The following is a 107,037-nucleotide window of genomic DNA, read 5'->3' as shown; positions in this document are numbered from 1 at the left end:
AGGCGAGTTCCGCACAAGAGAGCGGCCGTAGGCCCGTAGGAGCGCACACCCGTGCGCGAATGGAAAACACGGCGGCGCAGCCGCAACCTTGGACGCGAGGGTGGGCGCCAAGGGCTCTTCGCCTCGACACACCAAGGCCCAGGCGGCGAACGCCGCTGAAGACATGCATTCGCGACTGCGAATGAACCGATAAAAAAACCCGGCACGCACCGGGTTTTTCAAGAGCATCGCGCACAAGTGCGCTCCTACATGAAGCGGGAGCGGGTCAGGCGGCGGCTTCGGCTTCCGTTTCGACCGCGCGTACGCGCACCTTCGGCGGGCGGCTGGGGAGCGCGTGGCGAAGGATACGCCACACCACCTGGCCGAACTGGCGGGGCAGGGAGCCGGTGTTGTAATGCTGGCCATAACGGTCGCACACCTGCCTCACCTCGACCGCCATCTCGGCATAACGGTTCGCCGGGATATCCGGATAGAAATGGTGTTCGATCTGGTGGCTCAGGTTGCCCGACATCAGGTTGATGAACGCGCCGCCCGTGAGGTTCGACGAGCCGCGCAGCTGGCGCAGGTACCAGTGGCCGCGCGTTTCATTGCGCAGCACTTCCTTCGGGAACACCTCGGCATCGGCGGTGAAATGACCGCAGAAGATGATCACGTAGGTCCACACGTTGCGCAGGCCATTGGCCACCAGGTTGCCCAGCAGCACGGGCAGGAAGAACGGGCCCGCCAGCAGCGGGAACACCACGTAATCCTTCAGCAGCTGCTTGCCCATCTTGCGGCCCACCGGGCGGAACGCGCGGCGCAGTTCGCCGGGCTTCATCTTGCCGGCGAACCAGCGGCCGATGCGCAGGTCCTGGATGGCCACGCCCCACTGGAACAGCAGCGCGAACACGACGGCGATGGCCGGCTGCATGAGGTAGAACGGGCGCCAGCGCTGCTCGGGGAAGATGCGCAGCAGGCCGTAGCCGATGTCATCGTCCATGCCGCGCACGTTGGTGTAGGTGTGGTGCTGGAAGTTGTGCGTCTTGCGCCAGGCTTCGCTGGTGGCGACGATGTCCCACTCGTAGGTCTTGCCGTTGAGCTTGGGGTCGTTCATCCAGTCGTACTGGCCGTGGATGACGTTGTGGCCGAGCTCCATGTTCTCGAGGATCTTGGACGCGCCCAGCAGCAGCGTGCCGAGGATCCACGCGGGCACCAGCACGCTGTGCACGAACGCGCCGAGGAACAGCAGCGCGCGGCCTGCCACGCCGGTCCAGCGCACGCCCGCCACCACGCGGCGGATGTAGCGCGCATCGCGCGGGCCGATGGTGGCCTGGGTGCGGGCGCGGATGGCGTCGAGCTCTTCACCGAAAGCCTGCAGGTCGGCGGCGGAGAGGGTGCGGTTGCGCGGTCGGGTCATCATGGCCTCAAAGATCCAGGATCAGGTCGGTGGCAGGCGCGCTGACGCACAGGCGTACCTGGGCGGTCGGTTCGCTGGCGCGGTCACCGGTAAGAAGGTGGCGGGTGGTGCCCGACTGGCGCCCGCAGGCGCAGGTGTTGCACAGGCCCATGCGGCAGCCGTGCTTCGGGCGGATGCCCTGGGCCTCGAGGCCCTCCAGCAGCGACTGGCCACGCGACAGCATCAGCGTGCGGCCACTGCGGGCGAGATGGACTTCGACCTCGCCGGTCTCCGCGTCGGCATCGGCCAACTGCGGCAGGCTGAAGGCTTCCGCCTGGAAGCTGGCCGTCGTGCCGTCGAAGCGAGCGCGGGCTGCTTCGACGAAGCCGCCGGGGCCGCAGGCCAGCACGCGGCGCCGGCCGAGCGAGGCCACGTCGTCGAACGCGGCGGCGTCGATGCGCGGCGCCGGGGCAGCGGCGTCACGGGTCACGAAAAAGTGCACGCGCAGGCGCGGATGCGCCGCGGCCAGGGCTTCCAGTTCGTCGACGAAGCAGAGCTCGTCGCGCTGGCGGGCCCAGTAGAAAAGGTCGACCGCGTTGGGCATGCCGCGCGCCGCGAGGTCGCGGACGAGGGCGCGCATCGGCGTGATGCCGCTGCCGGCCGCCAGGAGCAGCAGCGGCTCGTCGGCCGTGGAGACCGTCATGTCCCCAAACGCGGCATCCAGCGTCACGACCTCACCGACCCGTGCCTCGGTGGCCAGGTACTGGCTGACGAGGCCGCCGGCCACGGCCTTCACGGTCACGGCGAGGCTGCCGTCCTCAAGCACGGTGGGGCTGTAGCTGCGGACGAGGCGGCGCCCTTCGATAGTGACACCCAGGCTCACATGCTGGCCGGCCTGCATGCCCGCCCAGTGCCCGTTGGGCCGGAACACGAGGGTCACGGCGTCGCGGCTGGCGGCCGTGCGCGACACCAGCCGGGCCAGGGGCTGCTCAAGGGTCCACAGGGGGTTTACCCGGGTGGCCCAGAAGTCGAACAGGGCCGGGGAGACCGTGCGGCGGGCCAGGCGCAGGGGCCAGCGGGGCTTCGGGGTGGCGAGGGCGGGGTTCATGGGGCCTACTATACGCAAGCATATACGTCCGTGTATACACATGTATATTCGGATCCGGCGTATGATCCGCCCTCAACCAGCGGGCCCCTCCATGACCTCCACGCTCCGTATCACCACCATCGACGCGCCGCCGGCCCGCAAGGCCGCCATCTCGCGCGACGACCTGCTGGCCGCGACCCTGAAGATCATCGGGCCGAACCGCAGCCTGTCGACGGTGAGCCTGCGCGAGGTGGCCCGCGAGGCCGGCATCGCGCCCAACAGCTTCTACCGGCAGTTCCGCGACATGGGCGAGCTGTCCATCGCCCTGATCGACCTGGCCGGCAGCTCGTTGCGCACCATCATCGGCCAGGCGCGCGAGCGGGCCACGCGCACCGACCGTAGCGTCATCAGGGTATCGGTCGAAACCTTCATGGAGCAGCTGCGCGCCGACGACAAGCTGCTGCATGTGCTGTTGCGCGAGGGCGCGGTGGGCTCCGATGCGTTCAAGCACGCCGTGGAGCGCGAGCTCACCTATTTCGAGGACGAGCTGCGCGTCGACCTTATCCGCCTGGCCGCCGCCGACGGGGCCACGCTGCATGAGCCGGCCCTGGTGGCGAAGGCCATCACGCGCCTGGTGTTCGCCATGGGCGCCATCGCCATCGACCAGCCGCCCGAGCGCGACGCCGAGCTGATCGAACAGATCTCGAAGATGCTGCGGATGATCATCACGGGCTCGCACGCCCTCAACAAGCTGCCGGCCTAGGCCAGCGTCGACAGCTCGATCGGCACCACGGTCTCGCCGCTGATGACCTGCGCGTGGCCGTCCTGCACCATGAATTGCAACTGCATCGTGCGCTCGGTGAGCGCCGCGAGGGCATCGACCGTGGCCGGCGCCACGTCGATGACCGTGACGTTCTTCGTGCGTGCCACGGCCGCGGCGGCCTTCTTCCACCACACCTCGGCGGCACGGCCGCTGTAGGTGTAGATGATGACGCGCCGGGCGCGGCCCGCCGCGCGGCGGATGCGCTGTTCATCGGGCTGGCCCAGTTCGATCCACAGGTCGACCTCGCCCGTGAGCTCCTTGCGCCACAGGTCGGGTTCGTCTTCTGAGCTGAGGCCCTTGCCGAAGACGAGGGCCTCGTCGGCGTTCAGGGCGAACGCGAGGACGCGCACCATCATGCGCTCGTCGGTTTCGGACGGGTGCTGGGCGATGGTGAGGGCGTGGCCCTGGTAGTAGTGGCGGTCCATGTCGCTGACCTGGAGGTCAGCTTTGAACACCGTGGATTTGAGAGCCATGCAGGGCGGCCGGGTGGTTATGCGGCCGCCAAGGGTACACGCTTCGGTCCGTCCGCTGGCGCGAATGAAACGGTGGAAAAGCATCGCCAGCAAGCTGGCTCCTACAGGTTCACCGGCGTTCGGGCAAAAAAAGGCGCCACCACGCCGCGCGCCGTTCGGGGAGATGCAACGGCGGCGTGGGGCGCAAACGTCACTCAGGGAACTTTTGCGTCGGAGAACCTTAGAAGTCGTACGTGACGGCCACGCGCGCGTAACGCGGGTCGGTGGTGTACAGCGGGATCCGGTACTGCGGGTTCGGGGTGTTCGGCGCGTCGCCTTCCTTGTTCGGGTTGCGGAACGTGGCGCGCTGCTGGTTGAGCACGTTGAACACGTTGGCCGAGAACGCGAGCTTGTCGGCCGCGAAGGCCGGGCGCCACGTCACGCCCAGGTCCAGCGTGAACGTCCACGGCAGGCGGCCATGGCTGCCCGGCGGCGACGGTTCGCCATCGCACCAGTGGTAGGCGTTGCCGTAGCCGGTGGGGTTGGTGTGGTCGGGGCCGAAGTAACCCAGGCACAGTTCCGGGCCGCCCGAGGTCACGTTGACGTTGCTCGAGATCTGCCACTCCGGCGCGACCTGCCAGTAGCCGTACGCCTTGAACACATGGGTGTGGTCGTTGTTCTGCACGCCGTTGGTGTTCACCATGATGGCGGCGTTATCCCAGTCTTCGCTGGCCGAGGCACCGCCCTGGCGAAGGTCGGAGCGCACCTGGCCTTCCGTGTTGCCGTACGAGCGCGAGAACACGTAATCGAACTTGGCGTACCACACGCCATCGAACGAGTGCTCCATGAACAGCTCGAGGCCGTAGTACTTGCGCTTCAGCGCCTGGAAGCCCATTTCCTCGCGGCTGAGCGGCACCAGCAGCTGGTTGCCCTGGGCATCGAGCAGGGTGAAGGTGTTCGAGGCGCCCGCGTTGATCAGGTAGCAGCTGTTGGTCTTGCTCGGGTCGGGGGTATAGCCGAGCGCGGCGGCCTTGTCGGTCACCCGGTCGATCTCGCAGTAATCGTCGATCGCCGTGCGCAGCAGGCGGCGCGTGGCCTTGGCGCCGTAGACCCAGTTCTCGCCCAGGGTCTTGTCGAAGCCGAGGATGAACTCGTCCTGGTGCTCGGGCTTGAGGTTGCGCGCCGTGACGGTGCGCGGGTCGGGCGGCACGCCGTACGAGTTGTTGGCCGAGACCGGGCCGCTGATCTGGGTCAGGCCGGTGGGCACGCCGTTGGCGTCGATGCCGCCATAGGTGAAGTAGGTCTGCGTCGAGACATAGCCCGAGGCGGCACCCGTGGCGGGGTTCAGCGGCAGGCCGAGGTAGTAACGGCCGGCGTTGCCGAACACCTTGAAGCTGCCATCGCCCAGCACATCCCACGATGCGCCGATGCGCGGGGCCCACTGCGGCTTGGTCTGGGTGATGAACTCTTCGCCGAACGGGTTGTAGTCGGTGAACTGGTCGTTGCGCAGGCCCAGCGACAGCAGCCAGCGGTCGGTCACCTGCCACTTGTCCTCGATGTACTGCGCGCGCTGGTCGGAGCGCACGGTGACGAGGTTGTTGCTGACGTTGCGGCTGACGTAATAGCCCGTGGCGCCGTTCGGGTACAGCGCCGGCGCCGGCACGAACTGGTCGCCCGCGGCCGTGGAAATGGGCGCGTTGGGGTTATTGGTGTGGCCGTAGTTCCAGACATAGCCCGGGCCCGGGTCGCGGGTGCCGTTGTCGATGGCCTGCGACTTCATGTTGTCGATACCAGCCAGGATCGTGTGGTCGCCGAGCTGGTAGCTGATGTCGAGGCGGAAGTTGCGCTGCTTGTTGCCGCGGTCGGGGTCGGCCAGGCTGCCGATCTGCGTGTTGCCGATCGGGGTGCCGCCGTTGAGCGCGGGGTTCTGGCTGGTGACGTTGGCGACGCGCGTGAGGTTCGGGTCGTAGGCGCCCGGCGAGTCGTAGTCCGAGGTCTTCATCTCGCCGTACAGGGCCGAGATGGTGAGCGCATCGGTGATGTAGCCGGTGTACTTGAAGACGTGCAGGTCGCCGCCGGTCTTGGTGTTATCCACCGGGCCGATGGTGCCCAGGCGCTTGCGGTCGTTGAAGTCGTAGTAGTAGCGCGTGCCGGTGCCTTCGCGCTTGTCGGAGGCACCGGTGACTTCGATGATGTGGTTATCGGTGATGTTCCAGTCCAGCTTGCCGTACCAGCGCGGCGAGTTGAAGCGGTTGGTCGAGGCCGGCGTGCCCGTGTTGTCCACGGTGTTGACGTTGTGCTGTTCGTTGCGCTCGTACTCGCCGGCCACGAACAGGAACAACTTGTCCTTGATCAGGGGGCCGCCCGCGTAGGCGCTGACCGTGGTGGTGCTGCGCGTGTTCTCGCTCTTGGGCCAGTAGAGGTTGCCCGCCACCTGGGTGGCCGGCGTGCTGGTGTAGTGCAGGTCGGGGTACTTGGCGCGGGCGAACGACGGCTCCCACAGGATCTGCGCGCCGAAGTGCCATTCATTGGTACCGCGCTTGCCCACCTGGCTGATCACGCCGCCGTCGGAGCGGCCGTACTGGGCGCTGTAGCCGCCGGTGTACACCTCCTGCTGGTCGATCGCGCCGTAGGGCAGCTGCAGGCCGCCCATGCCGTTCAGCGGGTCGGTGGTGTTGAAACCGTTGATGTAATACGCGTTCTCGGTCACCGACGAGCCGCCGAAGCTCACCGTCGGCTTGGCCGTGGCGCTGGTGAAGCCGCCGCTGTTGGCCACTACGCCGGGTGCCAGCTTGGCGATGGCCTCGGCGTTACGGCCCAGGGGCAGCTTGGCCAGCTGCTCGGAGGTGATGACGGTGCGCGAGTCGACCGTGGTGACGTCGATATTGGGCAGCGTGTTGCTGGTGACGGTGACGCCAGACAGCGACGTGGCATCCCCGGCATTGGCCGTGGCCGCGTCGAAGCTCACGTCGGTGCTCTGGCCCACGCGCAGGCCCACGTTCTTGCGGGTATCGACGGCCGTGCCGTCACGCAGCAGGGTGACCGTGTAGCTGCCGAGCGGCAGGTTGGAGGCGGAATACTTACCACGCGGATCGGGCTGCACTTCACGGCGGACGCCGGTGGAGCCTTCGACCACGATGGTCTGGTTGGCACCGGCCGGCACGGTACCGCTGATGTTGCCGGTGGTGGACTGTGCGAAGGCGGCCGGTGCGGTCGCGAGGCCGGCCAGGACGGCGGCGGCCAGGGTGGTCCTGCGACAGAGCGTGCTATAGCCAACGTGCTTCTTCATGCGTTCCCCGAATGCAAAACCCCTGGAAAATGGCAGCACGGGGCCGTATCGCCACGCCCCTCGCATGGCAATGCGTTATGTAAGAGCTTTCAGGCTCCCGTCCCCCGGCTCCATCATGGAAACGCCTATTTATCACGATCCAAATAGACGTCATTGAGATTTACCGTAGGCCAGTTCGTATGTCTATACGAATTTGTAATACGAATTTTTCGGAGGTATAGACGGCCAAAGGTGTGACGGGGTTGGCGGTTTCCCCGGCCTGGCGCTTCCCGCCGCCCATACAGAGCCTGCACATGGCGGGCGTTACACCAACCCGATGGCGCCGCCGCCGGCGGCCCGCACGGAGAGGTCGCCCCATGAACGTTCCTGTCGCGCCCGGCCGCTCGGCCGTGGCCAACGCTGTGTACAGCGTGCTCAACCCCATACCCTTCGGCTTCTTCGTGGCCGGCCTGGTCTTCGACATCATCTACGCCAGGTCGGGCACCATCCTGTGGGCCAAGGGGGCGGCGTGGCTCGTGGCCATGGGCCTGGTTTTCGCCATCATCCCGCGGCTCGTCAACCTCACCCAGGTGTGGATTACCTCCCGGCGCACCAGCACCCACGCCGACCACGTCGACTTCTGGCTGAACTTCGTCGCCATCGTGGCCGCCATCCTCAATGCTTTCGTGCACAGCCGGGACGCCTACGCCATCATCCCGGGCGGTGTGTGGCTCTCGGCCCTCACCGTGCTGCTGATCGCCATTGGCCAGGTCATCATCGCCGTGCGCTTCCCGGCCCGCCGGGAGTACCGCCATGTCTAAGCGCCTCGCCTGTTACGCCATCGCCATGGCCTGTGCCGCCCTGTTGGGCGCCTGCGACGAGAAGGCCTCACAGACCGCCGCCCAGCAATCCGGTGGCGACCCCTCGTTGCCCAAGGCCCAGCGCTTCCTGGTACCGCCGATGCAGGTGCCGAAGTACGTGGGGTGGAAGCAGGGCGCCATGCCCACCGTGGCGCCGGGCCTGAAGATCGAGAAGATCGCCGGCGACCTCAAGCACCCCCGCCAGTTGCTGACCCTGCCCAATGGCGACGTGCTCGTGGTGGAATCGAACGGGCCCGGGGAAGAGGCCGTGACCACGCCGAAGCAGCTCATCGCCGGCATGGTGAAGAACGAATCGGGCAAGGGCGCCAAGGGTGGCAACCAGGTCACGCTGCTGCGCAAGGGCGGGGCGGGCGAGTGGGAGAAGCACACCTTCATCCAGGGCCTGCACTCGCCGTTCGGCATCCAGCTGATCGGCAACACGCTCTACGTCGCCAACACCGATGCCATCGTGACCTTCCCCTACCAGGAGGGCGAGACGGAAATCAAAGCGCCGGGCACGTTCTTCACCGACCTGCCATCGACCGTCAACCACCACTGGACCAAGGCGCTGCAGGCCAATGCCGATGGCACCAAGCTCTACGTGGGCGTGGGCTCGAACAGCAACATCACCGAGAACGGCATGGAGATCGAGTACCGCCGCGCGAACGTGCTGGAGGTGGACGTGGCCTCGCGGGGCAGCCGCATCTTCGCTTCGGGCATCCGCAACCCCACGGGCCTGGCGTGGGACGCGACGACGAACACGCTGTGGGCCATCGCCAACGAGCGCGACGAGATCGGCGCCGACCTGGTGCCCGATTACCTCACCTCGGTGAAGGAGGGCGCGTTCTACGGCTGGCCCTACAGCTACTACGGCCAGAACGTCGATACCCGCGTCATGCCGCAGGATCCCGCCAAGGTGGCATCCGCCATCCGGCCGGATTACGCCCTCGGGTCGCACGTCGCGGCGCTTGGCGTGCTGCTGTCGCAGAAGAACGCGTTGCCGGCGAAGTACCAGCAGGGCGCTTTCATCGGCGAGCACGGCAGCTGGGACCGGTCACCGCTTAGCGGCTACGAAGTGGTGTTCGTCGCGTTCCAGGGCGGCAAGCCCGTCGGCAAGCCGGAAACCCTGGTCAGCGGCTTCCATTCGAAGGACGAGAAGGAACTGTATGGCGCGCCCGTGGGCGTGGTGTTCGACAAGGACGGCGCGCTGCTGATCGCCGACGACGTGGGCAACACGGTGTGGCGGGTGAGCTCGGCCACGCCGTGATCGAGCTCACGCGCGCCGCTTCACTACCACGCCGCTGACCGCGACGAGGCCCGCCACGATGAAGCCCATGCCCAGCCACTCGCTGGGCGTGGGCTTCTCGTCGAGAACCACCCATGCCATCAGCACGCTCAGCACCGGCACGGCCAGCGACGATACCGAGGCCACGGCAGTAGGCAACTTGCGGACGACGAGCAGCCACAACGTCCAGGCCACGCTGGTTGCGAGGATCACGGAATAGGCCAGGCCGGCGATGAACGCGGGCGTCCAGGCGATCGTCCGCTGCGGCACGAGGAACGCGACGATGGCAAGCGCCAGGGCGCCGAACGCCATCTGCCATGCCGTGAAGGTGAGCGGATCAGGCTGGTGGCGCTGGAACATGCGCTTGCTGGTGACGGTGCCGAGTGCCCAGCAGACGCCGCCGAGCAGGGCATAGGCCGTGCTTGCCGGGTTGCCGAGGCCGGCCCACGGGGCGATGACACACGTCAGCCCCACCGCGGCAAGCGCCAGCCCGAGCCAGTGCCGACGGAGTGGCCGTTCGCCGAGCAACAGCCAGGCGAGCAGCACCGCCCAGAACGGCATGGCATACGCGAGCAACACCACGTGGCCCGTACCGCCGGCGGTCAGTGCGAACTGACCGAGGCCCTGGAACGCCGCGGTCTGCGCCACGCCGGTGACGACGGTGCCGGCCAGCGGCGGCGGCGCGAGCGGTCGGCGCGTCACCACGAGCACGACGAACAACACCGCGGCGCCCAGCGTGTAGCGCAGCGCGGAAAAGTCGAAGGGGCCCGCGTACTGAAGCACGAGCTTCATCACGATCCAGCTGAAGGCCCAGATCACGACGGTGGCGCCCAGCGCCGCGAGGGCGCCGGTTGGGGCTTTGGCGTCATTCATGCCGCGCATGGTGACGCATTTCGGGCGCGATCCCTAGAAGTGCAGGCCGGGCGGCTCGTTGCAGCCGTACTTTTCCACCATGGTTTTCAGTTCGGTCGGCGTGACATGCCGTGCGACCAGCTCATCGATGGTCAACGTGCCGAGACGGTCGACATCCACGCAGGCTTTCTCCTTCACGCCAAAGAGGCGCTGCAACGTCCGCACCGCGCCAGCCACGCCCTGCGTGCGTGGGTCGACGAGGGCAAGGCCAGGTGCGCGCTGGCGGCCGGAGCCGGGTACGCCGCGCACGTCGCCCGCGTGTTGCGCCGCCTGCAGGCGCTGCTGGAAGCCGCCGTCGCCCAGGGGTGGCGCGGTCTCCGTTCGCATGGGCATGAGCATGGGCATGGGCACGGGCGCCGATGGCGATGCGGGCGCCAGCGAACTCACCGTGGGGGGTGCAGCGCTGGTGGCCGCGGGCTGCCGCGTGCGTAGCGACCTGGCTATCGTGGTCGTCGCGTGCGGTGCCTTGGCTGGCAGGTATGGGTGCACGGTGATTGGCCGGGCCCTGGCGACGAACCGCAACGCGAGTGTCGAGGACGATTCGCGTGCCAGGCGGACGATGTCGATCCGGTAAGGGGCCGGCCGGAGCAGGGCGATCAGGAGGGCGGCGTGGATGGCGGTGGCGGTGGCGATGGCCGCCGTGCGGCGGATCGAGAAACGACGTTCCCGTTGCGTCATAACCCCTTCCCTGGCCGAAGCATTCCGTGGCGATGGAGCTGAGAACGCGTGGCGTGGTCGTTGGTTCCCGAGTTTCCTATACCCATGGGTGTACCAATTCGGCGCGGCGCTGATTACACTTGTGTGTCATTGCGTCGTCCGCTTTATCCACGGAACCCTGGCCTTGAACACACCCGCCCCATTGCGTATCACCCCGGTCACGAAGAAGTCGGGCCTGGGGCCGTTCCTGAAAGTCCCCGGCGCCATCCTCGGTTCCGACCCGGCATGGGTCTCGCCGCTGCTGCTCGAGCGCCGGCTGCACCTCGGCGCCAAGACGAACCCCTGGTTCCAGCACGCGCGGTGGATGGGCTGGGTGGCCTACCGCGGCGACACGCCGGTGGGGCGCATCAGCGCGCAGATCGATTACCTCCACCTCGAGCGCTACGAGGACGCCACCGGTTTCTTCGGCATGCTCGATGCCGAAGACAACGCCGAGACCTTCGGTGCCCTGTTCGAAGCGGCCGAGGGCTGGCTGCGCCAGGAAGGCATCAAGCGCGTGCGCGGCCCGCTTAGCCTTTCCATCAACGATGAGGTAGGCCTGCTGGTCGATGGCTTCGACACGCCGCCGGTGTTCATGATGGGCCACGCCAAGCCGTACTACGGCAAGCACATCGAGCGCCACGGCTTCACCAAGGCCAAGGACATGCTGGCCTACATGATCGCGCCGGATTTCCCGGCGCCGAAGGTCATGGACCGCCTGCTGCGCAGCTCGAAGCAGCCGGTGCGCGTGCGCCCGCTGGATGCCTCGCGCTACGACGAGGAGCTGGCCACGCTGCGCGAGATCTTCAACGATGCGTGGGCCGATAACTGGGGCTTCGTGCCGTTCACCGAGGCCGAGTTCAAGGACCTCGGGCACAGCCTGAAGCTGCTCATCGCGCCGGAACTCATCCAGATCGCCGAGGTGGATGGCAAGCCGGCCGCGTTCATCGCCGCGCTGCCCAACGTCAACGAGGTGATCCGGGATTTCGACGGCAAGCTGCTGCCCTTCAACTGGGTGAAGCTGCTGTGGGGCCTGAAGAAGCGTTTCCCCAAGAGCTCGCGCGTGCCGCTCATGGGCGTCCGCCGCGCCTTCCACAACACGCCGCTCGGCCCGGGCCTGGCCTTCCTCGTCATCGACGCCGTGCGCCACCACCTTGTCGCGCGCGGCGTGGAACAGGTGGAGCTGTCGTGGATCCTCGAGGATAACGAAGGCATGCGGAACATCGTCGAGACCATCGGCGGCCGTGACTACAAGCGCTACCGCGTCTACGAGAAGACCCTGCCATGAGCAAAGCATCCCCGCGCGCCGGCGTCATCGTCATCATCGTCGTCATCGTGGCGGCGCTGGCGTGGTGGCTCACGCACCGCTCGGCGTCCAGCGGCGCGGCCGATGCCCAGGCCGTGCCCGTCACCACCGCCGCCGCCCGCGAGGGCCGGTTCGACGTGACGCGCTCGCAGCCGGGCACCGTCGTGCCGTCGAACAGCGTGGTGGTGCGCAGCCGCGTGGATGGCGAGCTCACCCGCGTGGCGTTCACGGGTGGCCAGCAGGTGAAGAAGGGCGACGTGCTGGCCGAACTCGACCCGCGCTCGTCGCAGGCGCAGCTGGAACTGGCCAACGGCGACCTGGCCCGCAGCCAGGCCCAGCTGGCCAATGCGCAGGAGACCTTGAAGCATTACCAGGCGCTGCTCACGCAGGATTCCATCTCGCGCCAGCGCGTCGCCGACCAGCAGGCATTGGTGCGGCAGTACGCCGGCGAGGTGAAATCCGCGCAGGGCCGCATCGGCACGGCCAACCTGCAGGTGTCGGGCGCGCGCATCACCGCGCCCATCAGCGGCACGGTGGGCCTGCGCCGCGTCGACCCGGGCAACCTCGTGGGCCCGGGTGATGCACAGGGCATCGCCACCATCACGCAGTCGCAGCCCAGCAAGGTCACCTTCGCCGTATCGGTCCAGGACGCCCCGCACGTACTGGCCCGCCTGCGCGAGGGCGCCTGCATCCCGGTGGCCGCGTACGGCGACGACACCACGCGCCCGTTGGCCACCGGCCGGCTGCTCGCCGCCAATAACCAGGTCGACCCCGCCACGGGCACGGTGCGCCTCGAAGCCGGTTTCGCAAACACCGATAACACGTTGCTGGCAAACCAGTTCGTCACCGCGAAGCTGGTGGTGGAGGCCGTGCCATCGGCGGTCCTCGTGCCCACCGCGGCCATCCAGCAGGGTGCCCAGGGCGCGTTTGTCTACGTGGTGCAGCCCGACAAGACCGTGAAGACCGTGGCCGTCGAAACCGGCCCGGGCGATACCGGGGCCACCGTCATCCGCGCCGGCCTCGCCGCTGGTGCGCAGGTCGTCGTCGAAGGCGCGGACCGCCTGCGTAACGGCACCCCGGTAAACGCCACGGCCGCGGCCGAAGCGGCCCCGGCGCCCGCCGCGGCCATCGCGTGCCCCGCCGACGCCCCCGCCACGGCCGCCTCCGCCGGCCACCCGTGAACCCGTCGCGCCTCTTCATCGACCGGCCGGTGGCGACGTCGCTGCTGGCCCTCGCCGTGCTGCTCGTGGGCCTGTTCGGCTACCGGTTCCTGTCCGTCTCGGCACTGCCCGAGGTCGACTTCCCCACGATCGAAGTGGCCACGACATACCCGGGCGCCAGCCCCCAGGTGGTGGCCACATCGATCACGGCGCCGCTGGAACGCCAGCTCGGCCAGATGCCGGGCCTTGGCCAGATGGCATCGACGAGCGCGCCGGGCGCATCGAGCATCACGCTGCGCTTCAACCTCGACTTGCCGCTGGACGTGGCCGAACAGGAAGTGCAGGCGGCCCTGAACGCGGCGACGCCGCTGCTGCCGCCGGACGTGGCGCAGCCGCCCATCTACCGCAAGGTGAACCCCGCCGACGCGCCGGTGATGACGCTCGCGCTCACCTCGCCCACGCTGCCGCTGCGCACCGTGCGCGAACTGGCGGAAACGCGCCTTGTGCCAAAGCTCTCGCAGGTGGGCGGCGTCGGCCTGGTCGGCATCGACGGCGGCCAGCAGCCCGCCGTGGTGGTGCAGGCCGACCCGATCCGGCTGCGCTCGCACGACATGTCGCTGGGCGACGTGCGCGAAGCCATCCGCGCCGCCAACTCGAACCAGGCCAAGGGCACGCTCGAGGGCCCGGAGCGCTCCTCGGCTATCGCGCTGAACCACCCGGTAGACACGGTGGAGGGGTTCCGCGCCCTCGTGGTCGGCCACCACGAGGGCGCCGTGGTGCGCCTGGGCGATGTCGCGCGCGTCAGCGATGGCGCGGAAGATGCGCGCGTGGGTGCGTGGACCGATGGCGCCCCGGCCATCGTGCTGCGCATCCGCCGCCAGCCGGGCGCCAACGTCGTCGACGTGGTCGACCGCATCCAGCGCGTGCTGCCGCAGTTGAAGACGACGCTGCCCGCGGCCGTCGACGTGGCCGTGGTCACCGATCGCACCGAAACCGTCCGCGCGGCCGTCCGCGACGTGCAGGTGGAACTGCTGTTCGCCGTCGTGCTCGTGGTGCTGGTCATCTACGCGTTCCTGGGCGGTGGCGCGGCCACGATCATCCCGGGCGTGGTGGTGCCATTGTCGCTCATCGGCACGTTCGCGGTGATGTACCTGGCCGGTTTCTCGATCAACAACCTCACCCTCATGGCGCTGATCGTGGCCACGGGCTTCATGGTCGACGACGCCATCGTCATGATCGAGAACATCTCGCGCTATATCGAAGCGGGCGAAACACCGCTGGCCGCGGCGCTCGCGGGCTCGCGGCAGATCGCGTTCACCATCGTGTCGCTCACCGTCTCGCTCGTCGCGGTGCTGATCCCGCTGCTGTTCATGGGTGGCCTGGTGGGCCGGCTGTTCCGCGAGTTCGCGGTGACCCTGGCCGTGGCCATCCTCATTTCCGGCGTGGTGTCGCTGACGCTCACGCCGATGATGTGCGCGCGCCTGCTGCGCAAGCCGCTGGCCAACGCCGAGGGCCATGCCGTGCCCGGCCGCCGCACGTGGGTGGACGGCATCCTGGCGCGCTACGAGCGCGGCCTGGCGTGGGTGCTCGCGCGGCAGCCGGCCACCTTGCTGCTCGTCGGCGGCATGACCGTGCTCGCCATCGTGTTGTTCGTGGTGATGCCGCGCGGCCTGTTCCCCGCGCAGGATAGCGGCGACCTGCAGGGCATCGCGCAGGCGGCGCCGGGCGTGTCGTTCCAGGCCATGGGCCAGCGCCAGCGTGCGCTGGCCGAGGCCATCCGCAAGGATCCCGCCGTGGCGGGCGTCGCCTCGTTCATCGGCGGCACGGGCGGCGCGGCGGCACCCAACACCGGTGAACTGCTGGTGCACCTGAAGCCGCTCAGCGAGCGCGACCGCGCCGGCGCGGTTATCCGGCGCCTCGACGAAGCGGCGCGGAAGGTAGGGGGCATCAGCCTCCACCTGCAACCCGTGCCCGAGCTGACCCTGGACGACCGCGTGAGCCGCGGCCAGTATGTCTTTTCGCTGGAAAGCGCCGATCCCGCGCAGCTGGCCGCCGCGGTGCCCAGGGTGGTCGAGCGGCTGGGCCGCGAAGGCGCGCTCGGCCATGTCGCCACCGACCAGCAGGATCGCGGCCTGCAGCTTTACGTCGACGTGGACCAGGACCTGGCCAGCCGCTACGGCATCACCGCGGCGGCCGTGGGCGATGCGTTGTACGACGCCTTCGGCCAGCGCCAGGTCGGCTCGTTGCTGTCGCTGCCCCATCCCCGCCGGGTGGTCCTCGAGGCGCAGCCCGCGGCTGGCGACGCCGCGTCGGCCATGAACGGCGTGTACGTGCCGGGCAAGGCCGACGACGGCGCGGCCACGCTCGTGCCGCTCACGTCCATCGCCAGTGTCAGCGAGCGCACGGCGCCGCTCATCGTCACGCGCCTCGACCAGGTGCCGTCGGCCATGGTGTCGTTCGATCTCGCTGGTGGCACGTCGCTGGGCGGTGCCATGAAGGTGGTCGACGGCGCGCGGCGCGGCATGAAGCTGCCTGATAACGTGCAGTTGCGCTGGCAGGGCGCGGCCGAGGCCTTCGCGGCGTCACGGCAGGGCCAGGCCTGGCTCATCCTGGCGACGCTTATCACCGTCTACATCGTGCTGGGCGTGCTCTACGAGAGCTTCATCCACCCGCTGACCATCCTCTCCACGCTGCCGCCGGCGGCCATCGGCGCGCTGCTGGCGCTGCTGATCGGCGGCTTCGAGCTCGACGTGATCTCCCTCATCGGCGTGATCCTGCTTATCGGCATCGTGCAGAAGAACGCGATCATGCTCATCGATTTCGCCATCGATGCGCAGCGCCGCCAGGGGCTCAGCCCGCGCGACGCCATCGTGCAGGCCAGCCTGCTGCGCTTCCGGCCCATCATCATGACCACGCTCGCGGCCATGGTCGGCGCGCTGCCGCTCATGCTGGGCGGCGGCATGGGCGCCGAGCTGCGCCACCCGCTGGGCGTGGGCGTGTTCTGGGGCCTGGTGGTGAGCCAGCTGCTGACCCTGTTCACCACGCCGGTCATCTACCTCGCGTTCGAGCGCGTGCTGCATGCGCGCCGCCAGGGCAGGGCCGCGCCGTGAACCTCTCGCGGCTGTTCATCGACCGGCCGGTGGCGACGACGCTGCTGTGCCTGGGCCTGGTGATCGCCGGTGCGGTGGCGTGGCGCCTGCTGCCCATCGCCTCGATGCCTGAAGTGAACGTGCCGACCATCAAGGTCTCGGCGTCGCTGCCTGGCGCGAGCCCCGCGACGATGGTGGCCGCCGTGGCGACCCCGCTCGAGCGCTCGCTGGGGCGCATCGCGGGGCTCACCGAGATGACCTCGGTGAACACGGCGGGGCAGACCGATATCCGCCTGGCCTTCGATCTCTCGCGCAGCAGCGTGGGTGCCGCACGCGACGTGCAGGCGGCGCTCAACGCCGCGCGCGGCGACCTGCCGCCGGACATGGCCGGCAGCCCGGCCTACCGCGAAGTGAGCTCGGCCGACGCGCCGGTGCTGGTGCTGTCGCTGACGTCGCGGCAGGCCACGCCCGCGCAGATGTACGCGGTGGCGTCCACGACGTTCACGCAGGCGCTGGCCCAGGTCGACGGCGTCGGCGACGTGGAACTCGTCGGCAGCTCGGTACCCGCGTTCCGCATCGCCCTGGACCCGGCGGCGATGGACCAGCGCGGCGTGTCGTTCGCCGACGTGCGCCGCGCCGTGGGCGGTGCCGTCACGCATACCCCCACCGGCGTGGTCGAGGCCGGTGGCCGCGCGTTGCAGGTGGCCATGAACGGCCAGCTCGATTCGGCGCAGGCCTTCCGCGGCCTGGTCGTCGCCCACCACGGTGGCGCCAGCGTGCGCCTGGGCGATATCGCGAGCGTGGCGGACGATGTGCGCGACCCGCGCACGCTCGGCGTCGCCAACGGCGAACCGGCGGTGCTGGCCCTGGTGCGGCACAAGCCGGGGGCGAACACCATCGCCGTGATCGACGGCGTCACGCAGCGCCTGCCCGCGCTGCGCGCGTCGCTGCCGGGCGACATGCACGTGGGTGTCATCGTCGACCGTGCCACCACCGTGCGGGCCTCGCTGCGTTCCGCGGAGCACACGCTGGCCCTGGCCGTGGTGCTGGTGGTGGTCGTCATGCTGGTTTTCCTGCGCGACTGGCGCGCCGCGCTCATTGCCAGCGCCGTCGCGCCCATCGCGCTGCTCGGCGCCATGGTGGTGATGCAGGCGCTGGGCTACAGCCTCGATATCCTCTCGCTGATGGCGCTGACCATCGCCGTGGGCTTTGCCGTCGATGATGCCGTCGTGGTGGTCGAGAACATCGCCCGCCACCTCGAGGCGGGCGTGCCGCCGCGGGATGCCGCGCGCATCGGCGCCGGCGAGGTGGGGCTCACGGTCGTCTCGATGAGCGCGGTGCTCATCGCCGTCTTCATCCCGCTGCTGTTCATGGGCGGGTACGTGGGCCTGTTCGTCCGCGAATTCTCGGTCACCATCGCCACCGTCATCGCCGTCTCGCTGGTGGTCTCGCTCACCGTCGTGCCCATGGCCTGCGCCCTGTGGCTGCGCCCGTCGCGTGCCACGCCCGCGCATGGCCTGGTGTTCCGCCGGGTCAACGACACACTCGCGCGCCTGCAGGCGGCCTACATGCGCTCGCTGGCGCGGGCCCTTCGCCACGCGCCACTCACGATGCTTTCGTTGCTGGGCGTCATCGTGCTCAGCGTGTGGCTCTATGTCGTGGTGCCGAAGGGCTTCTTCCCGCGCCAGGATACCGGCGAGCTGACGGGTGACTTCGACGCGGGCGGCAGCGCCGCCTTCGACGTGGCGAAGGCAGGCTTCGCGCGCTTCGTCGCCACCGTGCGCGCCGACCCCGCCGTGGGCGCCGTGGGCGGCTACCTCGAAGGGGGCGAGGGCTCGTTATTCGTCACCCTGAAGCCGGTCGGCGAGCGCGATGCCAGCGCCGACGATGTCGCCGCGCGCCTAAACCAGAAACTCGCCGGGGGGGCAGGGGGCGTCGCCACCGTCACCTCGGTGCAGAACATCCGCGTGGGTGGCCGCCGCAGCCGCGCCTCCAGCGAGTACACCATCCAGGCTGATTCCGCGGCATTGCTGCGCCAGTGGGCGCCGCGCATCGTCGAGGCCATGGCACGCCTGCCCGAGCTGCGCAACGTGCATGGCGGCGCAGGCGCCACGGGTGCCGCCACCTCCATCGACATCGACCGTGACGCCGCTGCGCTGGCCGGCCTCACGGTGGCCGGCATCGACGGGGTGCTGCACGACGCCTTCGCCGACCGCCGCGTCGCGACCGTGTTCACGGCCGCCGACCAGGTGCCCGTGCTGATGGGTGTCGCCGCCGGGCAGGCGCGTTCGGCGCAGGCGTTCGACGCGCTGCGCGTGCCCGCGGCCGGGGGTGGCAGCGTGCCGCTGCTCGCCGTCGGCAGCGTGCGTGCCTTCGACACGCCGCTGGATATCGCGCACTACGGGCAGGCTGTCGCCGCGACCGTGTCGTTCGACCGTGCGCCCGGGGTTTCGCTGGCCAGGGCCTCGCAGGCCATCGAACGTGCCGTGGGGTCGCTCGCGGTGCCGAGCGCGGTGCGTGGCAGCTTCCAGGGTTCGGCCGGCGCGGCGCGCCAGGTGGCGGACAGCGAGCCAGCGCTCATCGTGGCCGCCTTCCTGACGCTGTTCATCGTGCTCGGCATCCTCTACGAGAGCTGCATGCACCCGGTGACCATCCTCTCGACCTTGCCTTCGGCGGCGGTGGGCGCGGTGTTCGCGCTGCTGCTGTTCGGCACCGACCTGGACGTGATCGCCCTTGTCGGCATCTTCGCGCTCACCGGCATCGTCATGAAGAACGCCATCATGATGGTGGACTTCGCCCTGGTGGCGAGCCGCGACGGCCGCCTGGCACCGCTGGAGGCCATCCAGGAAGCGTGCCGCCTGCGCTTCCGGCCCATCCTGATGACCACGCTGGCGGTGATGGTGGCCGCCGTGCCGCTCGCGGTCTCGCGCGGCAACGGCGCCGAGATGCACCAGCCCCTGGGCATCGCCATGGGCGGTGGCCTGGTGGTGAGCCAGCTCCTCACCCTTTACACCACGCCGGTGGTGTACCTCTACCTTGATCGTTTCAGCAGATGGACAAGCCAATGGCTGCAGCAGTCCGGCGCCCGCCGCCCCGCATGAAGACCTTCCTCCGCCCCTGGCTGGTGGCCGGCTCGGTCGTCGCGCTCGGCGCCTGCACGGTCGGCCCCGACTATGTGCGGCCGGGCGTCGCGACGCCCGCCGCGTTCAAGGAAGCGCAGGCCGCGGCCACCGCGACGCCGCTACCCGCGGGCACGTGGTGGGCCATCTACCACGACCCGGCACTCGATGCCCTGGTCGCCCAGGTGGCCGTGAACAACCCGTCGCTTGCCGCCGCGGCCGCGCGCGTGCGCGAGGCCGATGCGCTGGTGAAGGAAGCGCAGGGCGCCGCGTACCCCGAGGTGGGCCTGGGCTCGCTCAAATCCGGCCGCCGCAACGAGAACGACTTCGGCGTCGGCGTGAGCTGGGACCTCGACCTGTGGGGCCGCATCCGCCGCGATGTCGAAGCCCATCGCGCGCTCGCGCAGGCAAGCAGTGCGGACCTCGCCGGTGCCACGCTGTCGATGCAGGCGCGCGTGGTGCAGAGCTACTTCGCGCTGCGGGCCGAGGACGCGGCGCTGCCGCTGCTCGAGCACGCCGCCGAGGCGGGCCTGAAGTGGCACGAGATGGCGCAGAACCAGTACGCGCAGGGCCAGGTCTCCCGCGCCAACGTGGCCGACGCGCTGGTGCGCGCGAGCAATGCGCAGCTGCAGCTGGCCGATGCGCGCAGCGCGCGCGCCAAGCTCGAGCATGCCATCGCCGTGATGCTGGGCCAGCCACCGGAGTCATTTACGATCGCCCCCGCGCCGTTCGATACGGCCGTGCCCGAGATCCCCGCGGGCGTGCCGGCCACGCTGCTCGAACGCCGCCCTGACGTGGTGGCCAGCGAACGGCGCATGGCCGCCGCCAGCGCGGGCCGTGGCGTCGCCAAGGCGCAGACCCTGCCGTCGATCAGCCTTGCGGCCGGCATCGGCGTGCGCCGGGGCCCGACCGGCACCGTGGACGCGAAGGCACCGCTGTTCGCCGGTGGCCGCCTCGAGGGCAACGAGCAGCACGCCAACGCCGCATACGACGAAGCCGTGGCCAATTACCGGCAGACGGTGCTCGACGCCTACCGCGAAGTGGAGGATGGCCTCGTCGATACCTCGACCCTGGCAAGCGCCGCGGAGCTGCAAGCGAAAGCCGCGGCGGCCGCGGCCGAATCCGATCGCGTCGTGCAGAACCAGTACCGCGAGGGCGTGGCCGATTACACCACCGTGGTCGATGCCGCCAATGCCGCGGTTACGGCAGGCCGTGGGGACTTCGAGCTGCGCCGCCGGCGCCTCGGCGCCAGCGTGGACCTCATCCTGGCCCTGGGTGGCGGCTGGCAGCCCTAGAGCGGGTAGTGCGCGATAAGGGTTTCGATGCGCGTCCGCGTCTGCGTGGCCAGCGGCGTGGGCGTGTTGTAGTCGCGCCGCCCCGACATGTCGTCGGCCACCATCTCGTCATGGCGGTAGCCCATGAGGCCGTTGATGGCCGCGAGGAAGCGTGACATGCGGAACGCGTGCTCGTTCGGGCCGAACGAGCGCAGCGTGTCGTAGTACGACACCTGCATGCTGACGATCTTGCGCACGGTGTGGAACTGGTCGCCGGCGAACGAGGTGCGCACCATGGCCTTGCGCAACCGGCGCATCTCGGCCTGCTGGAACGCGACGAAGCCGGCCTCGTCGTCGAGCACCGTGTTGACGAGGCCGCGGCGCACCATGCGCCACACCGGCCGCGAGAGCAGCAGCTTCAGCTTCAGGCCCTGGCGCACCACGCCGCCGCGGTTGCCGCCGCGGAACGCATCCTGCAGGTGGCCCATCACCCGCGTGGTGAGGTCGAACACGAAGCCCGACCGGTGGTGCTTGCCGTACAGGCGCTGCGCGAAGCGCAGGTGCTTGTAGCGGGCGCGGATGTGCTTGTACTGCAGGCGCTCATCGGCGCTGAGGCCTTCGTTGCGCAGCAGTTTCTCCACGAGCTGGAGCAGCTCGGCGCGGGTGAAGCCGTCTTCCCAGAACTGCAGGCACAGGGCGTAGCAGCGCTCGATCCATTCCTGCGGGCACGCCAGGACGATGGGGTCGGGCAGCGCGGTGTGGGCATCGACCACATCGTCGGTGTCCACGGCGTCGAACAGGCGGCGCAGCGTTTCTTTCGGGAACCGTTGCCAGCGAAGGCCCTGGTACGCGTTCATGGGCGGGCCTCCCCGGGCGAGTAGTACGACAGCGTGTGGCGCCGCCGGTAGGCGGCCACCGTGGGTATGAGCGAGAAGCCGGCCTCGAGGCACTGGCCCGCGAAGTACGCGATGGCGGCGCCCATGATGCCCATGGCGTGGGCGAGGGCGACCAGCAGCACGACGTACACCACGGCGGCGAGGGCCTGGGCCACCAGCGCGGCACGCTGGCGGCTGGCGATGTAGAGCAGCGATTCGAGCGGGAAGCCGGCCATGGAGACGACCAGCGCGGCGGACATCACCTGGAGGATGTCGTACGCCTCGAGGTATTGCTTGCCGAACACGCCGCCGATGAGTGGCTTGCCCACCAGGATGACCAGCAACGCGACGAGGATGCCCAGGCCGCCGGCGAGCGCCGCCGAGCGCAGGCCGAGCTTCCACGGGCGCGTGGTGGTGGGGTCGAGGCGGCGCACCTCGGGGTAGAAGCTTTTCTGCATCAGCGAGGCCGGCGTGCCGGCGGCATCGAAGAAGGTCAGCGCCACCTTGAACACACCCGCGGCGGCCGGGCCCAGCACGATGCCCACGAGCACGTTGGTGCCCGCGTTGCGCGCCGACCAGATCGAGTGCGCGAAGTTGGTGGTCCAGACGAAATCCCACGCGCCCTTGATGCGGCGCGCCACGCCGAACAGGCCCGGGCGCAACGCATGGTGGATATCCTGGCGGCGCAGTTCGCGCACCGCGAACCACCACAGCGTGCCGTCGCCCGCCAGGCTCGAGACATACCACGTGGCGATAAAACCCGGGAAACCGAGGTGGCCGTAGTAGGCGATGACGCTGCCGATGGCGCGCAGGAACGGCGTGATGCCCTGCTGTACGGCGATGAGGTCGAAGCGGTCGATGGCGCGCAGTATGCCGGTGGGCGTCGCCGCGGTCATCGTGGGGATGAGCGTGCAGTAGCCCAGCGCCCACCAGAAATCCTGCGGCGTGATGCCCACCGCATGGCCCAGCAGCGGCAGCAGGGCCATGCCGCCGACCATGGCGATGACGCCACTGGCGAGGTCCAGGCCGAACGAGAAACTGGCTACGTCGCGGAAGCGGCCGAGGTCGCGGTGGGCGAGGGCGGGGGTGCCGAACTGGACGACAAACTGCCAGGTCTGGAACTTGACGAAATCGCTGACGCTCTTGGCGTAGGCCTGCACCACCACAAGGGTGCCGAACAGCTCGGGCGTCATGGCCCGGCCCGCGCACGCGAGCGCAAGCAGGCCGAGCAGCGCGCCAATGACGTTGCTCGAACCCAGGTAAGTCGCGTTGCGCACGATGGCGCGGAACGCGCCGTCGGAGAACCAGTGCTTCATCGTCGGATCGCGGCGTGGACCATGGTTATTACACTCTCGCGCCCGGCCAGCTGGCAAACGCGGCGCAAATGGCGTCGATCTGCGCCGGGGTGTGGGCGGCGCTGACGCTGCAGCGGAGCAGGGATTCGTCGCTGGGCGTGGCCGGCGGCACCATCACGTTCACGTACACGCCCTGCTTCAGCAGGTGGTCCCAGAAGCGCAGGGCCTCGAGCTTCTCGCCCGCCAGCACGGCGACGACGGCATTGGGGGCCGCGCCGAGGCGGAAGCCCAGCTTCGCCAGGCCGGCATGCAGGCGTTCGGCGTTCTCGCGCAGGCGCTGGCGGAGGTCGTCCGCCGCGGCCAGCTTGCGCAGCGCCTGGCGCGTCGCGGCGATGGTCGCCGGCGGCAGCGAGGCGGTGAACACGTAGGGGCGGCTGGCGTAGCGCAGCACGTCCATGTCGGCCGAATCGCCCACGCAGAAGCCGCCGGTGTTGCCGAGGCTCTTGCTGAAGGTGCCGACGATGTAATCCACCTCGTCGAGCACGCCGGCTTCTTCGGCCACGCCGCGGCCCTTCGCGCCGAGCACGCCCAGCGAGTGGGCCTCGTCGACCATCAGCACGGCACCGTACTGCTTCGCCACGTCGACGAATTCGCGCAGCGGCGCGCGATCGCCGAGCATGCTGTACACGCCCTCGACCACCACCAGCGTGCCGGCGGCCTTGTCGCCAAGGCGGCGCAGGCGCTTGCCCAGGTCGGCGGCGTCGTTGTGGCGGAAGCGGATGGTGTCGGCGCCGCTCAGCTTGCAGCCATCGTAGATGCTGGCGTGGCTGTCGGCGTCGATCATCACCGTATCGCCCGGGCCGGCCAGCGCCGAGATCATGCCCAGGTTGGCCTGGTAGCCCGTGGAGAACACGATGCCGTCGCGCTTGCCGTAGTACTCGGCCAGCTCGGTCTCGAGCGCACGGTGGCCGGCGTAGCTGCCGTTGGCCATGCGCGAGCCCGTGGTGCCCGTGCCCGCGTGGTCCAGCGCCTCGCGCGCCGCGCCGATGGTATCGGCGTCGAACGTGAGCCCGAGGTAGTTGTTGGTGCCGGCGAGGATGGTGCGGCGCCCGTGGATCAGCCCTTCGGTTGGGGTGATGATCTCGTCGATCTGGGTGCCGAACGGGTCGATGCCCAGCGTGGCCAGTTCCTGGCGCACGGCACGCACCGCCTGCAGCCGCGGGTTCTCCCTCATGCGTGCTTGCCCGCCACGGTTTCGATAAGCGTGGCCAGCTCACCCACGGTGCGGATATCGGCCAGCGCGTTCACCGGCACGGAAATATCGAAATGGTCTTCCACCGCCAGCATCAGGTCCATGACCTTCAGCGAATCGAACGCGAGCTCACCGGTGAGCCCGGTGTCCGCGGTGATGTTGGCCACGCGCCCTTCGGCCATGGGGGTGACGATGTCGACGAGCTGTGCCACGACGTCCTGATGGTTCACCGGGATACTCCACTCAATGCCGCTAGACCTTGTTCGAATGAGACGACGGGGTGCCACCCCGTCGCTTGCATGAATATGTTGTTGTCGTGGCCCACCCAATCGGCGTGGGTCACCTCGCGCACCTTCCCCGGCGTCAGCATGGGCGCGTAGCCGAACACGCGGGCCGCGGTGCGGTTCACCGCCGCGATGGTGCGCAGCACGGGCACCGGGATGGTGAGCCGGCGGATGGGCGCGCCGCCGCGCAACACGGCCGACGCGGTGGCGAGCACCGTGTCCCAGTCGTACCCGCGCGGGTGGCCGTCGTCGATCTCGTAGATCGCGCCGCTTGCCCCGGGCTGGCCGACCCACGCGCAGACCGCCGAGGCCAGGTCCGCCACGTGGATCATCGAGAAGCGGCCCTTGCCGTCGCCGGGGATCGGCGCCAGGCCCTTGGCCATGCCCTCGAACAGCGGCAGCATCTCCTTGTCGCCGGGGCCGTAGACGGCAGGCGGGCGGATCGCCGCCCACTGCATCGCGCCCGCGTTCGCGGCCAGCGCCTGTTCGCCGAGGTGCTTGCTGCGCGAGTAATCCGACAACTGCGGCTCGCGCGCGGCCAGCGACGAGATGAGCAGGAAACGCCGGGCCGCGCCACCGCGCACGGCGGCCTGCGCCACGCGCAGCGTGCCCTGTTCGTTCACTCGGTCGAACGCGTCCCGGGTGGCCCCGCGGACACTGCCCGCGCAATGGACCACCACCTCGGCATCCTGCACGAGGGCGGCCAGCGCGTCATCGTCCCCGAGGTCACCCGCGACCCATTTCACGCCGGGCGTGCTGTGCATCACCCGGCCATTGCGCGGACGGTACAACGCGCGGACGTGGTAACCCGCCTGCACCAGGGCATCGCAAAGGGCCGCGCCGATGAACCCGGTGGCGCCCGTGAGCGCGACCGTTGTCACGCCCCAGAGGCCAACGGTACCTGCATGAGTGCCTGGCGCTCGAGGTAACCGCTACGCGTGGCCGAGCGCGAGAGCTTGCCCGACGAGGTGCGTGGCAGCGTGTGGCGCGGCACCAGCTCGATGATGCAGTCGATGGCCAGGGCCTCGAAGATCTCGCGGCGCACGCGCTGCACGAGGGCGGTGCGGACGGCCACATCGTCGGTGTTGCACTGGACGACCACCACGGCGGTCTCGGTGCCATTCGCGCCGGGCACGCCGAACGCCGAGGCATCCTGCGAACGCAGCTCGGGCTGGCGTTCCACGATGTGCTCGATATCCTGCGGCCAGATGTTGCGGCCGTTGATGATGATCATGTCCTTGTGCCGGCCCGTGATCGCCACTTCGCCGTCGACCATGTAGCCGACATCGCCGGTATCGAGCCAGCCATCGGCCGACAGCACCTGCGCCGACTTGGCCGGCTGCAGGAAATAGCCCGACATGAGGCTGGGGCCACGCACCATGATGCGGCCCACGCGGCGCTCGGCAAGCACGTTGCCCGCGTCGTCGCGAATCTCCATGGCGTGGCCCGCGATGGCGGCGCCGCAGCGCACGAACGGCGTGCCGCGGCCCTCCGGCATCGGCCGGGCGCGCAGGTTTTCAGATAGCTCGACGGGGTCGAGCCAGTCGACGACGACGCCACGGCCCACCGGTGCGAAGCTGACGGCCAGCGACGCTTCGGCCATGCCATAGGACGGCACGAACGCCTTCGCGTCGAAGCCGGCAGGCGCGAGCAGCTCGGCGAAACGCGCGGGCACGTTCGGCATGATCGGCTCGGCACCGATGCCGGCGGCACGCCAGTGCGAGAGATCGTACGAGGCGATGTCGCCCGGGCGCACGCGGCGCGCGCACATGTCGTAGCCGAACGGCGGGCTGTAGGCGATGGTGGCCTTCGACTGGCTCATGAGTTCGAGCCAGCGGCGCGGGCGCATCGCGAATTCGCGCGTATCGAGGTAGTCGATGGAGCGCTGCGCGGCCATCACGGTGAGCAGGCAGCCGACCAGGCCCATGTCATGGTAGAACGGCAGCCACGACACGAAGCGATCGTCGTCGCGCAACGCCAGGCCATCGTCGCTGGAGCCACGCAGGTTGGCCATCAGCGCGCGCTCGGTGATCACCGCCGCCTTGGGCGTGCCGGTGCTGCCCGAGGTGAACTGCAGGTAGGCCACTTCGTCTTCGCCGGTGGGCTGCAGCGGCGCGCTGTCGAGCGGCAGGCTATCGAAGGCCGACGGCTCGCCCCACATCACGATGTCGAGGCCGCGCACGGCTTCCTCGAGGAAACGCTGGAACGACTCCGACGCCACGGCCACGGCGGCGCCGCACGCTTCGAGCATGCCGCGCATCTTGTGCACGAAGGCATCGTGGCCGCCCAGGTTGATCGTCGACGGCAGCGCCACCGGCACGAGGCCGATGTACTGGCAGGCGAAGAAGAACCTGACGAATTCGGGCGAGGTTTCCGCGACGATGGCGACGCGCGAACCGCGCGGCAAGGCCAGCGATGCGAGGCGGCGGGCCAGGTCCATGGCCTGCACGCGCAGGGCGCGATAGGGCATGGCTGTGACCAGCTTGCCGCCGGCATGGAAATTCGCACCCGTGACACCCTTCGCCGCGTAATCGAGCGCGTCGGCGAGCGTCGCGAAGTCAGCACGGCGCAGGGGCACCGTGTTGTGCGTGGGCGTGGCGCTGACGCCACGATTCGGGATGGAACCGTCTGCACTCATGGGCTTTTCGCTTGCTTCTCTGCGAACGTCTCGCCGGTGATCCGGAAAAAGACCGAGGTGTTACGTGGGCATTACTAAACCCAGCGGTCCTCTAATTAGACGTATGCTAAGAATTTACTCAGAGTTTCGCAAGTCTTTCAGGGCAAAAATTGTATTTTTTTTGTGAACCGCTGCCTAGGGGAAGCCGAATCACCGGCCCCTGGCACGGCCCCAGGCCTGGATGTTCTTCAGCGGCTGGCGCACATACGGCGATGCCTGGATAAGCCAGAAAATCAATCGGTTAAAGGCGGTTCCGAGCTTGTCCATGGGGCGGTCGATATCGATGAAAAGCACGGCCCGGAGCTCGTCCGTGTCGTTCTTAACCTCGTGCTCATAACTGTCGTCGAATAGCACGACCTTGCCCTCGTGCCAGTGCAGGAACTGGTCGTGGACCCTGATCCAAACGTTACGCCAGTCTTTCGGCACCATGACGCCGAGGTGGGCCCGGATGACCGCCCGGGTGGGCCCCTTGTGGGGGGCGATGTGGTACCCGGGCTTCAGGATCGAGAACATCGCGCTGCGCATGCCGGGCAGCGTATCGAGTACGGCGGCCGTCCTGGGGCACACGGCGCAGTTCTCGTCCACGCGCTTGCCGTAGACGTAGAAACCAAAGGTTTTCCAGTTATCGCCCTTGGAGATGCGCTTCTGGTCGGGGGATATCTGATGGAAAGCCGGGATGTCCTCGGGGTGCTCGAGGATATGGTCGAGTTCGGCGCGGATCTCGGGCCATGCGGCTTCCAGGCGGGGCACCCAGTCGAACGTGCCGTTGTCGAGCACGGGCGTGGTGGCCACCAGCGAATGCTTCGCCTCGAAATCGCCGCTCCAGCGCAGGAAACGCTTGCCGCCGCGGATCAGCAACCGGCGCCACAGCGGCGCCTGCGGGGTTTCCATCGGTGTGGTGTTCATGGCGTCTCGAGGGCAGGGGTGGCACGCGTGACGGCATCCAGCGCGTGGTGCAGCACGTCGGCGAGCGGCGCGCGCGTATCGATCTCGACCAGCGGCGCGCCGTTGTAACGCAGGCGCGCCATCACGGCGATCTTGTCGGCGAGTTCCGAGCGGCTGTGGTCGGGCTTGCGCGCATACGCCGTGGCCACGTCGATGTTGAGCTTGATGACGAGGCTGGGGCGGTAGCGCGCCATGCGCTGGTACAGGCGCACCTCGCGTTCGGCCAGCTTGCGCACCAGCCACGAGTTGCTGCGCGCCACGCCCAGGCCGGGGCCGTCGTAGCGGAAACCGCTGGCCTCGGCTTGCGGGTAGCGATCGGTGATGACGAGCGTGCCCGATTCGGCCAGGCGGCAGACGCGGCGCAGGTGCGCGGCGCGCCAGTAGGAGAGGCCCACCATGATGAGCGCGCCCCAGAACCCGGGCGCGGCGTTCTTCATGTCCTGTGCGTGCGCGGCCTTGGCGGCCAGGCGCTTTTCAAGGCGCGGGCCGATGAGCGGCAGCTCCTTGATCTTCGCGCCGCTCTCGCCGGAAATAAGCCCCAGGTAACGGCGCACCACGCGCGTGCGCGGCGCGAGGCGCGCCACGAGTTCGTGCGTGATGGTCGATTTGCCCGTGCCATCGCAACCGACGACGGCGATGAGGCCGGCGACAGGCGGGAACGGGGCGTCTTGGCTAGGCATGTCCATGGGGCGTTCAGTGCGGCGCTGGGGCGAGTGCCGCGTGCGCGGCGCGCAATGCGGCATCCAGCACATGGGGTGCGCTATCGCGCCCATCAAGGTCGAGGATGCTTGCGCCGTTGAACGTGAGGCCGGGTAGGGTGGCGATCTTGGCCCGCAGCGACGAGAGCTTGTGGTCGGGCTTGCGCGCGTGCGCGGTGGCCTCATCCACGTTGAGGCGGATGACAAGCGCGGGCACGTAGCCCACCATCCATGCGTAAAGGCGGCGCTCGCGCTCGCGCAGCCAACGCACCCACCAGCTGCCGCCGGTGGTCTTCGCAAGCTCCGGGCCGTCGAACAGGAAGCCAGGCACTTCATCCTGCGGGTAGCGGTCGGTGACCACCACGGTGCCGGCTTCGCAAAGCGCAAGCGCGCGGCGGAGATGGCGGGCACGCCCGCGCGATAGCAGGTAGATGGCCAGCGCGGTGACGGCGCCCGGCGCGAGCTTCGGCTTGTCATGCACCTTGTCGGACTTGCCGACAAGGTAACGGCCCACGGGCCCACCGATGAGCGGCAACCCGCGAACCCACTCGCCGATGCGCCCCGAGGCCTGGCCCAGGTACACCTGCTCGACGCGCACGGAGCGGCCGAGGTGGTCGACAAGGCCGGCCGCCAGCGTGGATTTTCCCGAGCCATCGCAACCGGTTAGGGCGATGATGGGCAGGCGGGAAGAGGGTGGGGGGCGTTGCGACACGCTAGGCCTACCGTGGCTTGATTGCTTAAGATGACAGTTATGTTATGCCCCGGCTGGCGGGTTCGTCCACGCAGCGAGGCGTTTTGACTCCCTCTTGAACGTGGAACATGCATGCCGGCGAACGCTGACACCCTCGCGCCCCTCATCGCCATCATCGGTACCGATGGCTCGGGCAAATCGACCGTGTCCGAACACGTCGCCCAGTGGATCACCCGCTATGGCCCCGCCGGGCAGGCGCATCTCGGCAAGCAGTCAGGCAACATCGGCCGGGCGATGGCAAGGTGGCCGCTCATCGGGCCTGCCATCGATCGCCTCATCCGCCGCAAATCCGATGGCGTCAACGATCGCATCAAGGACGGCAAGCAGCCGGAATTCCTGCCCTCGCTGGTCATCAGTGCGTTCACCCTGCGCCGCCAGCGCCGCTTCAAGCGCATGCTGGCCATGCGCAAACGCGGCCTCATCGTCGTCACCGATCGCTTCCCGCAGGTGGAGATCCCCGGTGCCTACGACGGCCCCGGCTTCCCCGACACCACGCAAGGCTCGTGGGCCGTCGTGCGCATGGCACGCCATGAGCGCAAGGTGTTCGACTGGATGGCGGGCTACAGGCCCGACCTGGTGCTTCGCCTCAACGTCAGCCTCGATGTCGCGTGCCAGCGCAAGCCCGACCATCGCCGCGACGCCCTGCGGCGCAAGATCGAAGTGACACCACTGCTGAAGTACAGCGGCGCGCATGTCGTCGACATCGATGCGGACCAGCCGCTGGCGAAGGTCATCGCGGATGTCGAGGCCGCGGTTGAGGCAACGATGGCGCGTAAGGGGTACGTGGCGAAGCGTTAGCGAAGTAAGGGTCTACGCGAACCATCGGGTTAGCCGCGTGCGTGGCATCGGTTCATTCGCGTTCGCGAATGAACCGGTAAAGAAGCATCGCCAGCAAGCTGGCTCCCACAGTTAGGGCGGTGCGCGAACGCATAAAAAAACGCTCCGGCGACCAGGCATGTGCCTGGCCGCCGGGGCGTTCTTCCCAAGCCTTGTGCTTAGTGCTTCGGCAGCGCGTACGCGACGACGAAGTTGCCCTTCGGGGTATGCATGAAGTGGTGGCCCGTGGCCGTGATGACCACGAACTCACGGCCATCCTGCTCGTACACCATCGGCATCGCCTGGGCACCCGCCGGCAGCGGCGCCGACCAGATCGTCTCGCCCGTCGTGATGTCGATGGCGCGGATCAGGTTGTCGGTAGCCGCGGCGATGAACACCAGGCCCGACTTCGTGATGACCGAGCCGCCGTTGTTCGGCGTACCGATCTGGATCGGCAGGCCGGTGGGCAGGCCGAACGGGCCGTTCTCACGCGCGGTGCCGAACGGGCGGTCCCATACGGTGCGGCCGTCGCGGATATCGATGGCGCGGATGCCACCGTACGGCGGCTCCTTGCAGAGCATGCCCGTGGCGGGTAGCTGCCAGCCGGCGTTGACGTCCACCGCTACAGGGATGCCTTCCTGCGGATCGCCCGCGCCTTCGGCACGCGCTTCCTGCACCGGGTCGTTGAGGATGTCACGGGCCTTCCAGCCGCGCTTGTCGGCTTCGGCGCGGGTCACGAGCTTCACGTAGTTAGGCATGTCGTTGTAGTTCGCGATGATGACGCCGCGAGCCGGGTCGAACGACACGCCACCCCAGTCGACGCCACCGTTGTAGCCCGGGTAGTCGATGATCGGGTGCTTGGTATCCGGCGGCGTGAACTTGCCGCGGTAGTCGGCCTGCGCGAACTGGATGCGGCACACCAACTGGTCGAGCGGCGTGATGCCCCACATGTTCTCGGGCTTCAGGTCCGGTTGGGCCACCGAGTTGAACTTCGAGAACGGTTGCGTGGCGCTGCGCGCGGCCGGCTCCAGGCCGCCCTGCGGCACCGGGCGCTCTTCGACACCGAACAGCGATTTGCCGGTCTCGCGGTTGAGCACGTAGAACTCGCCGTTCTTCGTCGGGAAGATGATCGCCGGCACCTTGGTGCCATCGGCCTGCGGGTAGTCGAGCAGAGTGGGCGGCGAGCCCGGGTCGTAGTCCCACACGTCGTGGTGCGTGTTCTGGAACGTCCAGCGCGGCATGCCGGTTTCGACATCCAGCGCGGTCAGCGACGGTGAGTACTTCAGCTCGTCCGGCGTGCGGCTGCTGGAGTAGTAATCGCCCGAGGCGTTGGCCACCGGCAGGAAGACGAGGCCCAGCTTGTTGTCACCGGTGAACGAGGTCCACACATCGGGCGAACCGCGCTTGTACAGGTCGTCGCCCTGGCGCGGGGCCGGGTTCATCGGGTCGGCCGCATCCCATGCCCACTTCAGCTCACCCGTCTTGACGTTGTACGCCTTGGTGACGCCGGCGGGGCCGAACGCGCGCTGGCCGTCGACCGTGGTGTGGCCCACGACAATGGTGTCGCGGATGACGACAGGCGGCGAGGTGATGGCCACGTAGCCGTGGTAGACCTTGCCCATGTCGACGGTGAGGCTCACTTCGCCGTTGGTGCCGAAGTCGGTGCAGCGCTTGCCGGTCTGCGCATCGAGTTCGATGACGCGGGCGTCGAGCGTGCCGACGATGATGCGGCGGCCACACATGGCGCCGGCCGCGGTGGCGGGCGCGGCGGCATCGGGCGTGCCGGTGGTGGCCGCAGCCGTGGTGCTGGCCGGGTCCTGCCAGAAGCTCATCGAGCGGCACGACGGGGTGTAGGGCACCGACTTGGGCGTGATGCCCGGGTCGAATTCCCACTTCTTTTCGCCCGTGGCGGCGTCCAGCGCTTCCACCTTGTTGAGGTAGCCGCACACATACAGCATGTTGCCGATCTTCAGCGGGGTGTTCTGCACGCCCCAGCGCGTATCGGTCGGCACGTCGCCCACCTGGGCGGTCCACGCCACCTTCAGGTCTTTCACGTTGGCCGGGGTGATCTGCGTGGCCGAGGTGTAGCGCTGCGCCGCCTGGTTGCCACCGTAGGCGGGCCAGTCGGTGGAGGGGATGCCACTCTCGGTGCTCGGGCCGGTGTCGGCCACGAACGGGTCGGCGCCCGCGGCCGGCATGTTGCTCGCCGGCGTGACATGGTGCGGCACGAACGCCAGGCCACCGGCCACGAGGAAGGCGAGCACGAGCACGGTGGTGGCTGCGCGGGCGGTGGCGCGCGACAGGCCGTGGTGAAGGTTCGTCAGCAGCAGCGAGAACCAGATGGCGAAGATGAGCATGAGCGCGAAACGCGGCACCCAGCCCCAGTAGTCCGTGCCCGCTTCCCAGATCGTCCAGACGAGCGTAAGGACGAAAAGGATGCCGAACCAGAGCGTGGCGCTGGTGCGGCGACGGCCCAGGGCAATGGCGCTGGCCAGGCTGAGCAGGCCGGCGATGGCGTAGTACCAGTTGCCGGCAAGGGTGATCAGCTGGACGCCGCCGATGACCATGAAGAGGCCAAATACGCCCAGCACGAGCGCAAGCAAACGCCTGCCCCAGCGTGCGAGGGCACCTTCGTATGTGTTCATGTCGTTCCTCGTTGAGGAGTGGATAGAGGGGAGGCGTTACGCCCCTGCATAGCTATTCAACGATACGCCTGAGAAGGTTCGTAGGCAAGGAAATGCTAACCTCGTCACATGTCACGCACCCCGCCGAACCCGCCTGGCGCCACGCGCCCCCAGGCTTCGTCCACCGCCGTCGCGCGCCTTGCCGGGGTCTCGCAGTCCACGGTGTCGCGCGTCTTCAGTGCGGGCGCGGCCGCAGTTTCCGCCCCGGTGCGTGAGCGCGTCATGAAAGCCGCCGCCGAGCTCAACTACCGCCCCAACGCGCTGCCGGGCATCCTGCAGACGGGGCGTTCCGGCATCATCGCGGTGGTGGTGGGTGGCTTCTACAACCCGTTCTTCACCGAGTTCCTGCGCTGCGTTACCGGGCTGCTGCGCGAGCGCCGGCTGGAGATCATGCTGGTAGACACGGCCAGCGACGACAACCTCAACGACATCGTGGGCGAGCTCTCCCGCTACCGCATCGATGGCGTGATCAGCGCCATGGCGATCCATTCGGCAAAGGTCGCGCGGAAGCTGGAAAGCGCCGGCATTCCCATCGTCGCGGTGAATTCCAAGCGGGTGGGCAACATGCGCACGGTTTCCACCGACAACCGCGCCGCCGGCGGCGTCGCGGCCGACGTGCTGGTCGACGGTGGTTGCAAGCGCATCGCCTACCTCGCGGGACGCGACAGCCAGGCGCAGAGCGAGCGTGAGCGCGGCTTCCTCAAGCGCCTCGAGGAGCGGGGCCGGCGGAAACCCGAGCGCGTGCTCGCCGGCTTCAGCTACGAGGAAGGCCATGCCGCGGCCGTCGAGCTGCTGTCGGCCGGCAGCCGCCCGGACGGCATGTTCTGCGTCAACGACCTTGTCGCGCTGGGCGCCATGGATGCCATCCGCCAGGCGTTCGGACTCAGCGTGCCCGGCGATATCCAGGTGGTGGGCTTCGACGATATCCCGATGGCCGGGTGGCGCGCGTACGAGCTCACCACGTTCCACCAGGACATGGAGGCACTGGCGCGGGGTAGCGTGGAGCTGCTCGTGGACGAACCCGCCAACCCGCGCATCACGGTGCCATGCCGCCTGGTTCCACGCGGCACCACGAGGCTCTAACGCAGTCCGCCGTGCATTCGCGCACCGCCTCACCTGTAGGAGCCAGCTTGCTGGCGATGCTTCTTTACCGGTTCATTCGCTGAAGCGAATGCGTGCGTTGAGCGGCTTGCGCCGCCTAAGGCTGGTGGCGTGTCGCGAGTCGGCGGCGGGTGGGCCCCTGGGTCCGCCAGTCGCGGACCTTCGGACCGGGCGGTAGCGGCGCTATCGCCATGACGCGACGTTGCGCGGCCCTCCGCTCATGTCGGCCCCAGGAACCCACCCGCCACCGAGTCCACGCGCCCGGTTTCGTGGGGCACAAGCATGTGTCTCGGAGCGTATCTCCCAAGTCGGGCGACATCGTGATTGCGGCGGGAGGCGACGATGGCCATGCTCGATGGCGCGAAATTCTCTTGGGGCCCCTGTGCCAACAGCGCCATCGAACGCCGGGAACAGCGCAGACACACGGGTGAGTTTTGCGATGCGGTGTCGGGACCGCCGCACGATACGTCGTGGTCCACGCCGCGCGCGCCGGTCTCGTCACGCACGTATGCGACGACGCTCGCTAAGACGCGCCGTGGCTAAACTGCCAGGCACTACGCAGCACCGGCTTGTGCCACACGAAACGCGGCGTACCGACTCGGGGGCGGGCAGGCCCTTGGGGCCGACATGAGCGGAGGGCCGCCATGCGCAACGGTTATCGCCAAAGCGTCGCTACGGCCCGGTCCGTAGGTCCGCGACTGGCGGCCCCAAGGGCCTGCCCGCCCCCGACCCGCGGCCACCCACCAGCTTGAGGCGGCGCAAGCCGCTAAAGCCATGCATTCGCGAACGCGAATGAACCGACCCACGCCCCCCGCATTCTCCGCAGTGCCCGAAGAGCCCGAAGAAACTTTAAAGTTCAACGCGCCCCAGCCGATAGGGCGAGGGCGCTACGTCAAGCTGGCGTGTATCGAAGACAAGGAGAAGTACATGAGGAAGCAGTTCGTCGCCGCGATGGCGATGCTGGTGGTGGCCCCGGCCGCATTCGCAGGCGATGCCGTCACGATCAAGAAGCCGGTGACCTTCAACGAAGACGCCGATATCCCCAAGTCCGTGCTCGACGAGTGCAAGCTCGACGACGAGCTGCCCGCGGCCATTGCGAAGCATGCGAAGGAAAACGGCATCGAGGTGTCCTACGCGGCCACCGACGCGGCGCCGGCGCAGGGCCGTGTCATGGAGCTGGAGATCTACGAGGCCGTGGCCGATGGCAACGCATTCATGGGCCACCACAAGTCCATGGGCGTGAAGGGCAAGCTGGTTGTCGACGGCCAGGTCGTCGGTAGCTTCAAGGATCGCCGCATTTCCATGGGCGGCGCGTTCGGCGGCTTCAAGGGCAGCTGCGCGGTGCTGTCGCGCATCACGAACGAAATCGGCGAAGACGTCGGCGAATGGCTCAAGGAGCCGGGCAAGAACGCGAAGCTGGGCGACCTCGAGTAAGCGGGCAGGGATCCAGCCGGGCGCCTAGCCCGGCTGGATTTCCCGGACCACCGCGGCCCTGGCTTTCAATGCGGCGTACGTGGCGTCGTCGGGGAACACGCTGACCCTGTAGCGGCGCGGCGAAAGCGCCGGCTCCGGCGTGGTGAGCGCGGGGATCAGCTCCGCCGCGGCAGCCCAGGGCACATCCATCATTTCGTGGCGCTCCTTGCACCACAGGCGCAGGTAATCCGCGTGCGGCAGGAGTGTCGCCACGCCCCGCGTCCATTGCCCCGAGCTGGAGATTTCCCCCGTCGTGGTGTCCTGCACGGCGCGGAAGGACGCGACAAAGACGTCCTCTCCCTCTTTTTCGTGGATCTTCTCGAGCAGCGCCTTCTGGTCGGCGTGGATGCCGTCGAGCCGCTTGTAGCGTGCCATGGTGAGGCGTGCGGCGGTGGCCGAAGGCAGCGCGCCCTCGTAGGGGTACCAGGTGCCGTCCCTGAGCACGAGAAGTTGCTCGCTCAAGGGGCGTGTGTCGTTCTCCAGGACATCCGCCGCGACCGAGGCCATGGCCGCGATACCCTCGTCATCCAGGCTGCCGGTAACGAACAGATGGTTACGCGTGGGAATAGCGGCGACCGGCGCGCCACGCACGGGCAGGCGGTGGATCATGTCGGTGAGCAGCAGGCGCGAGGCATCGAAGACGTCGTGCCACGACGAGGTCCACACGTTGCCATGGCGTTGCATGCCGGCGTCGTCGGTGCGCTCGCGCAGGTTGGCGAGCGCTTGCGCAAAGGCGGCATCGAGGCCCAGGCCACATTTTTCGAGGGTGGCGCGGTTGGCCGAGCGCGTGGCGTGTTCGGAATCGACGACGAGGGCGACCGAGAGATCGCCAACGAACTCGCGCAGGCACGTGTCGTTATCGCCCGCCGGGAAGCCAGCCAGCCGGCCCTGCAACGCGCCCCACGCGAACATGGCCGTGTCGCGGATGGTGGGCATGAGGCTCGCGATGGTCTCTTCGGGGCTTTCTTCCCGCGGGGCCTCGAGGAGGCTTGCCAGGTAGGTGTCGATCACAGCGTTGCGCTTGCCCGGCGCTACCGCGAGCGTGTCGCGGTAGGCGTTGTGCAGGTTCATCGTGAAGGGCCGGCCATCGGCGAGCTCGAACGCGATGCAGAAGCCTGGCGCATCGTAGTCCGCCTTCCTCGGGTTGCCCTTTTCACGGGCGCGCCGGATCACCATGGCCGCGAAATCGTCGTGGGTCAGCTTGCGCTTGAACAGGTCGAGGAGGCCCATCGTCGGTCCTTGAGCAGGTGGTTGGCGGCGACGTTAGCACCCGGGCGCCCGCGGCGTCATGGATGTGATTGTGTAGCACCCAAGGTCGGCGTATGTTACGCGTCACGTTAGGCGTAACGCCTTCCACCACGAGCCGATCCACTAACCCCATGCCACCCACGAAGCCAGCGACCACCGGTGCGAAACGCCAGAAGGCGTTCCGCGACAGGATGGCGCAACTGGGCATGACGATCCCCCGGATCTACATGACCGAACGGGAGCAGGGGCTGGTTCGTGAGTTCCTGCGCCACCAACGCAACGAGCAGACCGAGCGTCTGGTCGCTGGCATGGATACGCAGGCCATGAACCACAAGTGGACAACCCAGCGTCTCTACGAGGCGCTCCAGGATCACGCCGCAAAGCAGCCGCAGTTCTCGGGCGTGTGGCTGCACGCCACGCCGGCCTTCATCGAGCTGGCACTCGCGAGCCATGCCGGCCAGCGCGTGCATCTGGTGGTATCCGAGTTCGAAATCCTGATGACCGCGCCGCTGTGCGAGCAGCGCGCGGTGTCGGATCCGCTGCGTTTCAACGAAGCCTGCCTGAGGCTGGGCCCCGACATGCCGCTGACCAACATCGGCCTGGTGGGTTCGCAGTACATCCTGTTCGGCCAGCTTTCCGCGCGCTCGCCGCTTGCCAATATCGTCGAGGAACTCGACGTGATGGGGCGCAACGTGATCGACGCGCAGGCTTCGCTCGCCGACTTCATCGGGTAACGCGTAGCGCCCCATCCCTGATTCCCACGCACGCCGCCGCGCCTTGCATGGCGCGGGCCGGTTTCGTGCGCCTTGTTTTCCACCCACCGCATGAGGACATGCAGCCATGACCTGGCTTATTGCAATCGCAGTTGCCGTCGTCTTACTGATCGCGCTCGTTCTTATCTCCAATGTCATCGTCTACATCCCCAACGACCGCGTCGGCGTCGTCGAACGCCTGTGGGGTGCCCCCTCGGTCAAGCAGGGCCTGATCGCGCTCAACGGCGAGGTGGGCTACCAGCCCACCGTGCTGCGCGGTGGCCTGCACTACTTCGTGCCGTTCCAGTGGCGCGTGCACAAGGTGGACCTCGTCACCATCCCGCAGGGTGAGCTCGGCTACGTGTTCGCCCGCGACGGCCTCGACCTGGAAGAAGGCCAGGCGCTGGGCCGCACCGTGCCTGCCGGCATCGGCGACGTGGACGCCTTCCTGCGCAACGGTGGCCAGAAGGGCCCGCAGCGCATGGTGCTGCGCGAAGGTACCTATGCCATCAACGTAGCGCAGTTCGCCATCATCACGGCGTCGCGCGTGCATGGCCTGCTGCTCTCCGAAGAAGAGCGCGGCACCATCGACCGCATGGGCAGCGTGCTGGCCGAGCGCGGCGGCTTCGAGCCGGTCATCATCGGCGGCCGCCGCCAGAACGCCGCCGCGCAAGCCGACGACAGCAGCAACGACATGCTCGGCGTGGTCACGGTACACGACGGCCCGGTGCTGCCGCCGGACGAGATCGTGGCCCCGCGCGTGGGCCAGGACACCGCGGACAAGGCCACCTTCCACAACAACTTCCAGAACATCGACGCGTTCCTGCGCGCCGGCGGCAACCGTGGCCGCCAGCACCAGGTGCTGGTGGAAGGCACGTATTACATCAACCGCCTGTTCGCCACCGTGGACTACATCGCCAAGACCGTCGTGCCCGTGGGCTTCGTCGGCGTGGTGGTGTCGTACATCGGCACCATCGGCACCGACCGTTCGGGCGAGGGCTATTCGCACGGCGAGCTGGTCGACAACACGTGCCGCGGCGTGTGGAAGGAGCCGCTGCTGCCGGGCAAGTACGCGTTCAACACCTACGCCGGCAAGATCCAGCTCGTGCCGACCACCAACTTCATCCTGAAATGGACGCCGGAGGTGACCAACCTGCATAAGTTCGACGAGAACCTGTCGGAGGTGTCCCTGATCACGAAGGATGCGTTCGAGCCGTTGCTGCCGCTGTCGGTCGTCGTGCATATCGACTACCGCAAGGCTCCGCTGGTGGTGCAACGCTTCGGCGACATCAAGCGCCTTGTCGACCAGACGCTCGACCCGATGGTCAGCGCCTACTTCAAGAATATCGGCCAGACCAAGACGCTTATCGAGCTGATCCAGAACCGTGCCGATATCCAGCAGGTGGCGGGCGTCGAGATGATGGGCCGCTTCGCGGCCTACAACCTGGAACTGCAGGAAGTACTGATCGGTACGCCGCACGGCAGCGGTGGAAACGCATCGGGCGCGCGCATCGACGCGATCCTCAACCAGCTGCGCGACCGCCAGGTGGCGATCGAGCAGGTGGCGACGTTTGAGCTGCAGGAGCAGTCGGCGGCCAAGGAGCGCTCGCTGCGCGAGGCGCGTGCCAAGACGGATATCCAGGCCGAGCTCACCAATTCGATGATCCACATCGAAATCAAGAAGAACGTCGGCGAGGCCAACGTGGTGGAAGCGACCAAGCGCGCGAACGTCATCGGCATCGATGCCGACGCCGAGCGCCGCCGCTTGTCCGCCGAGGGTGACGGCCGTGCGTCGGCCATCGCCGCGGTGGGTAAGGCGGAAGCCGAGGCCATCCAGGCCAAGTCGCAGGCGTTGACGGGCGAGGGCGCACGCCTGCAGCTTATCAACACGCTGGGTGCCCAGTTCGCCGACGCCATCCGCGACGGCAAGATCGCCATCGTGCCGAAGATCGCGCTGGGCGGTGGCGATGCCGCTGGTTCGGGGCTGGGTTCGCTGATCCAGCTGGCCAGCTCGTTGCTGGCCCAGCGGGTGGATGCCGGCGTGCTGGACGCCGACCACCCGCCGGCCACCCAGGCCTGACGGGTGGGTGCCCGGGCGCCGCTAGTCGCGGCGCCCGGTGCGCTTGCCTTCCATCCAGTCGTACAGCACGGGCAGCAGCACCAGCGTCAACAGCGTGGACGTGATGAGGCCACCGACCACCACGGTTGCCAGGGGGCGCTGTGTTTCGGCCCCCACGCCGCTGGAAAGCAGCATGGGCACCAGGCCCAGGATCGCGACGCTGGCGGTCATCAGCACGGGCCGCAAGCGAAGGGCCGTGCCGCGGACCACCGACTCCCGTACCGAAAAGCCAGCCGCCTGCTGCTCATTGAGGAAGCTGACCAGGACGATGCCATTGAGCATGGCCACGCCGAACACGGCGATGAAGCCGATGGCAGAGGGCACGGACAGGTACTGCCCGGTCACGAACAGGCCGACGATGCCGCCGATGGTAGCGAACGGTACGTTGGCCAGGATGAGGCCGGCGTAGCGCACCGAGTTGAAGGCGGTGTACAGCAGGATGAAGATGAAGAAGATGGTCGCGGGCACGATGATCGCCAGCCGCTTCAAGGCGCGTTGCTGGTTTTCGAAGGCGCCGCCCCATGCGGTGTAGTAGCCCGCGGGCAGTGGCACGGCCTTCGCCAGCGCCGCGTTGGCTTCCTGCACGAAGCCATCGATGTCGCGGCCGCGCACGTCCATCTGGATCACCGCGTACCGCTGCAGCTGCTCACGGCGGATGAATGAGTAGCCTTCGGCCGTGCTGATCGTCGCCACCTGGCTGAGCTGCACGAGCGCGCCGGACGGGGTGCGCAACGGGATGCGTTCGATGGCCTGGACGGATGCCTTGCTGGCGTCGTCCAGCCGCACCGTCATGTCGAAACGCTTCACGCCATCGAGCACCGCGCCGATGGGCTCGCCGCCGATGCCGTTGCGCACCACCGTGAGGATGTTTTCGGCATTCAGGCCGTAGCGGGCCAGCGCATCGCGGTCGACCTCGATGCGCACCTGTGGCTTGCCAATGTTGGCCTCCAGGGCCAGGTCCGCGACGCCGGGCACGCTGGCGAGCACGCCCTTCGCTTTCGCGCCCAAGCGGTCGAGCTCGCCGAGGTCGTTCCCATAGAGCTTCAACGCCAGGGTGGCACGCACGCCGGAGATCAGCTCCTCGATGCGCATCTGGATCGGCTGGGTGTAGCTCACCACGGCGGTCGGCAGGCTCGCCTCCAGTTCCCGCTGCATGGCCTGCTGGATCGACTCGATGGTTTCGCCGTCACGCCATTGTTCCCTGGGCTTGAGCGGCGTGTACACCTCCATGTAATTCACGTCGGCGGTCTCGCCTTTTTCGGCGCGGCCGATCATCGCCAGTGTCGTGTCCACTTCAGGGAACGTCGCCTTGATCCGGTCGGCCACGCGCCGGGAGATGTCGATCGATTCCTCGAGCGACGCCGAAGGGATCGACGTGATGCGCCACATGATCGCGCCTTCCCGCAGGTTCGGCATGAACTCCTTGCCGAGGAACGGGAAGAGGGCGAGCGCACCGACGAGCGCGGCGGCGGCCATGCCGATCACCGCCTTGCGATGGCCGAGCGACCACGCCAGCACCCTCGCATAGCCCCGCTTCAGGTAGGTAACCAGCCGGGTGTCTTTTTCCGCCTTCGGCTTCAGGACGACGGCGGCCAGCACCGGGATGAGGGTCAGGGCCAGGAGCAGCGAGCCGGCCATGGCGAAGCTGATGTTGAAGGCCATGGGCTTGAACATCTTGCCCTCCAGACCCTGCAGGCTGAACAGGGGCAGGAACACCACGATGATGATGAGGATGGCGAAGGCGATGGGTGCCGCCACTTCGCGGGCGGCCTGCAGCACGGCGGCCGTCTTGTCGACTTTCTCCCCGTGCGCCATCCGCTCGGCCATGATGCGGAAGGCGTTCTCCACCATCACCACCGCGCCATCCACCATCATGCCGATACCGATGGCCAGGCCTGCCAGCGACATCAGGTTGGCGGAGAGACCGGCCTTCTCCATGCAGATGAAGGCGATGAGCATCGCCAGCGGCAGCGTCACCACCACGATCAGCGCGCTGCGCAGTTCGCCCAGGAACAGGAACAGGATGAGTGCGACGAGGACCGAGCCCTCGACCAGCGCGCGTACCGCCGTGCCGACGGCCGCGTTGACCAGGTCGGTGCGTTCGTAGACCGGCTTCACCACGGTGCCTTCGGGCAAGGCTTGCTTCACGGTATCGAGCCTGGCCTTCACGGCATCGACCACGCTCTTGGCGTTCTCGCCGATGCGGGAGAGCGCCTGGCCCATCACCACCTCCTTGCCATCGCGGGTGACGGCGCCGGTACGCGGCGCGCCGGCTTCGGTCACGGTAGCGACGTCGCGTACATAGATGGGCGTGCCATCGTCGCTCGTCAGCACGATGTTGCCGATGTCTCTGCTGTTCTTTACCAGGCCCAGGCCGCGCACGAGGTATTGCTCGCGGCCAACATCGATGACATTGCCGCCGACCTGGGCATTGTTCGCTTCGAGCGCCTGCATCACGTCCTTGAAGCCAAGCCCATGCGCGATGAGCTTCAGCGGGTCGATGCGCACCTGGTACTGCTTTTCCTGGCCGCCCCACGAGGTGACATCGTCGACGCCCGGCGCGGTGCGCAGGATGAGGCGAACGGTCCAGTCCTGCAGCGTGCGCAGGTCCATGTCCGACGGCTGGTGCTTCAACGTTTCATCGGCGCGTTCGACCGTGTACCAGAACACTTGGCCAAGACCGGACGTGTTGGGGCCCATCTCGGGCTTGCCGTAGCCGGCCGGTAGCCGCTCGCCGACCTGCTGCAGGCGCTCATTCACGAGCTGGCGGGCGAAGTAGATGTCCATGTCGTCATCGAAATAGACGGAGACATACGACAGCCCGAACAGGCTCACCGAGCGTATGTCCTGCACCTTGGGCAGGCCGGCGAGCGCCGATTCGACCGGCGTGGTGAGCAGCTGTTCCACGTCCTCCGAGGCAAGCCCGGAGGCCTCGGTGTAGACGTTGACCTGCACTGGGGTCACATCCGGGAAGGCGTCGATGGGAAGCGTCCGCACCGCCTGGTAGCCGAGGGCGGCGACCACCACGAAGGCGATGACGACGAGGACCTTGTACTTAAGGGCGAGGGCAACGAGGCGTTCGAGCATCACTCGTCCCCCAGCTGCGCGCGCAGGATGCGTGCCTTGAGCGCGAACGCTCCCTTGGTGACGTAGGGCGTGCCGGCCTGAAGGCCCGCCTTTACTTCCGTCCAACCGTCACGGGTTTCGCCCACCTCGATCGCCAGCGGCTCGAACTGGCCCGGTGCCTTGCCCTTCACGAACACGGTGGCCTGGTTCTGCAGCAGCACCACGGCCTCGGCCGGTACCGCCAATGGCCGGCTCTGCGAGGCGATGTCGATGCGGGCTTCGACCAGTTCGCCCGGGTGCAACAGGTCCTTGTCGTTCGTGACCTTGATGCGAACCGCGACGGTGCGGGTCTTCTCGTCCGTCTGGTGCGAGCGCTGGATGACGGTGCCCTTGAGCTCGATGCCGTGGGCAACGATGGTGGCCGCGGCGTCGGGCCGGGCCTGCTCGGCCATGGCGGGGGCAAGCCGTGCCTCCACCCACACGGAGGATTCCGCGACCACGGTGAACAACGTGCGGCCGGGTTCGATGCGTTCGCCCACCACGAAATCGTCGGTCGTGACGCGGCCGTCCCGCGGCGCGAGCAGTTCGAAGCTGCCATCGGCCGCCGACGAGCCTCGTTTCACGAGTGCACTGATCTGCCCATCGGACATGCCATAGACCTTCAGCTTCGCCCTTGCCTGGTCGCGCTGCACGAGTGCTTCGTTATAGCGGCGCGCGGACACGGCCTGCGGCCCGAGGGACGCGACGCGCGCCCAGTCCTGGCTCGCGACGATGAGTTGGCCCTGGGTTTCAGCGACGTCGACGCTGGAGAGCACGACGAGCGGCTGGCCTGCCTTGACGACATCGCCGAGCTTCACCTTGCGGGCCACCACCTGCGAGGCGACGCGCGGCGATACCAACGCGGTGGAATACGCATCCACCGTGACCTCACCGGGGGCGCGGACCTGGTCGGTGATCGTGCGCGCCTCGGCATGGCCTAGCGTGATCCCGTCTTCTTTGATCTCCTTCGCATCGAGGATCAGCGGGTTGCCACCCTCGGCGGCGAGCGCCTGCGAGGGCGTTGCGAGGGCGAGGCCGAGGGCCATCACAAGGGCGGTGCAGCTATTGAACGGACGCGTCATGGCGTGGAATCCCTGGTGGTGCCGTCGACCCATTCGGTCAGGCGGCCGGAAGCGGCGAGGTAGTCGAACCACGCCTGCCAGGCCTGGCTTTCCAGCGCGAGGCCGGAGAGGGCGGTGTCGAGGCTCTGTTTCAACTGGACGAGGTAGTCCGAGGTGCTGATTTCGCCGGCCTGCCATAGCCGGTCCAGCAACGCGGCGCGCTCGTCGAACGCACTGGCGCGGCCCTGCTGGAAGCCGGCGCTGGCGGCGCGCAGCGAGGCGTAGGTGGCCTGCGCCTGCTTGAGCAACGCATCGGATCGAAGCTGCGCGGCGCGGCGTGATGCGAAGGCGGCGTCCGCTTCCGCGCGTGCACTGGCCACGTCGTAGCGGCCACTGTTGCGCACAGGCAACGGCATGGACACGCTGATGCCGACGACCTGGTCGGTGCGGCTGCCACTGCGTACGCGGCCACCGGTCACGCTCACCGTGGGGTCGGGGCGACGGTCGCGATCCGCGACGGTGACCGCGGCGTCGGCGCGATCCTGCTCGGCCTGCGCCCTCAGGAGTTCAGGGCGTTCGGCGGGCGCCACGGCCACCACGGTATCCGCTACCGGTGGCAGGTCGCGCGGCAGGGCAGGTAGCGTGGGCGTGGGATGACCATCCAGCGCCGCCAGTGCGCCGAGCGCAGCCGCTTCCTGGGCATCCAGCGAGGCTTGCTGGATCTGCGCTTCGCCCAGCGCGAGGCCAGCCAGGTCGCGCTCCGGGCTGCTGATGTCGCCGACAGCCAGGCGCTGGCCGGCCAGCGCATCGAACCGCCGCATGAGGTCGAGCCGGCGCCGTCCCAGCATGGTTTGTTCCCGGCCTAGCGCTGCGCCCGACCAGGCCTTCAGCCAGGCCAGCGCGACGTCCCGGCGCTCGAGATCGTAGGCCGCTTGTTGCACGCGTACATCGGCGGCGCCCTGTACGACACGCGCCTTGCGCTTGCCGGACACGTCCAGCGTCAGGCTCGCGCCGGCCGTGCGTCGATCCACATCGGCGTTCTCACCCTCGAGTTGCAGGGAAGGGTTATAGACCGGCTGCGCCGCGGCCATCGCGCGGGCTTGCGCCGCGCGAAGGTTGGCGTCGGCCGCCTCGACCCGTGGGTTCCCGCGCCACAGGTCGCGGATGGCCGCCTGCAGCGCAGGTGGCGGTATTGCTGGTGAGCTTGCCTGCGCGGCTCGTGACGGCGAGGAAAGGGCAGCAGCAAGCAGCACGCACAGGGCGCCGACAGGCGCCGTACGTAACATGAACATGGATGGATTCTCCTAAGGCACACGCATTCCGCGCTGCTGCGAAGGCAGGCAGCGCGCCAGGGCGAGCACTTAGGCGATGGGTGGCCGCAGGGGCGATGCGGGCGCGCGCACGGAAGGCGCAGCCGGCGGATGGGCCTGGATGAACGGCAGGAGGGTGACCAACGCGACGACCGGTGCGGCGGACGGCAGCGCCACGGCATGCGCGCACGCGCAGTGGCAGCCACCGGGTTCGCCGAGCAGGCACCCCTCGTCGGGCCCTGCATCGGCATGCGAGGCCGCGACTGCCACGCTGGCGATCGCCACCGTACTGGGCCCGTCGAGCGTGCACGCCGTGGTGCTGGCGACCTTGATCAGCACCGCGAACATCACCAGGATCCACGCCCCCTTGAGGGAGCGCAGGCGCTGGAAGACGGTGGCGGTGCGGTTGGGCATCGGGCAAGGATAGGAAGGGTGCGCGGTGTTAGACAATCACGGTGACGGCCTATGGCGCGCGGCCCGGCAGGGGATTAGGCTCGGGTTTCCGCATGTCGCAGGGCCGCGCGCCCTAGGGAAGGCAAGCCGTGAAGTCCACCGTTCTTGCCGTGGCCATCGCCACGGCCGTGCTCACCGTCCCGGCCGCGATGGCCGCGCCGCCCGCCAACCCTGCCATCGCAAAGGCCGTGGCCGATGCGCACCGGCCCGACAAGGACAAGGAGCAGGATGCCGTCAGGCACCCGGCGGAGCTCGTGGCGTTCTCGAAGGTGAAAGCGGGCGACACCGTCATCGACGTGTGGCCAGGCAAGGGTTACTGGAGCCGGCTGTTCTCGCCGGTCGTCGGCGCCAAAGGCAAGGTCTACGCCTACGTGCCCGCCGAGATCGTCGACATGAAGAGCGACCCGATGGGCATCGCCAAGGCCTTCGCGGCGGAACCGGGCTACGGCAACATCGAAGCCATTTCCGACCCGCTGGCCCAGCAGCCACCGCCGGACATGCAGAACAAATTCGACGTGGTGTGGACGTTCGAGAACTACCACGACCTGCACGATAGCTTCATGAAGGGCGCGAGCGTCGACGGCTTCAACCAGGCGGTTTTCAAGCTTCTCAAGCCCGGCGGCTATTACATCATCGTCGACCATGCCGCGGCGAAGGGGCAGGGCCTGAAAAACACCGAGGACCTGCATCGCATCGAGGAAGCGACGGTGAAGGCTGAGGTCGAGAAGGCCGGTTTCGTGCTCGATGAGGAATCGAAGCTGCTGGCCAGCACCACCGACGATCACACGCTGAAAGTGTTCGACCCGGCGGTGAAGGGCAAGACCGACCGCTTCATGCTGCGCTTCAGGAAGCCGGCGAAGTAGCCGCCGGCGACGGGATGGCGAGCCACTGCCGGCTCGCCGCCGAGGCCACCACGCGATCGGTAATGCGGGCGGCGCGAAGGCCATCGACGAACGTCGGCAGGCCATCGACGCGTTCGCCGGCGATGGCGGCGTACGTATCGGCCACGAAGGCCTCGAAGCACTGCGCGTAGCCCTGTGCGTGCCCGGCGGGTAGGGTGGCCAGGCGCCGCTGCTCGGCGCTGCCCGCGTTCGGGTCGCGCAGGAATACGCGGCTGCCGTGCTCGCCACCGAGCCACAGCTTTTCGCTGTCTTCCTGGTCGAACGCCACGCTGCCCGTGGCGCCATCGAGCTCGAACCACAGCCGGTTCTTGCGGCCCGGCGACACCTGGCTGACCGTGACGGTGGCGAGGATGCCGCGGCTGGTGCGGAACATGGCGGCCGCCACGTCTTCGCTGGTGACGGCTTCGGTGCCGGCATCGGCCTGCGCCGCCGTGAAGCTTTGCGCCGCGGCCTTGCTGCGTTCCGCCACCACCGTGGAGAAGCTTGCGCTGACCTCCACGAAACGCTCGCCGCTCACCCACTCGACCAGATCGCACCAGTGCGAGCCGATGTCGGCGAAGACACGCGAGGCGCCGCCCTTGGCCGGATCGACGCGCCAGTTGTTGGCCTGCGCATCCATGAGCCAATCCTGCAGGTAACTGCCGTGCATGAGCCGCATGGGCCCCAGCTCGCCCGCGGAGATGCGGGCACGCGCCTCGCGCACCACGGGGTGGAAGCGGTAGACGAAGGGCACGGTGGCCACGAGGCCCGATTCGCGCGCCAGGGTGGCCAGCGCGAGCGCATCGTCGACCGTCGTGGCCAGCGGCTTCTCGCACACCACGTGCTTGCCGGCACGCAGCGCGGCGCGGGCATACGCCGCGTGCTGCGCGTTGGGCGTGCACACGTGCACCACCTGTACCTGGGGATCGGCCACCACATCATCGATGCTGGCGTAGGGGCGCGTGCCCCAGGCCTCGGCCACCTCGCGCGAGCGCTCCGGTGTCGATGCGCAGACGCCACGCAGGGTGGCGCCCGCCAGGAGCGCCGCGCGGCGGTGCACCGCGCCGATCATGCCTGCGCCAACGATGGCGATGCCCAGTGAGGCCATGGGGGCGTCCTTTTAAGCCGGGTGGGTGGCGGGCGCGGTGCGGTCCGCGCGCTCGCGGAACAGCGCCAGGAACACCAGCAGCACCACGAAGGCGACACCCGCCGGCACCAGCCAGATGCTCTTCCAGTCATGCACGCCGTTAACCGTGAAGTGGTCGACGACGATGCCCGAGAGCCAGCTGCCGATGAGCATGCCGACGCCGTACGTGGCGAGCGTGATGAAGCCCTGCGCGGCGGTGCGGAACTTCGGGCCGGCGTGCTGATCGGTGTAGATCTGGCCCGTGACGAAGAAGAAGTCGTAGCAGATGCCGTGCAGGATGATGCCCCCCACCAGCAGGGCGTAGCCCGTGCTGTCGACCGTGCCGAACGCGAACAGGATGTAGCGCAGCACCCACGCGCCCATGCCCAGGGCCAGCATCATCTTCACGCCAAGGCGCGAGAAGAAGAACGGCATGGCCAGCATGAGGATCACTTCCGATGCCTGGCCCAGCGATTGCAGGCCGGCGGCACCCTTCACGCCCAGGTCGTTGAGGAACGGGTTGGTGAAGCTGTAATAGAACGCCAGCGGCACGCAGATGGCGACCGATGCGAGGAAGAACACCAGGTACGAGCGGCTCTTGAGCAGGCGCAACGAGTCAAGGCCCAGGATGTCGCTCATGGAGACATCGGCACCGCGCTTCAGCGGCGGCGTATCGGGCAGGGTGAAGGCGTAGATGGCCAGCAGCAGCGACGCGCCGGCCGCCATCTGGAAGGTGAGTTCAAGCCGGTGCTGCTGTTCCCAGCCCAGCCAGCCGATGAGCACGCCCGCCACGATCCAGCCGATGCTGCCGGCGACGCGCACCGGCGGGAACTGCTTCTCGGGGTTGTCCATGTGCCGCATGGCCACGCTGTTCACCAGCGCGAGCGTGGGCATGAACAGCACCATGTAAACCATGATGAGGGTAAGGAACGACGAGAACGTGGCGGCCGATGCGGCGAACCACAGCAGCACGGCGCCCACGAGCTGCAGCACCGCCAGGATGCGCTGCGCGGAGAAGTACCGATCGGCCACCAGGCCGACGATGAACGGCGCGAGGATGGCGCCGATCGACTGGCTGAGGAACGCGGCCGCGACCTGCGAGCCGGTGGCATGCAGCGGGCCAGCGCCAAGGAACGTGCCCAGCGTGACGAACCACGCGCCCCAGATGAAAAACTCCAGGAACATCATGCTGCCCAGGCGAAACATCATCGGTTTCATGCGGTGGTTCCCAGCAGGCGATCCAGTGCCGCTGGATCAACGGAGGCGTCGGCGAAATCGTCGAACGCGCGGTCGGTCACACGGATGATGTGATCCTTGATGAAGGGGGCGCCTTCGCGGGCGCCATCCTCGGGATGCTTCAGGCAGCACTCCCACTCGAGCACCGCCCAGCCGTCGAAATCGTACTGGGCGAACTTGGAGAAGATGCCGCGGAAATCGACCTGGCCATCGCCCAGCGAACGGAAGCGGCCCGGGCGGTCGATCCACGCCTGGTAGCCGCCGTACACGCCACTGGTGGCGCTGGGCCGGAACTCCGCGTCCTTCACGTGGAAGATGCCGATGCGGTCGTGGTAGCGGTCGATGAAACCGAGGTAATCCAGGTGCTGCAGCAGCAGGTGGCTGGGGTCGTAGAGGATCTTGGCGCGTGGGTGGTGGTCCACCGCCTCGAGGAAGCGCTCGAAGGTGACGCCGTCATGCAGGTCTTCGCCGGGGTGGATCTCGAAGCACAGGTCGACCCCGGCCTCGTCGTACGCATCCAGGATGGGCCGCCACCGCTTCGCCAGTTCGCCGAAGGCGCGCTCGACCAGGCCGGGCGGCCGCTGCGGCCACGGGTACATATAGGGCCACGCCAGCGCGCCGGAGAACGTGGCATGCGCCTTCAGGCCCAGCCGCTGGCTGGCACGGGCGCCCATCTTCAGCTGCTCGACGGCCCAGGCCTGGCGCGCGGCCGGATTACCGCGGACCGATGCGTCGGCGAAGCCATCGAACAGGTCGTCGTACGCGGGGTGCACGGCCACCAGCTGGCCTTGCAGGTGCGTCGAGAGCTCGGTGATCTGCATGCCGTGGTCGGCGAGGGTGGTGCGGATGTCGTCGCAGTAGGCCTGGCTTTCGGCGGCCTTGGCGAGGTCGAAGATGGCCGGGTTGCTGGTGGGCACCTGCACGCCCTTGTAGCCGAGCGAGCCGGCCCAGGCGGCCATGGTGTCGAGGCGATTGAACGGGGCCTCGTCGCCAATGAACTGGGCGAGGAAGAGGCCGGGGCCCTTCAGCGTTTTCATCACGGCACCTGCTATGAAATCGATTTCATGGATACTAGCAGTGGCCTCCGGGATGTCATGATGCGTCGCATCATCGGAGCGCGTGATTCGCTTTGAGGGCCCTCACGCGCCCGATGATGTCGTATAGGCCACGCCCGGCCGCGGCTGGTAGGGGGCGAGTTCACGCCCGCGCGGATGCTGGCCCGTCACGAACCAGCGCTTGCGCCGGCGTACCTGGTCGGCCCAGCGATGGGCCGAGGTCGTGGCCAGCACGTCGGCGATGGCAAGCAGCACGTCCGCTTCGGGTATGGCGCCCGCGCCATGCCGCGTCGCCAGTGCCGCCATGGCTTGCTCGATGAGGAGCCGGCGTTTTTCGACGCCATCGAACTTCTTCTTCGTCCACCCTTTGCCATGGCTGGCCACCGCATCGAACATGAAGCAGAACGCCTGCTCGCTTTTCAGGTGGAACGCCTTGCAGTAATAGTCAGCGCGTGCGAGCAGGTCGCGGACATAGCGCACCTGGATTTGCTGGAACGCCGTGTCCTCCGACAGGCGCCTGAAATAGCCCACCCAGGGCTGCCGCACCGTCCAGACGGGTTTGCCGCGGGCGCCGGTCGATGCGGTATTCATCTGCTCGACGGCGAACCGGTGCTGTTCCCTGACGGCGTCTGTGCCTTTGCGATTGATAAGCTCAAGGAAGCGCGAGGCATCCGGGCCAAAGACCTGGACCCAACGAGCGGGGTTTTCCCTGGCGAAATCGCGCAAGAGCGGTTGCAGGCTACCGGTGCCGATCGTCCAGTTCACCAGGCCGAACGAAAGGCCCTGGCCATCGAAGTTGCTACTGAGCCCATAGAAGCCACCAGCCTTGCCGGTCTCGAAAAGGCTGGTGATCTCCACGGCCCTCTGCTCCGACGCGGTGAGGCCGCTGCCGGCCAGGCCCGCTTCCTCCTGCGGGATGTCGAAGGCCTCGTACGCTTCGCTAGCGGGTGTGGCCTCCTCGGTCGATGCCGCTCCCCACGCCAGGTCACGGCTATCGTTGAATGCATCGAAACGCGCGGTGGCGTCGCCGCCTTCATCCTGTGCCACTTCGTCGCCTGCATCGAGCGCCTCGGCCTCATTGGCAAGGCTCGCGACATCCTCGTCTTCGTCAAGCGATGCGTTGTAACCCTCCGCCTGTGCGTCGGCCTCGCCGTGCCACGCCGGTAACGCCGCGAGCAGGCGCGGGAGATACGTGGCGGGGATCGCGCAGTGCGCCACCCGCCCAGCGTCCACGGGCATCATGGCGAGCCGACCATGGGCCGACAGGGCCAGCTTCGCGAAAGCCTGGCCATTCACGCCCGTCGTCAGTTCGCGTGCGATCGCCGAGCCCTGGGTCCGGTACGTGCCGTGGCGGTACACGATGGTGGCCAGCAAGTCGTCCCTGGATGCCAGCCAGGCGCGCCAGTCGGCGATGGGCGCGGAGTATGTCGTATCGAGCGCCCACACATGCAGCGGCTTGCCAAGCGCGCTGCCCTGCATCTGGGCGGCCCCATGCTCGTGCGCCATCGCATCGAAGAAGCCGTAGGCACGCGAGTGGCCGGCCAGGATAAGCCGCGCGAGGGTGGGCGGCGTGGGGCGCCCGGTGAGGTCACGCACCTGGTCCAGCGCTTCGGCGGCTACCGCGTTGAAGTTGTCAGGCCGACCCAGCCGATGCCACTTCTTGCCGTAGGCCATGCCGTTGGCCGCCAGGTGCTCCCAGTCGAGGTGCGGCACCATCACCACGATGGGCCGGCCAGAGGCCTCCGCCAGCGCGCCGAGTTCGAAGGGGCGCCCGGTGATGAACGACGCCGGCCGGTTCTTCAGCACGGGCTGGCACAGGTCCAGGCCGTGGGCGTAGAACAGCAGCTCGACCTGGGATGCGCGTCGCGCCGCCTGCGTCACGTACACCGCGACCTTCACGCCAAGCGCTTTCGCCGTGAACGTGCGGATCATCGCCGCGCCTTCGGCTTCGTCTTCCTGCGCCACGGCCGCGCCCACGGCGGTGCCTTCGAAGCGGGCCTTGAAGCCCGGCGGGTTGTATTCCCAATGCCAGGGTTCGTTGCGGTACGGGTACCAGCCGAAATCCCGCCCACGCAGGGCCATCCATTTGTATACGGGCGAACGGTACATGCGCACGAGGTTGCCCATCTTCGCCGCGGTGCCTGCTTTCGCCGCGCTGGCGTCATCCACCCGCGTATTCGCTTCGGCCACGGGCAGGCCGCGGACCGCCATCCGCAGATCGATGGCGAGCCCGTACATGTGCGCGGAGACGCCCCGAGCCACGGCGTTGGGATTCGACTGATGCGCACTGAGCGACGCCTGCTTCGCGCGGCTGCGCCACGACGAGAGGATGACCAGGTCGACGCCGTCGGCCCGTGCAGCATCGTGCATGCGCAGGAAGGCGTCGCGCGCTTCGGCGAACAGCCGTTGCCCGGCTTGCTGCGGCACCGGTTGCGCGGGGTGTTCGCGGAACCGCAGCGTCGACGGCACGCGCCGCTCGGGCGTCACGCTGGCCATGGCGTTGAACAAGGTGCGCGCGAGGGCCCAATGCGCCTTGATGGTGTCGGTAGCTTGCTGGCCCCTGGGCACGTTCCCCGGGAACTCGATGCCCGACCAGTCTTGCGCGAGGAAGCGTTCGCGCATCGTGGCGTCGGGCAGGCGCTCCAGCGCGGAGCGATCCAATGCGTGTATCCACGCACGCTGGGGTTCCGTCAGCGACAAGGTGCCGCCGCCCGCGGCGCCCACGGCTTCTGTTTCCGGCTCCGCATAGGCCTCGCCCGCATCGCGCTCCTCGTCGTCGGGCTGCGCCTCCTCACCGGCGCCGCTGGCACCGTCCGTGTCCAGCCACGCCAGTGCTTCGTCCTCGCCTTCTTCACGCAGGAAGGGGGGTTCGCTGTATCCATGCCAAGGCGGTGCGGCGTCGAAGCTTTCCCGCTCGCCTTGCCCGTCCGCGAACGGCGTGGCCAGGCCCAGTTCGTCGTATGCGCCGGTGGGGTTCGTGGTGGCCATGGTGGGTCATTCCTCACTGCACGCTGACAAGCCGCGGACGGGCGGTATCGACCGGCTTGGCACGCACTTTCAGGTCCTTGCCCGTCGCGGCGGCCCATTCGGTGATAAGCCGACGGCTCTCTTCGCCGATGGGTGTCGGCGCGCCGGGTGGCGACGCCGGAGGCGGTTGGTCGAGGTAGAGCACCCACGCGGTGCCTTTCTTCACCACATCGGATTCAAGGGTACGCAGGAACAGCGAGAGGTCCGGTGCCATCGCAAACATGGCCTCGGACTTGCCGTGCGCGGGCAACCCCACTTTCAGCCCGAGCGACTTGCAGCGGCTGGCCTCGTCCGTGCCCGTCACCCCGCAATCGCGGATGAAAGGCGTGTTGGCGTTGAAGCTCAGTTCGGTCCAGCCAAGGGCGGTTGCCGCGGCCAGTTCCTCGCGGTCGAGCAGTTGCTGCTGCCGCCGCGATTGCAGCGTGAACTGCAGTTCCTGGGCGATGCGGTAGATGCGGTCGTCATCGGACGAGTTCACGCCCGATGAGTTTTTTACGTTGGAGATGGCCTGCCACACCTCGAACAGCAGCTCTTCGAAAAGGTGCACGAACTGGGCGTTGCTGACATTGGGCCGATCGTACGTGGATGGCTGGTTATCGTCGGTGCCGAACGCGAGCTGCACGCCGAACACGCGATCGTAGGCGTTGCGGCGCACATCCTCGGCCGGGCGGCGCACTTCGCTGGTCGACAGCCACGGCGAGAGGGGGTTCGCCGCACCGAACAGCAGGCACTCCGTGGCGTCTAGCCAGCGTTGCGTATCCGCCAGCGGAATACCGAGGGTTTCGCCTGCACGGAAGGCGCGCACCACGCGGCGCAGGATCTGCACGGCCCGCGTGTTCTCCAGCGCATAGCTGTAGCCGAGATGGTCCCAGGCGCGGCTGCCGGCAGGTGGCGCGTAGGCGGCGAACTTGCCGGTGGCCAGCAGCGCTTGCCGGGCCGGGCCGACAGGGTGGCCGCCCGCGTTCCACACCTGCTCCATGTGCAGGGCGAGGTCGAGCGGGTCGGCGGTCAGGACTTCGAGCGCAGCGGCGTTCTGGGTGTAGCCGGCGTCGACCATGCGCTGGATAAGCTGCTGGATCATGGCGTGCTCCAGGATGGGTGGGGGGGCTCGAGCGAGCCGGTGCCGATCCACGACGGGCGTTTCAGCTCCGCGCGAACGTGGGCCAGGCGCGCCATGTCCTTCGGGTCCATGGGGGTGCGTCGCGGCGGCGTCAGTTCGGCGAGTGGTTCCAGCTGCGCCGACAGCTTGCAGAAGCCGTTGATCAGCACGTTCTCGACGGCGTTGGTGCCGATCAGCTGGCGTACCAGCACGCGCATCTCGTCCATCTCGCGCTGCATGCCGGCCAGTCGCTCCTGGCTTTCCACGCTATCCGCGCGGGGCTCATCCGGTGGTTGCTGTCGCATGTCGCTTCTCCTCGTTCGCTTGTTCATGCCGCGCGGGCTCCTGCGTTGAACCAGGTGCGCGCCCGCTCGATCCAGCGTGGCGCCGTTTCAGGTTGTTCGGCCTCACGCAAGCCGGCGAGGGCGACGATGCGGATGCCCTCGGCCTGCCGCCAGTGGCTGGAGGTCCACAGCGCGGCACCGGCATAGTGCTCAAGCTCGGCCAGCGCAGCGGGCGAAACGCGCTGCGGGTCGAGCACATCGGTCATGGGGCGGCCACGCAGCGCGGGCACGGGTGCCGCAAGGCACGCGGCGGCGATGCGGGGCATGGCCGCCATGGACCGGGCAAGGAGGGGCTGCACGCTCTCGTCCGCGTGGCCCAGCGGGTGGCAGGCTTCCATCGCGCGCTGCAGCTGCGTCCAGGGCCCGTCGCCGCCGAAGCATTGCCTGGAAAACGCACAACCCAGCGCCGTGCGCAACCAGCCTATCGGGTGTGGATCACCGATGGGCCACGCAAGGATCGTCCGTGCATCCCCGACGACGTCGTACAGCGCGGCCACGGATGCGTACCCGGTGTGCAGGAACGCATACACATCGGCCGTGATCTCCGGCGCCCATGCCGTCCACATCGCCTGCAGGGGCGGGTCGTCGGCGAGGGTGGCGGCGATGGCTTGCCGCACGGCCGGCGTCCAGCCCGTGAGGTACGCCACCTGGTGCCCCGTTTCGTGGAACAACGACGTGGGCCGGTACAGGTTGTGGCGCACGATCTTGATCGCGGCCACGGGCATGATCGTGCCAGGGGCCCAAAGGCGCACCCCGGCACGCAGGATCGACGCACCCGTGCCTTTGTCCTGGTACACCAGCACGGCCGGCACGGGCTTGTTCGCGCGCTGGAGCACGGGCGCCATGCTTGCCACGGCCAGGCGATCGAGGGTCGATAACGTGGCGCAGAGCGATGGGCTGGTGCGTGAGTTCACGGCATCGCCGAGGAAATCGAGCGTGGTATCCACCTGCACGTAGCGATGCCGGAACCGTTGCACCGCGGCTTTCGCATCGTCGAGCAAGGCAGGGTTGGCGCGTGCCTTTGCGATCAGCGTGGCCGTGGCTTCACCCAGGGCGATGAGTTCCTCGACGGTCGCGTTCATCTGCCGCCGTAGCGGTATGCCGATGTTGCGCTCGACCGACTGCCACGCGCCGAGGGAAGCGAAATCCTCCGCATCGCGGAACGTGCGCGACGCAGCCAGCCAGTGCGCCACCTGCCGCTCGAGGTCGGCGCTGACGAGGTGGTGCTCCAGTGACGCCACGCGGGTCATTTCTGGCCCCTCCCGGAACCCACGCTGATGGCGATGGCGGGCGAGCCACGCAGCGCGGCCTCGGCCGCGGCGGGGGACGTGGCCTGCGCCAGGGCGTCGAGGCCGGGCACGGCCGTCAGCCGGATCCTCACGGTGACGCCCGCATCCGGGTGCGCCGCCGCGCGGGCGAACGCCTCGCTGTTGTCCTTCACCCACGCCGCAAGCGCGGGCAACACCCAGCTTTCGAGGCGCCGCCGCAACACGGCCACGAGGTGGGCGGGCAGGGCGCTGGTGGCGGGCGGCGCGAGTGCTTCGTTGTCTTCACTGTCCTCGTGGACGATGCGCAGGTGGCCGTGCGGCGCGGCGTCGGAGCGTTGGGCCGCGGCGCGGTACAGGGTGGTCAACGCCTGCAGCAGGGCGGTGGGGCCACGCCCCTGGCGGATCGCCTCGGCGATCCCCTGCGCGTCGGCCTCGGACAGGAACAGGCCGACCGTGATCTTCGAGCGGCGCAGGTTAACGACCGTCCACGCACGGCTTGGGGCCAGCCGTGCCGCCGTCGTTCGCGTGGCGGCCTCGGAGAGCACGAGCGCGCCGGCCGCACCCGTGGGTTCGAGCAAGTAGAAGCGTTGGCCGACGGCGATCTTGTGGCGTGATTGAAGGAAGCCCGGCGCCGTCGCGACGCCCAGCTTCGGCTCGCGCAGCAGCAGGCCCGCGGCTTCGGGCGTCAGCGGGTGTGCCTGTGACGACGCGGCATGGCTTGTCCCGCCGCCGGCGCGGTCCACGCGCAACATGCGCGGCAGCGTGGTACCTGCGACGGCCTCGTAGATGTGCATCCGCGCACGCACGGGGAACGTCGCGCCGGCCGCACGCAGCACGGCGCCGACGGTGGTTCCGCCGAAGCTCGGCAGCGCATCGGCCATCTGTGCCGTGACCTCCACCTCCGGCACGCGACTGTACTTGCGGTACGTGCGCACGCTGCGCGGACGTTTGCTGATGAACGTGCCGCCCAGCGACGGCGCCTGGCGCAAGGCCTGCCGTACGAAGCGCTGCGGGAAGTGGCTGGCCACGGCCTCGCCGAACGCAGCGGCCGTGGCCAGCTGCGTGAGGTCCTCGTTCTCGAAGATGTATTCCTCGCTTTCGGCCAGCCGCCGCGTGGTGTCCTCGACGACACTGGCCAGCGCGACAGGGCCTGCCTCGTCACGACGCGAGGCGCCCGTTTCCTCCGACGATTCCAGCTGCACGAGTCGCAGGCCGGTGTCGACGATGGCGTTGGACAAGGGGCCCGTCAGCGTGGGGCCGACCCAGCCGCGGATCACCTGCCCAAGGTAGCGCGCGAGGAACTGCACGACCTTCGGCCGTCCGACGAGCTTGATGCCCATGCGAAGCGCACCCAAAAGCGCTGGCACGAACTGTTCGATCGCGGGGGCAAGGTCCTCTTCGTCCTGGGCGGTGCGTATCCGGTCGATGAGTTCGCCGCGCGCTTCGGCAAGGCGCTCCAGTGCGCGGCCATCGGGCGCGGCTTCGCGGTCGGCATCCTCATAGCTCTCGCCAGCGAAACCCATGGCCGGGTCCGCCACGAGGGCTTCCGCGAGGGAGGCATCGAAGGATTCAGCCAGTGCCGCGGTATCCGCGAGCGTGGCGGGCGAAGCATCGCCTTCGTAGGCGGCCTGGCCTTCCTGCCAGGTTTCCGATGCCATCTGCTTCGCCAGTGCACGTGCACTGGGCTGCAGGGCCGCGGGCAGGCGGCCGATGGCGATGGAAAGCACGCGCTTCAGGAGTGGGTTGATGAGGCCACGCAATTTTTGCAGCACGGGCCCGAGCAAGGTGCCCGCCACCTTGCCCACCACCGAGCCCACGCCCTTCGCGGCGTTGGCGACGAACTTCACCGCGCTCTTCGCCTTGTTGATCAGCGAGCCGAGGAATTCTTCACCCGCGGGTGTCAGCTCGCCCGGTTGCGGGTCAAGGCGATCGAGTGCTTCGCTGAGCTGTTCGTCGGTGAGCGCGTCGATGTGGGCGTCGGCGAGGCCAGCCTCGAGCGACGACAGGTATTGCTGCGCCTCGAAGCGGACGGCCGCGAGCTGTGCGTCGCCGTAGCGCTCGCGTTCGGCGACGGATGCCGGGGATTCGTCGGTGAATCGATCGGCAATCGCTTGCTCGGTTTCTTCGGCGAGAAAGGCCACCGCTTCGTCAAACGCCTCGTCGCGAAGCTGCGCAAAGGCCTGCATGAGACGCTGGTCGGTCGCCGCCTCGGCGACCGGCATGCCGCCCGATTCGGCGAAGGGCATGAGGCCCGTTTCAAACGAGGGGGTCGATTCCGTCGCAGGCGCCGCATCCTCCGGCGCGTAGATGGCTTCGGCAAACGGGTTCCGCTCGGATTGCTGGTCGATCGACATGGGACCGCTCCACGCCCTTGGCTGGTGGAGGCAGTCGATCACAGGTGCCATCCACGACCATGCACCCGGTTGTGAACCGCACGTGCCACCGACGTGGCCCCGCCGTCCGCGCCACCCGCCGGTCGCGTCCGCCTGGCGTCCGCCATCCGTCCACGGCAACGCTAACAGCCACCCCGGCCGAGACCGACGACGCGCTCCGCTAGCGCCGGATCCGGCTCGACGCCCAACTCACGGTCAAGCCGCTCGGCGAGTGAACGAAAGCACCGCACCGCGTCGTACCGGTTGCGCTGCGCCAGGTGCGCGTCGATGAGGGCTTCCGCGGCCGATTCCCGCAAGGGATCCGCGGCAATCGCGGCCGCGCCGGCCTGGATCGCCAGGGCGAGCTGGCCGGCAGCCAACATGCTCCGGCAGATCGCTTCGAGCGCCTGTACGCGCAGCAGGTGGAAGGCATCCTGCTCGGCAACGGCCCATTCTTCATACCACCCGGGCAGGATGTCGTTCGACAACAAGGCGATATCGCCAAGGGCCACGGAATCGCCCGCGAGGGCACGCGCGGCGACCCCATGTGCCGTCGCGAGGTCGCAGGTGGCGTCAAGGCCAAGCTCATCGCCGAGTGCGCAGATCCAGCCAGCGGGAACGTGCCAGAGTGCGCGACGCAGGTTCGCACGCGCCGCATCGTCGGGCATGTCGGGCCAGAGCTGCGCCGCGGCCACGCCGCGTGGCATCGGCTGCCGCTTCAATGCCAGGTACGCAAGAAGGCGGCGGCCTGGAAGGGACAAGCGCATCACCGGAAAGACGCCCAAGCGCCCCAGGACTGATATGCTGCGCGTCATACTATCGGCGGTCGGTGTCATCACCATGCGCCTCCGCGGCGCGCGGTAGTGCCGCGCCGATCGTAAGCGGTGGATGAGGCAGCTGGCTTGGCGCACTTGCCGCGGCTGCGCGGTGGTTCGCCCCCAAGCGCAGGAACATACGCCTCGATGGCGCAGGGGGCGATATGACTTTCGTTCTACGGCCGTGTGGGCTACCGGGTGACCGTCGGCTGCGCCTCGGCATACGGGATACGTTTCACCCGGATGGATTCGACGAAGCGCCTGACTTCATCAATGACCAGCTCGGGCCGGTCCACGTGCACGTAGTGCTCGCTGCCCCTGGCGATGACGCGGCGACTCTGCGGCGAGAGCTGCCTCGTCTCCTCCTGCATGATGTTCCACACCTTGGCGTTGGCTGCGCCGACCTGCTCGGGCCAGTTCGGCGGCCGCGACGCCGGGTCGCGCGAAAAGATCAGGATGGGCAGGCGGGGGAAGGGGCCGGCGTGCACGGTTTCCTGGCCTGACCTGGGTTCGGCGTCAATCTCGGCCTCGATCGCGTCGAATTGCGACGGCGCGCAGTTGTAGGCGCGCACGATGGTCGCGAAGGCCTCGAAGCCGGATTGCACGGTGTCGCAATCGCCCCGCAGCCGGTACCACCCGATAGCCATCAGGAACTTCTGCCACGGCATGGCACGGCGCTGGTGCTCCTCGATGGCGACGACGCTTCGTGGCACCCGCTCATCCTGCAGCGGCGTCGCGCCGTCGACGAAGACCAGGCCGGCCAGGTCGCCCTCGTAATGGCTGGCGTAGCTCCGGAGGTAGATGCCGGCGATGGAGTGGCCCATGAGGATGAACGGCTTGCGGATGCCCGCCGCGGCGACCAGGTCGTGCAGCGCGGCCGAGAGCGTGTCGGCATCGTGGGGGCCGCCGGTCATTTCGCTGGAGCCAAAGCCGCTGCGATCGTATGAGCACACCCGGGTGACCTTCGACAGCTCGGGCTGCACCTTCTGCCAGCTGGTGAAATCATCGCCGAGGCCCGTGTCCAGCACGATCGCCGGCTCCCCCGAGCCGGTGCAGTAAATATGCATCGTGTGCCCGTGGATCTTGTAGAAGGCCCCGGGCACGTGTGCCTCGGCCAACCGGCGGTGCTGGGCGATGGTGTTGTAGATGGTGCCGGCAAGCACCACCAGGACGGTGACGGCCACCAGCGTGGCGGCGGTAAGCGCGAGGCGTGGGAGGACGGGTCGGCGGGCCATGGGGCTGAGCTTCGGCCATGGAGGCGGGGCGGCAGGAGTGCCATTTGGGCCATCCATGGCCGCGGCATAGTGCCTTCGACCAATCGCGCGCCCGGCGGGGCGGCGCGAGAATAGGGCGTCTCCAAACTGAGTGCGATCCATGCGCACCGTATTGATGTGCCATGCCGACGATGCCTTCGACCGCCAGGGCCTGGCGGCCTGGCTGGCGTCGTTTTCCGACCTGGCCGGCCTTGTCCTGATCGAGGAAACCGGCGAGCAGAAACGCGCGCGCGTGCGCCGCGAGCTCAAGCGGGTAGGGCCATGGCGCTTCCTGGATGTTCTTGCGATGCGGTTCTACTACCGGTTCCGGTTGGCGGCGGCCGACAACGCCTGGATGGGCGAGCGCCTTGGCGACCTTCGCGCGCGCTTCAACGATGTGGCGGGCGTGCCGGAACTACGGGTCTCCAGCGCCAATGCACCGGAGGTTGCCCGTTTCCTCGCCGCGTGCGAACCCGACCTCATGATCGCCCGCAGCAAGCAGCTTCTTTCGAAGCGGATCTACCGCGTGCCCCGGCACGGCTGCCTGGTGATGCACCCCGGCATCTGCCCCGAATACCGCAACGCCCATGGGTGCTTCTGGGCGCTGGCCGAGCGCGACCTCGACAAGGTGGGGCTCACGCTGTTGCGCATCGACGCCGGCATCGATACCGGTCCGATCTACGGCTACTACACCTATCCCTTCGACGAAGCGAACGAATCGCATGTGCGCGTGCAGTACCGTGTGGTGCTCGATAACCTCGATGCCCTGGCGCAGCGCATGCGCGACATCGTGGCGGGTACCGCGCGGCCGATCGATGTGGCGGGTCGCCCCAGTGGCGTCTGGGGCCAGCCGTGGCTTAGCCGCTACCTGCGCTGGAAACGTGCTGCCCGCACGGCGGCACCAGCTGCGGTGGCCGCCGAATGAGCCTCGTCAGCCTGATGTACCACGACGTGGTTTCCGACAGCCGTTGGGACGACAGCGGGTTCCTGGGCAGCGCGGCTGCGCACTACAAGCTCGATACCACCAACTTCCTTGCCCATCTTGACGGCCTTCGCGCTGTTGGCGCCACGTTTGCCGAGCCGGGAGCCGTGGCCGCCGGGCGCTACGAAGGTTGCCTGCTGACCTACGACGATGGCGGTGCGAGCGCGGTTGCCGTGGGCGAGGCCATGGTGGAGCGGGGAATGCGTGGATGTTTTTTCATCACAACAGCACGCATCGGCACGCCCGGCTTCGTCAGTGCCGACGACCTACGTGCGCTGCGCCGGGCAGGGCACCTGGTCGGCAGCCATTCGCACACGCATCCTGCGAACATTTCCCGGCTCGATGCGGCCGCGCTGCGAGATGAGTGGCGGCGTAGCGTGGAGGCGCTGGAGGACGTACTCGGTGAGCGCGTGCAGGTAGCGTCCGTGCCAGGTGGTTTCATGTCGAGGGCCGTACTAGAGGCGGCCGAGGCTTCCGGCATTCGTACCTTGTTCACGTCGGAACCCACCACGCGCGCATGGCGCCGCGGTGGCTGCGCAGTTTTGGGGCGTTACGCCCTGGTGCAGGCCGATGCGCCTGCGGTGGCCATGGCACTTGCCGGCGCCGGCGGCGGTGCCCGGTTCAAGCAGTGGGCCAAGTGGAATGTGAAGAAGCCGCTTAAACGATGGGCCGGCCCTCCCTATCGTTTCGTGCGTGAACGGCTGTTGCACCAGCGATTTGGGGCGCCCCGCGACTCCGCCGGCATGTAGCTGCTGCCATCGGCACCCCCTGGCTTCTTGAGACGCGGTACGCACTAATAGCCCCAGATTCACAACTCTCCGTTGCGCTCCCGCAAACTGCGTGGTATCCGATAGTAACTCTCCGAATATTCGGAGAGGTGCCAACACGCACGTCAGGCCGTCGGTACCGCGTAGGGGGCGTGGGCCGGTCCAGGGGTTTATCCGGGGGTTCACCGTATGTCATCCATGCGCCATGCCATGCCTTGCCGCGCGCGCGTTATCGCCGCGGCCATCGCAGTCGCCTTGCTGGGCATCGAAAGCCCGGCAGTATTCGCCCAGTCCACGGTCGGCACCATCAGCGGCGCGGCGCCCGCGGCGGCCGGGGAATCCGTTCGCGTGGAAAACCCGGGTTCCGGTTTCAGCCGCGACGTGCCCGTGGACGAGCGTGGCCGCTTCACGGCCGCATCGCTTCCCATCGGCATCTACCGCGTGACGTTGCTTCGCGATGGCAAGCCTGTCGAAACCCGTGACAACATCCAGCTGCGCGTGGGCACGACGACGCAAGTGTCCTTCGCCGAAGCCAGCTCGGCCGCAGGCCCTTCGACGGAAAACCTCGCCGCGGTAACCGTCTCGGCCAATGCCATCCCGGCGATCGATACGACCAGCGTGGACTCACGTTCCGTCGTCACGGCCACCGAGCTGGCCAAGTTGCCCGTCGCCCGTAGTGCCGAATCCGTCGCCCTGTTGGCCCCGGGCACGGTGGCTGGCAATCCCGCGTTCGGCGGTGTCGCCTTCAGCGGCTCGTCGGTCGCGGAGAACGCCTATTACATCAACGGATTCAACACCTCGAACCCACTGACCAACTTGGGTGGCACGCAGCTTCCGTATGGCGCCATCGATCAGCAGGAAACCCTGACCGCGGGTTACGGTCCGCAATATGGGCGCTCCGACGGTGGTGTGATCAGCCAGGTGGGCAAGCATGGCACCAACGAGTGGCACTTCGGCGCACAGATCCAGTGGCTGCCGCGCTCACTGCGCGCGGGGCCGGCGAATAGTTACTACGTCCAGGGCAAGCGAAAGGGCGAGCTCTACGACTACAACCGCGAGGACAAGAGCTGGTCGGAGATCATCAACGGATACGGCGGCGGCGCGCTGATCAAGGACAAACTGTTCTTCTATGCCGCGTACGAGGTCGAACGGCAACAGGGCAGCAGCATCGGCAGCATCGACGGCCCCTACGAGACCGAATACCGCTACCGTGATCCGCGCTGGTACGCCAAGGTCGACTGGAACATCACCGACAATCACATCCTCGAATTCACCGGGGTGTCGAGCAAGCAGTCCTACCAGGCCAACCAGTTCTTCTACGACTACGATAGCAAGACCGAAGGCGCCTTCCGCGCGCAGTCGTCGCCCACGAAGACGTCGACCGACATCGGCATCGTGAAGTACACCGGCTACCTGACCGACGACCTCACGTTGAGCGCGATGTACGGCAAGCTGAAGAACAAGAACTACACCCAGTACCCTGGCTACGACGCCGACCAGGTATTCATCAGCGGGGCGAGCAACCAGAACCCGGCCTTGAATGGCGGCGTGCCGCTTCCCGGGTCGCAGCCGTTTGGGTATTTGAACGATCCCTCCGCCGCCAACCGCACGCGCAACCTGCGCATCGACCTGAGCGAGCACCTGGGGGACCACACCATCAGCGCCGGCATCGACAACCAGGTGGCGGTGGCCACCGACCAGGGCTCGATCGTGTCCGGTCCCGATGGCGGCTACTGGTGGATCTACACCAATGCCTCGGGCGACCCGACGGCGCCCATCGACATCCAGAACGGGGTGCCGGCGCCGGTTGGCTACCCCGGCGGCGAGGACGGCTATTACGTCTCGCGCTACCGTTATCGCGCGGTGGCCTCGGCCCAGACCACGCAGCGGGCGCAGTACATCGAGGACGCGTGGCAGGTCAGCGACCGCTTCCTCCTGAAGCTGGGCCTGCGCAACGATCAGTTCACCAACTACAACACCGATCACAAAGCGTACATCCGCCAGACCAAGCCGCAGTGGGCGCCGCGTGTCGGATTCGCCTGGGACGTCGGCGGCGATGCCAGCTTCAAGGTCTTCGGCAACGTGGGACGCTACTACCTCGCGCTGCCGAACTCGGTGGCCATTCGCGGTGCCGGTGGCAACCTGTTCACCAACGAGTACTTCACCTACACCGGCATCAACGCCGATGGCACGCCAAGTGGCCTGACGGCCCTGCCGCCGGGTCACGCCGTCGCCGGCAGTGCCGCGGCATTGACCGGCGCGGCGCCGGATCCGGAGACGGTGACGGCGCGGCACCTGAAGGCCGAATTCCAGGATGAATACGTGCTGGGCTTCCAGCACCAGTGGGGGCCGGAGTGGGTTTACGGCGTGAAGGGCGTGGTGCGCAACCTGCGCAACGCGCTGGACGATGTATGCGACGTGGGGACCATCCAGGCGGCCGCCCGCGCGCAAGGCGTGGACACCGACGCGCTCAGCGATGCCAACCCCAGTTGCTACATCTTCAACCCGGGCAAGGCCTCCGACTTCACGCTGCTTACCGACGATGGCGCGCGCCACAACGTGCACGTCACCAACGACGATTTCGGCTTTCCGCATCTGAAGCGCAAGTACGCCGGCCTGGAGTTCACGCTCGAGCACCCGTTCGACGGCACGTGGTACGGCTCGTTCAACTACGTCTACTCGCACAGCTTCGGTAACACCGAGGGCCCGGTGCGATCGGATATCCGGCAGTCCGACATCGCCGCAACGACGTCGTGGGATTACTCGTCGCTGATGGTGTATTCCAACGGCGACCAGGCCAACGACCAGCGCCATCAGTTCAAATTCAATGGCTACTGGCAGATGGCGTCGGAATGGCTGCTGGGCGCGAACCTCGCCGTCGTGTCGGGCCTGCCCAAGGGCTGCCTGGGCGCCTTTGGTGGCCCTGATCTACCGCCAGAGGATCGCGACCCGTCCGGCTACGGCAAGACCTCGTACTACTTCTGCGATGGCCGTCCCGAGCCGCCGGGCCGCGCTGGACGCACGCCGTGGCAATACACGTTGTCGGGCAACCTGGAGTACCGTCCGGAATGGGCAGGGAAGAAACTCGCTTTCAACCTCTACGTGTTCAACATCCTCAATAAACAACGCCCGATCCAGTACGACTCCGGTTACGGCAGCACCAACGATGTTCCGGTGGATTCGTACCAACGCGTCGTCTACCGCCAGCAGCCGCGTTACGTTCGTGTCGCCGTCTCGTACGATTTCTGAGATGTCGCTTGCGCTTAGAAAGCCAGCTCCACCCCTGCGGTGAAGGTGCGGCCCGGTGCGGGCTCGCGACCCCAGGGGCTGGTGTCGATGCCGCGGAAGTAGTAGCGGTGGTCGGCGAGGTTGTTCACGGCCAGCGTGCCCTTCAGGGTGCTGGTTTTTTCGCGCAGGAAGACGTGGCTCACCTGTGCGTTCCACACCGCGTAGGAGGGCAGGGGGCCGATCGAGGCGATGGCGTTCTCCACCGGCGTGTTCGCCGCGTCGGTGAACGCCTTGCTGAAGTAGTAGCCGTTCACCGCGAGCGTGGTCTCGCCGAGATCGTAGGATGCGCCCACGTTGTATTGGTTACGCGAGGTATACGGCACGCGCTGGCCGGCGTATTGCCCGGATTCCTGCTTCGCATCGAGATAGGCGTAGCCGAGATCGAACTTCAGCGCCTTCACCGGCGACCACTCGAACTGCGCTTCGACACCCTGGTGGCGCGTCTTGCCCAGGTTGCCGTAGGTACGCGTGGTGTTGTCCAGCGCGATCTGCTTGTCGAAGTCGATACGGTAGGCATCCACGTTGAGGCTGGTACCTTCGGCCGGGAAGAATCGCATGCCCGCTTCGTAGTTCCAGGCCAGTTCCGAATCCAGGTTGTCGCCGAACACGATCTGCGTCACCTGCGGCGCGCGCAGCGAGCGCTGCGCATCGGCATAGACGTACCAGCGCGGCGATACCTTGAAGCCCACCGTGAGGCCGGGCAGGCTGTTGCGGATATTGTTTTGCGTGGTGCGGCCCGTGGCCAGGTCGTGGTAATCCGAGTCCAGGTGCTCGAAGCGCACGCCCGGCGTCACCGTCAGGCGATCGTCCATGAAACCGATGGCATCGCTGACATAGGCGGCGAACGCACGATCCCTGAACTTCCAGTTGCGCGCGAGGGTGTAGACGCCGTTATCCAGCCCCGTGTTGCCGACAAGGAAGTCGATATCCTCGCGCTCGGCGCGCACGCCCAGGGTCCATTGCTGGCTCACGGCGCCGTCGATGCGCAGCGACAGGCGTGGCTCCGTGCCGTACACGCTGAACCCTCGCGGCGCGCTCTGGCGCAGCTGCGGCGGGAGGTCGGGGCTCCACGTCTGCGTGGAGGCCCGGCGCATGCCAACGACGAAATTGCGCGTGCTCTCGGCGCCGAACGTCGTCCAGTCGAACTGCGAACTGTCGAACAGCGCCCACGCCCCAAGGTCCTGCTGGTAGGTAACAGCGCTGCGCGTGGTGCGCCCGGTGAATTCATCCAGCGGGCGTGTCGCATCGCGGGGGTTATCGCGGTAATCGGCCACCGACAAGGCACCCGCGAGATCCATGTTGGCCACGTAGCGGCCGATCTCGGCCTTCAGCACCTTGTCATCGGCCAGCCACCACTCGGTGCGCAGGCGCACGTTTTTCACGTCGGTATCGCTGTGGTCGCGCCAGTACTGGCCCTTCAGCCAGTCCGCATCCATTTGCACGCCGAAATCCGGCGTGAGGTAGCCGCCGGTGCTCACCGACGAGTCCTTTAGGAATTTGCCCTTGCCACCCGCCGTCACTTTCTCGCCAAGCACGGTGGTCCAGGTTTCCGGGATGGGCTTGCTTACCAGGTTGATCACGCCGCCTACGTTGTTCGGGCCGTACTGCACGGCGGCGCCGCCGCGCACGATGTCGATGCGGTCGATCTGGTTCATCGTCACGGGGAAAAGCGACAGGCTCGTCTGGCCGTACGGGGCAAGCGAGAGCGGTATGCCATCCTCGAGCACCTGCACGCGGCCACTGCGGCTCTCGTAAAGGCCGCGCAACATGATCTGCGGCAGCACACCGGTGCCGGTCTCGTCGAAGATCTTCACGCCTGGCACGTGCTGCAGGGCGTCGTCCAGCGAGCGGTAGGCGCCGGTGTCGAGGTCCTTGCGCGCGATGACCTGGCGGCTGCCCGCGTAGGTGCGCACGTCTTCGGTGCGCGATGCACCCAGCACATTGCCCTGCACGGTAATAGCCTGCAGGTCGCTCGCTTTCTGGCGCATGGCCTGGTCGTCGTCCGCGGCACGGAGGGCGGTGGCGGGCAGGGCACAGGCGATGGCCAGGCTCAAGGCAAGCAGGCGGGGGGTGTCACGCACGGGTCGATCCTTCAGGGTTAACGGGTTCAAGTTCACGCCGGCGGCTGCGCCGGGCGGCCAGCAGCACGCCGCGGTTGATGCCGCGGGTGCCCAGGGCCGGAAAGTGCGCGGCCTGCACCGCGGCGTGGGCCTGCTCGGCGGTCTCCGGTCGTGGGATGACGATGCCCCTGGCACCGGCGTCGAGCACCCGGCCGATCAGCTTTGCATCGACCTCCGGCACCCGCACTCATGGCTCGTAACCACCGAGCTCGCAAGCCCGGATGACATGTTGCAGATCGCCTGGTGAGAGGAGCACATGCTCCAGATCAAGCACGGCAAAGCCAAAGCCGGCGGCCCCGAACATCTCGCAGAGCAGGGCTGAGGGCACCGAATTGAGAATACCCACCGAGGCCATTGGCATTGCCCGCGCGTAAAAAGCGGACGATATAGCGAACGCGAATCATTCGCAATAAGGTGATGGGCATTTTGTGATGTAGCGACCAGGGTGGTCTCAATGTTGGTTGCGCGGGTGGCGAACTTAGCATCGATTGCGGGTACTGGACTGGATAAATTCCAGCGTCCGGCTAATGTACGGAACGACACACTGCCGGGAAGGCCATACGCCATGGAACTTGCTCTCGAAGACGACATCCTGCAGCTGCTTGAAGAGCGCAAGCGCACGATGGCTGAGTTCCACGCCGGTTATCGGCCCCTGAACATGTATGTCATCTGCCGTGCCGATCTGGAAATGAGTCCGGGGAAGCTGGCGGCTCAGTGCGGTCATGCGTTCACCAGTGCTTACGAGAAAGCCTTGATGCAACGTCCCGAGGTCACGGGGGAATACAAGGGCACCGGTGAGGGCACCAAGCTCGTCATGTATGCAAAAAGCCTAACCACTCTGGTTCGTGCTTACCGTGACCTCCAGAAGGCAGAGCTGCCCCATCACCTGGTTATTGATCGCGGGCACAAAGTTCCGCCTCACTTCACCGGCGAGCCGACTGTGACGGCGCTCGGTGTTGGTCCGGTATATCGCGATGAGGTTGAGGTCATCATGAAGCGTTATACGATGATCAAGTGATGCTGCTTGCGGGCGATGTCAGCCCAAAACTGAAGCGTCTCGGCCTAACTTTGGCGACCGCAACCGAGGTTCAGGGCGGGGCGTTGGCATGCATAGTCAATCCGGTTGAGTTGCTGGCCAGGCGTTCGATTTGAGGCCTAGTTTCTGGCGCCAATGTCGGAACCTAGTTAAAGATGTCCATCGTTGATGACACTTAAATGTGTCATCAATTCATAGGCTTATCAATCTATCCGCCCCGGGATCGGCAGATAATCCAGCCTAAGAGGACGTCTTTAAGGGAGGGGAGCGGCGACGAGGACATTCTTAAGCCGTGTATCCCAACTCAAGCAATTGCAGCTTGACCCTTCCAGGCAGCAATAGGCGCCGACTAGCCAGCGTCGATGAAAATCAGGTGACGGCCGACGGTAGAGTGCGGCATCGTGCGCTAGCGCGTGTCAGTGGCGGCTAGGGTCGGCGACGCCAAGCGTCACGGGAGTTACCAGCGCTTTGTCACACCGCAACCATCGATCGCACCTTCACTTCACCAGAAGGCCTTGCGAGCATGGTCCAGCGACGCATTGGTACAGCGCAGCCTCACCGTCGTTAGGCCACAGGGACGTCCTAGGTCCTTCCAGCAGGCGTCCGCCGGCAGGTAGCCTGTCGATGCCGTATATCCCTGACCATGGTCAGCCTGGCCGAGAAGATTTGTTAACGGCTGCGGACGCGTTTGAGGCGTTACGTCGCGAGCAGGTCATTAAGCGACGTGGGCTCCCGCACAGGCGTGCCATTGCGCTCGCGCCGGATGCGGGCCATGGTTTCGTATGCGACTCGGCGCGCTCGCATCACGCCACCGAGCGGCTGGTGTGCGGCTAGGGCATGCCAGGGATTAAACGACGTGGCGGCGTCGATGGCGCGGATGTTCTGCTCGTCCCATGCGGCTTGCGGCGGCACGGTAAGGGTGCCGACGACACGGTAGGGGCTGTGGTCCTCCGGCCAAGGCACAGACGCGTCTTCAACGGGCATTTTCTCGGTATCGGTCATGAGCTGCGCTCGGATTTCCCACGTGCCGCCTGTTTCGCGGAAGAAGTCCACGACCGCTTCCCGCAACCCGTCGGGCCGATCCTTCAGGTCGACCGGTGCATCGGTCAATGCCGTCAGCGCCGGCGAGATGGGGGCAAACGAGATCTTGGCAACGTAGTCGCCAAAGCGCAGCGGGACCTGCGTGAAGAACGTCTCGCCGAGGATATGCGTTTCGGGGTGCCCGCCCATGGTCAGGAGTGCCGGGCTCTTTCCGCCAACGCCCTCGACCGCTTTCTCCACCACGCGCAGCGTCGATGACAACGCACGCTTGAGCACCTCGCCCTTGTCCGTGGTCGCTGCAAGCAGCTTAAGCGAGCGCAGGAAGCTCTTGGCGTCGGGCTTGGCGAAGGCCGGGCCATTCACCATGACAAAATCCTGGGTACGCCCTTCCATCGACGCGGCTACGCGCTCTCCATCTACCCCGATGATTTTCACGGCCATGCCTCGCGGCAGCGACACGTTGTCGTCGAGTACGTCACCGGCAGGTGTCGAAAGCCTAATCACGGCGTCATACGTGCCAGGGCTTGCAAACAGCCCCTGCGCGAGTTCAGGCGGCAGGTGGTCGGGGATCGTCACCGACCCGATGAGCAACCCATGGCCCTTGGCGTGCACGCTGCGCAGGGCGTGGTGGCCGTGTGCGTAGGTGGTATCGCCGATTTTCTCCAACTGCTCGACAAGACCGGCGTGCACACTCACCTCGTCATCGTCGATATGTTCAAGGGCGGGCGAGTAACGGACGGGGGATGCTGGCTGGGGCGTCATGGGTGCGCTCTGGCTAAGTTTCCCCCATTGCGACGTGATGGGAGTCGTCGTGCCGTGAACGCGCCGTGGGTGAATGCGGACGCCGGGGCGACGCGACGGCCGGGATGATGAGATCTTTCATGCGGGGCATTGGCCATGGCGGATGACGGGCGAGACGAGCAGCCAGAAGAACACGTTTCTGGCGGATGGGGCTCCGTGTCGGGCATGGCCAAGGTCTTCGCGCGGGAACGGCCAGACCATACGTTGTCCACGCTCTGGCGCCAGAACAAGGCGCGTGGTTTCATGTGCACGTCGTGCGCCTGGGGAAAGCCCGCCCACACCCATGCGTTCGAATTCTGCGAGAACGGCGCCAAGTCCACCATCTGGGAACTCACCAGCGACCGCTGTACGCCAGAGTTCTTCAGCGCACATACCCTTACCGAACTGCGTACATGGGCCGACTACGACCTTGAAATGACCGGTCGCCTCACCGAACCCATGCGTTACGCCACGGACAGCGACACCTATGTCCGGTGCAGCTGGGAAGAGGCATTTGACGGTATCAGGGAGCACCTTCGCGCGCTCCAGGCGCCCGAGGCCGTGTTCTACGCTTCCGGTAAGGCATCGCTGGAGGCGTCATATCTCTATGCCTTGCTTGCCCGTGTGTATGGAAACAACAATCTCCCTGATAGCTCGAACATGTGCCACGAGACGACATCGGTAGGGCTGAAGAAGGTCATCGGTTCGCCGGTCGGCACCTGCGTGCTGGAGGACTTCGAGCACTGCGACGCTATCTTCTATTTCGGCCAGAACCCCGGTACCAACAGCCCGCGCTTCCTCCATCCGCTCCAGGAGGCCGTCAAGCGCGGGTGCAAGATCATCACGTTCAACCCCGTGCGGGAGGCTGGCCTGCTGCACTTCATCAATCCGCAGAACCCACTGCAGATGGTGACCCAAACGCCGACCGAGCTCTCGCACATGTATCTTCAGGTGCGCCCCGGGGGCGACATCTCGGCGCTCATGGGCATGTGCAAGCGCGTGTTCCACCGCGACGAGGCAGAGCGAGCCGCCGGCAGGGAGGGCATCCTCGACCAGGCCTTCATTGAGCAACACACCGCGGGCATCGACGCGTTCCGGCAAGCCGCTGAAACGGCGTCGTGGGACGCGATCGAGGCGCACTCGGGGTTGGCACGGGCTGACCTCGAGGCGGCTGCCGATGTCTACTGCGAAGCCAGCAACGTCATCGGCGTATATGGCATGGGCCTTACGCAGCACGTGCACGGGTCGCAGAGCATCGGCATGCTGGTGAACCTCCTGCTCCTGCGTGGAAACCTCGGGCGCGAGGGCGCGGGTATTTCACCAGTCCGCGGCCATTCCAATGTCCAGGGCCAGCGAACGGTGGGTATCTCGGAAAAGCCCGAACTCGTGCCGCTCGACAAGCTTGCCGAGATGTTCGCCTTCGACCCGCCTCGCAAGAAGGGCCGCACCACGGTCGAAGTGTGCGAAGGGGTCCGGGATGGCTCGGTCCGCGCCTTCGTCAGTTTGGGTGGAAATTTTGTCCGTGCTATCCCTGAGCAAAACGCGATGGAGAATGCCTGGAAGGAACTGGCGCTTACCGTCTACGTTGCCACGAAGCTCAACCGCAGTCATCTCGTCCACGGCAAGGCCAGCTATCTTCTCCCGTGCCTTGCACGCTCGGAGCAGGACATGCAAGGCGGCGTCCCCCAGGCCGTGTCCATCGAAGACAGCTTCAGCCACATACACGGGTCGATGGGCCACGCAACGCCGGCAAGCCCGCACCTGCGCTCGGAGCCATCGATTGTCGCCGGCATTGCCGCTGCGGTGCTGCCTTCGCATCCCAAGCGTCCTTGGCTGATCTGGGGCGCCGACTACAGCCGCGTGCGCACCCTGATCGAAGAGACCTATCCAGAGATGTTCCGCGACTACGAGGCGCGGATGTTCCACAAGGGTGGCTTCTACCGCGGCAACCCTGCCCATGAGCGCAAGTGGGAAACACCGAGCGGCAAGGCAGAGTTCACGACGCCGACGGTCTCGTCAGCACTTGGCGTCGGCGACGCGCCAGGTCGTTTCCATCTCATCACGATGCGATCCAACGACCAGTTCAATACGACTATCTACGGCTTCAGCGACCGCCTGCGCGGGCTTGAAGGTTCGCGTGCCATCGTATTGATGAACCGACAGGACGTGGCTGATCAGGGCCTGGAGGCAGGCGACGTCGTCGCGTTGGCCAGCGACGCCGGTGACGGAGTGGAACGCGAAGTCGATGGACTGACCGTCACTGTCTTCGACCTGCCCAGGGGGTGTGTGGGTGGCTACTATCCCGAAATGAATCCGCTGGTGCCGCTCTGGTATCACGACCAGGCATCGAAGACACCCGCGGCGAAAGGCGTGCCGGTGCGCGTACGCCGAAGCGCGCGCGCGGCACCCTTAACGGAAGTCGTCTAGTCACTGATCGCGGATGCAGGCCTGCGCACGCATTGACCCATGGAAGGGTTCCGGGCTCCGGTAGATCACAGTTCTGCGCATCCTCTGACCGTGACCACGAGAGCGCCACTCATGCTGCAGAGGAGGGCGATAGGCCCTACATCCGTCTGATTGGGCGACGCGCCTTGTCCAGAACTATGACGGTCCCGAGCGCCGTCCTCGCGGTGACGAAGGGCTGCCGCAAGCCGATGCAAACGGGGGGGGATGACATCCTTTGACGGCTGCCCGGTCGTCCGCCTCGCACCGTTCGTGTGCTGCCAATCACGAGCTAAGGACAAACTCGGCTTGCTGGCATAAATGACTCGCAGCCATCACAGGCGGATGCATCGCCCGGGAAGAGCCTCGTCAGCATGTGAACGTCCACGGGGGAGTGTGGCCATGCCCGGAGAAAAAGCACTTATGTCCGTATCGTATACATAATACGGAACAATATCAGACACTTACGACGACTTGGCGATTGCATCGCGTGAGGCGGTATGCGACGCTGGGCGGGGGGGCGAGCCATGCATGCTTCCCCCATCACCCGTGGACGTCGGGCCCTTGCCTGCCCGTCCACCTCTATCACCTGCCCAAGGAGCCGTTAGCGCCTACTTTCTCGCTTCCGGGCGTCCGAAAAGCACAATGCCCCCGTATGACCAGTACGGGGGCATTGCAAGGCACAGCGGTTTGAGCAGTTGCTGCCCCTGCATTGTGGAGTGCCCTCCTTCCCCCTGTCAACCGATTTCGGCCGTGTTCTACGTGCCGAACGGGCAGGTCTGTTTCCAAGAAACCCGTGCCGGAAGGCGCGGAGGAGTCCACTTGTGTCCAAAAAAACCCTAAACACGCCCAATTTGCCGGCGTCGCCCATCCTTGTGCAGGCAGCCTGCTGGCTGGATCCCCATCAGGTCGTCTTCGTCGACGACGAGGTGTGCATCATCGAAGCCCGACTCGGCCCAGCCATGCTGAGGGTCCTGAACGTAAAGACCCAGGCCACCAGCGAGGTGAGTATCGCCCGGGTCAAGCCGCTACGGCCCCACCGGTCCGGGACCAAGGACGACGCGGTGTCCCCGGAGGAACGCGAGCGGTCCCAATCGCTCAATTTGCACCTGCAGCCGTATGTGAACCAGCGCACGGTGTCCATGGCTGTCACGCGAGCAATCGCACAGGCCTATGGCGTCGGAACACGTCAGGTGCGCCGCTACCTGGCGGCCTTTCGTCGTGAGCCTCGCGCGGCCAACCTCGTGAGGGGTAAGCGCGGCCGGGCGACCGGCACGCGGCGGCTACCTGAGCCTATCGAGCGGATCATCCAGCATGTCATTGCCAAGCATTACAGCCGGCGAGAAAAGGTCACCAAGCAGGAAGTGATTGATCGCGTCGCGGCCCTCTGCCGACGCCGGGGACTATCACCTCCCCACAGCGGCTCGGTGCTTTTGCGTCTTCGTGACGCCGAAGGCTATGCGCTCTCGGTCAAGCGCGAAGGCCGCAAGCAAGCCCGGCAGCGCTGGGAGCCTCGCTTGGGATGCATCGGAGACCTTCGGCCGCTGCAGGTGATACAGATTGACCATACGCGTGTCGACCTGATCCTACTCAGCGACGACCGCCTGACAGAGATTGGCCGTCCTTGGCTGACGCTGGCGATCGACGTGGCCACACGGGTGGTCGTCGGCTTCTATGTGTCGATGAGCGCACCTTCGTCGGTGTCTGTGTCGATGTGTCTTAGCCACGCGGTCTTGCCCAAGCTCGAACACGGCGTCGACGGGATCGACTATCCCGTGTTCGGGTATCTGGAGGAGGTTCGCGCGGACAATGCCAAGGAGCTAAGCGGCCCCACGCTCAAGCAGGGCTGCGCCGAGCATGGGATCGCCTTGAAGTGGCGCCCGCTCGGCAAGGCGCACTACGGCGGCCACATCGAACGGCTGAACGGCACACTCATGCGGATGGTGCACACCGTGCCCGGCACGACGTTCAGTAACGTGGCACAACGGAAGGACTATCCAAGCGAAGCGAAGGCGATCCTGACGCTGGAGGAGTTCCGGCAGTGGCTCACGCGACAGATTTGCCTGCGCTACCACACGCGTGTGCACCGGGGGCTGGGCGTGCCGCCGCTTGTCGCATGGCAGCGTTACTGGCAGGCGCAAGCCGAGCAGGGCGTTTACCCGCGTGTGCCGATCGACCCGGCGATGTTCTATGTCGACTTTCTTCCTCTTGTCGAACGGGTCATTCAGCGCGGCGGTGTGCACGTCGATAACCGACGCTATTGGCACCAGGCGCTTGCCGCATCGATGAACCAATCGGTCTCCGTGCGCGTGGATCCGCGCGACCGGGGAAGCATCTGGGTCACCACCCCCGACGGCGGTCGCGTGCAGGCGCTGATGGTCGCCGAGGATGGCCGCCAGGTCGCTATGACTGCGGCCGAACGCTCGTACGCCATGAGCCTGCACGACCGCGCTTTCGAGGTAAGCGATGCCATCGTTCGGGAGGCTAAGCGGCAGAAGTATCAAGCCCGACGCAGCGACGCCACCCCCTCTTCGACCAAGCCTTCCGCCTCAACGGCCGACGAAGCTGCAGCGCCGTCATGGACTGACGCGGATATCCAGCTCGCCCTGCAAAGCCCCTTGTCGGCGGAGAACGATCATGGCTAAGCCGGCAATCATCCAGCTTCCCGAGTTCGCACATCTGGACCCTGATGTGGTGCCGTTGTTGGCCCTGCCAACCGCCGAACGGGTGAGGTCGATGTCGCGCGATTTCTTCATCAAGTATCCCTCGGTGATGCAGGCCTTCGAGCACGTGGACTTCATGCTGAAATCCGAACCTTCCGAACGTGCCGATGGGCTGTTGATCTGGGGCGACTCAGGGCAGGGCAAGTCCTCGATCGCGTGGGCGATGATCCGCCGCTACGCCGCCCGCCAGGCCACCGAGACGAAGGCGGCGAAGATGGCGCCGCTCTATATCGACCTGACGTCCGTCAAGGACGCCAATGAGATATTCATCCGTCTGCTCGAACAGATCGGCCATCCTATCCGTGGTCGGCTGCTTGCGGAGAAACGGCGTTCCGCGTTCATCGAGGCGATCAAAGCATCCGATATCGACCTCATCATCATTGATGAGCTTCAGGATCTCCTGGCGGCCACCGAGACGCAGAAAACGAACTGCCTTCACGCCATTCGCTACATCATGAACCACTCCAAGCGGACAGTAGTGCTGATGGGCAACGGGTTGGCCCAGAGCACGCTCAATGCCGATCCCCATCTGGCCGCGCGTTACGACACATTGCACTTGCCAGCTTGGAAGGCGGGACCTGAGCTCGCACGGTTGCTGGACGCGATCATGCGTATGTACCCGCTGAGGCGTCGCTCCCAGGTGACCTCGATGGCGGCCATGAAATGTCTGGTGGGCATCACGCGCGGCAACCTGCGTGAGATGCGGCGGCGGTTGTCGCGCGCGGCGATGCTGGCGGTGGAGGACGAAACCGAATCGGTGAGCATGGCCACGTTGGAGCGCTCGATCAATGAGTTTCCTCGCTCGCTGGTGGGAGAGGATGTACACGGAGCGAACCGATGAGTTCGGGCGGCGTGGAACGCTGGACCATTCCCGGCCCCGGGCCCGACGAAAGCCTCGAGTCGGTTATCGAGCGTGCGGATCGCTACTACCAAGGCTGGCTGACCGGACTGGGGCGCCGACTGGACGTGCGACCGGCGACGTCGGGCGCCGGCGAAGGCTCAGCTGCCGCCCCGGCGAGCACGGCAGACATAAGGGCCCTTGCGAGTCGGCTCGATGTCCCTGCCGTCAAGCTGCTGGGCCACCGCTTGAGCGGCGGACCCGAGCACTTGGAGCCCCATCAGCGACGGGCCTTCTGCGCCTGTTGCTGGGCGGCGGATGACCGCCTGGGGCGCCCGCGTGCGTTCAGGCGCGCGTGGGCAAACATCTGGTGCCTGACCTGTCCGGTGCACGGTATGCCGCTTAGCTGGTGCCACGCCGCTCCCGGGCTGGAAAGCCCCGAGGAGATCATCGCGCGCTGGGGGATCGACCGCGACGATCCTGCCGTCACGGCGCAGCTTTCAGCTGTCCAGTGCCTGCTGGACCTGTGCGCGACGCGACCCAGGTTCAGGCGGGAGGTCCAGCTCATGGCGGCGGTGGTGAGTGATAACTGGGCGCCCATCGCCTCACCCTCCCTCATGGAAGGCTTCCAGCGCCCGGGGGCGCTGGCCCGGTGGCTCGTGCCAGTGCGTCGCCGGGGCCCGGCGCTGCGCTCGCCCTTGGACGCTCTGAAACGACTGGGCCACCCAGGTGCCCGGCGTGCCGCCATGGCGGCGGTGGCGACAAGTCTGACGCCGTCGACGGGGCCCTCACTACCCCATGGATTGCCGTATCGCCCGTTCGAGGTATGGGACATGCAATGGCAACAAGCATCACCCCACTACGCGCGTCGGCAGCGTCGCTTCTACGCCTACCTTCGGACCCTAGCCAGTGCATGGTGGGGTCCACAGCATGTTCCTGCCTTGCATCCGGTGACCGCTCCCTTGGAGCGCTGGGCTCGGCGTCGCTCACCGATGATCGGAGCGCGCCGGACCGAAGGCTCGGCTCAGTAAATGCCGTGCGCCGTACGCCGTATAGCCGTGACCAGGACGCGCCGATGGGCGGGTCGCATGACGTCGGCCAGCGGGAAACCCCGCGGACCGCCGCGCATGGCCAGGGGGGTCGCCAACCAGCGCCGCGTGGGAGCGATATCACCGAAAAGCGCGTGGGCACGCACTGTCACGCCCAGCACCCGCAGCAGGCTCTGGGTCGCCCGCCGGGAGGGTTGCCGGCGGGGCAGACGGCGCAGAGCTGGGGGCAGCGCCGCCTGCGGCAGGCCCAACGCGCGCACGATGTCCCGATGGAAGGCACCGTCCGAATCCTCGAGCAGACGACGGCGCAGCGCCCTGCGATCGGCCAGCGGTTGGTCCGTCAGCAGGTCCAGGACGGCCATGGGGCTCATGGGGGCGATCCCGGCTTCGGCTCGATGTCAGCCAGCAACCGATCCTTCTGCCGGGCGCTGAGCTGATCGAAGGCAAGGATGGCGCGAGCCAGACGTTCGTCGGTGGCGAAAAGGTAGGCCAGCGGCACCTGCAGGCACTGCGCGAGGCGCTGGGCGGTGGCCACGTCCGGCGCATGCACGCCCAGCTCATAGCGATTGACCCGGGCGCTGGCCACGAATGGATCCAGCCCGGCCAGGATGCCCAGCTCGCGCTGGGAAAGCTCACGCTTGATACGCATGGTCTTCAGGCGCTCCTGGAAGATCTGCCGGATGTCAGGATCGCGGGGCACAGGGCAACCACACAGGACGGGCCCATGAGGTTGCTGCCTTTGGCTTTGAGCCGATACTACGAATATCGTAGTATCGAAGCAAGGCGGGTCCGCCCGGGGGCGGCCAGGAGCGTGCCATGGCGCTGCATATAACGGTTGCCGGGGAGGACAGCGTGACGTTCACGCTGGATGAGTCCATCAGCCAGGCGTGGCTACAGCAGCAGCTGCGCCGCGACTCGCCCGCCTCGCGCATCGACCTCGTCGACCGGCTGGCCGCATGCCTGACCACAAGCATGCTTCAATGCCTAGACGCCGATCTCGTGCCCCCGACAGCGTCGCAGATCATCTACGCCACCGACATTGCACGTGAGCTCGGGGTGTCGTTGCCTTACGAAGCGCTCCGCCATCGCAGCGCGATGAGCGAGTTTATCGGACGATACGTGGAGACCTTCCGTCACAGGCACACGCGTCGGGTAGGCGCCAAGGGCGACTGAGTCGCATCGCGTGCGCTAATTCCGTCGCCGCGGACGAAAAGCGATGTCCCCGTATGAGGACGTTGCATGTTCGATCTTTTGACCGCCAACGGCGACACGCTGCTGAAATTCGTCAACGCCGCATGGATTGCGTCGCTGGTCATCTGGCTCTGCCTTCGCGCGCGTTCGTCACACGTGCTGGTCTCGCGGATCTGGCGCGCGATGCAAGGGAAACACCGCAGCGGCGATCCGCTCGTGGCTCGCGGATTGGAGCGCAGGAATGCGCTGGTCCAGTTCCGCGTGAGACGAGGGGTGCATCAAGTTTAGGAGATACAGCGCAGCCGCAGCAAAGGATTGCCTCGAGATGGAGCGATGCGCCTGATACAGAGGCGGTGCCAGCCCATGAGCTAGATCACCGGGAAGGGCCCCTCGCCACAACGTCGCGGCCACATCGCGACGGTCTGCTTGGCTCAGACGGACGCATAGATCCTCGAGCGTACGCGGTCGATTCGGGATTGCCGCACGACCAGCCCAGCGGCGGTAAGAGCTACCGTGAGCGCCAAACCAGCCCCGAATTCGCCCGTCAGCCAAGGTGCCCTTCCGTTGGTTGCCGTCGCCGCGTCGAGGACTCCCTGGACCAGCGTGTTGTGCACCGCATGCAGCAGCACACAGGGCCACACGCTGCCCGAGGCGAGACGGATCCACGCCATGATGACGCCCAGGCCCACCACCATTGTCGTGAAGCAGGCCATCTCGTAGACCGGAGAAGTATGGGCGTTATACGTGGACCCCAACAGGCTAGGGTAGTGCCACACCGCCCACAGCAATCCCGTGCAAAGGCCGGTGCCAAGCAACCCCATTCGCTCAGCCACGCGTGGAACCAGGAAACCTCGCCAGCCCAATTCCTCGCCGAGGGTCCAGGCAACGGTGCCCATGACCACCCAAATCATCGTCGTGGGCACACCGAACCAGAGTGCGAATCCGCTACCGGTACCTTGCAAGTGATAAGTCCCGACGAACGGGCTGGCGAAGGCTTGCCAGGTAAAGGCACTGGGAACCACAAGCCAGACAGCGAGATAGACCGGCACGGCGTAGACCACAGGAAAGATATATGCGTAGCCCAAGAACCGGCCCGCGGGCCATGCCCAGCCAAGGGAGGCCACTGGAATGCGGCAGGTCAGACAGGCGGCAAGCGCGGCCAAGCCCGGGCACCACATGATCATCCGCGAGGTCATCGGCGGCTGCGAGCCCAAATGCACGATAAGTGCGGAGACCGGTGCGCTGAACACGATCAGCCACAGCAAAAACCAAAGGATCTGACGGCTGGCGTAGCGACGGGCAGGACACATGGCGGGCCTCCGGTGAGCTGGATAGATCGAATGAGGAGCCCGCCACCCGGTCGAACCGACGGCCAGGACCAGGATTGACGAGGACAAGCGTGGTCAGGTGATCTCGTTCATCGGCTCGCCGCCATCGAGCCAACTCTTTAGATTTCTCGATGCTGCTTCCGCTAACCGCCTACGCGCGCGATCGGAAACGCCCCCGACACGCGGAGTCAACATGACGTTGGGCACGCCCTGCCAGCGCTCGGGCGGCGTCGGCTCATCGGCGAAGACGTCCAATGCCGCGCCAGAAAGGTCGCCGCATCGAAGGGCAGCAATGAGCGCATCTTCATCGATTACTTTGCCGCGGGTGATATTCACCAGCGTACCGGAACTCCCCAGTGCCGCGATGATGCGGTGGTCGATGAGGCCGATGGCGTCGCCGCTCGTGGCAACCAAAAAGCATACTCGACCATGAAGCTAGCTTTTCCAAGTCCGCATGATAGGGCCAAGGCGACGCTTTCTCACGCGGTCCCCACCATGCGATCTGACCTCCAAAAACCGCAAGTTTACGCGCGATTCGCTCGCCGATGTGGCCTAGCCCCACGATCCCGAAACAGTGGGACGAAAGCGCACGGCGCACCGGCGGCGATGCATCAGCACGCCACTCGCCGCGGCGGATCCACTGGTCCAACGGGTTCAGACGGTGCACCATCGCAAGAGTCAACGCGACTGCATGATCGGCCACGTCGTCGCTGTGCGCATCGCCAGCGTTGAGCACCCGAACGCCCTGCTCGCGTGCGCGCGTCACATCGATCTTGTCGAGCCCTGCGCCTGGCACCACGATAACCTCCAGACAGGGCAAGCAGTCGATCAGGCCGGCGGGGACCTCGGTACCAAAGACGATCCTCACGCGGGAGCCCTCAGCCCTCAGCCACGCCGCAGGGTCCGGTAGGTCAGGTAGAACGATGCGTTCGAAACGGTCGCCTACTTCATCAGCAATCAAGGAGGCCGACCCACCCGAGGACAGCAAGAGGTATGGTTTCGACGTCATAGTAAATCTCGGCCTCGATGGGGAAAACAACGGACTGTCAGCCTGCCTCCAGACGACGAAGCGATCTGTGAATGCCACCGATAGCAACCGTCACCACAGGCTATATGGTCGGTTCTTGCGGCACTATTCGCGTTTCCAGACGGACTAGGCAGGCTTGCAATCGATTGCCCATGTGCGTCGCCAAGACCGCTAAATCGAACGGCGACCTGTGCGCCACGCCTTCTGTACAAGGGCATTTCACGGCGGCTTTCCGATCGGTGGCAATCCGGGCACGCCTCAAAGCGACGTCTCTGTCGCTAAGGCGCTGCCACGATCCACAGCGCCTGACGTTGGGGTGGGTTCGCATTTTTCAGGCCCGTGTCAGCGGGAGGTCCCGGTACGCAGTCATGATGGCCATCTGGCGAGGACACGCCTACACCAACGCCTTTGATCGAACCTCAACATCGTTATCGGTCCTTGGTGGCTTCGATCTCATAATCGCGAAAATGCGACGTGCCGCGATAGTTCCAGCCTGAGTCTTCCTCGGTAGATTCAGAAAAAGCGCCTCATGGCCGGAGTAACCAAAGACCGTGGCTCTAGCCGGACGCACCCGCGCAATGCGAATAGCGCGCAGCGAGGACGGCGCTTAACCTAATGCGACGAAACCGTCGCGTCTAGAGACGACGGCAATCTCCTTGGATTTGGTCTATGTCTACCCTCGCATCGCAGCCCGTTGCGCCCGTCATTCGACGACTGATCAATGACGCCGACAGCCCGTCAGTGATTGCCGCCATGTCGGAGCGCACGGCTCAGGAGCAGCTCGTCAGTCGTACACAATATCGCGATTTCTACACCCGCTTCAGCCGCGCCACGCTGTCGGTGACGCCCGATGTGGGTCAGCTGCTCTACGCGCTCGCGCGAGGTCAAAAGGCCCGCGGCATCGTTGAATTCGGCACCTCTGTCGGGTTGTCCACGCTCTACTTGGCTGCGGCCCTTCGCGACAACGGCGGGGGTCATCTAGTCACCACGGAGCTAGACGACGCAAAGGTGGCCCGGGCGCGCCGCAACCTCGCGGACGCCGGCCTCCTGAGGTGGGTCGACATCCGTCAAGGTGACGCGCTGTGCACGCTGCGGCAGGGCATACCCGCTTTGGTCGACCTCGTCTTCCTGGATGGCGCCAAGGCCTTGTATGGGGACGTTCTAGACATCGTCGAGCCGTACCTGCGCGCTGGCAGCGTTGTCGTTGCGGACAACACCGATATCTCCCCCGACTATACCCGCCGCGTCCGTCGCCCCTGCGGCCGATACCTCTCAATGCCTTTCACCGCGACCGTGGAGGTCTCGGTATGGGCCGGGCACTAACCATTTATTGTTTCAGGACCCACACGTGAACATCTCAGGCAACACGATCCTCGTCACGGGCGGTACCAGCGGTATTGGCCGTGCTCTAGCGGAAAGTCTGAACGACGCTGGGAATTGCGTCATCGTCTCAGGCAGGCGGCAGTCGCTGCTGGATGAGGTCACGGCCGGACGCGAGCACATGCATGGTGTTCTCGTGGACGTCACGGACCCCGGGTCCGTAACGGCTCTGGCCCAGAAGGTACGCACGGACTTTGCCGGTCTGAACGTGTTGATCGCCAACGCGGGCATCTCGAGACCCGAGAATCTCCTTGACGAGGCATGGACGCCAGATGATGCCGAGGCGATGGTCAGCACTAACATCCTCGGCGTGATACGCGTGACCGGGGCACTGCTTCCTGTAATGGCCAATCAATCCGAGGCGACGCTCATTGCCACATCGTCGGACCTGGCGTTCATTCCTATGGCTGCCTTTCCGACCTATTGCGCCACGAAGGCCTTCCTGCATTCCTGGCTGCAGTCAGCTCGTCATCAACTCAGACGTGCTGGCGTGGAAGTCATCGAGCTTTCGCCGCCTTACGTGCAAACCGAGCTGACCGGCGCCCGTCAGGCGTCCGATCCTCGTGCAATGCCGCTTGGCTCCTACGTTGCCTATGTCATGGATTGCCTGGCAGAGAAAAATCTTCCCCGAGGGGAGCTGCTGCTCAACGACGCCAGCGGACGGCGATTCGCCGAGCGTAATGGCGTCTACGAGGCCATGTTCGCGGCTATGAACTCTCGCTAGCCCAGTGCGCTTCGCCCTTTCCTTCACCGCATTAGCGTCTCGATGCCATGACTGCGTTATGCCGAACGAATAGTCCCGCCAAGGTTCACGGCTTGAACCTCATCCTTTTCATCTGCTACCTGTGTATCGCCGTCCCACTGCCAGCGTTATCGGTGTACGTAACTGACGAGCTCGGCCAGAGCAGTGTATGGGCCGGGTTGGCTGTAGGCATCGCGTTTCCTCTCCACCGTGGTGTCTCGCGGATACGCGGGCAATTTCGCTGATTAACTAGGCGCGAAGCCTGCCGTGGTGGAACGGCTTCGCCTGTACGCCCTGGGGGTCGTCGTCGCGTGTATACCGGCCAGGCTTCCCGCGGCCGCACCAACGAAACTGGCGATCTTGCTAAGCGGTCGATTGATGACAAGCGTGGGCGAAAGCCTTGTCGGCGTGGGCATCATTGCGTGGGAAGTCGGCGTCATCCGGCCGGCGCGCGCAGGAAAGGCGCTTGCACTGATCGGTACGGCGATCTACGTCTCCCTAGCCGTCGGCGGCCCGCTGTGGCTTACCTTGATGCATCAGGCCGGTTTGCCTGGACGACGGGCGCCAGCGGCAGGCTCGCGCTTCTCGGCCTCCTCCTAATCGGCCCCATGGCAAACTTAGAGGCGACCCGCGGCGCAGCGAAGCGACCGTCCGTGTTTCAGGTTATTCGACAGGTCTGGCTCTACGGCGCTATCGTGGGCCTGCAGGGTATCGGCTTCGCCGCTATCAGCGCGTTTTTCGTCCTGTTCTTCATAGCGCAAAGCTGGAGCAATGCGGGTCTAGGTTTAAGCGCCTTCGGCACGGGCTTTGTGCTCATGCGCCTGCTCTCCGGTTATCTGTCTGATCGCTGGGGTGGGCTGAAGGTGGCCAGCGTGTTCCTGGCCATTGAGGCACCGGATCAAGTTGTCCTTTCGCTCTCGCCGACGCCTTCCGTCGCCTTAGTCGGTGCGCCTCACCGGGGTGGGCTGCTCGTTGATCTTCCCTTCGATGGGCCGCGAGGTCGTTCATCTTGTCGATCCTCGTCTAAAAGGCGCGGCGCTGGGTGGATATGCGATGTTTCAAGACTTGGCGTACGCCCTGACGGGCCGGGCCGCGGGTTTCTTGGCGGCGCACTACTCCTACCGCGGTACATTTCTGGCCGGTGCGACCGCCGCCGCAGTTGGGCTGCTGGTGGCGACGGGCTTGCGTCGACAGGTCGCCTTGGCGGGGCGCGTAGCCACGCTGGTGGTCGTCCGCGAGGGGGGGGCTGAGCAACAACGGGCGCGTCTGCCAAGGCCGATCGCGTACACAAATGCTGATGCTTGCAGCATTTGTTTCAACGATCCGAGTGCATCCACGGTTACGAAGGGCGGTCACTTGCTTCCCATGACGGCCATGTCACTCGGTGGTGGTCGTTGCTGGGGGGAAGGTGCCGGGTCCGCTCGTTTCGGCATCGCCGTACAGCCCGCGACTCAATCCACGGGCTACGATACATTTCTCCGACCTATCCTCTTAAGCTATGACTCGTGGCACTCGCACGGGCGCCAGACATAAAAGCCGTGAAAATTGAGTCTATCCCTTACCCTCATGATCTGACCGATGGCGTCGTCAGCCTACGCCGCTACCGCGATAGCGACCCCAGCGAGCTCGCCGCAGCGATAAGCGAATCTGAGGCTACGGTCGGCCGTTGGATGAACTGGGCAAGCGCTGACTACAGGGCCGAGATGGCAATGGATTGGATTCGATTCAGCGAAAAGGCCTGGGCGATCGGCGATTCGTTCGACATGCTGATCGTGGATGCACGCAGCGATAGGTGCCTGGGGAGCATTGGTCTGAACCAGCGCAACCGCGAAAACAACTTTGCAAATCTTGGGTATTGGGTGCGTCAATCAGCCCAAGGCAAGGGCGTGGCATCGCGGGCAGGCAAGCTTGCAATCGAATGGGCCTTGTGGCGCGTAGGACTTAGTCGCATTGAGATCGTAGTCGCGCAAGACAATTCGGCGAGCCGTCGAGCGGCTGAACAGATAGGTGCACAGTTCGAGGGTGTGTTGAGAAAGAGGCTAATGATTCGTGGTGCGCTGGTCGATGCCGCCATGTACGCGGTGGTCGCGGGCGATTATCCTCGATAGGGACCGGGCCGCCGGATTCGGAAAGGACGCGGCATCGTAATACGGCGGAGCAGCGAAGGCTGACTTTCCGTAACAGCAGGCGTGGCTAGATCCCGTCTCGGTATGCTGACATGCTCCCGGTTTGGTGCAGCGACATCATAGCCGCCTTGGGTGGCACAGAACGGCCGGACGCCTTGAGCGGCGGCTCACTAGTGCCTGTGCCTAGGCAACACGAGCTCGATGAGAAGGACCGCGCCGTGGCCACCGGGCGGGAATCGCTCGCTAACGTGAAATGCCCGATGGCATCTCGCTTTTGGGAGTGAGTTTTCGCTCGACTAAGCCGCCAGGTGAGCGCACCCGAGTGCTTTCACAAAAAAACAGAGCACCTTTCGACATCATTGATACATGCCTACTCATGAGCGCTCACTCCGAAGTCTCGTTTGTGCCCTTGCGCATCACCATGACGCGCGCTTGAGGACAAATGCCACATGGAGGGGACTGCTCCTTGCCTTCGTCGTCCATATCGTCGTCGCGTCGCTTCATCTCACCAGTCGCGCTTCATGTAGAAATTCGTTCGGCGCGCTTTGTTTGATTGGCGCGGTCGCACTCTCAATAAGCATCGCTCGGCTGCGTCGTGCGGAAAGAGGCGTTCGAAACATATTGACGGTACGAACCGAAGGACCTACGTGCCAGACGCGGGCGAACGTCACGTGACAATGCCCGCGCGCTTTGAACGCTTGCTAACGCTTGCCGTACCCGGAATTGAACGCGTGGAGGCTCATGTGCCGCTATCGAGATGTGTGCTCGAATTACGCGCTGGAGCGTTAGTCGCCGAGACCGCGACAGACCGATCGGCGATCGATGGGATGACTTAAGTCATGAAGAGCGAGGCAGCGATTTCTGTGCATATATGCCTATGTGTGTAGGGCGTAGGGGAGCCTTCCATGCCATCGGTCATCTAGGCTTAGTGCCGCGGGAGCGGTTACTTTGATCGCACATCCCCAGAGTGCCAAGCATGCATCCCTCACGACTCCTCGCTCTTGTCATCGCAGCAACCTTTAGCTCCTACTCGCTCGCCGCGGATGTGATAGCACTATCGCGAGAGGGTAGAGGCGTAGAGACCGTCGACGCGACGGTTGCCGGCAAGCCCGGAAAATACCTCTTCGATAGCGGTATCGGCACCTCAGGCATAACGCCTGATGTAGCTCGGTCAATCCAATGCACGCCCTGGGGAAAGGTGACAGGCTTTCGCGCAACCGGTGAGCGCATGGATGTGCCTCGCTGTAACGGTGCTTCCGTCTCGCTGGGCGGGACAAGCATCAAGTTAGCGCAATTGAGCGTCTTTGACCTAGCGACATTCATGGGTCCGGCGGCGCAGGGCCTCTCGGGCGCCTTGGGTCTGGACGTTTTCGACGGACGCACAGTGACACTCAATATCGCCGAGCACCAGCTCGTTGTGGAAACGGACGAGAGCCTCGCGGCCATCAAAGCCCACGCTATCGAAGTTCCTGTCCGCCTTGTACGTGCTGCCGAAGGCGCAGCACTGACGGTCAGCCTCGGTCTGCCTACGGCGTCAGGCACCCTGTGGATGGAGCTCGATACGGGGAATTACGGACCTTCATTAGTTGACACGACAGCTGCGCCTCTCTTGGGATTGGATGCGAGTAACCCGCACCCCCAACAATTTAAGGCGCATGTTGCCGCTGACGTTGAGATTGACGATGTAGCCGTCGTCAAGCCGCTCATCATGGACGGTAATCTCGGAAGAGGCGTCCTGCATCACTGGAAGCTGACTCTGGATCTTGCTCATCGGAAGGGTTGGATCGTTGTGCGGCCGCTTACCTTCAACGACGAGGTGAAGTCGATGGCCAAACGTCTGGGAAGCTGACTTGCGGTGTCTCGGTCATCCCGTCGATAGCGGGTGACGGCTAGGTGCCCTCAGTTCGCCTGCCCAATCTAGAAGATCGAGGGATGCCAGAGCGTTGGGATATGCTTGAAGGTCGCCGCATGGTCGGGTTTCGTCCATCGTCGCGCGACGGCGTCCTCCCGCTGAAATTTGAGGTGGATGGGGTGGCGAAGAACGTCACGATCCTCGCGTCCTACTCGGTAAAAGAGGCGGACAACTATGAGCGGGCGGCTCGCAGCAGCTTTGGCTTGATGCACATTCCGCGCTCTGACATCGAGGAAGATTTGGACAGGGGTATCTTGGGTGAATGCTAGGCGGCCACTCCACCGTCGCCGACCCCCATGTACGCGACACACGCACCTAATCGACAACTGAGCACGCGCGTGCGCGTGTTTATCGAGCGCGCAGCGGATCGGTACACGCAGTAGGAGGACCGACATTTTATACCAATCGCCGTGCAGGTCGTTTGGAAATTAATAGGCGACCGAGTGTGATTCGGATTGAAAAAAGACCATGGTCGTTTCTCTGCGTTTGGCCCATCGAGCGGTGTGGGTAAAGTGGTGTGCCTGTCGCCGCTCAGGTTCGAGTAAGCACCGGCTCGGACTTTGCGCGATGGCGGGCTCAGGGCGCTACTGGGCAGGGCGGGGATGATCTGTCGATGCCATCAGCGTGCGACGTTTGTGGTGTAGCGGGCTCGATGGGCACGTCGTTGCCAACAAACACGCGCCAGCACGCGCGCGATAAGCGCCGGGCTAAAGCGTTTAGGAGGGCGCTGTCGCCCTCCGATCCCAAGCCGCGACATCGCTATACGGAGCCGAGTCGCTACTAGGTGCCTAGGAGCTCTTAACAATTGGCGTCTTCTGACTGCGTGCACATCAAACTCGAGGCCAAATGCCCCGAGAGTTGCCGGAGGCCAAGTTCCCGGGCACGATGCGGAAATGAGGCCATGGGGTTGTAGGAATGCCAAGTTACTCGGGACGCAAAGACGATCTGGAGTTCGAGGGGAGTTGGGGTAGGCGGCCTGGCGGTGGGTGTGCCTGGGCTGCCACGGTTTATCGGGGCGCTGAGCCGATCGGCCGCATGACTGGTGACATTGAATTGCCTGACAGCTCAGAGGAAGACTCGGAGGCTGCAGTTTTAAGGGACACGGAGGCGGCGCTCGACGCCTGGGTCCAGGAAGCTTGAGGACCGATTGCTCCCTTCACTCGTAGTCGCCGGGACGCAGCACCTATGCAGAACTCACTGATCGGTCGCCACGACACGTTCGAATACCGCGGTAGCTGGCTGAGACGGGACGGCGGATGGGTGCTGTCGGGCGGAACGGTGTACAAGAAGGACGTCATCGTATGCACGCCTCGCGGAAGCTTGTCGGTTCCCGAGGGCGAGGACGACGATGCCATTAGCCTGGCGGTACGGACGGGCATTCAGACGGTCATCGACGCCCACAAGTGGCGATGGGGGGCGGGACGGCTGGAAACATGAGAGCGCCATTATGAAAGTTGCCTATCCCCACCCGGTGTCGCGTCGGGTGTATGAGATTGAGGCCGAGGGCCACGACTTCACCGTCACGCGTGAGGGTGTCACGGTCTTTGCGGATGGGAAGGTTGTCGGCATCGACGGCAACCGCTTGGAAGCGGACGAGGTCATCTGTGTCGCAAAGATGTGGGTCGACGCGCAGATCGACTGAGGCGGCCGGGACGGCGGGGACGCACTTCCCATAGGGTGGCGCGCGTGGTCGACGAATCACGTCGCCTTTCGGATCGATGGCCGCAGTGTCTTCGCCACCCCTAGGATAGCGGCACCGTAACCCGGGAGCGGCTCGCCAGATTCTCCCAACGTCGCCTCGATAACCTTGGCAGCGTGAACCAGGCTCGCCATTCCCAACGACTCCGCGCGGGCGATCAACAACTTAGCGCCAAACCGCGCCTCGTCGAAATCCTCGGCCAAGGCAGCGTCGCCCAACGCGATGGCGTCGGTATGTATGGCCTCAAACCGGGCGATGTATGAGTTGTCAAGCGTCTCCATGCGCGGAGGATACGCTCTTTTCACACATTGCAGAGTGCCTGGAGGGCGGCGGCTATAGCGCGCCGCCGCCCCTAGCAGGGCTTACTTGGCGCCGTGGAGGGCGTGCTTGAGATCGCGCATCTGGTCATGGCCGCTCTTGACCGAGACGAAGGCCTCGTTGATCACTGCGCGGGTGGCAGAGCTGACCTCCCCATCCTTCAGGGCGTCTTCGTACTTCGCCTTGATGTGGTCTTCGCCACGCTCGATCTCGTCCACGATCGCCGTGTCGTCCTTCGAGCTCATTTTCGCGCGGAGGTCCACGAACATGCGGTGGGCCTTGGCGAGGATGGTGCCATCGTCCTCTGGCTCTCCGCCAAGAGCCCGCACCTGCTGCTGGAGGTTGGTGGCGACGAAGCGGCGCTCGGAGGCGCGCTGTACGAACACCGACGAGTAGCGGGAATTTTCCGCGTCCTTAGCGGCTTCGGAGTAGCCGTCGGCGCTGTCGATGGTGGTCTCGATCAGGCCGTTGAGAATCTTGATGTCGTGCTCATTCGAAGGTGCCATGTGAAGCTCCGGCTGGTGGACGGACCACCATCTTGACCTTCGTGAACACCAAGAAATCGTGAAAGAGCCCTTCGGTCGATACGCGACACCTTGGACGAGGCGAGCGTGCGCGCTTCACAGACGTAGAGTTCGCGCTCAGGTAGACAACACGTTAATGCGACGCGGCGGCCCTTCGAATTAGCGACAGAAGAACTGCCCGATGCGCCATGACCACCGACAAACCTTCGCAAGTCGACACATGGCTTGACCGAAAAACCTGTGTCGATCCTTCCGATCCTGGAGACCTGGCGTTATGGGGATTGGTGCTCGGCATATCTGCCGACGAAGTACTGCATGCCTCTCGAGCGGTCGGCACTGACCCCGCGGCGATCCGCCGATTCGTGGTCTCAACGCCGGGGCCACGCAACGGCAAAAGACAGAATTGAGTCACTCTATACGAGGCGTGACGCGCTTAAGTTAGCCACTCCCAGGGCGCCCGGCGATGTCACGCACACCTTCATCGCCGCCGGTTTCTTTTAAGGCTATTCGTAGGCCGCGGAGACTCAGGTGATAGGCATGTGTTTCTTTTCACATCCCGCCTGACATGTGTAGAAGCTCTGCTGCTGCGCCAGGCGCAGGACGGTTCCGTCTTCCAACGTGATGCGAACGGTGCCATCACCGCGCCGACTGCCCCGGCGAGACCGCGAGTCGTCCACGGACACGATCGTTTCCTTCAGGTCGCCCGCCCCCCAACTCCACGTTGCAGAGCCGGCACCATCTTTAATGCGGATGTCCGCCGTGGCGGCGGGAGGCTGGCTCGTTAGATGGAGGTCTGGCCCATGGGAGCAAGCCGAGATGAGCCAGACAAACGCGCCGGCTCCCACGAGTACCCAAACTCTCATCGATCACCCTCCAGACTGCTACCCGCTTATCGGTCATGGAAAGGCAAACTTGAGGACTGACGCAACGCCTAGAGCCTTGCTTCGCTTAACATGTAAATTATCGAGAACGAGGCGGATGGGGATTTCATGAAGGGTGTACGCCAGACACCGGCTAAGCGGCCGGACCTGACCTTCCCCTATTACGTCCAGCGCGGGCGCGTGATGCCGAGCATCTATGGACCCCTTCTGGCGTCCTTCCGGGCCGATGCTCAGTTACCGGCTTTCGAGACGTGGGCGCAGCTCGAAACTTACCTGCAAGCCAAGGGTAAGGCCGACCTTGATATCGCTCTCCGTCTGTGGCGGTGCTACCAAGCGTGGTTTCGTGACCGGCAGCGGTTGAAGGAGTTACGGCGGTGAGCGATGTCTAAGGTGTGAGCGCCCGCGCAAGGTTAAGCATCGCCTGACCGTAGCCAGGAAGGGGATCGCAACCCAACCCACGAAGCAGCAGCACGACATCGGCGGCTACGCGTGCAACTTCCCAAAAGCCCATGTCTTGCACGCTCATGTGGATAAAGTGCGTCCGGAACCGTGCCTCGTCGAGGTCGTGAGCCAAGACTGCATCGTTCATCGCGATAACTTCGAAATTCAGCTTCGCCAGGCGGCGGATGGTGGTGTCGGAGTGCGTAGTCGTTGGCACAGGTTGGGCCGTAGGCTGATGGGCGAGGGTTTTCACCGATGTAAGCGCTATATTCCCGACGTCTCCACAGTATTTCTACCTAATAGACGGCTCACTCGGTGATCTCCATGTCTACGGTGTTCGAAAATGAACGACGAGTTCGACGCCATGTCGCAACGAATACGACAATTGATCCCAAGGATCGGTTAGGTCTGCACTTATGGTCATTGGTCTTAGGCGTTTCGCCGGAGGCTATCATCGACGCCACGAGGGTCGTAGGTGTGGACGTGGAAGATGTGCGGCAGGAGATCGACGCGCATCCTGATGATTACACGGACTAACTAGGGGGTGAGAGAAGACGTGGCTTGGGAACTAGTGGCGGGCGTCGGACTCGCGGCGGTGGTTCCTTCACCGAATGTCGCTCCTAAAGAGCCGAATCTAGGCATACTCGCCTAACGGCCGTGCCTATTCCTCCCGACGCCTCTGCCCACTTCGATCCAGCGCTACTCGGCCCGCCGCCGCGCGCGCGTTCTCTATCTCGTGCTTCAGTGCCAGCGCGAAGGAAGTGAGTCGTGGGAGACTCTTGCAGACATTCTGGCAGGCATCCGCGGCGAGCAGCTGAAGGCTGTCCTACGGGGAGCCCCCATAAATGACAAGCTTGCCCGGGAAATCGAATGGACCTCGAACAGGCCAGCCGGATGGCTTGATACTGAAGCGGGCGATCCCCTAGACGGCTAGCCAGCTTTGACGGCTCACCCTATCCCTCGATCGGGACCATCGACCAGGCCACGGGCATATTGGACGCGGTCGCACCCGGCTTGGCACACCCAGACGTTTCGCTCGCCATCGCTGGATATCGTCTAGCTGGACAAACGGGTGCCGTGTCTGAGACATCGGTCGGCTGCGCACCGGCGGGCGTTAGGGTGGCAAACGTGACGGTGGCAAGAGCATGGTTCGAGGGCGGCAGGTTGTCCCACATGGTCGGCTCGATGAAATATGCTTCATAGGCTCGCCCGAGCGCGCACGGGGCACCGCGCATCCGCCGTCCGATCTCGTGGTAGAGCGACATCGACTGATCCTGGTTCATGCCGTCCGCCAGCACGTAGGTCACCCCGCCGACGCCAAGATTCAGGCGGTTTCGGAAGGCTGCACACGCGCCGCGGGCGCCCATGTTCTTTCCAGTCCGAACATACTGCCCATGGCGCCGAGCTCACGGTCCGAGAAGATCACGTAGTTGGGCCCGACGGTTTAACCGTGCTGAGCGCCCGCGCTTTCGCACGCTGGCGATACCGAGGCCACGACACCCGGATCCGATGGGTCGTCCGCGCCATCGATAGCCGATCAAGCGCCAAGGCCACTCCCGTCGGCCACCCCTGCAATGCCGCCAAAGCTGCGTGCTCCACGCCCTCTGCCAGCTCACTTATCTAGCCGAATCCCTCCCGCTCCGGGATGTGATGGTAATCCCGCGTAACATCCAGCTCTGAGGGCAAATCGCGCGGGTTTCGAATGCTCGGCAGTTGCAGACTGGCCCGTTACAGCCAAACCGAGCCGGTCGTTCGCGCGATCTCCGGGATCGGGTCGAAAAGGGCCACAGGGTGGTAGAAAGAAAGGACTTCTGATTCTCGCTAACTCACTCCCGTCGTCGCTCCAGGACTCAAAAAAGTCAGATTCACATCCGTGAGGACAGCCGCTCAACCTGCGCGCCGGTTCGCCGATATAGAGAACGAGGCCAGATCCCGAGTGGGCGTGGCGAATGGTGAGCAAAGTGTTAGGCAAAGTGATCTGGTTTCACGACGAGCTAAAGATGGCGCTCATCGAGCGGCGCGGCGGATTCACCGTCGGGTCGGTGGATGAGGGTTTTCTGACCTTGGGCGGTTACGTCGAGGGCGCATTGGACCACCAAGGCCCGACCGTCTTAATGGACCTGGCGACCGAAGCCGAAGTGAGCTTTCTGGTGGAAGCCGATACGGTCACCGAAGACGAGGCCAACGAACTCTTGGGCATCGTTCGCAGTGAGTCGTTGGATAAGTAGCCGACAGCGGTCATGCCGCGGTCAGCGGCGCTCGTCGGACGTTCCTGGATTAGGCGGCGGTTTGCGCGCCCGGCGCGGGCGCCCCTCGCTATCACGAAGAATCTTTGAACAGGCGGGGCAATAGCCGTCGCCCTCAATGAGGTCCCCAAGTGGAGCGCCACATCGGCGGCACATCGTGGCAGGCGTATCCATGGCACCTCTCTTCCGTTGAGTCGAGCTACTAACGCTCGGAGAGCCGTGACGTTCGCGGCGACTTGCTCATCTAACGCAATGGTTGTCTGGCGTCACGGGGCGTCACTGTCACCGTAGGAGAAAAGCTCTTTTTAGCGTCCGGCTGTTTCGAGCGTCCAGATAGCACCCTCAACACTGGCACGCACCGACGCTTCGGCAGACTCGGGCGATCCAAGCAGACCGCACGAACCGCTGGGCAGGCTTATGGCTTCCTCGCCGCGGAAACAAACACCCGCCCACAGCAGCCGGCCGCCCGCGCCAGCCACCCACGTCACCCGATACCGCAACCCAGTCACCTCGCCAGTCATGCGCTGAAGCATCCCACCTCCCCCAAGATCTTCTGCGCCAGGAATGACACTCATGATCGAGGATGCCATAAGGCAGAATAGGGACGTTGAAGGCTCTGAGAGAGGCGGCACCCTCGAAAGGGGCCGTCGGTGGTGGCTGATTACTCCGGGGCTTTTGCGGGCACGAAGGGGGATACCGGGTCGCTGGCCGGGAACGTCTCCTCCAGAGCTTGATCCTGGTTGTCGCTCTCTTGCTCCTTCCGGGCCTTTTCCTGGGCCGGTGTCTCAGGCTTGGTCGGAGCAGCGTGATCCGGGTGATGAATGTCGGTGCGATCGTGAGCCATAGCGTTCTCCCGTTGGAAGCCTCACTGTTTGGGTGCGGGCGTGAACGGCAGGTCTCCGATCGGTGCGCTCGATGCGCGGGAGGTTAGGACCCTACAAGGGTCTCCGAAGGGGGTCAGCCCCTGACGGAGCTGCCAGGGCTCTACTTGCCAGCGCTGGCTAGGTTGGACGACGGGCCCTGACGAGGAGGGGTCCAGTTCCATCCGTAGAACGCCCGCCGCCATCACACCTCATCGGCGCTTTGGGACGTAGTCTTCACCGCCAGAAACAGGGGATACATCCGTGATCAGTGATGAACTTTGGCAGCAACTCGCCGAGTTGCTGCCAGGCGTGCCTTGGGGCCGAAAGCTCCACGGCAAGCGGGACCGGGCGGTCTTCGAGGTCATGGCACAGTTGGCCGTGAACGGCGGCCACTGGTTCGAAGTGCCGCCAGGTGGGGCAGGCCCTTCCGGCTTGCTCTGCTGGCGGCGTTACCTGGCGTGGCGCGAAGCTGGGGCGTGGCCCGAACTTTGGCGCACCCTTCATGCGGGATTGCTGGCGACGGGTCACGGCATCGCCCCGCGCGTGCCCGGCCACGCCGTGGCGGACATGGCGCCGGCCAGCTTCTGGGCCAACTAGAGCCAAGCGAACGTGGTGCCCGGCGTGGCGGCCTAGACCCAAGGGAGGTGCGCTGGTCCGCGGTCGCCCTAGGGTGCGAGGCGGGGCGCCAATATCCCCATATGCTCGGCAGCCAAAGCGATCACGGCCCCCATCCTCGCCTCCTCGGCCGGCTCGGCGACAGGCAACCGGAGGTCCGCGGCAAGGGCGTGAGCTTTTCCCGCCAAGGCCGCCCACCCCTCGGCGTGGGCGTAGGCGCCCAGCAACCCCGCGCGGAAAGCGGCCTCCAGCCGGTCCCCGTTGCGCCACTCGGTGACCAAGGCGAGCATTTCCTGACCGACCCCGGCAAAGGGTGTATGGGGCAATCGTTGCGGCTTCATGGCTATCCTTCGCTCTGTGGGGGTGTGTGCACCCTTTAGCGGCTTCGAGAGCCAAGACTGAAGTCGCTTCCGATCGTAAAAGCCGCATCCAACCCCACCAATCGATCCTTAGAACTGGTTCGAACAGGGTCCGCCGCCTATCACGGCAGCAGAAGCGTCGTCGGTCGGTCGACATCAACTCATCGCCCGAGCCGACACCATTGAAGCACTCGTTCATTGGAACAGCACGTAGGCGGTAGTCACTAACTTCCGGATCGCTGCCCCCATCCGCTTCTCCGCTTAGCTTAAGCATCGTCGCTGAGGTGGGCGAATCGGTCTTTGGCCGGAGGCAAACGCTCAGCGCAGCCCAACGATTTTGTCATTTAGGCATTCTGAGGCAGTATAGACTGGGTATCTAGAGAGGCATGAGGGCGCCGCGCCCTGCCTACCCACCTCAATCCTGCCGCGATGTCGCCCCAAGCGGCGGCCGGAGCGTGTTATGCCTTCAGTGTCGTCCCCGGCCCCTCGTGAGCTGGACCTTTCAGGATGTGCCAGTGAGCCGATCCACACTCCCGGGGCGATCCAGCCTTACGGGCTGCTGCTGGTTGTGAATCCGCGCGACCTTTTGGTCACGGCGCGGGCCATCCCGCCATCCCTCGATGACCTCGATGATCCCCTGGATGCGCCGATTGATTTGGCATTCGGTGGTGTGCTCCGCGCGTGTCAGGGCACGATCGCCGCCATCTCCACGGATCAGTCCGTTTATCTAGGCTTGTTCGAACTGAGCGCGCATGGCCTGTTTCATGGTCTGGCTCATCGGCATGGGGACGTGCTTCTGATCGAGCTGGAAATGAGCGTAAGCGGCGAACCAGCCTCGCTCGAAGAGCTTTATCCGACGATTCGCCAGTTCATGCTTTCTCTGGAGAAGGCGGACAGCGTAGAGGAACTCTGCGCCATGGGAGCGGCGCAAGTCAGCGAGCTGACCGGGTTTGACCGCACATTGGTTTACCAGTTCGATGCCGCCTGGAACGGCGCGGTGATCGCCGAATCGCGAAACGACGTTCTTCCGTCCTATATGGACCTACGGTTCCCAGAATCAGACATTCCCGCTCAGGCCCGTGAACTGTATCGAAAGAACCGCATTCGCTTGATTGCGGATTCTACGTATGAGCGTGTTCCGCTGGTGCGGGGCCCATCTGCTAACGGGCACGCTCCTACTGACCTCAGCGCGGCCACGCTCCGGAGTGTTTCGCCGGTCCATCTTCAATACATGAAGAACATGGGCACCGGTGCGTCGATGTCGGTGTCGCTGGTCCACGACGGCAAACTCTGGGGTCTGATTTCCTGTCATAACGAGGCGCCCAAGCAGGTGCCCTATCACGTCCGAACCACCTGTGAGTTCATCGGTCAGATCCTTGCCCTGCAGATTGCCCAGAAAGAGCGGGGCGCGAAAGTCGAGGAGCGAGTCTCTCGTCGAGCCGCACAGATGCATCTTCTCGGCCGGATGACGGGAGACGGCGATTTTGTCGAGGCTCTCAAGCGAGACGAAGACCATCTTCTTGCCCTTACGCGGGCCACAGGCGCGGCGATTATCCGTCGCGAGGACTGCGTTCTCCTTGGTGACTGCCCCAGTGAAGAAAAGGTCCGGGAGCTTGCCCAGTGGATCTCAGCTAAGAAGGACGGCGGCGATACCTACGACACCGACCAGCTAACGACTGTGTGGGCAGAGGCGGGCGATATCGCTGGTGTCGCCAGTGGACTGCTAGCGATCTCGATTTCTCAGCTACATGACAGTTATTTGATTTGGTTTCGACCCGAAGTCGTGCGAACCGTCCGTTGGGGCGGCGACCCTCGTAAGGAGCCGACTGACGGCACGCTCTCGCCGCGCAAGTCTTTCGAAATCTGGAAGGAGACCGTGCGTGGACGATCAATTCCTTGGGACGATATCGACCGTGATGCGGCCATGGAGCTGCGAGTCGCCATTGTTGACATCGTTCTGAGGAACGCCGAAGAACTTGCTGAGGTCAACGAGCAACTGGTTCGAACCAATAAGGAGCTGGAAGCGTTCTCCTACTCGGTGAGCCACGACCTCCGTGCGCCGTTTCGTCACATCGTTGGGTATTCGGAACTCCTAACGAGTTCAGCTAGAGACCGTCTCAGCGAAACCGAGCAGCGCTTCATCGACACCATCGTGGAGTCAGCAAAGTCGGCTGGCACCCTGGTCGACGACTTGCTGAGCTTCTCTCAGCTGGGTCGATCGAGCTTAGGCAAGATGAATGTTGCGATGAACACGTTGGTCGACGATGTCCGGATGAGTCTGGACATGGAGCATCAGGGGCGCGAAGTGACGTGGCTCGTGGAGAACTTGCCGACGGTCCGCGTCGATCCTGCGATGATGCGCCAAGTCTGGCAGAACCTCATCGCCAACGCGCTCAAGTTCACCCGGCATGCCCGGGTCACAGAAATCGCTATCGGTCATCTCCAAGATGAACATGAGAATGTCTTTTGGATAAAAGACAATGGCTGCGGTTTTGACATGCGTTACGTCGACAAGCTATTCGGGGTATTCCAGCGACTTCACCATGTCGAAGACTTCGAAGGAACTGGCATCGGTCTGGCGAATGTTCATCGGATTGTGACGCGACACGGGGGCCGGGTCTGGGCGGAAGGTAAGCCGGATGTTGGCGCGACGTTCTATTTTTCACTTCCTCGGTAAGAGAGGTTTTCTGTGCGAGATTTACGACCGATCCTCCTTGTTGAGGACAGTCCCAAGGACGCCGAGCTGACGCTGGCCGCACTGGCCCGGTGCCAGTTGCTCAACGAAGTGGTTCATGTCCGTGACGGTGCGGAGGCGCTCGACTACCTGCGTAGCGAGGGGGAGTTTGCTGACACTCGTCACGGCGGCCCCGTGGTGGTGCTACTCGATCTCAAGCTGCCGAAAGTCAACGGACTGGAAGTGCTCGAAGAGGTGCGTAAGGACGAGCGGCTCAGAAGCACCCCGATTGTGATGTTGACGTCCTCGCGGGAGGAGCAGGACTTGCTACGAAGCTACAAGCTGGGCGTCAATGCGTTCGTCGTCAAGCCGGTTGACTTCAAGGAGTTCTTTGAGGCGATCCAGGGGTTGGGCGTCTTTTGGGGGATTACGAATCAGCCGCCGCCACGCGCGCCCGAGGGTGAGCGGGAGTGAGCACGGATTTGTCGCCATCGATCCGCATCCTACTGCTGGAAGACAGCGCACTGGATGCGGAGCTGATTGAGGTTCAGCTCAATGCTGCGTCCTTAGCTCACGTCACCGAGCGGGTTTGGACGCTCGAAGCGTTTGAGGCTGCACTTGGCGAGCACCGGCACGATGTCATTCTCTCCGATCATCTGCTTCGTGGGTTCGATGGTCATGACGCGCTTGTCCTTGCTCGGCGATTTGCTCCAGATGTCCCCTTCATTTTTGTTTCGGGGACGCTTTCAGAAGAACTCGCAGTAGACGCGCTGAAAAAGGGCGCACGCGACTACGTCGTGAAACAACGGCTCCAACGTCTGCCTGACGCCATTGTTCGCGCCCAGAAGGAAAGCAGAGAGCGCCAGAGACTGGCAGTTGCCGAAAGCGAATTGCGAGAAAGTCGTCAACAACTTCTGTTAATGGCGGACGCACTTCCGGCCTTGATCGCGCACGTCGGAACCGATGGCCGCTACCGGTTTGGCAACGACGCCCATCTACACTGGTTTGGGGTAGGGCCCGATGCGCTCCCAGGCCTTTCCGTGGCGGATGTGCTGGGGGAGGACGCGTTTGCGACCATGGAGTCGGCCCTGACCGGCGTCCGCATGGGTGATCGCCGATCCGTGGAGGTTCGGTTGGCTGCGTCGCCCGTCTCCCCGGCCCGGCAAGCGCAGATTGACTTGGTCCCTGAGCAAAATGATGACGGGATCATCGTCGGTTACTACATGCTCGCCCGCGATATCACTGAGCTCAAGAGGGCCGAGGCACTTCTGCGCGAGAGCAATAGCAACCTTCAGAGGGAGGTGCGCGATCGGACGGAGGCATTGGCCGGGAGCCAGAAGCGGCTGGCCGCCTTGTTCGAGTCGAGCTTTCAGCTTCAAGTGATGCTTGACCTGGAAGGCCGTGTGATCGATGCCAATAGGGCATTCACATCTGCCATCCTCAGTGAACGGGCCGACTTGGTGGGCCAACCTATCGTGATGTCGGCATTCTTCGCCGGTTCCCCCGGCGTGGGGGCCGAGATCTCCGGATCGGTCACCAGGGCTGCGAGCGGTCAGGCGTCCAAGCATGAGATGGAGCTGGCCCTTCCCACGGGAAAGCGCAGCTTCGAGGTGTCGGTCCGTCCGCTTTTCGACATGGACGGTTTACCGGGCGCCTTGGTGATCGAGGCGGTGGAAACCACCGCGCGGCGGCTGGCCGAGCAGGCGTTGCGTCAGTCCCAAAAAATCGAGGCCATCGGTCAGCTTACCGGTGGGATCGCTCACGACTTCAATAACATTCTTACGATCATTGCCGGTAGTGCCGAGCTCGCCAAAATCGTCATCGAAAGGCTTCCCGGCGCAGAGCGCGCTTCGCGCGCGCTGGACAATACGTTGAAGGGGGTCAGCAGTGCCGCCTCGTTGACGCATCGACTCCTGGCCTTTGCCCGCCGCCAACCGCTGCGAACGGAAGCCGTGAATTGTAATCAGCAGGTGCTTGGCATGGAGGATATGCTGCGCCGGACTCTTGGGGAGCTTGTCCAGCTTAAGCTTTTGACCTCGCCGAACCTCTGGAACGTGGAGGTGGATGCGTCCCAGCTGGAAGCGGCCGTTCTAAATCTCGCTGTCAACGCGCGTGACGCCATGCCCGAGGGCGGAACGCTGACCATCGAGGTCAGCAACACGCACGTCTCTGACGCGGATGCGGCTGCGCTGCCAGAGGCTAATGCTGGCGACCATGTGATGGTGCGAGTCCGCGATACGGGCGCTGGAATGTCCGAGGAGACATTGGCGCGCGTTCTTGAACCCTTCTTCACAACCAAGGAGGTGGGGCGGGGCACGGGCCTTGGACTGCCGATGGTCTACGGCTTCGTGAAGCAATCGCGAGGCCAGCTGATCCTTGCCTCGGAACCGGGTGCCGGGACGTCGGTGACCATGCTGTTCCCTCGCACCAACAAAGCCGTCGCGCACGCGGACTTCGTCGTGGCCCCGGTGGTCGACGCCATGCGACACAGCGCGACGGTCTTGGTGGCCGAAGACAACGACGACGTGCGCGCTTACGTGGTTGAAGTGCTCCGAGAGGTTGGATACCGGGTGCTGGAGGCGCACGATGGGCCCGCCGCGCTGCGCCTTCTTGAGCGCTCGGACGTGACTGTCGATATGTTGTTTTCAGACATCGTCATGCCGGCCATGTCAGGCTGGGACCTCGCGCAGAAAGCGCGCCAGATTCATCCTCATCTGCGAGTGCTCTTTGCGTCGGGCTATCCCCGGAACGTCGAAGATAACGAGCACGAAATTCGCAATGTCGGGCTTTTGTCGAAGCCCTTCACACGGAGCGAGCTCACAGGCGCGGTCGCGTCTGTGCTCGAAAAACCGGCGCTGGTCGAATCCTGAGCGGGCGCCCTGTTCGATGGCGACCTTTTCGATACGTCGATCATGCCGCCTTGGCTATGTCGCCGGGCTTTTCCGGCGACGCGTTCGCCAAAGCCGGCGGCGTTGGCGCTCGTCGTGGGTGTGTGGGTGACGGGACAGAGGATGCGCCCCGCCTCTACGCCCGCACGCTGGGTCGTTGGAGCTCGCACCGGTTGAATCAGCATCCATGCTTGGCTTGCTTCGCGGTCGCGGGAATCGTCCTCGGGTAGTCACTTTGCCCACACAACGCGTGGGGCACGGTTCACCTTCATGGTTCTCGGATGGAGACACGGCGATGGGTGGCGTCCCTACTTTGCTGAAGAAGTTGACGAAGGCGACCGTGGACGGGTTCAGTGACGATGAGCTGATGACCCGCGCGGCGGCACTGGCCTTCTACGCCGCGCTATCGGTCGCACCGGTGCTCCTGCTCCTCGTTTGGATGCTTTCAACGCTCCATCCCGGGCTTGAGGACCAGCTGACCGAGGCCCTGCGGACGACGGTCGGGGAGAAGGCAGCTTCGTCGCTGGAATCGGTGATCACCAGCGCGCACGAGCATCCCCGCTTGGGCCACTTGGCCGGCCTCGTGGGATTGGCAGTAACGCTGTTTAGCGCGTCCGCCGTCTTCGCTCAGCTCCAGGGGACGCTTGATCGCGTCTGGCGGGTGAAGCCAAAGCCTGGCGCTGCGGTGGGCACATGGCTGCGCGCACGCGCCCGGGCTTTCGCCCTCCTGGGCGGCGTCGCGTTTCTGCTGATCGTCTCCCTGGTCGTCAGCGCGGTCATCCAAGCCGTCTTCTCCGGCGAGGGGGCTGGCTGGACGGTGGCCAAATACGCGGTGTCCGTGGCGGTCTTCCTCGCGGCCTTCACGCTCATGTTCCGGGTGCTTCCCGACGTGGCCATTGACTGGAGCGACGCGCTGCTGGGGGCGATCGTCACCACAACGCTCTTCCTGGCCGGCGAGTTTTTTATCGGGCTCTATGTGGCACACAGCAATGTTGGGGGCGCCTATGGGCCGGCGGGCGCGTTCGTCGTATTGCTGACCTGGACCTACTACTCGTCCTTGATTGTGTTGGTTGGCGCGGAACTGACGCGGAGCCTCGCTGAAGCTCGTGGCAAGCCGATCCGACCAAGTGCGCACGCCGTGCAGATCGAATCGGCGCCCCCCGAAGTGGGTGCGCCTGGCGTCCCGGGTTACGCCCGCCGTCGCCCGCGCGGTCCGTCTGCGCTCGGTGGGCCTGCCGCCCTCATCGCCGCAGGCGTGGTCGTTGGCCTCTTTACCGCACGCTCCCGCCGAAAGCGGTGAGGCTGAGCTGTCCAGCGAGTCATCTCCAGAGATGGCCACGGAACTGCATGGGAGCTGGAGCATCATCCATTCACACGCCCTGGACGATTCCCCAACGCCCACCGCTTAACAGTCGAGTCGTCCCCGGAGACCTTCATGTCGCGAACCACCGTTTTCTTCCTACACGCATTGGGCATGAGCGGCCGCGAGTGGAACAACGTTTGCGCTGTCCTCGCCCCGAAATTCGATTGCGTGCCCATGGATCTTCCAGGTTTCGGCGACAGAGCCGCCATGGGGGCATGCTCAGTCGATGCCTTGGTCAACTGGACCATCGCTCAGATTAAGGGGCGCGCGTCGTCGGCTTGGGTGATTGTCGGGCACAGCATGGGAGGCAAAATTGCGTCGCTGGTCACCGCGCGCTCGCAGTCGGGAGAAGCAGGACTGGCGGGTTGCTTGGGTGTTGCCCTGGTGGCTGCGTCCCCGCCGTCGCCGGAACCCATGGAGGAGGGCCGCCGCCAGCACATGATCGATGTCTTCAAATCCGGGTCGATCGCGCCAAAGGACGCAGAGGCGTTCATTGATGCCAACACCGCGGGCGCGCTGAGCGGTTTGAGCCGGGAAGTGGCCTTAAACGATGTTCTTCACACCAGCGCGGCCGCGTGGACCGAATGGCTGGAGTCGGGCAGTCGGGAGGACCGGTCCACAGACGTAGGGCAATTGCTGGTGCCTTCGCTGATCCTGGCAGGATCTGAGGACGGGGACTTGGGTGAAACCGCGCAGCGCCAACTGAACCTTCCGCACTTTCCCAAGGCCGGCCAAGTGGGCGTCATCCCCCAATGTGCCCATCTGATTCCGTTGGAACAGGCAGAGGCATTTGCCGCGGTGCTGGAGAGGGCCCTCGACTCGTGGGAACGCCGCGGCTTGCCGGCCCAAATGGTTTGGTTGCTCGATTCGGACCGGGTGGCACCGGCTGAGCGAGCCCGAATCCTCGCCCGCCATCATGGTCCAGAGCAGGCTTCATTTTTAGAGGAGGCGGACCGCGCGACCCTGCGAGCTCTTACCCAGCATGTGCTGGGCTCAGATGTGGACGCCACCGACATTGCCAATCGGGCGGAGGTCGCGTTCCAGGAGGGCCAAGGGGATGGTTGGCGCTTTGCCGATCTGCCGGAAGACGCCGAGGTCTGGCCCCTCGCGCTAAAAACCTTGGAACGTTGCTGCGCTGGGTTTGCCAAATCAAGTTGGGACATACAAGCGCAAGTGTTACAGGCAACTACTGAGGGAACGCTGCAGGTTCCCGCTGGAGCTCCCCTCACTGGCGGCCAAATGAAGCAATGGTTTGAAGACGCCCGAGCGCACCTGGCACGGATCTGGGCAAGTCTGCCAAGCTCCTGGGCTGAAATGGGCTACGACGGCTTCGCGGTTGGTGGATCGGGCGTCGTCCTCCAAGGTTATGCGGCAACGTCGGCGGACGATGTCGAGCCGTGGCAGTTGATAGGGACGCACGCCCATGAGGACTGACGCAGAGGCGGTCGACGCTGTGGTCATCGGCAGCGGCGCGGGCGGTGCGCCGCTGGCCGCTGCGCTTGCGCGCGCAGGCCTCTCCGTTGCGATCCTGGAGGCCGGACGAAGCTTTCTATCACAGGACCATGCGCCGGATGAGACGAAAACCGATCTGTATTGGATGGAAGAGCGCCTGAGTGGTGGCGTCACGCCCGTTGCCTTCGGGGCGAACAACTCGGGCATGGGGGTAGGAGGCTCCACGCTTCATTGGGGCGCGTTTTGTCCGCGTCCCGACGCGCGAGACTTTGAGTTAAACAGAGAAACAGGCGACGGGCACGACTGGCCCCTGGCGTATCGGGATCTGCTGCCCTATCTGGAGCGCGTGGAGCGATTTATTGGCGTCGCTGGGCCAGCACAGTATCCGTGGGACTTGGAGCGGCATTACGCGTTTGCCCCAACTGCTCGCAATGCGCCAGCGCAGGCGATGCGTCGAGGTTGCGAAGCGTTGGGCATACGCTCTGCCGATGCCCCGGCCGCCTTGGTCACGCGGGCGCTGGCCCAGGAATATGCGCCCGAGCGTCAGCCCTGTGCCCAGTGTGGCGCGTGCCACCAGGGCTGCGGTAATGCGGCCAAAGCCAGCATGGACGTCACCTACCTGCCGCAGGCGATGGCCTACGGCGCCCAGCTAATCACGCGCTCGCGCGTCCATACGCTGGAGCAAACCGCCTCGGGGCGCCTGTCAGCCGTTGTTTATCGCCGGGAGGACGCCGACCATCGCCTTCGCGCAGGCGCCGTGTTCCTGTGCGCAGGGGGCGTGGAAACGCCCCGGCTGCTGCTGCACAACGGCCTAGCCAATAGCAGCGGCCAGGTGGGGCGCAATTTTATGGCTCATGTGGCCACCCAAGTATGGGGCACGTTCGACGCGGACATGAGGATGAATCGAGGGTATCCCTCATCACTCATCTCGGAGGATTTCGTGCGACCGGACGCAGCGGGGTTCGTTGGCGGATACTTGGTCCAGAGCTTGGGGGTCCAACCGGCAACGCTCGCAACAACGCTCGCACGTGGAGCAGGCTTGTGGGGCGAGACGCTCATGACGAAGCTCCGGCGCTACAACCGGCTTGCTGGAATCGGCATCAATGGAGAGTGCCTGCCGGCGAAAGACAACCTCTTGACCTTGTCGGACGAGGCCGATGCCATCGGCATGCCTAAGGCCCGCATCGACTTCAGCTACAACGACAACGAGCGAGCGCTCGATGCACACGCCACAAAAACGCTTTCAGCCATCTGGGAAGCCGCCGGCGCCTCGGACATCTTTGCCGCTGCCCGCTCCGCGCACACGCTCGGCACGTGCAGGATGGGTATTTCACCCGCAGGCGCCGTCGTGAATCCGGATGGTCGAAGCTTCGACGTGCCCAACCTCTATGTGTGTGACAACTCGATCTTTCCTAGCGCGTTGGCCGCGAATCCTGCAACGATCACTATGGCGTTGGGACTGCGGACGGCGGAGCGCTTCCTCCAACAGGCATGATGACGGGAGACTGATATGGATCTGGGCATTGCGGGACGGATCGCTTTGGTAAGTGGGGCCGATTCTGGCATGGGCAAGGAAACGGCTCGCCAGCTGCTGGAAGCGGGCGTGAGGGTGGCAATCACTGATGTTGCCGATGGCACGTTGAACGAGGCGCTCGAAGAGCTAAAGCCTCTGGGTGAGGTGGTCGCAGTCCCAGGTGACGTGCGAGTTGCGACGGACGTGCGCAATATCTGGTCTGCGGTCCGCGCCTCGCTCGGCGAGCCAAACATCTACGTCAATGCGGCCGGAGTCACGGGTGCGACCGGTGAGTTTCTTTCGGTCGATGATGACGGTTGGCTCGACACGCTCAACATCAACTTGATGGGTGCCGTGCGTATGTGCAGGGAGGCTATTCCCGCAATGCGCGATCGCGGCTGGGGACGCATCGTCCTGTTCGCCTCTGAGGACGCCGCTCAACCCTACACCGATGAGCTGCCGTATTGCGCTTCGAAGGCAGGCATCGTGAGCCTGACCAAGGGGCTGTCCAAGGCCTATGGCCCGTCCAATGTTCTGGTCAACAGTGTGTCTCCGGCGTTCATCGCTACGCCCATGACCGATGCCATGATGACCAAGAGAGCAAAGGAGCGGGGCACCAGCTTTGACGATGCTGTGCGCTCGTTTCTTGAAGAGGAGCGCCCGGGCATGGCCCTACACCGCCGCGGTCGCGCGGAGGAGGTCGCCTCCGCCGTCGTTTTCCTGTGTTCCGAACGATCAAGCTTCATCAATGGTGCGGGCTTGCGCGTCGACTCAGGCTCGGTCATGACGACGGCAGGATGATGCGACCGGGCTGGACGTCGCTTAAAGATCAACGCCCATCACGGTCAGGATGCCATGGACGGCAGCCAGGTGGCTGAGGCCTTGCGGCACGTTTCCTAGCCACGCCCGTGATACCGGATCGATCATTTCAGCCAAGGTGCCAGAGCCTCCCTTAAGCGAGGTCAGGGCGTCGTCTAGGGTCCGTTTCGCTTTGTCATGCTCTCCGAGCAATTGCCACCCTTCGGCCATCCAGAACGTGCAGGCGAGGAAGCATCCCTCCTTGCCCCGCGCGTCACTGTAGCGGTAGTGGAACACCCCATCGCCTAACGTGCGGTCGATGGCTTCGAGCGTTCTCTTGAGTTTGTCCTGGCCATCGAAGCGAAAACGAACAGCGAGCGCCATCGCAGCATCCAACTGGCCGCTGCCGGGCCACATCTCAAACGCACCCATCGATTCCGACCAGCAATGCTCTTCGATCCAGCCGGCGACCCGGTCGCGTTCCCGCACCCAGCGGTCCCGGCAGGTGGTGGGTAAATAACTGCCATCGGCCAGTTCGACCGCCCGCGCCAGCGCCTGCCAGGCACTGATTTTGGACATGGTGTAGTGCTGAGGTTCGACGAGCTCCCAGATTCCCGAGTCTTTCTGACGCCAATTGTCAGCGCAATGATCCGTCAAGCGGCATAAAACTTCGATGCTTTCACTGTCCAACACGTTACCGTGCTTCACAAAGCGGGCGGCAGTTTCGAGAATGTCGCCGTAGACGCCGTGTTGATGCTGGTGCACGACCTGATTCCCGATAACCACGGGAGTCGAATTCCGGTAGCCCGGAACCTCGATTTCGCGCACGTCGGGCGGTGCGCCGCCATCGAGCTTGTAAAAAAGCGCACCATCGCTATCCCGAAGCCGCTTGATCAGCCACGTGAACGCCGCCTTGGCTTCTGCGTGCGCACCCAGACGGGAGAACGCTTTAATGGTGTATCCCGCATCGCGCACCCAAGCGTAGCGATAATCGTAGTTTCGTTCGCCGCCGATGGCTTCCGGCAGAGAGGTGGTCCCCGCAGCCGCGATGGCTCCAGTGGGCGAATAGAGCAAAAGCTTAAGCGACAGCGCGTGGCGGATCAGCTGCTCCTTATAGCTGCCCCCGACCTGTAGCTGCTCGGTCCATCGGCGCCACTCATCGTCGGAGGCATCAATCCGCGCATCGATGGCGGCGGGTGTCGGGACGATCAAGGGCTCGTCTTGCCCAGCGACGATCGCAAGCAGCTCCCGTTGTCCAGCCACGACATGGAAGGTCGTCTCCATCCCTTCGTCGGACAACGAAGAAAGGTCCAACGCGGGCGTGGCGAGAACGATGCCGAGGACGCGCCCGACGTGAAAAACACATTGACCGCCTTGCCGAGCGACATAGGGGTTTGCTCTGTCGGCCCGGCGGCCGAACCGCAGGTGCACATCAAAGTGGACGGTCCCGCTGATGCCCTCGATTCGTCGCGCCAGCTCCTCCCAAGGGAGGCGACCGGCGGTTCCGCTATTCAACGACTCGGTGATTCGCGCCACACCCGCCACGGTGT

The 107,037-nt window shown here is 65.7% G+C and carries 88 protein-coding genes and 2 pseudogenes; 45 read left to right on the top strand and 45 right to left on the bottom strand.

Translation table 11 applies throughout. The features are described 5' to 3' along the window. Positions 1–265 precede the first annotated feature (265 nt). Both VI08_RS13965 and VI08_RS13960 read right to left on the bottom strand, forming a co-directional pair. Entirely contained in the window at positions 266–1,396 is a 1,131-nt protein-coding gene (locus VI08_RS13965; RefSeq protein ID WP_045830219.1) for a fatty acid desaturase family protein, read from the bottom strand. Between the two features lie 7 nt (positions 1,397–1,403). Beyond that, entirely contained in the window at positions 1,404–2,483 is a 1,080-nt protein-coding gene (locus VI08_RS13960) for a ferredoxin reductase (RefSeq protein ID WP_045830199.1), read from the bottom strand. 91 nt (positions 2,484–2,574) lie between these two features. Here VI08_RS13960 and fabR point away from each other — a divergent pair, with 91 nt between their 5' ends. Further along, a complete protein-coding gene (gene fabR, locus VI08_RS13955; protein ID WP_045830198.1) occupies positions 2,575–3,225 on the top strand; it encodes an HTH-type transcriptional repressor FabR in 651 nt (216 codons plus the stop codon). On the opposite strand, the gene VI08_RS13950 is transcribed toward fabR, so the two are convergent. Together VI08_RS13950 and VI08_RS13945 are read right to left on the bottom strand one after the other, a co-directional pair. Next, entirely contained in the window at positions 3,222–3,758 is a 537-nt protein-coding gene (locus VI08_RS13950) for a YaeQ family protein (RefSeq protein WP_045830197.1), read from the bottom strand. The two genes, fabR and VI08_RS13950, sit on opposite strands and share 4 nt — an antisense overlap. Positions 3,759–3,978: 220 nt before the next feature. Next, on the bottom strand, positions 3,979–7,026 hold the full coding sequence (locus VI08_RS13945; protein WP_045830196.1) for a TonB-dependent receptor: 3,048 nt from the start codon (positions 7,024–7,026) through the stop codon (positions 3,979–3,981). A gap of 356 nt (positions 7,027–7,382) precedes the next feature. Here VI08_RS13945 and VI08_RS13940 point away from each other — a divergent pair, with 356 nt between their 5' ends. Together VI08_RS13940 and VI08_RS13935 are read left to right on the top strand one after the other, a co-directional pair. After that, positions 7,383–7,826 carry a DUF2231 domain-containing protein gene (locus VI08_RS13940; RefSeq protein WP_045830195.1) on the top strand — a complete coding sequence of 148 codons (444 nt, stop codon included), beginning with the start codon at positions 7,383–7,385 and terminating at the stop codon, positions 7,824–7,826. Continuing rightward, positions 7,819–9,132 carry a PQQ-dependent sugar dehydrogenase gene (locus VI08_RS13935; protein ID WP_045830194.1) on the top strand — a complete coding sequence of 438 codons (1,314 nt, stop codon included), beginning with the start codon at positions 7,819–7,821 and terminating at the stop codon, positions 9,130–9,132. Before VI08_RS13940 ends, VI08_RS13935 begins: the two co-directional genes overlap by 8 nt. A gap of 6 nt (positions 9,133–9,138) precedes the next feature. Here the strand turns inward: VI08_RS13935 and VI08_RS13930 are convergent, their stop codons facing one another. Further along, positions 9,139–10,023, bottom strand: a complete 885-nt coding sequence (locus tag VI08_RS13930; RefSeq protein ID WP_045830218.1) for a DMT family transporter — start codon at positions 10,021–10,023, stop codon at positions 9,139–9,141. A 33-nt stretch (positions 10,024–10,056) separates the two neighbouring features. Next, complete coding sequence (locus VI08_RS13925; RefSeq protein ID WP_045830193.1) at positions 10,057–10,740, bottom strand: hypothetical protein; 684 nt, start codon at positions 10,738–10,740, stop codon at positions 10,057–10,059. Positions 10,741–10,903: 163 nt separating this feature from the next. Here VI08_RS13925 and VI08_RS13920 point away from each other — a divergent pair, with 163 nt between their 5' ends. The 5 genes from VI08_RS13920 to VI08_RS13900 are packed head-to-tail and all read left to right on the top strand — an operon-like array spanning position 10,904 to position 20,727. Then, positions 10,904–12,046 carry a hypothetical protein gene (locus tag VI08_RS13920; RefSeq protein ID WP_045830192.1) on the top strand — a complete coding sequence of 381 codons (1,143 nt, stop codon included), beginning with the start codon at positions 10,904–10,906 and terminating at the stop codon, positions 12,044–12,046. Further along, a complete protein-coding gene (locus VI08_RS13915) occupies positions 12,043–13,245 on the top strand; it encodes an efflux RND transporter periplasmic adaptor subunit (protein ID WP_045830191.1) in 1,203 nt (400 codons plus the stop codon). The genes VI08_RS13920 and VI08_RS13915 overlap by 4 nt, the downstream gene beginning before the upstream one ends. Continuing rightward, positions 13,197–16,334: an efflux RND transporter permease subunit gene (locus tag VI08_RS13910; protein ID WP_269745846.1), complete on the top strand. Its 3,138-nt coding sequence runs from the start codon at positions 13,197–13,199 to the stop codon at positions 16,332–16,334. Before VI08_RS13915 ends, VI08_RS13910 begins: the two co-directional genes overlap by 49 nt. Beyond that, positions 16,331–19,414 carry an efflux RND transporter permease subunit gene (locus VI08_RS13905; protein ID WP_045830190.1) on the top strand — a complete coding sequence of 1,028 codons (3,084 nt, stop codon included), beginning with the start codon at positions 16,331–16,333 and terminating at the stop codon, positions 19,412–19,414. Before VI08_RS13910 ends, VI08_RS13905 begins: the two co-directional genes overlap by 4 nt. After that, on the top strand, positions 19,411–20,727 hold the full coding sequence (locus VI08_RS13900) for an efflux transporter outer membrane subunit (RefSeq protein ID WP_045830189.1): 1,317 nt from the start codon (positions 19,411–19,413) through the stop codon (positions 20,725–20,727). The genes VI08_RS13905 and VI08_RS13900 overlap by 4 nt, the downstream gene beginning before the upstream one ends. Here VI08_RS13900 and VI08_RS13895 read toward each other — a convergent pair. From VI08_RS13895 to VI08_RS13855, 9 genes are all read right to left on the bottom strand, one after another. Next, positions 20,724–21,563, bottom strand: coding sequence for a hypothetical protein (locus VI08_RS13895; protein ID WP_045830188.1), 840 nt, complete (start codon positions 21,561–21,563; stop codon positions 20,724–20,726). The genes VI08_RS13900 and VI08_RS13895 overlap by 4 nt on opposite strands. After that, positions 21,560–22,897, bottom strand: coding sequence for a lipopolysaccharide biosynthesis protein (locus VI08_RS13890; protein WP_045830187.1), 1,338 nt, complete (start codon positions 22,895–22,897; stop codon positions 21,560–21,562). The genes VI08_RS13895 and VI08_RS13890 overlap by 4 nt, the downstream gene beginning before the upstream one ends. A gap of 28 nt (positions 22,898–22,925) precedes the next feature. Further along, entirely contained in the window at positions 22,926–24,110 is a 1,185-nt protein-coding gene (gene spt / locus VI08_RS13885; RefSeq protein WP_084621515.1) for a serine palmitoyltransferase, read from the bottom strand. Then, positions 24,107–24,358, bottom strand: a complete 252-nt coding sequence (locus VI08_RS13880) for an acyl carrier protein (protein WP_052697954.1) — start codon at positions 24,356–24,358, stop codon at positions 24,107–24,109. The genes spt and VI08_RS13880 overlap by 4 nt, the downstream gene beginning before the upstream one ends. After that, positions 24,355–25,293 carry an NAD-dependent epimerase/dehydratase family protein gene (locus VI08_RS13875; protein ID WP_045830186.1) on the bottom strand — a complete coding sequence of 313 codons (939 nt, stop codon included), beginning with the start codon at positions 25,291–25,293 and terminating at the stop codon, positions 24,355–24,357. Before VI08_RS13875 ends, VI08_RS13880 begins: the two co-directional genes overlap by 4 nt. Beyond that, on the bottom strand, positions 25,290–27,050 hold the full coding sequence (locus VI08_RS13870; RefSeq protein ID WP_045830185.1) for a fatty acyl-AMP ligase: 1,761 nt from the start codon (positions 27,048–27,050) through the stop codon (positions 25,290–25,292). Before VI08_RS13870 ends, VI08_RS13875 begins: the two co-directional genes overlap by 4 nt. Positions 27,051–27,239: 189 nt before the next feature. After that, the gene (locus tag VI08_RS13865) at positions 27,240–27,995 is read right to left on the bottom strand and encodes an aspartyl/asparaginyl beta-hydroxylase domain-containing protein (protein WP_045830184.1); all 756 of its coding nucleotides are present in this window, start codon (positions 27,993–27,995) and stop codon (positions 27,240–27,242) included. After that, a complete protein-coding gene (locus VI08_RS13860; protein WP_232309554.1) occupies positions 27,992–28,714 on the bottom strand; it encodes a hypothetical protein in 723 nt (240 codons plus the stop codon). Before VI08_RS13860 ends, VI08_RS13865 begins: the two co-directional genes overlap by 4 nt. Before the next feature lie 13 nt (positions 28,715–28,727). Continuing rightward, a complete protein-coding gene (locus VI08_RS13855; RefSeq protein ID WP_045830182.1) occupies positions 28,728–29,444 on the bottom strand; it encodes a hypothetical protein in 717 nt (238 codons plus the stop codon). A gap of 111 nt (positions 29,445–29,555) precedes the next feature. Here VI08_RS13855 and VI08_RS13850 point away from each other — a divergent pair, with 111 nt between their 5' ends. Continuing rightward, positions 29,556–30,281, top strand: a complete 726-nt coding sequence (locus VI08_RS13850; protein WP_045830181.1) for an ATP-binding protein — start codon at positions 29,556–29,558, stop codon at positions 30,279–30,281. 197 nt (positions 30,282–30,478) lie between these two features. Here the strand turns inward: VI08_RS13850 and VI08_RS13845 are convergent, their stop codons facing one another. Beyond that, entirely contained in the window at positions 30,479–32,944 is a 2,466-nt protein-coding gene (locus VI08_RS13845) for a membrane-bound PQQ-dependent dehydrogenase, glucose/quinate/shikimate family (RefSeq protein ID WP_045830180.1), read from the bottom strand. 108 nt (positions 32,945–33,052) lie between these two features. Between VI08_RS13845 and VI08_RS13840 the strand changes: the two genes are divergently transcribed. Together VI08_RS13840 and VI08_RS13835 are read left to right on the top strand one after the other, a co-directional pair. Further along, positions 33,053–34,066: a LacI family DNA-binding transcriptional regulator gene (locus tag VI08_RS13840; RefSeq protein ID WP_045830179.1), complete on the top strand. Its 1,014-nt coding sequence runs from the start codon at positions 33,053–33,055 to the stop codon at positions 34,064–34,066. A 945-nt stretch (positions 34,067–35,011) separates the two neighbouring features. Next, positions 35,012–35,518 carry a hypothetical protein gene (locus tag VI08_RS13835; protein WP_045830178.1) on the top strand — a complete coding sequence of 169 codons (507 nt, stop codon included), beginning with the start codon at positions 35,012–35,014 and terminating at the stop codon, positions 35,516–35,518. Positions 35,519–35,542: 24 nt separating this feature from the next. On the opposite strand, the gene VI08_RS13830 is transcribed toward VI08_RS13835, so the two are convergent. Then, the gene (locus VI08_RS13830; RefSeq protein WP_045830177.1) at positions 35,543–36,787 is read right to left on the bottom strand and encodes a hypothetical protein; all 1,245 of its coding nucleotides are present in this window, start codon (positions 36,785–36,787) and stop codon (positions 35,543–35,545) included. A 149-nt stretch (positions 36,788–36,936) separates the two neighbouring features. Here VI08_RS13830 and VI08_RS20975 point away from each other — a divergent pair, with 149 nt between their 5' ends. Both VI08_RS20975 and VI08_RS13820 read left to right on the top strand, forming a co-directional pair. Then, the gene (locus tag VI08_RS20975; RefSeq protein ID WP_052697952.1) at positions 36,937–37,539 is read left to right on the top strand and encodes a DUF2170 family protein; all 603 of its coding nucleotides are present in this window, start codon (positions 36,937–36,939) and stop codon (positions 37,537–37,539) included. Between the two features lie 106 nt (positions 37,540–37,645). Further along, the gene (locus VI08_RS13820) at positions 37,646–39,637 is read left to right on the top strand and encodes an SPFH domain-containing protein (RefSeq protein ID WP_045830176.1); all 1,992 of its coding nucleotides are present in this window, start codon (positions 37,646–37,648) and stop codon (positions 39,635–39,637) included. A 21-nt stretch (positions 39,638–39,658) separates the two neighbouring features. Here VI08_RS13820 and VI08_RS13815 read toward each other — a convergent pair whose 3' ends face one another. From VI08_RS13815 to VI08_RS13800, 4 genes are all read right to left on the bottom strand, one after another. Continuing rightward, positions 39,659–42,763 carry an efflux RND transporter permease subunit gene (locus tag VI08_RS13815; protein WP_045830175.1) on the bottom strand — a complete coding sequence of 1,035 codons (3,105 nt, stop codon included), beginning with the start codon at positions 42,761–42,763 and terminating at the stop codon, positions 39,659–39,661. After that, positions 42,763–43,863, bottom strand: coding sequence for an efflux RND transporter periplasmic adaptor subunit (locus VI08_RS13810; RefSeq protein ID WP_052697950.1), 1,101 nt, complete (start codon positions 43,861–43,863; stop codon positions 42,763–42,765). The genes VI08_RS13815 and VI08_RS13810 overlap by 1 nt, the downstream gene beginning before the upstream one ends. Next, complete coding sequence (locus VI08_RS13805; RefSeq protein ID WP_084621514.1) at positions 43,860–45,134, bottom strand: TolC family protein; 1,275 nt, start codon at positions 45,132–45,134, stop codon at positions 43,860–43,862. Before VI08_RS13805 ends, VI08_RS13810 begins: the two co-directional genes overlap by 4 nt. A 69-nt stretch (positions 45,135–45,203) precedes the next feature. Then, positions 45,204–45,566 (bottom strand): hypothetical protein, encoded by a 363-nt coding sequence (locus VI08_RS13800; RefSeq protein WP_052697947.1) that lies wholly within the window; start codon positions 45,564–45,566, stop codon positions 45,204–45,206. A 128-nt stretch (positions 45,567–45,694) separates the two neighbouring features. Here VI08_RS13800 and VI08_RS13795 point away from each other — a divergent pair, with 128 nt between their 5' ends. After that, complete coding sequence (locus VI08_RS13795; protein ID WP_232309553.1) at positions 45,695–46,468, top strand: class I SAM-dependent methyltransferase; 774 nt, start codon at positions 45,695–45,697, stop codon at positions 46,466–46,468. Here VI08_RS13795 and VI08_RS13790 read toward each other — a convergent pair. The 10 genes from VI08_RS13790 to VI08_RS13745 form a co-directional block, all read right to left on the bottom strand. Then, positions 46,449–47,594, bottom strand: coding sequence for a Gfo/Idh/MocA family protein (locus VI08_RS13790; RefSeq protein ID WP_045830174.1), 1,146 nt, complete (start codon positions 47,592–47,594; stop codon positions 46,449–46,451). The genes VI08_RS13795 and VI08_RS13790 overlap by 20 nt on opposite strands. A gap of 12 nt (positions 47,595–47,606) precedes the next feature. After that, complete coding sequence (locus VI08_RS13785) at positions 47,607–48,830, bottom strand: nucleoside permease (RefSeq protein ID WP_045830173.1); 1,224 nt, start codon at positions 48,828–48,830, stop codon at positions 47,607–47,609. Continuing rightward, positions 48,827–49,885, bottom strand: coding sequence for a sugar phosphate isomerase/epimerase family protein (locus VI08_RS13780; RefSeq protein ID WP_045830172.1), 1,059 nt, complete (start codon positions 49,883–49,885; stop codon positions 48,827–48,829). Before VI08_RS13780 ends, VI08_RS13785 begins: the two co-directional genes overlap by 4 nt. A 102-nt stretch (positions 49,886–49,987) precedes the next feature. Next, positions 49,988–52,891, bottom strand: coding sequence for a D-alanyl-D-alanine carboxypeptidase family protein (locus VI08_RS13775; RefSeq protein ID WP_045830171.1), 2,904 nt, complete (start codon positions 52,889–52,891; stop codon positions 49,988–49,990). Between the two features lie 13 nt (positions 52,892–52,904). Beyond that, the gene (locus tag VI08_RS13770) at positions 52,905–54,011 is read right to left on the bottom strand and encodes a hypothetical protein (RefSeq protein WP_045830170.1); all 1,107 of its coding nucleotides are present in this window, start codon (positions 54,009–54,011) and stop codon (positions 52,905–52,907) included. Continuing rightward, a complete protein-coding gene (locus VI08_RS13765) occupies positions 54,008–54,334 on the bottom strand; it encodes a hypothetical protein (RefSeq protein ID WP_157006778.1) in 327 nt (108 codons plus the stop codon). Before VI08_RS13765 ends, VI08_RS13770 begins: the two co-directional genes overlap by 4 nt. Before the next feature lie 23 nt (positions 54,335–54,357). Continuing rightward, positions 54,358–55,623, bottom strand: a complete 1,266-nt coding sequence (locus VI08_RS13760) for a hypothetical protein (RefSeq protein ID WP_045830168.1) — start codon at positions 55,621–55,623, stop codon at positions 54,358–54,360. After that, positions 55,620–57,995 carry a hypothetical protein gene (locus VI08_RS13755; protein ID WP_045830167.1) on the bottom strand — a complete coding sequence of 792 codons (2,376 nt, stop codon included), beginning with the start codon at positions 57,993–57,995 and terminating at the stop codon, positions 55,620–55,622. Before VI08_RS13755 ends, VI08_RS13760 begins: the two co-directional genes overlap by 4 nt. Before the next feature lie 161 nt (positions 57,996–58,156). Continuing rightward, positions 58,157–58,849 (bottom strand): AfsR/SARP family transcriptional regulator, encoded by a 693-nt coding sequence (locus VI08_RS13750; RefSeq protein ID WP_198148952.1) that lies wholly within the window; start codon positions 58,847–58,849, stop codon positions 58,157–58,159. A gap of 170 nt (positions 58,850–59,019) precedes the next feature. Beyond that, a complete protein-coding gene (locus VI08_RS13745; protein ID WP_045830166.1) occupies positions 59,020–60,063 on the bottom strand; it encodes an alpha/beta fold hydrolase in 1,044 nt (347 codons plus the stop codon). A gap of 139 nt (positions 60,064–60,202) precedes the next feature. Here VI08_RS13745 and VI08_RS13740 point away from each other — a divergent pair, with 139 nt between their 5' ends. From VI08_RS13740 to VI08_RS13730, 3 genes are all read left to right on the top strand, one after another. Then, positions 60,203–61,006 carry a formyltransferase family protein gene (locus VI08_RS13740; protein ID WP_045830165.1) on the top strand — a complete coding sequence of 268 codons (804 nt, stop codon included), beginning with the start codon at positions 60,203–60,205 and terminating at the stop codon, positions 61,004–61,006. Continuing rightward, the gene (locus tag VI08_RS20970) at positions 61,003–61,812 is read left to right on the top strand and encodes a polysaccharide deacetylase family protein (protein WP_052697942.1); all 810 of its coding nucleotides are present in this window, start codon (positions 61,003–61,005) and stop codon (positions 61,810–61,812) included. The genes VI08_RS13740 and VI08_RS20970 overlap by 4 nt, the downstream gene beginning before the upstream one ends. 216 nt (positions 61,813–62,028) lie before the next feature. After that, on the top strand, positions 62,029–65,079 hold the full coding sequence (locus VI08_RS13730) for a TonB-dependent receptor (protein WP_332308644.1): 3,051 nt from the start codon (positions 62,029–62,031) through the stop codon (positions 65,077–65,079). Between the two features lie 14 nt (positions 65,080–65,093). Here VI08_RS13730 and VI08_RS13725 read toward each other — a convergent pair whose 3' ends face one another. Together VI08_RS13725 and VI08_RS21405 are read right to left on the bottom strand one after the other, a co-directional pair. Next, the gene (locus VI08_RS13725; protein ID WP_084621519.1) at positions 65,094–67,106 is read right to left on the bottom strand and encodes a TonB-dependent receptor family protein; all 2,013 of its coding nucleotides are present in this window, start codon (positions 67,104–67,106) and stop codon (positions 65,094–65,096) included. 106 nt (positions 67,107–67,212) lie between these two features. Continuing rightward, positions 67,213–67,593: pseudogene (locus tag VI08_RS21405) on the bottom strand (aldolase/citrate lyase family protein); the annotation flags it as partial. A gap of 210 nt (positions 67,594–67,803) precedes the next feature. Between VI08_RS21405 and VI08_RS13715 the strand changes: the two are divergent. After that, positions 67,804–68,256: an aminoacyl-tRNA hydrolase gene (locus VI08_RS13715; protein WP_052697935.1), complete on the top strand. Its 453-nt coding sequence runs from the start codon at positions 67,804–67,806 to the stop codon at positions 68,254–68,256. A 714-nt stretch (positions 68,257–68,970) separates the two neighbouring features. Here VI08_RS13715 and VI08_RS13710 read toward each other — a convergent pair. Next, positions 68,971–70,077, bottom strand: coding sequence for a catalase family protein (locus VI08_RS13710; RefSeq protein WP_045830163.1), 1,107 nt, complete (start codon positions 70,075–70,077; stop codon positions 68,971–68,973). A 135-nt stretch (positions 70,078–70,212) separates the two neighbouring features. On the opposite strand from VI08_RS13710, the gene VI08_RS13705 reads away from it, so the two are divergent. The 4 genes from VI08_RS13705 (at position 70,213) to VI08_RS22590 (ending at position 77,129) form a co-directional block, all read left to right on the top strand. After that, positions 70,213–72,522, top strand: coding sequence for an FdhF/YdeP family oxidoreductase (locus tag VI08_RS13705; protein ID WP_045830162.1), 2,310 nt, complete (start codon positions 70,213–70,215; stop codon positions 72,520–72,522). Between the two features lie 839 nt (positions 72,523–73,361). Continuing rightward, positions 73,362–75,182 (top strand): Mu transposase C-terminal domain-containing protein, encoded by a 1,821-nt coding sequence (locus VI08_RS13700; RefSeq protein ID WP_052697933.1) that lies wholly within the window; start codon positions 73,362–73,364, stop codon positions 75,180–75,182. Further along, positions 75,175–76,101 carry a TniB family NTP-binding protein gene (locus VI08_RS13695; protein WP_045830161.1) on the top strand — a complete coding sequence of 309 codons (927 nt, stop codon included), beginning with the start codon at positions 75,175–75,177 and terminating at the stop codon, positions 76,099–76,101. The genes VI08_RS13700 and VI08_RS13695 overlap by 8 nt, the downstream gene beginning before the upstream one ends. Further along, on the top strand, positions 76,098–77,129 hold the full coding sequence (locus VI08_RS22590; RefSeq protein WP_084621510.1) for a TniQ family protein: 1,032 nt from the start codon (positions 76,098–76,100) through the stop codon (positions 77,127–77,129). Before VI08_RS13695 ends, VI08_RS22590 begins: the two co-directional genes overlap by 4 nt. On the opposite strand, the gene VI08_RS13685 is transcribed toward VI08_RS22590, so the two are convergent. Together VI08_RS13685 and VI08_RS13680 are read right to left on the bottom strand one after the other, a co-directional pair. Further along, positions 77,123–77,509 carry a hypothetical protein gene (locus VI08_RS13685; RefSeq protein WP_045830159.1) on the bottom strand — a complete coding sequence of 129 codons (387 nt, stop codon included), beginning with the start codon at positions 77,507–77,509 and terminating at the stop codon, positions 77,123–77,125. The genes VI08_RS22590 and VI08_RS13685 overlap by 7 nt on opposite strands. A 5-nt stretch (positions 77,510–77,514) precedes the next feature. Next, positions 77,515–77,796 (bottom strand): helix-turn-helix domain-containing protein, encoded by a 282-nt coding sequence (locus VI08_RS13680; protein ID WP_045830204.1) that lies wholly within the window; start codon positions 77,794–77,796, stop codon positions 77,515–77,517. 167 nt (positions 77,797–77,963) lie between these two features. On the opposite strand from VI08_RS13680, the gene VI08_RS13675 reads away from it, so the two are divergent. Together VI08_RS13675 and VI08_RS13670 are read left to right on the top strand one after the other, a co-directional pair. Then, positions 77,964–78,320, top strand: a complete 357-nt coding sequence (locus tag VI08_RS13675) for a hypothetical protein (protein ID WP_052697929.1) — start codon at positions 77,964–77,966, stop codon at positions 78,318–78,320. 66 nt (positions 78,321–78,386) lie between these two features. Beyond that, a complete protein-coding gene (locus VI08_RS13670) occupies positions 78,387–78,626 on the top strand; it encodes a DUF6216 family protein (RefSeq protein WP_045830158.1) in 240 nt (79 codons plus the stop codon). Between the two features lie 143 nt (positions 78,627–78,769). Here the strand turns inward: VI08_RS13670 and VI08_RS13665 are convergent, their stop codons facing one another. Both VI08_RS13665 and VI08_RS22585 read right to left on the bottom strand, forming a co-directional pair. Continuing rightward, on the bottom strand, positions 78,770–79,648 hold the full coding sequence (locus VI08_RS13665) for a CPBP family intramembrane glutamic endopeptidase (protein WP_045830157.1): 879 nt from the start codon (positions 79,646–79,648) through the stop codon (positions 78,770–78,772). Between the two features lie 93 nt (positions 79,649–79,741). Next, positions 79,742–80,675 (bottom strand): annotated as a pseudogene (locus tag VI08_RS22585) (NAD(P)-dependent oxidoreductase). A 687-nt stretch (positions 80,676–81,362) separates the two neighbouring features. Between VI08_RS22585 and VI08_RS13655 the strand changes: the two are divergent. The 9 genes from VI08_RS13655 (at position 81,363) to VI08_RS13620 (ending at position 88,495) form a co-directional block, all read left to right on the top strand. After that, positions 81,363–82,016 (top strand): O-methyltransferase, encoded by a 654-nt coding sequence (locus VI08_RS13655; RefSeq protein ID WP_045830156.1) that lies wholly within the window; start codon positions 81,363–81,365, stop codon positions 82,014–82,016. A gap of 25 nt (positions 82,017–82,041) precedes the next feature. Beyond that, the gene (locus VI08_RS13650) at positions 82,042–82,797 is read left to right on the top strand and encodes an SDR family oxidoreductase (protein ID WP_045830155.1); all 756 of its coding nucleotides are present in this window, start codon (positions 82,042–82,044) and stop codon (positions 82,795–82,797) included. Between the two features lie 288 nt (positions 82,798–83,085). Then, positions 83,086–83,415: a hypothetical protein gene (locus VI08_RS22085; protein ID WP_198148950.1), complete on the top strand. Its 330-nt coding sequence runs from the start codon at positions 83,086–83,088 to the stop codon at positions 83,413–83,415. 345 nt (positions 83,416–83,760) lie between these two features. Further along, entirely contained in the window at positions 83,761–84,348 is a 588-nt protein-coding gene (locus tag VI08_RS22580; protein ID WP_428992152.1) for an MFS transporter, read from the top strand. Between the two features lie 5 nt (positions 84,349–84,353). After that, positions 84,354–84,923, top strand: coding sequence for a GNAT family N-acetyltransferase (locus tag VI08_RS13640; RefSeq protein WP_052697927.1), 570 nt, complete (start codon positions 84,354–84,356; stop codon positions 84,921–84,923). Between the two features lie 994 nt (positions 84,924–85,917). Further along, complete coding sequence (locus tag VI08_RS13635; protein WP_084621507.1) at positions 85,918–86,790, top strand: aspartyl protease family protein; 873 nt, start codon at positions 85,918–85,920, stop codon at positions 86,788–86,790. 101 nt (positions 86,791–86,891) lie between these two features. After that, on the top strand, positions 86,892–87,122 hold the full coding sequence (locus VI08_RS20960; RefSeq protein WP_198148948.1) for a hypothetical protein: 231 nt from the start codon (positions 86,892–86,894) through the stop codon (positions 87,120–87,122). A 916-nt stretch (positions 87,123–88,038) separates the two neighbouring features. Then, the gene (locus VI08_RS13625; RefSeq protein ID WP_045830153.1) at positions 88,039–88,290 is read left to right on the top strand and encodes a hypothetical protein; all 252 of its coding nucleotides are present in this window, start codon (positions 88,039–88,041) and stop codon (positions 88,288–88,290) included. A 10-nt stretch (positions 88,291–88,300) separates the two neighbouring features. Then, positions 88,301–88,495 carry a hypothetical protein gene (locus VI08_RS13620; RefSeq protein ID WP_045830152.1) on the top strand — a complete coding sequence of 65 codons (195 nt, stop codon included), beginning with the start codon at positions 88,301–88,303 and terminating at the stop codon, positions 88,493–88,495. Between the two features lie 56 nt (positions 88,496–88,551). On the opposite strand, the gene VI08_RS13615 is transcribed toward VI08_RS13620, so the two are convergent. Together VI08_RS13615 and VI08_RS13610 are read right to left on the bottom strand one after the other, a co-directional pair. After that, positions 88,552–88,833, bottom strand: coding sequence for a hypothetical protein (locus VI08_RS13615; protein ID WP_045830151.1), 282 nt, complete (start codon positions 88,831–88,833; stop codon positions 88,552–88,554). A gap of 81 nt (positions 88,834–88,914) precedes the next feature. Beyond that, complete coding sequence (locus tag VI08_RS13610) at positions 88,915–89,376, bottom strand: PA2169 family four-helix-bundle protein (RefSeq protein WP_045830150.1); 462 nt, start codon at positions 89,374–89,376, stop codon at positions 88,915–88,917. A gap of 206 nt (positions 89,377–89,582) precedes the next feature. Between VI08_RS13610 and VI08_RS21830 the strand changes: the two genes are divergently transcribed. Continuing rightward, complete coding sequence (locus VI08_RS21830) at positions 89,583–89,801, top strand: DUF3606 domain-containing protein (RefSeq protein ID WP_157006770.1); 219 nt, start codon at positions 89,583–89,585, stop codon at positions 89,799–89,801. Between the two features lie 582 nt (positions 89,802–90,383). Further along, complete coding sequence (locus VI08_RS13600) at positions 90,384–90,653, top strand: hypothetical protein (protein WP_045830148.1); 270 nt, start codon at positions 90,384–90,386, stop codon at positions 90,651–90,653. Positions 90,654–90,660: 7 nt separating this feature from the next. Here the strand turns inward: VI08_RS13600 and VI08_RS13595 are convergent, their stop codons facing one another. Then, positions 90,661–90,969 carry a hypothetical protein gene (locus VI08_RS13595; RefSeq protein ID WP_157006767.1) on the bottom strand — a complete coding sequence of 103 codons (309 nt, stop codon included), beginning with the start codon at positions 90,967–90,969 and terminating at the stop codon, positions 90,661–90,663. A 71-nt stretch (positions 90,970–91,040) separates the two neighbouring features. Between VI08_RS13595 and VI08_RS22575 the strand changes: the two genes are divergently transcribed. Further along, complete coding sequence (locus VI08_RS22575) at positions 91,041–91,253, top strand: DUF3606 domain-containing protein (RefSeq protein ID WP_157006764.1); 213 nt, start codon at positions 91,041–91,043, stop codon at positions 91,251–91,253. A 416-nt stretch (positions 91,254–91,669) separates the two neighbouring features. Here the strand turns inward: VI08_RS22575 and VI08_RS13590 are convergent, their stop codons facing one another. Then, on the bottom strand, positions 91,670–92,083 hold the full coding sequence (locus VI08_RS13590) for a hypothetical protein (RefSeq protein ID WP_045830146.1): 414 nt from the start codon (positions 92,081–92,083) through the stop codon (positions 91,670–91,672). A gap of 633 nt (positions 92,084–92,716) precedes the next feature. On the opposite strand from VI08_RS13590, the gene VI08_RS13585 reads away from it, so the two are divergent. After that, complete coding sequence (locus VI08_RS13585) at positions 92,717–92,944, top strand: hypothetical protein (RefSeq protein WP_157006761.1); 228 nt, start codon at positions 92,717–92,719, stop codon at positions 92,942–92,944. A 679-nt stretch (positions 92,945–93,623) separates the two neighbouring features. Here VI08_RS13585 and VI08_RS13580 read toward each other — a convergent pair. Continuing rightward, positions 93,624–93,806, bottom strand: a complete 183-nt coding sequence (locus tag VI08_RS13580; protein WP_045830144.1) for a hypothetical protein — start codon at positions 93,804–93,806, stop codon at positions 93,624–93,626. 280 nt (positions 93,807–94,086) lie between these two features. Here VI08_RS13580 and VI08_RS13575 point away from each other — a divergent pair, with 280 nt between their 5' ends. Further along, positions 94,087–94,422, top strand: coding sequence for a transposase (locus tag VI08_RS13575; RefSeq protein WP_052697923.1), 336 nt, complete (start codon positions 94,087–94,089; stop codon positions 94,420–94,422). A gap of 68 nt (positions 94,423–94,490) precedes the next feature. Here the strand turns inward: VI08_RS13575 and VI08_RS13570 are convergent, their stop codons facing one another. Beyond that, positions 94,491–94,781 (bottom strand): hypothetical protein, encoded by a 291-nt coding sequence (locus VI08_RS13570; RefSeq protein WP_045830143.1) that lies wholly within the window; start codon positions 94,779–94,781, stop codon positions 94,491–94,493. A gap of 478 nt (positions 94,782–95,259) precedes the next feature. Here VI08_RS13570 and VI08_RS13565 point away from each other — a divergent pair, with 478 nt between their 5' ends. The 7 genes from VI08_RS13565 to VI08_RS13535 all read left to right on the top strand — a co-directional run bounded on the left by VI08_RS13565 (position 95,260) and on the right by VI08_RS13535 (position 105,490). Next, complete coding sequence (locus tag VI08_RS13565) at positions 95,260–97,476, top strand: ATP-binding protein (RefSeq protein WP_045830142.1); 2,217 nt, start codon at positions 95,260–95,262, stop codon at positions 97,474–97,476. Between the two features lie 12 nt (positions 97,477–97,488). Beyond that, a complete protein-coding gene (locus tag VI08_RS13560) occupies positions 97,489–97,947 on the top strand; it encodes a response regulator (RefSeq protein ID WP_045830141.1) in 459 nt (152 codons plus the stop codon). Next, positions 97,944–100,343: a response regulator gene (locus VI08_RS13555; protein WP_045830140.1), complete on the top strand. Its 2,400-nt coding sequence runs from the start codon at positions 97,944–97,946 to the stop codon at positions 100,341–100,343. The genes VI08_RS13560 and VI08_RS13555 overlap by 4 nt, the downstream gene beginning before the upstream one ends. 331 nt (positions 100,344–100,674) lie before the next feature. Further along, a complete protein-coding gene (locus tag VI08_RS13550) occupies positions 100,675–101,661 on the top strand; it encodes a YihY/virulence factor BrkB family protein (protein WP_232309551.1) in 987 nt (328 codons plus the stop codon). Between the two features lie 135 nt (positions 101,662–101,796). Next, positions 101,797–103,158: an alpha/beta fold hydrolase gene (locus VI08_RS13545; protein ID WP_045830139.1), complete on the top strand. Its 1,362-nt coding sequence runs from the start codon at positions 101,797–101,799 to the stop codon at positions 103,156–103,158. After that, positions 103,148–104,671: a GMC family oxidoreductase gene (locus VI08_RS13540; RefSeq protein WP_045830138.1), complete on the top strand. Its 1,524-nt coding sequence runs from the start codon at positions 103,148–103,150 to the stop codon at positions 104,669–104,671. The genes VI08_RS13545 and VI08_RS13540 overlap by 11 nt, the downstream gene beginning before the upstream one ends. Positions 104,672–104,686: 15 nt before the next feature. Then, a complete protein-coding gene (locus tag VI08_RS13535) occupies positions 104,687–105,490 on the top strand; it encodes an SDR family NAD(P)-dependent oxidoreductase (protein ID WP_045830137.1) in 804 nt (267 codons plus the stop codon). A gap of 21 nt (positions 105,491–105,511) precedes the next feature. On the opposite strand, the gene VI08_RS13530 is transcribed toward VI08_RS13535, so the two are convergent. After that, a partial coding sequence (locus VI08_RS13530) for a glycoside hydrolase family 15 protein (RefSeq protein ID WP_045830136.1) occupies positions 105,512–107,037 on the bottom strand: 1,526 nt, incomplete at its 5' end.

Source organism: Luteibacter yeojuensis, from assembly GCF_000964085.1.
Classification (GTDB): domain Bacteria; phylum Pseudomonadota; class Gammaproteobacteria; order Xanthomonadales; family Rhodanobacteraceae; genus Luteibacter; species Luteibacter yeojuensis_A.
The sequence above is the reverse complement of the archived record's forward strand: the minus strand, read 5'-3'. Positions and strand labels throughout refer to the sequence as shown.

Excerpts from the sequence above, each read along its gene's own strand:
- VI08_RS13965 (WP_045830219.1), bottom strand. The coding sequence starts at position 1,396 with ATGACCCGACCGCGCAACCGCACCCTCTCCGCCGCCGACCTGCAGGCT.
- VI08_RS13960 (WP_045830199.1), bottom strand. The coding sequence starts at position 2,483 with ATGAACCCCGCCCTCGCCACCCCGAAGCCCCGCTGGCCCCTGCGCCTG.
- fabR (WP_045830198.1), top strand. The coding sequence starts at position 2,575 with ATGACCTCCACGCTCCGTATCACCACCATCGACGCGCCGCCGGCCCGC.
- VI08_RS13950 (WP_045830197.1), bottom strand. The coding sequence starts at position 3,758 with ATGGCTCTCAAATCCACGGTGTTCAAAGCTGACCTCCAGGTCAGCGAC.
- VI08_RS13945 (WP_045830196.1), bottom strand. The coding sequence starts at position 7,026 with ATGAAGAAGCACGTTGGCTATAGCACGCTCTGTCGCAGGACCACCCTG.
- VI08_RS13940 (WP_045830195.1), top strand. The coding sequence starts at position 7,383 with ATGAACGTTCCTGTCGCGCCCGGCCGCTCGGCCGTGGCCAACGCTGTG.
- VI08_RS13935 (WP_045830194.1), top strand. The coding sequence starts at position 7,819 with ATGTCTAAGCGCCTCGCCTGTTACGCCATCGCCATGGCCTGTGCCGCC.
- VI08_RS13930 (WP_045830218.1), bottom strand. The coding sequence starts at position 10,023 with ATGAATGACGCCAAAGCCCCAACCGGCGCCCTCGCGGCGCTGGGCGCC.
- VI08_RS13925 (WP_045830193.1), bottom strand. The coding sequence starts at position 10,740 with ATGACGCAACGGGAACGTCGTTTCTCGATCCGCCGCACGGCGGCCATC.
- VI08_RS13915 (WP_045830191.1), top strand. The coding sequence starts at position 12,043 with ATGAGCAAAGCATCCCCGCGCGCCGGCGTCATCGTCATCATCGTCGTC.
- VI08_RS13900 (WP_045830189.1), top strand. The coding sequence starts at position 19,411 with ATGAAGACCTTCCTCCGCCCCTGGCTGGTGGCCGGCTCGGTCGTCGCG.
- VI08_RS13895 (WP_045830188.1), bottom strand. The coding sequence starts at position 21,563 with ATGAACGCGTACCAGGGCCTTCGCTGGCAACGGTTCCCGAAAGAAACG.
- VI08_RS13890 (WP_045830187.1), bottom strand. The coding sequence starts at position 22,897 with ATGAAGCACTGGTTCTCCGACGGCGCGTTCCGCGCCATCGTGCGCAAC.
- spt (WP_084621515.1), bottom strand. The coding sequence starts at position 24,110 with ATGAGGGAGAACCCGCGGCTGCAGGCGGTGCGTGCCGTGCGCCAGGAA.
- VI08_RS13870 (WP_045830185.1), bottom strand. The coding sequence starts at position 27,050 with ATGAGTGCAGACGGTTCCATCCCGAATCGTGGCGTCAGCGCCACGCCC.
- VI08_RS13865 (WP_045830184.1), bottom strand. The coding sequence starts at position 27,995 with ATGAACACCACACCGATGGAAACCCCGCAGGCGCCGCTGTGGCGCCGG.
- VI08_RS13860 (WP_232309554.1), bottom strand. The coding sequence starts at position 28,714 with ATGCCTAGCCAAGACGCCCCGTTCCCGCCTGTCGCCGGCCTCATCGCC.
- VI08_RS13850 (WP_045830181.1), top strand. The coding sequence starts at position 29,556 with ATGCCGGCGAACGCTGACACCCTCGCGCCCCTCATCGCCATCATCGGT.
- VI08_RS13845 (WP_045830180.1), bottom strand. The coding sequence starts at position 32,944 with ATGAACACATACGAAGGTGCCCTCGCACGCTGGGGCAGGCGTTTGCTT.
- VI08_RS13840 (WP_045830179.1), top strand. The coding sequence starts at position 33,053 with ATGTCACGCACCCCGCCGAACCCGCCTGGCGCCACGCGCCCCCAGGCT.
- VI08_RS13835 (WP_045830178.1), top strand. The coding sequence starts at position 35,012 with ATGAGGAAGCAGTTCGTCGCCGCGATGGCGATGCTGGTGGTGGCCCCG.
- VI08_RS13830 (WP_045830177.1), bottom strand. The coding sequence starts at position 36,787 with ATGGGCCTCCTCGACCTGTTCAAGCGCAAGCTGACCCACGACGATTTC.
- VI08_RS20975 (WP_052697952.1), top strand. The coding sequence starts at position 36,937 with ATGCCACCCACGAAGCCAGCGACCACCGGTGCGAAACGCCAGAAGGCG.
- VI08_RS13820 (WP_045830176.1), top strand. The coding sequence starts at position 37,646 with ATGACCTGGCTTATTGCAATCGCAGTTGCCGTCGTCTTACTGATCGCG.
- VI08_RS13815 (WP_045830175.1), bottom strand. The coding sequence starts at position 42,763 with ATGCTCGAACGCCTCGTTGCCCTCGCCCTTAAGTACAAGGTCCTCGTC.
- VI08_RS13810 (WP_052697950.1), bottom strand. The coding sequence starts at position 43,863 with ATGACGCGTCCGTTCAATAGCTGCACCGCCCTTGTGATGGCCCTCGGC.
- VI08_RS13805 (WP_084621514.1), bottom strand. The coding sequence starts at position 45,134 with ATGTTCATGTTACGTACGGCGCCTGTCGGCGCCCTGTGCGTGCTGCTT.
- VI08_RS13800 (WP_052697947.1), bottom strand. The coding sequence starts at position 45,566 with ATGCCCAACCGCACCGCCACCGTCTTCCAGCGCCTGCGCTCCCTCAAG.
- VI08_RS13790 (WP_045830174.1), bottom strand. The coding sequence starts at position 47,594 with ATGGCCTCACTGGGCATCGCCATCGTTGGCGCAGGCATGATCGGCGCG.
- VI08_RS13785 (WP_045830173.1), bottom strand. The coding sequence starts at position 48,830 with ATGAAACCGATGATGTTTCGCCTGGGCAGCATGATGTTCCTGGAGTTT.
- VI08_RS13780 (WP_045830172.1), bottom strand. The coding sequence starts at position 49,885 with ATGAAAACGCTGAAGGGCCCCGGCCTCTTCCTCGCCCAGTTCATTGGC.
- VI08_RS13775 (WP_045830171.1), bottom strand. The coding sequence starts at position 52,891 with ATGGCCACCACGAACCCCACCGGCGCATACGACGAACTGGGCCTGGCC.
- VI08_RS13770 (WP_045830170.1), bottom strand. The coding sequence starts at position 54,011 with ATGATCCAGCAGCTTATCCAGCGCATGGTCGACGCCGGCTACACCCAG.
- VI08_RS13765 (WP_157006778.1), bottom strand. The coding sequence starts at position 54,334 with ATGCGACAGCAACCACCGGATGAGCCCCGCGCGGATAGCGTGGAAAGC.
- VI08_RS13760 (WP_045830168.1), bottom strand. The coding sequence starts at position 55,623 with ATGACCCGCGTGGCGTCACTGGAGCACCACCTCGTCAGCGCCGACCTC.
- VI08_RS13755 (WP_045830167.1), bottom strand. The coding sequence starts at position 57,995 with ATGTCGATCGACCAGCAATCCGAGCGGAACCCGTTTGCCGAAGCCATC.
- VI08_RS13750 (WP_198148952.1), bottom strand. The coding sequence starts at position 58,849 with ATGACACCGACCGCCGATAGTATGACGCGCAGCATATCAGTCCTGGGG.
- VI08_RS13745 (WP_045830166.1), bottom strand. The coding sequence starts at position 60,063 with ATGGCCCGCCGACCCGTCCTCCCACGCCTCGCGCTTACCGCCGCCACG.
- VI08_RS13740 (WP_045830165.1), top strand. The coding sequence starts at position 60,203 with ATGCGCACCGTATTGATGTGCCATGCCGACGATGCCTTCGACCGCCAG.
- VI08_RS20970 (WP_052697942.1), top strand. The coding sequence starts at position 61,003 with ATGAGCCTCGTCAGCCTGATGTACCACGACGTGGTTTCCGACAGCCGT.
- VI08_RS13730 (WP_332308644.1), top strand. The coding sequence starts at position 62,029 with ATGCGCCATGCCATGCCTTGCCGCGCGCGCGTTATCGCCGCGGCCATC.
- VI08_RS13725 (WP_084621519.1), bottom strand. The coding sequence starts at position 67,106 with ATGCGCCAGAAAGCGAGCGACCTGCAGGCTATTACCGTGCAGGGCAAT.
- VI08_RS13715 (WP_052697935.1), top strand. The coding sequence starts at position 67,804 with ATGGAACTTGCTCTCGAAGACGACATCCTGCAGCTGCTTGAAGAGCGC.
- VI08_RS13710 (WP_045830163.1), bottom strand. The coding sequence starts at position 70,077 with ATGACGCCCCAGCCAGCATCCCCCGTCCGTTACTCGCCCGCCCTTGAA.
- VI08_RS13705 (WP_045830162.1), top strand. The coding sequence starts at position 70,213 with ATGGCGGATGACGGGCGAGACGAGCAGCCAGAAGAACACGTTTCTGGC.
- VI08_RS13695 (WP_045830161.1), top strand. The coding sequence starts at position 75,175 with ATGGCTAAGCCGGCAATCATCCAGCTTCCCGAGTTCGCACATCTGGAC.
- VI08_RS22590 (WP_084621510.1), top strand. The coding sequence starts at position 76,098 with ATGAGTTCGGGCGGCGTGGAACGCTGGACCATTCCCGGCCCCGGGCCC.
- VI08_RS13685 (WP_045830159.1), bottom strand. The coding sequence starts at position 77,509 with ATGGCCGTCCTGGACCTGCTGACGGACCAACCGCTGGCCGATCGCAGG.
- VI08_RS13680 (WP_045830204.1), bottom strand. The coding sequence starts at position 77,796 with ATGCGTATCAAGCGTGAGCTTTCCCAGCGCGAGCTGGGCATCCTGGCC.
- VI08_RS13675 (WP_052697929.1), top strand. The coding sequence starts at position 77,964 with ATGGCGCTGCATATAACGGTTGCCGGGGAGGACAGCGTGACGTTCACG.
- VI08_RS13670 (WP_045830158.1), top strand. The coding sequence starts at position 78,387 with ATGTTCGATCTTTTGACCGCCAACGGCGACACGCTGCTGAAATTCGTC.
- VI08_RS13665 (WP_045830157.1), bottom strand. The coding sequence starts at position 79,648 with ATGTGTCCTGCCCGTCGCTACGCCAGCCGTCAGATCCTTTGGTTTTTG.
- VI08_RS13655 (WP_045830156.1), top strand. The coding sequence starts at position 81,363 with ATGTCTACCCTCGCATCGCAGCCCGTTGCGCCCGTCATTCGACGACTG.
- VI08_RS13635 (WP_084621507.1), top strand. The coding sequence starts at position 85,918 with ATGCATCCCTCACGACTCCTCGCTCTTGTCATCGCAGCAACCTTTAGC.
- VI08_RS20960 (WP_198148948.1), top strand. The coding sequence starts at position 86,892 with ATGCTTGAAGGTCGCCGCATGGTCGGGTTTCGTCCATCGTCGCGCGAC.
- VI08_RS13625 (WP_045830153.1), top strand. The coding sequence starts at position 88,039 with ATGCAGAACTCACTGATCGGTCGCCACGACACGTTCGAATACCGCGGT.
- VI08_RS13620 (WP_045830152.1), top strand. The coding sequence starts at position 88,301 with ATGAAAGTTGCCTATCCCCACCCGGTGTCGCGTCGGGTGTATGAGATT.
- VI08_RS13615 (WP_045830151.1), bottom strand. The coding sequence starts at position 88,833 with ATGGAGACGCTTGACAACTCATACATCGCCCGGTTTGAGGCCATACAT.
- VI08_RS13610 (WP_045830150.1), bottom strand. The coding sequence starts at position 89,376 with ATGGCACCTTCGAATGAGCACGACATCAAGATTCTCAACGGCCTGATC.
- VI08_RS21830 (WP_157006770.1), top strand. The coding sequence starts at position 89,583 with ATGACCACCGACAAACCTTCGCAAGTCGACACATGGCTTGACCGAAAA.
- VI08_RS13600 (WP_045830148.1), top strand. The coding sequence starts at position 90,384 with ATGAAGGGTGTACGCCAGACACCGGCTAAGCGGCCGGACCTGACCTTC.
- VI08_RS22575 (WP_157006764.1), top strand. The coding sequence starts at position 91,041 with ATGTCTACGGTGTTCGAAAATGAACGACGAGTTCGACGCCATGTCGCA.
- VI08_RS13590 (WP_045830146.1), bottom strand. The coding sequence starts at position 92,083 with ATGGGCGCCCGCGGCGCGTGTGCAGCCTTCCGAAACCGCCTGAATCTT.
- VI08_RS13585 (WP_157006761.1), top strand. The coding sequence starts at position 92,717 with ATGGCGCTCATCGAGCGGCGCGGCGGATTCACCGTCGGGTCGGTGGAT.
- VI08_RS13580 (WP_045830144.1), bottom strand. The coding sequence starts at position 93,806 with ATGGCTCACGATCGCACCGACATTCATCACCCGGATCACGCTGCTCCG.
- VI08_RS13570 (WP_045830143.1), bottom strand. The coding sequence starts at position 94,781 with ATGAAGCCGCAACGATTGCCCCATACACCCTTTGCCGGGGTCGGTCAG.
- VI08_RS13565 (WP_045830142.1), top strand. The coding sequence starts at position 95,260 with ATGCCTTCAGTGTCGTCCCCGGCCCCTCGTGAGCTGGACCTTTCAGGA.
- VI08_RS13545 (WP_045830139.1), top strand. The coding sequence starts at position 101,797 with ATGTCGCGAACCACCGTTTTCTTCCTACACGCATTGGGCATGAGCGGC.
- VI08_RS13540 (WP_045830138.1), top strand. The coding sequence starts at position 103,148 with ATGAGGACTGACGCAGAGGCGGTCGACGCTGTGGTCATCGGCAGCGGC.
- VI08_RS13535 (WP_045830137.1), top strand. The coding sequence starts at position 104,687 with ATGGATCTGGGCATTGCGGGACGGATCGCTTTGGTAAGTGGGGCCGAT.